Source organism: Stenotrophomonas sp. PFBMAA-4 (assembly GCF_030053215.1).
GTDB lineage: Bacteria > Pseudomonadota > Gammaproteobacteria > Xanthomonadales > Xanthomonadaceae > Stenotrophomonas.
The window spans coordinates 1-114,985 of sequence record NZ_JASGBW010000008.1; the positions used below are offsets into that span (position 1 = coordinate 1).

Below are 114,985 nucleotides of genomic sequence, written 5' to 3' on the forward strand. Positions count from 1 at the left end.
CGTCGAGATCCAGGCTCATACGGCGGCCCACGCCGGCTCTCGACACCTACGCTGCCAGATTCCAATCAGATAAGGCTCGGTCGCGGCATCCATGCCGCTCACGCCCCCTCAACCGGACCCACCCCGCCTTCGACAGTTTCCCGCGATCTGTTGGAACCTGCTGCTGATGGTGGGTGCCGACCGTTGGTCGGCACCCAATGTGGAATTCGATATCTGACAGATTCATCCACGCATGGCGTGGATCTACTGGAACGGCGTCCGGCAGTAGATCCACGCCATGCGTGGATGATTTATTCGATATCTGACAGATGTGCCGACCAACGGTCGGCACCCACCAACCGCCGCGTGACCCCGCCATCCCACGGAATGCCCGCTGTTGCTCTGGCTTTGCATTGAGCAGGTGCAGGGCTGCAAGCCCTGCCGAACCCCTTAACCCTCCGGCGGGCAGTAGGCCTTGATGGCCGCTTCGGCCAAGCCCTTCTGCGCGCTGCGCTGCTCCGGCGTCAACGCGGTATCGGCCTTGCCATCCCCGTCGGTGTCCTGCATCACCGGACCGGTGCCCGCCAGCAGGGTCACATTGGCCCGGGCAGTGCTGCATTGCTCCGGTACCGGCGCGGCCTCGGCGGCGGCCGGTGCGGCCGGCTGCGTGCCGCGGGCCTGCTCCCGGGTTTCGTATTTCGCCCCGGCCGGCGGCGTCTCCGAATACTGGGTCACGCCCTTGGCATCCTTCCACTTGTAGACGGGCCCGGCCACCGCATTGGCACTGGCCAACAGCAGCAGGCATCCCAGGCAGGACAAGGCACGCATGGCAAACTCCGCGGAATGGGCGTAGAACGCCGATTGCAGCATTGCCGCCGACCGCTGGCAAGTCGATTAAACTGGATTCCATGGACCCGATCACACCGCCGCCGCGTTCGCGCACGATTTACCTGCTGCCCAACCTGTTCACCACCGCCGGGCTGTTCTCCGGCTTCTACGCCATCATCGCGGCGGCCAATGGCGATTTCGTCAATGCCAGCATCGCGGTGTTCGTGGCGGCGGTGATGGATGGCCTGGATGGCCGCGTTGCCCGCCTCACCGGCACCAGCAGCGAGTTCGGCGTGCAGTACGACTCGCTGGCAGACCTCGTCAGCTTCGGCATGGCCCCGGCGCTGGTGATGTACCACTGGTCGCTGTCCGAGCTGAAGTACGACGGCGAACTGCTCGGCCGTCTCGGCTGGGCGGTGGCCTTCCTGTATGCCGCCTGCGCGGCGCTGCGCCTGGCCCGCTTCAACACCCAGGTGGCCGTGGTCGACAAGCGCTGGTTCGTCGGCCTGGCCAGTCCGGCCGCGGCCGGGCTGATGATGTCCTTCGTCTGGGCCTTCGCTGATGGCAGCCTGGGCTGGAACGGCAACGAGCTGCGCTTCGTCGCGCTGGCCGTCACCGTGGTCGCGGCCCTGCTGATGGTCAGCCGCATCCGCTTCTGGAGCTTCAAGGGCGGTGCCGCCAAGGGCACCCGTTCCGACCGTGTACCGTTCCTGGTGCTGGCGCTGGTGCCGATCGCCATCGCCATCGCAGTCATCGACCTGCCACGGGTGCTGTTCGTGGTGGGCATCCTTTACGCGCTGTCCGGCCCGGTGATGTGGGCCCTGCAGCGCCTGCGCAAGAAGCCAGAGGCGGCGTGAGCCAGGACCTGCCCGTGTTGTGGTCCCCGGCCCAGCAGGCCTGGCTGCAGGCCATGGGCTATACCGTCTACCACGACGGCCAGCTGGCCGCCGAGCTGGACGCGGCCCTGCAGTTGAGCGTGGCCGAGGCCGAAGCGGCGTCAGCGCCGGTGCGCAGCGAAGCGCCGCGGCAACCGCCACGCCAGGCCGACGCGCCGGCAGAACGTGCACCGGTGCAGCACGAGCGTGGGGCGCCGCCGTCGCGGACCACGCCGGTGGCTGCGCCCGATACCGCGCCGGCCGCCTCGCGGCCGCAGCCCAGCGGCAACGCGCGGCAGCCGTCGGTGCGCCTGCCTGATCGACTGCAGATCGCGCTGCTGCGGGCCTCGGGCTGCAACCCGAATGATCCGGCCACGCAGGCCCTGATGGACAGTTGGCCACTGGAACAGCTGCGTCGCGACCCGGCAGCCAAGCGCGCGCTGTGGCCGCAGCTGCGCGCGCTGCGCAAGCGGGGCGCGCCATGAGTGCGGTCGCCCGGCCGGGCCCGGTGTCGATGCGCGCCCTGCGCGAAAGCGACCTCAATGCGGTGATGGCCATCGAAGTGCGTGGCTACCCGTATCCGTGGACGCGCGGCATTTTCCTGGACTGCCTGCGTGCCGGCTACCCGGGCCTGGCCATGGAGCGTGATGGCCTGCTGATCGGTTATGGCGTGCTGAGCCTCGCCGCCGACGAAGCCCACGTGCTGAACATCTGCATCGATCCGCTGGAGCAGTCGCATGGCCTGGGCCGGCAACTGATGCGCGCGCTGGTGCGCCTCGCCGGTGACCGGGGCGCGCAGCGCGTGTTCCTCGAAGTGCGTCCGTCCAACACCTCGGCGCTGGCGCTGTACCACAGCGAAGGGTTCAACGAGATCGGGCGCCGCCCGCGCTACTACCCGGCCGCCAACGGCCGCGAGGATGCGCTGGTGATGGCGATCGAGCTGGTCAACGACGACCTGCAGACGATGCCGCCGCTGTAACGGGCGTTGGTTGCCGCTGCGCTCGCCGGGCATGGCCCGGCGCTACCGATGGATGGTTTACGCCATCCGCAGCGCCAGTACGCCGCCGACGATCAATCCCGCCGCCAGCCAGCGTACGCGCGGCACGCGCTCGCGCAGCACGAACACCGAGATCAGCAGGGCGAACAGGATCGACGATTCGCGCAGCGCCGATACCATCGCCACCGGTACCTGGGTCATCGCCCACAGCGCCATTGCATAGGATGCGGTGGTGCCGACGCCACCGGCCAGGCCCAGCGGCCAATGCTGGCGCGCATACGCCAGCACCGCACCACGCCGCGTGTAGAGCGCCCACAGCGGCAGTGGAATACCCGACAGCAGGAACAGCCACAGTGTGTAGCCCAGCGCGCTGCCCGACTGGCGTGCGCCGTGCGCATCGACCAGCGTGTAGGTGGCGATCATCATCGCCGTCAGCAGCGGCAGGCCGAGCTGGCCGCCACGCGCGCCCAGCGCCATGCACAGGATGCCGGTACTGACCAGCACCACGCCCAGCCACGCGACCGCGGGCAGCGACTGGCCGAACAGGCTGCCGGCCAGCGCGACCAGGATCGGCGCGCAGCCACGCATCAGCGGGTAGGCCAGGCTCATGTCCACCTGCTGGTAGCAGCGTGCGACCAGGCCGTAGTAGGTCACCTGCAGCAGCACCGACGCGGCCAGCCACGGCCAGCTGTCCGCCGCAGGGACGGGCAGGAAGGGCAGGGCGGCAGCCGACAGCAGTGCAGCGCTGCCGGTGACCAGCACGGTGCCGAGGAACTTGTCTGGCCCGCGCTTGACGATCGCGTTCCAGCTGGCATGCAGGGCAGCAGCGGCGAGGACCAGCAGGAAGATGGAAAGCGGCATCGCCCGATGATGCCATGGGGCAGAAATGGAAACGCCGGGCAGTGCCCGGCGTTTCCAATCGAGGTAGCGCCGGGCCATGCCCGGCGGGATGCCCCGTCCGTTACAGCTTCGCGCGCTGTTCCTGCAGGCCGGCCAGCTGGGTGTTCCAGTCGACCAGGCGCACGCGCTCCTGCTCGACCACGGCCGGCGGCACCTTGTCGGTGAACTTGGCCAGCTTGGCCTCGCTCTTTTCCTTCTCGCTTTCCACGCGCTTGATCTCCTTGTCCAGGCGCGCGCGCTCGGCATCCAGATCCACCAGGCCTTCCAGCGGCACCAGCAGCTTCAGCTCGCCGACGATCGCGGCGGCGGCCGGCGGCGCGCTTTCGCCTTCGGCCAGCCACTGGATGCTGTCCAGCTTCAGCAGGAACGACAGCGAAGCGCTGAAGCGTTCGATGCGCACGCGGTCCAGCTCCAGGCCGGCCTGCAGGCGCAGCGGCACCAGCTTGGACGGGGCCACGTTCAGTTCACTGCGCACGCGGCGCACGGCACTGATCACGGCCTTCAGCCATTCCACGTCGGCCTCGGCCTGGGCGAAATCACCGGCGAATTCTTCGGCGGTCGGGTACGGGCGCAGCGACAGGGTGGTTTCGGCCAGGCCCAGGCGCGGGGCCAGCTGCTGCCACAGCTGTTCGGTGATGAACGGGGTGAGCGGGTGCAGCAGGCGCAGCAGCGCTTCCAGCACGTACAGCAGGGTGTGGCGGGTGCTGTCGGCATCGGCGGCGTCAGCACCGTTCAGGGCCGGCTTGCTCAGTTCCAGGAACCAGTCGCAGAACTCGTTCCAGGCAAACTCGTACAGGCACTGCGCCAGCAGGTCGAAGCGGTAGTTGGCGTAATGGCCCTGCGCCTCGGCGGAGACCGCGGCCAGGCGTGCCAGGATCCAGCGCTCGGCATCGGTGCGCGGGCTCGGCACGCCATTGAACGCCGCACCCTCGGTGTTCATCAGGGTGAAGCGGCTGGCGTTCCACAGCTTGTTGCAGAAGTTCTTGTAGCCCTCGGCGCGGTTCATGTCGAACTTGATGTCGCGGCCGTGGGTGGCCAGCGCGGCGATGGTGAAGCGCAGCGCGTCGGCACCGTGGGCGGCGATGCCGTCCGGGAATTCCTTGCGCGTGGCCTTCTCGATCTTCTCCACCATCTTCGGCTGCATCAGGCCGCCGGTGCGCTTGGCCACCAGGTCGTCGATGGCGATGCCGTCGATGATGTCCAGCGGGTCGAGCACGTTGCCCTTGCTCTTGGACATCTTCTGGCCCTGGCCATCGCGGATCAGGCCGGTGAAGTAGACGTCCTTGAACGGGATCTTCCCGGTCAGGTTGTCGGTGGCCATGATCATGCGGGCCACCCAGAAGAAGATGATGTCGAAGCCGGTGACCAGCACCGACGACGGCAGGTAGCGGTCGAAGCCACGCTCGGCCATGGCCTGCGCGTTCGGCCAGCCCAGGGTGGAGAACGGCCAGATCTGCGAGGAGAACCAGGTTTCCAGCACGTCGCTTTCCTGGCTCAGCACCACGTCGCTGCCCAGGTTGTGCTTGGCGCGCACTTCATCTTCGCTGCGGCCGACGTAGCAGCTGCCGGTGGCGGCATCGAACCAGGCCGGAATGCGGTGGCCCCACCACAGCTGGCGGCTGATGCACCAATCCTGGATGTTGTTCATCCAGTGGCGATAGGTGTTGATCCAGTTCGGCGGCACGAAGGCGATGCTGCCGTTCTCGACCAGCTCCAGGCCACGACGCGCCAGTTCGTCCATCTTCACGAACCATTGGTCGGTCAGGTAGGGCTCGATCACCTGGCCGGTACGGTCGCCGCGCGGCACCTGCAGCTTGTGCGCCTTGGTTTCGACCAGCACGCCCAGGTCTTCCAGTTCGCCCAGCACGGCCTTGCGCGCTTCGTAGCGGTCCATGCCCTGGAAGCGTTCGGGCGCGTTCTCATTCAGCGCCGCCACCGGGGTGAACAGGTTGATCATCGGCAGGCTGTGGCGCACGCCCACCTGGTAATCGTTGAAATCGTGCGCCGGGGTGACCTTGACCACGCCGGTGCCGAACGCGCGGTCGACATAGTCGTCGGCGATCACCGGCACGCGGCGGCCGGTCAGCGGCAGCACCACGCTCTTGCCGATCAGGTGCGCGTAGCGCTCGTCTTCCGGGTGCACCATCACCGCGGTATCGCCCAGCAGGGTTTCCGGGCGGGTGGTGGCCACGACCAGGTAATCGCGGGTTTCGCGCAGGGTTTCCACGCCGTCGGCATCGCGCTCCACGTGCTCGTAGCTCAGGCCTTCATCCAGCGTGTAGGCGATCGACCACAGGAAGCCGTCTTCCTCGGCGCTCTCCACTTCCAGGTCCGAGATCGCGGTCTTCAGCACCGGATCCCAGTTGACCAGGCGCTGGCCGCGGTAGATCAGGCCCTGTTCGTGCCAGCGCACGAAGGCCTCGATCACCGCTTCGGACGGCTGCGGGTCCATGGTGAAGGTGCTGCGCGACCAGTCGGCCGAGGTGCCCAGGCGGCGCATCTGCCGCTCGATGATGTCACCGGACTGCTGCTTCCACTCCCAGACCTTGCCGATGAAGCCTTCGCGGCCCAGCGAATCGCGGGTCTCGCCCTTGCCTTCCAGCGCCAGGTTGCGGCTGACCACCATTTCGGTGGCGATGCCGGCATGGTCGGTACCCACCTGCCACAGCGTGTCGTAGCCGCGCATGCGGTGGTAGCGCACCAGTGCATCCATCAGGGTCTGCTGGAAGGCATGGCCCATGTGCAGGGTGCCGGTCACGTTCGGCGGCGGCAGCAGGATGGTGTAGGGCTCGCCCTTGCCGGACGGCTTGAAGTGGCCGGCCTTCTCCCAGGCCTCGTAGAGGTCGGTCTCGAAGGACTTCGGGTCGTAGCTGGAGGCGAGTTGGGTCATGCGGGGGAACCAGGAGGTAATCGTTGAAGGATCAGGGCAGCGGAGCGGCCCATCAAGGGGGCCACGCCGCGCTCACATGTCGTGCTTGTTCAGGTCGTAGCCGGCGGTCTTGTACTGGCGCCAGCGTTCGCGCAGCGGTTCGCGCGCTTCGGGGTCGGCCGGCACCACTTCCAGCACGCGTTCGCACTGGCCCAGCCAGGGTTCGTCGCGCAGGTTGATCACCAGCGGGCGCATCGGCGCCTCGTCCCCGGGGATGGAAATGAGCACCACGGCCTCTTCCTCGTCCACGTCCTCGCCGACGATCTGGTGCGGGATGTAGGCATCCTCGTCGAACGACCAGAGCAGTTCGTCCAGCTCTTCGGCCTGGGCCTGGTCGCGGGCCAGCACCAGGGCGGGCAGCCCGGCATCGTTGGCCTTGCGCGCCAGTTCGCAGACCAGGCGCAGCGGCTCGGTCAGGAAACGGGGCTTGGCGATCAGGTAGAAATCAGCGCGGGGCATGGCAGGGTCCGGGTCGGGCAGGGGCCCGGCATGCCGGGCGGGCAGGCCGGAGGATGCCCCGGCCGGCAGGCGCCGGCCAGGGGCAGGTACGGCATCAGGCGCGGGCGACCTGGTCCAGCAGCCACTGGCTCAGCAGGCCGACCGGGCGGCCGGTGGCCATGCCACGCTTGCCTTCATCGCTGGCCACGCCGGCGATGTCCAGGTGGGCCCAGCGCTGGCCTTCGGCAAAGCGCGACAGGAAGCAGCCGGCGGTGATGGCGCCGGCCCAGCGGCCGCCGATGTTGTAGACGTCGGCGAAGCTCGAATCCAGCATCGGCTGGTACTCATCCCACAGCGGCAGGCGCCAGGCGCGGTCGAACACGTGCTCGCCGGCGGCCAGCAGTTCGTTGGCCAGGTCGTCGTGCTTGCTCATCAGGCCGGCGGTCTGGTGACCCAGGGCCACCATGCAGGCGCCGGTCAGGGTGGCCACGTCGACCAGGGCCTGCGGCTCGAAACGCTGCGCGTAGGTCAGCGCGTCGCACAGGATCAGGCGGCCTTCGGCGTCGGTGTTGCCCACTTCGATGGTCTTGCCCGACATCGAGGTGATCACGTCGGACGGGCGGTAGGCATTGCCGTCAATGGCGTTTTCCACGGCCGGCACGACCACCACCAGGTTCAGCGGCAGCCTGGCCTTCACGGCGGCGACGAAGGTGCCGATGACGTTGGCGCCACCGCACATGTCGTACTTCATCTCCTCGATGCCGCCCTGGGTCTTCAGATTGACGCCACCGGTATCGAAGGTGATGCCCTTGCCGACCAGCACGTACGGCTTGGCGTCGGCCGCACCGGTCCACTTCAGCACGACCAGGCGCGGGCGGTTGGCCGAGCCGCGGGCCACGGCCAGCAGCGAGCCCATGCCCAGCGCTTCCATCTGGTGCTCGTCGAGGATCTCGGCTTCGGCGCCGTCGTGCTCGCCAGCGAACTTCACGCCCACTTCAGCCAGGTAAGCCGGGGTGCAGTAGTTCGGCGGCAGGTTGCCCAGTTCGCGGGCGAACTCGACACCGGCGGCGATGGCCTGGCCCTGGGCCAGGGCCTGGGCGTCGTCACCGGCAATGGCCAGCTGGGCCAGGCCGGCGTCGTCGGCCTTCTTCTTGCCCAGGGTGGCGGTGTAGCGGTAGGCGGCGTGGTCGGCGGCGATCACGGCCTGGCGGATCGCCCAGGCGGCGTCGCGGTCCTTGACGGCCACTTCGGACAGGGTGAACAGCGCGCTGCGGGCGGCGCCGGCCTTCAGCGCGCGCACGGCGTCGCCGACGGCCTTCAGGTACTGCGGCACGCCGAAACGGGCGGCTTCGCCCAGGCCGACCACCAGCACGCGCGGGGCGCTGACGCCCGGCAGGTCATGCAGCAGGGTGGTGGCGCCGGTCTTGCCGGACAGGTCGCCGCGCTGGGCCAGGGCGGCCAGGCGGCCACCGCTGGCGGCGTCCAGGGCCTGGGCGGACGGGGTCAGGGAGTGGTCGGCATAGGCGCCGACGACCAGGCAGTCGACGCTGGCGGCAGCCGGCGCGAGGTGGTTCAGGGTGAATTCGAGGGCCATTGAGCAGATTCCATTGGCGAGTCCGTACAATCGCAGGCCGTTTACGCCCAGACAGTAGACTGGGCGGCACCGCGAACGAACCCCAGAGTTTAAACCACCGCCCCATGCTGAAGCTCGACCGATACCTGCTGGGCGATTTCGTCCAGAGTTTCCTGGCTACTCTGATCGTCCTGCTGGTGGTCAGCGTGGGCGGCGTGCTGGTGGACATCCTCGGCAACATCGCCGACGGACGGCTGCCGGCCAAGCTGCTGTTCTCGCAGCTGGGCCTGCAGTTCATCGCCTACATGCCGCTGATCCTGCCGCTGGCGCTGATGCTGGGCCTGCTGCTGGCCATTGGCCGCCTCTACCGCGATTCGGAGATGGCGGTGCTGACGGCCATCGGCGTTGGCCCCAAGCGCCTGCTGCGGCCGCTGCTGATGCTGGTGGTGCCGGTGGTGCTGCTGGTCGGCGCCTGCTCGCTGTGGCTGGGCCCCTGGGCCGGCCGCACCGCCGAGCAGATGATCCAGGACGCCAACCGCAGCGTGCTGATGGCCGGCCTGGAGCCGGGCCGGTTCACCCCGCTGCCCAATGGCGGGGTGGTCTACCTGTCCTCGATCTCGCCTGATGGCACCACGCTGGGCCGGGTGTTCCTGCAGCGGCAGAAGGATGACCGCCTGGAAGTGGTGTCCGCTGCCGGTGGCCGCATGTTCTTCGAGGGCAAGCAGCAGCGCTTCCTGGAGCTGGACGATGGCCACCAGGTGGAAGGCCCGCTGGCCGGCGCGCTGGATTACCGGCTGGCCACCTTCGCCCGCAATGACGTGGCCCTGCCCGACGGCGCCCAGGCCAAGGCCGAGGATGACCCCGAGCTGATGCCGACCCTGCAGCTGCTGGGTGACGACCGGCCTGAGGCCAAGGCCCAGCTGCACCGCCGCATCGCCCCGCCGCTGATCGCCCTGGCCTTCGCCCTGCTGACCGTGCCGCTGGGCCGCAGCTCGCCGCGCCAGCAGCGCTACGGCCGCATGATGCTGGCCCTGCTGGCCTACATGGTGGGCACCAACCTGACCTTCATCGGCGCCGGCTGGATTGCCGACGGCCGCATTCCCGGCGCGCTGGGGCTGTGGTGGCTGACCCTGCCGCTGCTGGCGTTCGCCATCTGGATGTACGCGCGCGATGGCCGCCTGGCCCGCCCGAAGGGAGCCCGCGCATGAAGCTGCGTCCGATGCGTTTCGATGTCTACCTGGGCCGTGCGGTGTTCACCACCGTGCTGCTCACCTGGGCGGTGCTGACCGGCCTGGACGTAGTGATGGCCTTCTCCGGTGAGTTCAAGGACATCGGCAAGAACGGCTATTCGCTGGGCCATGCTGCGGCGTGGGTGCTGTATACCGTGCCCCGCCGTGCCTACACCTTCTTCCCGACAGCCGCAGTGATCGGCGCGCTGATGGGGCTGGGCCAGCTGGCTGCCACCTCCGAGCTGACCGCGCTTCGCGCGCTGGGCCTGTCGCGCAAACGCCTCAGCGTCTCGGTGGCGATCGCGCTGTCGCTGCTGACCGGCGTGATGGTGATCAGTGCCGAGACCATTGGCCCGTGGGGCCAGAGCCGTGCCGATGCGCTGAAGATGAGTGCCAAGTGGGGCACCGATGTGACCACGGCCCGCTATTCGGGCCTGTGGGCGCGCGAGGGTGACACCTTCCTCAATGCCGCCACCGGCGAAGAGCAGCTGGTCGGTGACAAGGGCACGCGGCTGATCCTGCGTGACGTGCGCCTGTACCGCATTGCCGAGGATGGCAACATCGTCTCGCTCACCCATGCGGCCACCGCCGAGCACGACAAGGACGGCTGGGTGCTGACCGGGGTCAAGCGCGACACCTTCGCCGAGCGTGGCGCGACCCGCGAGGAAGCCGCGCGCGAGGCCTGGGATTCCAAGCTGGACGCGGGCGCGCTGGCGACCGGCATCGCCAAGCCGCGCAACCTGAGCGTGTCCGAGCTGCGCACCAGCATCGAGTACCGCGAGCGCAACAACCTCGATGCCCGTGATTTCGAGGATGTCTACTGGAGCCGCTGGTTCTACCCGCTGAACGTGCTGGCGCTGTGCCTGGCCGCCGTGCCGTTCGCATTCGGTTCGCTGCGCAGCGGCGGCATGGGCAAGCGCCTGTTCCTGGGCATCCTGTTCGCGCTGGGCTTCTGGCTGCTGCAGTTGTTCTTCGGGCGCATGGCCGGTGCGCTGAAATTCGATTACCGCATTGCCTACGCCTTGCCGCCCATCGTCATGCTGGCGGTCTCCGGCTGGCTGTTCCGGCGCAGGTAGCGCCGCCTTTCTTCACCACGCGGGCGCATGCGGCGCCCGCATGCTCCACTCCAAGGATGAACACCTTCAAGGATGAACATGCTCTTCAATCGCCTGGTTCCTGTTGTCGCCGCCCTGTTGTTGCTGGTGGGCTGTTCGCGCCCGATCGATTTCGAGATCGACAACCCGACCGACGCACCGGTCACCCTGTCCATCGACGCACAGGCGCACGTCATTCCGCCGCACACGGCCGTGCCCATCAGCCTGGAGCCTGGCCAGTACCGGCTGCAGAGCGAAAAGATCGGCACCGTGCGCATGGTGGTCTACGCCGGCGGCATCGGCGGCCTGATCAACCCGACGCTGGGCGAGTACGTGATCGTGACCGAGCAGTACGTCACCAGCAAAACCAACTCCGGCGGCCTGGCCTCCAAGGTCGAGCTGAATGACGTGGTGATCGATGGCCCGTACGTGAAGGCGACCGGCCTGTTCATTCCGCGCCGCTGGGATATCGGCCTGCTGGGCGAACTGCCGAGCGTGGTGATGTCCAACAGCCCGGACACCTCGTCTGATTACCGCACCAAGCTCTACAACGTGCCCGGCTTCTTCGAGTACCTGGATGCCGAAGACGATCTGCGCGCGGCCTTCGGCCCGGAGGGCTACCAGACGCCGGAGGCGACGGTCGAATTCACCCCGGCCAGCCTGCCGGAACTTCCCGCCGCCTTCGAGGCCAAGGGCAAGCCGATGCGCGAACTGTATGCGCAGTACCTCGCGGCCAGCGATGCCGGCGAGCAGAAGCGCCTGAAGAAGGCCAGCCTGAAGCTGTGGCAGGACTTCGGCACGACCCGCGCGGCATTGAACGGCAAGATCCCGATGCCCGACGACGTCAAGGCCACGGCGTTCTCGTTGCAGTTCTTCGAGCTGTGGGCGCAGCCAGCGGTGATCCTTCCGGAAGGCTGACCCGTAGCGTCGAGCTTGCTCGACGGCCGTGCACCGTAGTCGAGCAAGCTCGACGCTACGCAGGCAGCGCCGGGCCGCGCCCGGCGGATGCTCTCAGCGCTTGGGCATGCGCACCAGGCGCGTGCCGCTGGCGCGGTCGTGCCAGGTCAGGCGCTGGCGATCCAGCCACGCCCACCAGAAGCCCAGCCCGCCCAGCAGCAGTGACAGCGTGGCCACCGCGAAGCGCAGCCACAGCTGGCGGCGACGCAGCGGCGTGCCATCGCGCGATTCCAGTTTCAGCCGCCACGGCCGCATGCCCAGCGTCTGCCCGCCGCGGCGCCAGCTGGCCGTGGCGTACCACCCGGTCACCGCCCAGCACACGGCCCACAGCAGCCACTGCCAGGCACTGAACGGCGCGATGTTCTCGCGCTGGGCATGGCCACTGAAGGTGTAGGCCAGGGTGAACAGCGTGCCGGCCAGCATCCACAGGGCCAGCACCGGCAAGGCGTCATAGACCATCGCCAGCACGCGCCACGGCAGCAGCGCACGCGGGCGGGGCGTTCCAGTGGCGGCCGCAGGGGCCGTGTCGGTGGCGGGCTGGGACATGCGCCGAGCATACGCAAAGCTGGCCGCGCCCGCAGTGGCCCTCGTATCCTGCACGCATGGCCGTCATTTCCACCCCTGCCGAACGCCGCCAGCTGGTCACCCAGCTGCCGGAACTGCGCGCCGACGACAGCGTGCGCATCCAGCGTTTCCTCGATGCGATCTGGGCCGAGAACGGGCTGGCCCGCGCCACCCTGGACAGCTACCGGCGTGACCTGGAAGGCCTGGCGCGATGGATGGATGGCCGCGATGGCGGCCTGGCCGGCATCGAGCGCCCGGGCCTGTTCGATTACCTGGCCTGGCGTACCCGCCATGGCTGGTCGCCACGCAGCAATGCGCGCCTGCTGTCGGCGTTGCGCGCGTTCTTCGCCGATGGCGTGCGCCGCGGCGAGCGCAGCGAAGACCCCAGCGCGCTGCTGGATCCGCCCAAGCTGCCCCGCCTGCTGCCCAAGGCGCTGGCCGAAAGCCAGATCGATGCCTTGCTCGCCGCGCCGGACATCGACAGCCCGCTGGGGCTGCGCGACCGCGCCATGCTGGAACTGATGTATGCCGCCGGCCTGCGCGTGAGCGAGCTGGTGCTGCTGCCGGCCACCGCGGTCAACCTGCGCCAGGGCGTGCTGCGGGTGACCGGCAAGGGCAGCAAGGAACGCCTGGTGCCGCTGGGCGAGGAGTCGCAGCACTGGCTGGAACGTTACCTGCAGCAGTCGCGGCCGCAGCTGGTCGGCAAGGGCAAGGTGCACGCGCTGGCCGATGGGCAGACGCCGCTGTTCATCGAGCCCAGCCTGCATGCGTTGACCCGGCAGGCGTTCTGGCACCTGGTCAAGCGCCATGCGCAGGTGGCCGGCATCGACCCGGCGCGGATCAGCCCGCACGGCCTGCGCCACAGCTTCGCCACCCATCTGTTGAACCGTGGTGCCGACCTGCGCGCGCTGCAGATGCTGCTGGGCCACAGTTCACTGTCCACCACCCAGATCTACACCCTGGTCGCGCGCGAACACCTGCAGAAGCTGCACGCCCGGCACCATCCGCGCGGCTGAACGGCCAACGGCGGCAGGGATGCCGTACGTGCGCACGGTCGCGGCCCGTCACGTGGGCCTGTGTCAGAATCCGGGGTCTGATTCCCAGCGGATTGCCCATGTTCCGATTTGCCATCGCTGCATTGTTCAGTGCGGTCAGCCTGACCGCCTGCGCCCAGCCGGCGCCGCCGGCCGCCAAGGCACCTGCCGCTGCTGCCAAGGCCGGTCCGGCCGCGCCTGCGGGTTCGCCCGAACAGGCCGTACGTGCCGCACTGACCGCGCTCAACCCGGGCTTCGAAGTCGATTATGTCGGCGCGGCACCGTTCCCCGGCTTCCGCGAAGTTGTCGTTTCCGGCCAGCTGCTGTACGTCTCCGATGACGGCCGTTACCTGTTCCAGTCGCAGCCGTATGACACCCGCGAGAAGGCCCCGGCCAACAGCGAAGGCCTGCTGGGCTACCGCCGCCAGCTGCTGGCCAAGGCCAACCATGGCGACCGCATCGTGTTCGCCGCGCCCAACGCCAAGTACACCATCAGCGTGTTCACCGATATCGAGTGCGGCTACTGCCGCAAGCTGCACCAGGACATCGCCGAGCTCAACCGCAACGGCATCACCGTCGAGTACCTGGCCTTCCCGCGCATGGGCCTGGGCAGCAAGGATTACACCGACATGATCTCGGTCTGGTGCGCGGCCGATCGCCGCCAGGCGCTGACCAATGCCAAGCGCGGCGGCAGCGTGCCGGCCAGGAACTGCACCAACCCGGTGGCCATGCAGTACACGCTGGGCCAGCGCCTGGGCGTCAACGGCACGCCCGCGATCTTCGCCCCCGACGGCACCCAGCTGGGCGGTTACCTGCCGCCGGCGCAGCTGCGTGCGGCGCTGGAGAAGCGCGCCGCCGCCAGCACCGCAGGTGGCAGCCGCTGATCGGAACGCCGCCGGGCATGGCCCGGCGCTACCGTGGATGGGCGGGTAGCGCCGGGCCATGCCCGGCGGATGCATCATGCAGGAAGGGCCGGGGACGCGATGCGTCCCCGGCTTTTTTCATTTCAGGCCATCACTGACCGCCTTGGTCAGCGTGCCCTGTGCATCGTCGCCACTGAACTCCCAGACGAACGCGCCGCCCAGGCCCTGCGTTTTCACGTAGCCCATCTTGCGGGTGATGTTGGCCGGGGTGTCGAAGCTCCACAGCGTGCTGCCGTTGTAGATCCACGTGGCACCGGCGGTGTTGTCGGTGTAACCGGGCCAGGCCAGGTTCTTCAGCACCTTCCAGTCTTCGATGCCGGCCTCGTAGGTGCCCGGCGCAGCACCGCCGGCGGTCTGGTACATGCCGTTGTTGCCGCTGGCCACGCCGGTCCAGCCACGGCCGTAGTAACCGATGCCGAGGTTGAGCTTGGCCGCCGGCACACCGCGGCTGATGAAGGCCTCGATGGCGTCGTTGCTGTTGTAGAGCTTCTGGTCGCCCGTGGACGGATCATTGGGCGAGTCGAACAGCGCGGACTGGTGATTGGTCTTCGCATCCCACGCGCCGTGGAAGTCGTAGGTCATCACATTGATGTAGTCCAGGTACGGGTGGTACGCGGCCGGGTCGGTGACGCGGACCTTGTCGATGCCCGCACCCACCGCCACGGTCAGCAGCAGGCCCGGGCGCACCGCATCGAGCTGGCGGCGGAATTCGGCCATCAGCGCGGTGAAGTTGGCGTTGTCCTCCGGCTTGCCGCACTCGATGCCACACGCCACCGGGTACTCCCAGTCGATGTCGATGCCATCGAACACGCCCAGTGCCGCGGCTGCGCCACCGGCGCCATCGGTCACCGGCAGGTTGCCCTTGATGTACGCATCGATGCAGGAGGCGACGAAGGCCTGGCGGTTTTCCGGGCGTGCGGCGCTGGAGAAGCCACGCGACCAGGTCCAGCCACCCAGCGAGATCAGCACCTTCAGGTCCGGGTACTTGGCCTTCAGCTGCTTGAGCTGGTTCCAGTTGCCGCGCAGCGGCTGGTCCCAGGTATCGGCGCTGCCGCTGACGCTCTCACCGGCAGCGAAGGCCTTGCTGTAATCGGCGAACGCATCGCCACCGGCACCGGTGTTCGGGTCCGACGGCTGGGTGATGCCGACTTCGCAGCGGTTGTTGCGCACGTTGCCGAAGGCGTAGTTGATGTGGGTCAGGCGCGCGGCCGAACCACTGCTGTCGATGTTCTTCACCCGGTAGTTGCGGCCGTAGATGCCCCATTGGGTGAAGTAGCCGATGACCCGCTTGCCGGTGCCGCCGCCGCTGCCGGCCAGGGTGGTGGCACTAACTGCGCTGCCCTGCGCCGACGCGTTGCCGGCATTGTCGCGGGCACGGATGCGGTAGCTGTAGGTGGTCGAAGCGGTCAGCCCGCCATCGACGTAGCTGGCGCTGGACGGCGAGCCGACCAGGCTGCCGTTGCGGTACACGTCGTAGCCGGCCAGGCCGCTGCCACCGGTGTTGTCGGTGGACGGGCTCCAGCTGAGCGCGATGCTGCTGGCAGTGCGGGTGCCCACCGCCAGGCCGCCGGGCACGCTGGGTGCGGTGGTATCGCCGCTGGCCGCGTTGACGGTGATGGTGATGGTGGGGGTGCTGGTGGTGGCGTTGTTGTTGTCGGTGGCCACCGCGCGCAGGGTGTGGCTGCCGGCGCTGGCGTTGGCCCAGCTGGCGTTGTACGGCGCGCTGGTGTCCACCCCGATCGAGCTGCCATCGCGGAAAAACTCGACCTTGCTGACGCTGCCGTCCGGGTCGCTGGCATTGGCGTTCACGGTGATCGTGCTGCCGGCACTGAAGGTGGCGCCGTTGGCGGGCGAGGTCAGGCTGACCACCGGCGGCTGGTTGGCGCCGCTGCCGTCACAGGCACCGAGATTGGTGTAGTAGGGCGCCCCGGCCGGATGGTCCGGCGGTGCGTTCCAGATGTCCTGGTTCGCCCGGTACAGGACCCCTCCCTTCTGCAGGGTGTCGCCGGCCCGGTAGATCTTGGCCTGGTCCCACTGCGCCACGCCGGCACAGCTGGCGGCCTGGGCCAGGCCGGGCAGGGCGGCAGCCCCGGCGGCCAGGGCCAGCAGCCAGGCCAGGCGGCGCGGGCGGAGGGAGCGGAGGGAGCGGGAGGAGCGTTCGGCACTGCGTACATCGGCACTCTGCACAAGCTTGTCGTACATGGTGTGTCTCCGACTTCCGGTGGCGCGCGGGCCGGATGGCATCGCGCGTGACGCAGGTCCGGACATCGCCCGGGGAAGGGCGACGGTGGGGGCGGACGGGTACCTGGCTGGCCGGGGAGAGAGTCCGGGGCCAAGTGGGGACAACGTTGTCATCAATTGGCCGGGCAATCCGTGAGCGAGCGCATGGTTCCGGGATTCGGGTATTCCGGCATTCCGGCGAAGAGCGGCGCTGGCGCGCGGTTGGCTGCCATCGGCGGGGCCCCCTCGTGGCTGGGGCGTTCTGTGAATTTTGTGGGTTGGCCGGGCGGGTGGGCTGCGCAGGGGACGCTGCAAGTACGTCCATGTAAGCTCGTAGGCGCCATCCATGGCGCCTGCGCCCCTGCGCAACCCACCCGCCCGGCCACGGACAGGTTCCTGCGCGCGCCAGCCACGAAAGACAAAAGAAAAATTCAAAAGCAGACGCCGGTCGCTTCGCTCTGGATGCCTGATTTCCTGCTTTTGATCTGTTTCCCCGTTGCCGGCCAGCGGCCGGCACTACCGGGCGGCATCCACGCATGGCGTGGATCTACTGGCCGCCGGGAAACTGTCGAAGGCGGGGTGGGTCCGGTTGCGGGGGTGTGAGCGGCATGGATGCCGCGACCAAGCCCCCATGGATGGGTTTACGGCGTCCCCCGCAACCGGACCCACCCCGCCATCCCCCAGGAAGCCCGCTGTTGCTGTTGCTCCGGCCGTTGCTTCTGCCCTGGCCGTTGCCTTGGCCTCTGCGGGTGCCGGGCGCCGCCCGGCCAAAGACCCTCCCCCCGGTTCCGGTACAATGTCGGGCCCGTTTCCCAACTACGGTTCCCCGGACATGATGGTCCTCGAGGGCGCGCCCGCCCTGTCGCTGTTCCGCCGCGAACGCCTTGAATCCCGCCTGCAGTCCATCGCTCCCTCCCTGCGCATCAGCGGTGCCTGGCACGTCTACTTCGTCCAGCCCGAAGGCACGGCCACCCCCGACGTGGCCACCCTGTGCCGCATCCTGGAAGCCCAGCCGCAGGCCGAGGCCGTCGCCGACGGCGCCGTCAGCCGCATCGTCGTGCCCCGCCTGGGCACCCTGTCGCCCTGGTCCAGCAAGGCCACCGAACTGGTCCGCGGTGCCGGCCAGCCGGTCAGCCGGGTCGAGCGCGGACTGCGCATCGATGTGCAGGGCTGGCCGACCGATGCCGCCGCCCAGCAGGCGCTGGTCAAGGCCCTGCATGACCCGATGACGCAGTCGGTGCTGGAGACCGTGCAGCAGGGCCAGGCCCTGTTCACCACGCCGGCCCGGGGTGAACTGGAACGCGTGCCGGTGGACCAGTTGGAGGCCGCCAACCAGCGCCTCGGCCTGGCCATGGCCCAGGATGAGATCGACTACCTGCGCGAACGCTTCACCGCGCTGGGCCGCTCGCCGTCCGACGTCGAACTGATGATGTTCGCGCAGGCCAACTCCGAGCACTGCCGCCACAAGATCTTCAACGCCAGCTGGACCATCGACGGCCAGGAACAGGACCGTTCGCTGTTCCGGATGATCAAGAACACCCACCAGCAGACCCCGCAGCACACGCTCAGCGCGTACAGCGACAATGCCGCGGTGATCGAAGGCCACCCGGCCTCGCGCTACCGCCCCGATCCGGCCAGCGGCGAGTACCGCCGCGAACCGCAGGTGCCCAGCGCGTTCCAGATCAAGGTTGAAACGCACAACCACCCGACCGCGATTGCGCCGTTCCCGGGCGCCTCGACCGGTGCCGGTGGCGAAATCCGCGACGAAGGCGCGACCGGTCGCGGCGGCAAGCCCAAGGCCGGCCTGACCGGTTTCTCGGTCTCGCACCTGCGCATCCCCGAGCTGCCGCAGCCGTGGGAAGCGCCGCGCGCGCTGAACCCGCGCATGGCGCCGGCGCTGGAAATCATGACCGACGGTCCGCTCGGCGGCGCCGCGTTCAACAACGAGTTCGGCCGCCCGAACCTGCTCGGCTACTTCCGCAGCTTCGAGCTGCCCGAAGGCGCCGATCTGGTCCGCGCCTACGACAAGCCGATCATGCTGGCCGGCGGCCTCGGCGCCATCGACCGCATCCAGGTCGACAAGATCAAGCTGCAGGCCGGTGACGCGGTGATCGTGCTGGGCGGCCCGGCGATGCTGATCGGCCTCGGCGGCGGTGCCGCCAGTTCGGTCGCCTCCGGTGAAAGCGCCGAGGACCTGGACTTCGCCAGCGTGCAGCGCGACAACCCGGAAATGGAGCGTCGCTGCCAGGAAGTCATCGATCGCTGCGTAGCGATGGGCACTGACAACCCGATCAAGTTCTTCCATGACGTTGGTGCCGGTGGCCTGTCCAATGCCATCCCCGAACTGCTGCACGACTCCAGCGTCGGCGGCATCATTGACCTGGGCAAGGTGCCCACCGATGATCCGTCGCTGTCGCCGATGCAGCTGTGGTGCAACGAGTCGCAGGAACGCTACGTGCTGGGCGTGGCCCAGGAGCGCCTGGCCGAGTTCGCCGCGCTGTGTGCCCGCGAGCGCTGCCCGTTCGCCGCCGTCGGCGTGGCTACCGCCGAGGAACACCTGGTGGTGGCCTACGGCGCCGTACCGGGCCACACCCCGGCCGATGGACCGATCGACCTGCCGATGGACGTGCTGTTCGGCAAGCCGCCGAAGATGCACCGCGACACCGCGCACCCGCCGGCACCGCGCTGGCCGGCGCTGAAGACCGCTGGCCTGGACCTGCAGGAAGCCGGCCTGCGCGTGCTCGCGCATCCGACCGTGGCCTCGAAGAACTTCCTGGTCACCATCGGTGACCGCAGCGTCGGTGGCCTGACCGCACGCGAACAGATGGTCGGTCCGTGGCAGCTGCCGGTGGCCGACGTGGCCATTACCCTGGCCGACTTCGACGGCGTGGCGGGCGAAGCCATGTCGCTGGGCGAGCGCACCCCGCTGGCCCTGCTCGACGCCGCCGCCTCGGCACGCATGGCGGTCGGCGAAGCGCTGACCAACCTGTGCGCGGCGCCGGTCGACGCGCTGGATGAAATCAAGCTGTCGGCGAACTGGATGGCCGCCGCCGGCCACCCGGGCGAAGACGCGCTGCTGTACGACGCGGTGAAGGCGGTGGGCATGGAACTGTGCCCGCAGCTGGACATCAGCATCCCGGTGGGCAAGGACTCGCTGTCGATGCAGGCGCAGTGGCACGACCAGGGCGAAGCCCACAAGAGCGTGTCGCCGGTGTCGCTGGTCATCTCGGCGTTCGCGCCGGTGGCCGACGTGCGCCAGCAGCTGACCCCGCTGCTCGACCGCGACGTGGACAGCGAGCTGTGGCTGATCGGCCTCGGTGCCGGCAAGCAGCGCCTGGGCGGTTCGATCCTGGCCCAGGTGCATGCCGACCATGGCGACCTGCCGGCGTTTGCCGGTGCTGCGCCGGACCTGGATGACCCGCAGCGCCTGCGTGGCTTCTTCGAACTGATCCGTGATGCGCGCCAGGCCGGCCTGCTGCTGGCCTACCACGACCGCAGCGATGGCGGTGCCTTCGCCGCGCTGTGCGAAATGGCCTTCACCTCGCGCCTGGGCCTGGACATCACCCTCGATGCTTGGGGCGACGATCCGTTCCGCAGCCTGTTCAACGAAGAGCTGGGCGCGGTGGTGCAGATCGCCCGCGAAGACCGTGCGGCCTTCGCCGACCTGGTCGAGCGCCATGCACTGATCGAATGCGCGCAGCGCATCGCCAAGCCGACCACTGCACCGGTGGTGCGCGTGTCGCTGGGCGGCGAAAACCTGGCCGAATGGCGCTGGGAAGCGTTGTTCGATGCCTGGTGGTCGGTCACCCATGCCATGCAGAAGCGCCGTGACAACCCGGCCAATGCCGATGCCGAGCGTGACGTCGCCCGCGCCTTCAACGCGCCGGGCCTGAAGCCAAAGCTCAGCTTCGACCTCAACGAGGACGTGGCCGCACCGTTCATCAGCACCGGCGCGCGCCCGCGCGTGGCCGTGCTGCGCGAACAGGGCGTCAACGGCCAGATCGAAATGGCCAACGCCTTCGAACGTGCCGGCTTCAGCGCTTTCGACGTGCACATGAGCGACCTGATCGAAGGCCGCGTGGCGCTGCAGGACTTCGCCGGCCTGGTGGCCTGCGGTGGCTTCAGCTACGGCGACGTGCTCGGTGCCGGCCGCGGCTGGGCGACCTCGATCCTCGAGCGCAGCGCGCTGCGCGATGCCTTCGCCGCGTTCTTCGCCCGCGAAGACAGCTTCGCCCTGGGCGTGTGCAACGGCTGCCAGATGATGAGCCAGCTGAAGGACATCATCCCCGGTGCCGAGCACTGGCCGCAGTTCCGCCGCAACGCCAGCGAGCAGTTCGAAGCCCGTACCGCGCTGCTGGAAGTGGTGGAGTCGCCGTCGATCCTGCTGCGTGGCATGGCCGGTTCGCGCCTGCAGGTGGCGGTGGCGCATGGCGAAGGCCAGGCCGTGTTCGACAACGCCGTGGACCAGGCGACCGCCCGCGTGGCGCTGCGCTACGTCGATGGCAACGGCAACGTCGCCAGCCAGTACCCGCTGAACCCGAACGGTTCGCCGGACGGCATCACCGGCCTGACCAGCACCGATGGCCGCGTCACCATCATGATGCCGCACCCGGAACGCACCCCGCGCGCGCTCAACCTGAGCTGGGCCCCGGCCGAGTGGCAGGGTGACTCGCCGTGGATGCGCATGTTCCGCAACGCGCGGGTGTGGTGCGGCTGACGACGTATCCGCCGCGCAGGTTGCAGTGCGATGAAGTACGGAAAACCCGGCAGGCAACTGTCGGGTTTTTCTGTATATGGGCAGAAAATCCTGCCGTAGCCATCAGTTACATGCATTTACATGGCGCCGACATTTCGTCACATGTAAATAACAAAATCGCCGAATAAATAGGCGAAAAAGTGAACTGGTTCACGGCAATTGCATTTTCTGCGTCAAAGTCTTGACGACCCGGAAAGTTCCCGTTAACACTTGGGCCCTGTTTCAATTCTGTTCATACCGCAGTAACCGCACGTCGCTTGCGCTCGGTTTTCTGTCGCTGCGCGGCGTTCGGCAATACCCGCAGTAAATCACGCGAATAACGCCCCCAGGGGACGTTGGACCAGAAGGTCCGGCGCTGGCGTTGCTTTGCCCAAAACCAGTCCAAAAAATCAGGAGCCGTACCGATGAATCGGATTTATCGCAAGGTCTGGAACAAAGCGTTGGGTCAGTTGGTGGTGGCCTCGGAACTGGCCTCTTCCGACACGCGCGGCGGGGTCGTCGACCAGCGTCGCGATGCCGACCACGTACGGCCGGTGACGCTGGCTGCGGCCCTTGCCCTGGCCATGGGACTGGGAGGTTCAGGCCTCGCCGCCGCGCAGTCGGTGGAAGTGGGTGGCAACGCCAACTGCGTGACCCTCAGCAGCAGCCTGATCGACCAGTGCGTGGTTGACGGCAGCGCCAATGCCAGCGGCCGCAACGCCGTGGCCGTGGGCACCGGCAGCACCGCCAGCGCCGCCAACAGCGTCGCCCTGGGGGCTGGCTCCAACGCCAACCGCGCCAACACCGTGTCGGTCGGCGCAACGGGCAACGAACGACAGATCACCAACGTCGCCGCAGGCACGGCAGCCACCGATGCGGTCAACCGCGCCCAGCTCGACGCCCAGGCGCAGGCCACCCAGGCCGCGCTGGCCGCCGCCGCCGCGCAAGGCAGCCGCTACTTCAAGGCTGACGGCGCCGGTGATGACAGCGATGCAGCGCAGATCGATGGCGAAGGCGCACTGGCCGCCGGCGCTTCGGCGACCGCCGATGGCGACGACACCACGGCGTTGGGCCACAACGCGCAGGCGACCGCTGACAGCGCCACCGCCGTTGGCGCGCAGGCGCAGGCCTCGGGCAGTGGCAGCACCAGCGTCGGCGCAGGCAGCACCGCCAGCGGCACCGCGTCGGCCAGCTTCGGCGTCGGCGCCGAAGCCAGCGGTGGTTACAGCACCGCACTGGGCGGCCTGTCCAACGCTTCGGCCTTCAACGCAACGGCGGTCGGCAATGCGGCCAACGCCACCGGCTCCAACAGCGTGGCCGTCGGCGGCGATGCCGAAGCCAGCGGCGCGTACAGCACCGCCACCGGCCAGGGCAGCCTGGCCACTGGTACCAACTCGGTCGCCGTGGGTGGCGCACTGTTCGGCCTGCTGCCGACCGAAGCCTCGGGCGATTACTCCACCGCCGTCGGTGGCGGCGCGTGGGCACCGGGCACCAATGCCACCGCATTGGGCAACGCCGCAGAAGCTCAGGGCGCCAACAGCGTGGCACTGGGTGCCGATTCGATCGCCGAGCGTGACAACACCGTCTCCGTCGGTGGCGCTGGCAACACCCGCCAGATCACCAACGTCGCTGCCGGTACCGAAGGCACCGATGCGGTGAACAAGGACCAGCTGGACGAGGTCGCTGCGACCGCAGAAAACACCCGCAAATACTTCCAGGCCAGCGGCAGCGAGGACAGCGATGCCGGCGCCCTGGCCGAAGGCGACAGCGCGCTGGCGGCCGGTGAAGCGGCCAATGCCATCGGCGATGGCGCCACTGCGCTCGGCGGCGGTGCGACCGCCATCGCCACGCAGGCGACCGCACTCGGCTACAACAGCCTGGCCACCGGCGAGAATGCCTCGGCCGTCGGCACCAACGCGCAGGCCAGCGGCAGCGACAGCGCCGCACTGGGCAGCGGTGCGGTGGCCAGTGAAACCAGCACCACCGCCACCGGCGCCGGCGCACAGGCAACCGCGGTCTACAGCACCGCCAACGGTGCCGAAGCCGTCGCCAGCGGCGCACAGTCGTTGTCCAGCGGCTTCCGCGCAGCGGCCTCGGCCGACGGTGCAACCGCCGTCGGCGGTTACAGCGAAGCCAGTGGCCGGCTGGGTTCGGCACTGGGCTACGGCACCGTCGCCAGCGGCGCCAACAGCACTGCCGCCGGCGTGTTCGCCACCGCGACCGGTGCCGGTGCGGTTGCCGTGGGTGAAGCCAGCGAAGCGACCGGCGACGAGAGCGTCGCCATCGGCGGCAGCACCTACTTCGGCCTGATCACCTCCCGCGCCAGCGGCTACGGTGCATCGGCCTATGGTGCCGGCGCATGGGCCACCGAAGACTATGCAACGGCCATCGGCTGGAACGCCTGGGCCGATGGCGCGCAGTCCACCGCGCTCGGCGCCAGTGCCACCGCCAATGGCAGCAACAGCGTCGCTCTCGGTGCGGCCTCGCAGGCCGACCGTGACAACACCGTGGCCGTCGGCAGCGACGGCAACGAACGCCAGGTGACCCATGTCGCCGCAGGTACCGAAGACACCGACGCGGTGAATGTCGGCCAGCTGAAGGACGTGGCTGCGGTGGCCGACACCACCGCCAAGCGCTTCCAGGCTACCGGCAGCAGCAACAGCGATGCCGGTGCACTGGCCGACGGCGATGACGCACTGGCCGCCGGTGAGGCCGCCAATGCCATCGGCAACGGCGCCACCGCTGTCGGTGCCGGCGCGACCGCCGTCGCCCAGAACGCCACCGCCGTGGGCAACAACGCCCTGGCCAGCGGCCAGAACAGCGCCGCCTTCGGCAACAACGCACAGGCCGCCGGCCCGGGCAGCGTGGCCGTGGGTGGTGCCGCCGTCGATGAAGCAGGCAATCCGTTGATCACCAGCGGTGGCGTGCCGGTGGAAACCGGTGCGACCAGTGCCGGTGTCGGTGGTACCGCCGTCGGCGCCAGCGCCGAAGCCAGCGGCTTCGCGGCATCTTCGTATGGCGTCGGTGCCTATGCGGCCGGCGCACAGTCCTCGGCGTTCGGTGCAGTGGCCAACGCGGTCGGTGATTACTCCACCGCCGTGGGTACGCAGAGCAACGCCACCGGCACCAGCAGCGTGGCCATCGGTGGCCCGGCCGACCTGATCCCCGGCCTGGGCTTCTTCGTACAGACCCAGGCCAGCGGCGAAGCCGCCACCGCCGTCGGTGCCGGTGCCATCGCCAGCGGCGATTACGCCGTCGCCAACGGCAGCCTGACCGAAGCCTCCGGTGCCGAGTCGGTGGCCGTGGGCTACTTCGCGTATGCGCCCGGCGAGAACGCCAGTGCGCTGGGTGCACAGACCTGGGCCAGCGGCGCGCAGAGCACCGCCGTGGGCTACTACGCCACCGCGCGGGGCGCCAACAGCGTCGCCCTCGGTGCCAACTCCGAAGCCGTGCGCGACAACAGCGTGGCCGTCGGCAGCGACGGCAACGAACGGCAGGTCACCCACGTGGCCGCCGGTAGCGAAGACACCGATGCCGTGAACAAGGCCCAGCTCGATGCCGTGGCCAGCACGGCAGACACCACCGCGCGCTTCTTCCAGGCGCAGGGCGAGGAGGGCAGCGATGCCGGCGCCCATGCCGAAGGCGAAGGTGCGGTGGCTGCGGGCTCCGCCAGCAATGCGATCGGCGCAGGCGCGCTCGCACAGGGCGCGGGTGCGGGTGCCATCGGCGCCGATACCGTTGCCCTGGGCCGCAACACCTTCGCCAATGGCGACGGTGCGGTTGCCATCGGTGGCCTCGGCCAGGCCTACGACGAGTACAACCAGCCGCTGCTGGATGACGAAGGCAATCCGGTGCAGGTCGGCACCACCGCCTCGTCAGGCTCCACTGCCGTGGGCAATGCCGCGCTGGCCACCGGCGCCAGCAGCAGCGCGTTCGGCACCGCGGCGCAGGCCACCGGTGACAACAGCTTCGCTGCTGGCGGCAAGTCGCGCGCCAACGGCAGCTATGCCGTCGCCATCGGCGACAGCGCCTTCGCCAAGGCCGACGACAGCACCGCCGTCGGCGGTTACAGCACCGCCAGCGAAGAAGGCGCCACCGCCTTCGGTGCCGGCGCGTGGGCCACCGGCACCAACGCCTCGGCCTTCGGCCCGGCGGCCTGGGCCAGTGCCAACGGCGCAACCTCCATCGGCTACAACAGCTGGGCCAACGGCGTCAGCTCCACCGCGGTCGGCCGCGGCGCCTTCAGCTATGGCGATTACAGCCTGGCACTGGGCTTCCAGGCACTGGGCAACAGCATCAACAGCATCGCGGTGGGCACCAATACCGTGGCCGATGGCGAAAGCGCCATCGCCATCGGTGCCGGCAGCACCGCCGGCGGCAACAACGCCGTGGCCCTCGGCGCAGGCTCGGTGGCTGACCGCGACCGCAGCGTGTCGGTCGGCAGCGCCGGCAGCGAACGCCAGGTCACCAACGTCGCCGCCGGCACCCAGGCCACCGATGCGGTGAACAAGGCCCAGCTGGATGCCGTGGCCGCCAGCGCAGGCACCGGCAACAAGTTCTTCCAGGCCAGCGGCAGCGACGACAGCGATGCCGGCGCCTACGTGGAAGGCGACAACGCACTGGCTGCCGGTGAAGCCGCCAACGCCATCGGTGACGGCGCCATCGCACTGGGCAGCGGCGCCAACGCCATCGGCACCAACGCACAGGCGATCGGCTTCAATGCCCTGGCCAGTGCCGACAACGCCAGCGCCATCGGCGCCAACGCGCAGGCCACCGGCGAGTACGCCACTGCACAGGGTGCGGAAAGCGAAGCCAGCGGCGAGCAGAGTGCCGCCTTCGGTGCCGCAGCCGTGTCCAGTGGCGCCGGCAGCACCGCCACGGGCGTGCTGTCCGAAGCCAGCGGCGAGGAAGCCGTGGCGGTGGGTTACTTCAGCAGCGCCAGCGGCGAAGCGGCCACCGCAGTGGGCAGCGAGAGCGTGGCCAGTGGCACGGCCTCGGCGGCGTTCGGCATCGGTGCCGAAGCCACCGGCGGCTACAGCACCGCCATCGGCGGCTATGCCAGCGCATCGGCGTTCAACGCCACCGCGTTCGGCAATTTCGCCAACGCCTCCGGTTCCAACAGCGTGGCCCTGGGCGGCGATTCGGAAGCGTCCGGTGCCTACGCCACGGCCACCGGCCAGGGCAGCCTGGCCACCGGCGTGAACAGCGTGGCCATCGGCGGTTCGCTGTTCGGCCTGCTCGCCACCGAAGCGTCGGGTGATTACTCCACCGCAGTCGGTGGCGGTGCCTGGGCGCCGGGCACCAACGCCACGGCGCTGGGCAACGCGGCCGAAGCACAGGGTGCCAACAGCGTCGCCCTGGGTGCCGACTCGATTGCAGACCGCGACAACACGGTCTCCGTCGGCGGCGCCGGCAATACCCGCCAGATCACCAACGTCGCCGCCGGCACCGAAGGCACTGATGCGGTGAACAAGGACCAGCTGGATGCAGTCGCCGCCACCGCGGAGAACACCAGCAAGTACTTCCAGGCCAGCGGCAGCGACGACAGCGATGCCGGCGCCTACGTGGAAGGCGACAACGCACTGGCTGCCGGTGAGGCCGCCAACGCCATCGGCGACGGTGCCACCGCGCTCGGCAGTGGTGCCACTGCGGTGGCCGCCAATGCCACTGCGGTCGGCTTCAACAGCCTGGCCACCGGCGGCAACGCAGCGGCCATCGGCAACAACGCCCAGGCCACTGGCGAAGACAGCGCTGCCTTGGGCAGCGGTGCCGTCGCCAGCGAAACCAGCAGCACCGCCACCGGTGCCGGCGCGCAGGCCACGGCGGTCTACAGCACGGCCAACGGTGCCGAAGCCAACGCCAGCGGCGCGCAGTCGCTGGCAAGCGGCTTCCGTGCGGCGGCCTCGGCCGATGGCACGACCGCAGTGGGCGGCTACAGCGAAGCCAGCGGCCGCCTCGGCTCGGCGCTGGGGTATGGCACCCTGGCCAGTGGTGCCAACAGCACTGCCGCCGGCGTGTTCGCCACCGCCAGCGGTGCCAGTTCGGTGGCCATGGGCGATTCCAGCGAAGCCACCGGCGATGAAAGCGTGGCCATCGGCGGCAGCACCTTCTTCGGCCTGATCCCGGCGCGTGCCAGCGGTTACGGCGCGGCGGCCTTCGGTGCCGGCGCGTGGGCGACCGACGACTACGCCACCGCCATCGGCTGGAACTCCTGGGCCGGCGCCGCGCAGTCCACCGCGCTCGGTGCGGGTGCCACCGCCAACGGCATCAACAGTGTTGCGCTCGGTGCCGCCTCCCAGGCCGACCGTGACAACACCGTGGCCGTCGGCAGCGAGGGCGGCGAACGCCAGGTGACCCATGTGGCAGCGGGTACCGAAGGCACCGACGCGGTGAACAAGAACCAGCTGGATGCCGTTGCCGCCACCGCCGAGACCACCAGCAGGTACTTCCAGGCCAGCGGCAGCGCCGACAGCGATGCCGGTGCCTACGTGGAAGGCGACAACGCACTGGCCGCGGGTGAAGCATCCAACGCCATCGGCAACGGCGCCTCCGCGCTGGGCAGCGGCGCCACCGCCCTGGCTGAAAATGCCACGGCCGTCGGCTTCAACAGCCTGGCCACCGGCGCCAATGCCGCGGCCGTCGGCAACGCGGCGCAGGCCACCGGCGAGAACAGTGCCGCGTATGGCAGCGCTGCGGTCGCCAGCGAGATCGGCAGCACCGCCACCGGCAACGCCGCGCAGGCCACGGGTGTCTACAGCACGGCCAACGGTGCCGAAGCCATCGCCAGCGGCGCACAGTCGCTGGCCAGCGGTTTCCGCGCCTCGGCCAGCGCCGATGGCACCACCGCCGTCGGTGGTTACAGCGAAGCCAGCGGCCGCCTTGGCACCGCACTGGGCTACGGCTCGGCCGCCACCGGCGCCAACACCACGGCGGTGGGCTTCGGTGCGACTGCGGCCGGTGCCAACGCGGTGGCGCTGGGCCAGTCCAGCGACGCCAGCGGTGATGAAAGCGTGGCCATCGGCGGCAGCACCTTCTCCGGTCTGATCACGGCGCGTGCCAGCGGCACCGGCGCGGCGGCCTTCGGTGCCGGTGCCTGGGCAACCAGCGATTACGCCAGCGCCATCGGCTGGAACGCCTGGGCCAGCGCTGCCGATGCGACTGCGCTGGGTGCCAACAGCACCGCCAGTGCGGCCAACAGCGTCGCCCTTGGTACCGGCTCGCAGGCCACCCGCGCCAACACGGTGTCGGTGGGCAACACGGCATCGCAGCGGCAGATCACCAATGTGGCTGCCGGTACGGAAACCACCGATGCGGTGAACAAGGGCCAGCTTGATGCCGTGGCCGCCACCGCCGATGCGGTCGGCCAGCGCTTCCAGGCCAACGGCAGCGGCGTGGCTACCGCCAGCGGCACCGATGCGGTGGCCGTGGGCTCCAACGCCACCGCCAGCGGCAACCGCAGCAATGCAGTGGGCAGCGGCGCCAGGGCCGTCGGCAACGCATCGCTGGCGCTGGGTGCCGGCAGTGCGGTCACCGGCAACAACTCGGTGGCCCTGGGTGCCGGCGCACGTGCGGTGGACGCCAACGTGGTCTCGGTCGGTGGCGGCAACGGCACCGATGGCCCGGCCACCCGTCGCATCGTCAACGTGGCCGAGGGCCGCATTGCCGCCGGCAGCAGCGATGCCGTCACCGGTTCGCAGCTCAACGTCACCAACCAGCGCGTGGGTGCGGTCGAGACCCGCGTGGGTGATTTCGATTCGCGCATCTCCACCGTCGAAAGCAGCACCGCCAACGCCATCGGCTACGACGATGCCAGCCACGACCGCCTGACCCTGTCCGGCATCGACGGCACGGTCATCGACAACGTCGGCGCGGGCAGCATCGCCTCGGGCAGCCACCAGGCCATCAACGGCGGCCAGCTGTTCCAGTCGCTCAGCGATGCCGCCAGCATCCTCGGCGGCGGTGCCAGCGTCGGCATGCAGGGGGTGTTCATCGCGCCGAACTACGTCATCCAGGGCAGCACCTACAACAACGTCGGCGACGCCCTGGGCGCACTGGACCGCAAGGTGACCGAGCTTGACCAGCGCACTGCCGGTGGCACCAGCCGTACCGCCACGGCCAGCCTTCGCAGCGCCAGCGTGCAGGCCACTACCGCCCAGGTGGCCACCGTGGCCGAGGCCGATGCAGTGGCCTCGCGGTCCAACGTGGTGGCCAAGCCCAGCGTGGAGGGTGCTGCTGCCGCGCAGCCGGCCGTCGGTGCCAACGCCGTCGCCATGGGCGAGGGTGCCGTGGCCAGCGGGGCGTCGTCCACGGCCATCGGCCAGGGCGCGTCGGCCACCGCTGCCAATGCCGTCGCGCTGGGCCAGGGTTCGGTCGCCGATCGCGCCAACACGGTCTCGGTGGGCAGCGAAGGCAACGAACGCCAGGTGACCAACGTGGCTGCCGGTACCGCCGCCACCGACGCGGTCAACAAGGGGCAGCTGGACCGCGGCATCACCACCGCCAACAGCTACACCGACAGCCGCGTGCAGGCGGTCGCCGACAGCTTCGACGTGTTCAAGGGCGAAGTGGATGGGCGCCTGCGCCACATGGACCGCCGCATCGACCGCCAGGGCGCGATGAGCGCGGCCATGCTCAACATGGCCACCAGTGCCGCCGGCATCCGCACCCAGAACCGGGTCGGCGTCGGCATCGGTTTCCAGGGCGGCGAATCGGCGATGTCGCTGGGCTACCAGCGTGCGATCAGCGATCGCGCCACGGTCACCCTCGGCGGTGCGTTCAGCAGTGATGACGCCTCGGTCGGCGTCGGTGCCGGCTTCGGTTGGTAAGGCAACACCGCGCCGGCGGCCACGCTGCCGGCGCTGCTTCTGCAACAGGGCCTGAGGGGAGGTCTCGGCAAACCCGGCTCGGCCAGCCGGGAACCGTCAAGGATTGATGGCCGCAGTGTTGGATCCAACCATGACCCAGAAGAGGAATGTGACGTGATCAATAAGCAGAACCTTCGCATCAACGTGCTTGCTGCCGCCATGCTGTCGATGACCGCCGCAGGCGCGGTCCACGCCGCTGGCCTGCCGACCCGCGAGCCGGTGCGCCAGGCCAGCACCACCGAAGCGGGCGCCGAGCGCATCATCGTGAAGTATCGCGCCGGTACCGCTGCTGCCAGCGACCGCTCGGCCAAGCTGTCCACGGTGCAGTCCGCACTCACCCGCGCCAGCCTGTCCGGTGGCACCAGCCGTGCCAGCGCGATGGGCCCGCAGGTGGTGCGCAAGCTCGGCATCGGTGCCGACGTGATCCGCCTGAAGGGCCGCCTGGCCCCGGCCGAACTGCAGCGCGTGCTGAAGGAACTCAAGGCCGATCCGTCGGTCCAGTACGCCGAAGCCGACGTCAAACTGCGCCGCACCGAACTGCGCGCGGGCGACGTGAAGCCGGCCCTGATGCCGAACGATCCGCTCTACGCGCAGTACCAGTGGCACCTGAGCAACCCCACCGGCGGCATCAACGCACCGTCGGCCTGGGACGTTTCGCAGGGCGAAGGCGTGGTCGTCGCCGTGCTCGACACCGGCATCCTGCCGCAGCATCCGGATCTGGTCGGCAACCTGCTGGAAGGCTACGACTTCATCAGCGACGCCGAGACCTCGCGCCGTGCCACCGACGACCGCGTGCCGGGCGCGCAGGACTACGGTGACTGGGTGGAGAACGCCAACGAGTGCTACAACGGCTCGCAGCCGGAAGAAAGCTCCTGGCACGGTACGCACGTGGCCGGCACCGTCGCCGAGCAGACCAACAACGGCGTCGGCATGGCCGGTGTCGCACACAAGGCCAAAGTCCTGCCGGTGCGCGTGCTCGGCAAGTGCGGTGGCTACCTCTCCGACATCACCGATGCGATCACCTGGGCGTCGGGTGGCACCGTCGCCGGCATTCCGGCCAACACCAACCCGGCTGAAATCATCAACATGAGCCTGGGTGGCAGTGGTGCGTGCGCAGGCGCCTACCAGGATGCGATCAGCGGCGCGATCTCGCGTGGCACGACCGTGGTGGTGGCCGCCGGCAACGAAACCGACAATGCCGCCAACTACCGCCCGGCCAGCTGCGAAGGCGTGGTGACCGTGGGTGCGACCCGCATCACCGGTGGCATCACCTACTACTCCAACTACGGCACGCGCGTGGATCTGTCCGGCCCGGGCGGCGGTGGCAGCGTGGACGGCAACCCGGGTGGCTTCATCTGGCAGTCCGGTTCGAATGCGGCCACCACGCCGGACTCCGGCACCTACAGCTACATCGGCATGGGCGGTACTTCGATGGCATCGCCGCACGTGGCCGGTGTTGCTGCCCTGGTGCAGAGTGCGCTCATCGCCAACGGCAAGGATCCGCTGGCCCCGGCGGCCCTGCGTGCGCTGCTGAAGGAAACCGCGCGTCCGTTCCCGGTCACCATCCCGGCCTCCACGCCGATCGGCACCGGTATCGTCGATGCCAAGGCCGCGCTGGCCAAGGCCCTGGCCGAGCCGTGCACCGAGAACTGCGAGCCTGAAGGCATCCCGCTGACCAACAAGGTCGCCCTCAGCGGCGTGGCCGGCGCCACCGGCAGCGAGACGGTCTATACCTTCGAGGCCGTCGCCGGCAAGCAGCTGAGCGTGTTGACCTACGGTGGCACCGGCAACGTGTCGGTGTACGTGGCGCAGGGCCGCGTGCCGACCGCCACCGACAACGATGCCAAGTCCAGCCGCCCGGGCAACACCGAGACCGTGCGTGTTGCCAAGCCGGTGGCAGGCACCTACTACGTGAAGGTGGTGGGCGAAGCGGCCTTCAGCGGCGTGACCATCCTGGCCACCCAGTAAGGGCCACGCTTGCACGAAATGTCGTAAGTGAATTGGCGACGCCCGTTACCGGAAGGTGACGGGCGTCGTCTTTCATGGTCCTGCGCGCACAAGGCAGCGGAAGTCCGGGCTGAACTGCTAAAGTCGGGAGGATCGACAGGAGAGTCATGTGAACGCGCTCGCTGCCACTGCCATCGACGACGCCGAAGGCCGCATCCTCGATGCGCTGCTGGCGCGCGGGCGCCTCAAGGAAGGCGACCTGGCGCGCGCACGGCCGCTGCACGCCGAAGCCGGTGGCAGCCTGCTGGGGCTGCTGGTGCGGCTGGGGCTGGTGTCCGAGCGTGACCAGGCGCAGGCCAGTGCCGATGTACTGGGCCTGCCGCTGCTGGAAGGCAAGCAGCTGCCCGAAGCACCGCCGCAGTCGCTGGCCGAAGGCCTGCCGTTGTCGCTGCGTTTCCTGAAGCAGTTCCACGTGTGCCCGCTGGCGCTGGATGAACACGGCGTACGCCTGTGGCTGGCCGATGCCCACGATGCCTATCCGCAGCAGGCCGTGCAGCTGGCGCTGGGCGTACCGGTCAGCCCGGTGCTGGGCATGCGCGCGGAGATCGACGACCTGGTCGAGCGCTGGTTCGGCCAGGGCCGCAGCGCGATGGGTGCGATCGTGGAAACCGCAGATGGCGAAGGCGGCGCGGTCGATGACATCGAACACCTGCGCGACCTCGCTTCCGAAGCCCCGGTCATCCGCCTGGTCAATCTGGTCATCCAGCGTGCGGTGGAACTGCGCGCCTCGGACATCCACGTCGAACCGTTTGAAAGCCGGCTGAAGGTGCGCTACCGCGTCGATGGCGTGCTGGTGGAAGGCGAAAGCCCGCCGGCCAACCTCACCGCCGCGGTCATCAGCCGCATCAAGATCATGGCCCGGCTCAACATCGCCGAACGCCGCCTGCCGCAGGACGGCCGCATCATGCTGCGCGTGCAGGGCAAGGAACTGGACCTGCGCGTGAGCACCGTGCCGACCGCGCACGGCGAAAGCGTGGTGATGCGACTGCTCGACCGCGAAACCGTGGTGTTCGATTTCCACCGGCTCGGCTTCACCGATGCGTTCCTGCCGCAGTTCCGCAAGGTGCTCGAGCAGCCGCACGGCATCCTGCTGGTCACCGGCCCGACCGGCTCGGGCAAGACCACAACGCTGTACACCGCGCTGAGCCAGCTCAACACCGCCGACGTCAAGATCATCACGGTCGAGGATCCGGTCGAGTACCAGATCGAGGGCATCAACCAGATCCAGGCCAAGCCGCAGATCGGCCTGGACTTCGCCAACGCGCTGCGCAGCATCGTCCGCCAGGACCCGGACATCATCATGATCGGCGAAATGCGCGACCTGGAAACCGCGCGCATCGCCATCCAGTCGGCGCTGACCGGCCACCTGGTGCTGTCCACCCTGCACACCAACAACGCAGCCGGCGGCATCACCCGCCTGCTCGACATGGGCGTGGAGGATTACCTGCTCACGTCCACCATCAACGGCATCCTCGCCCAGCGCCTGGTGCGCCGCCTGGAGCCCACCCACGCCGAGCGCTACGAAGCCTCGCCGGAGGAGATCGAACGTTTCGAACTGCGCCGCCTGCAGCCGCAGGGGCCGATCCACCTGTTCCGCCCGAAGCCCTCGGCACTGGCACCGACCGGTTACCTGGGCCGCACCACCATCATGGAGTTCCTGGTGATGAACGACGCGCTGCGGCGCGCGGTGATGCGGCGCGACGGCATGGGCGAGATCGAACGCATCGCCCGCGAGGGCGGCATGCGCACCATGTACGAAGACGGCCTGTCCAAGGCCCTGAGCGGGCAGACGACCATCGAGGAAGTCCTGCGCGTGACCGAGGAGGGTTGATGCGCGCGGGAGATCGACGCTGACATGCCCACGTACCGCTACAAGGCACTGAACCCGCACGGTGAAGTCTTCGACGGGCAGATGGAAGCGGCCAGCGAGGCCGAGCTGATCGCACGCCTGCAGGACCAGGGCCATCTGCCGATGGAAACGCGCCTGGCCGAGGGCGGCGCGGCAGGTGGCAGCAGCCTGGGCAGCCTGTTCCGCCCGCGGCCCCTGCAGGGCGCGGCGCTGCTGCAGTTCACCCAGCAGCTGTCGACCCTGCTCGGTGCCGGCCAGCCGCTGGACCGCGCATTGTCGATCCTGCTCGGCCTGCCCGAGGACGAACGTTCGCGGCGCGCGATCACCGACATCCGCGACGTGGTGCGTGGCGGTGCGCCGCTGTCGACGGCGCTGGAGCGCCAGCACGGCCTGTTCTCGCGCCTGTACGTGAACATGGTGCGCGCCGGCGAGGCCGGCGGCAGCCTGCACGAAACCCTGCAGCGCCTGGCCGATTACCTCGAACGCAGCCGCGCGCTGCAGGGCAAGGTCATCAACGCGCTGGTCTACCCGGCCATCCTGCTGGTGGTGGTCGGTGGCGCCCTGCTGTTCCTGCTCGGCTACGTAGTGCCGCAGTTCGCGCAGATGTACGAAAGCCTGGACGTGGCCCTGCCATGGTTCACCAACGCGGTGCTGCAGCTGGGCCTGTTCGTGCGCGACTGGTGGATCCTGCTGCTGGTGGTGCCGGGCGTGTTCACCCTGCTGCTGGAACGGCAGCTGCGGCAACCGGCGTTCCGCCTGGCGCTGGATGGCTGGCTGCTGCAGCGGCGCGGCATCGGCCGCCTGCTGGGCGAACTGGAAACCGCACGCCTGGCCCGCACCCTGGGCACGCTGCTGCGCAACGGCGTACCGCTGCTGGGCGCGCTGGGCATCGCCCGCAACGTGCTGGGCAACCGCGCGCTGGCCGCCGATCTGGACACCGCCGCCGACGAAGTGAAGAACGGTGCCGGCCTGTCGCTGGCACTGTCGCGCGGCAAGCGCTTCCCGCGCCTGGCGCTGCAGATGATCCAGGTCGGCGAGGAGTCCGGCGCCCTCGATACCATGCTGCTCAAGGCCGCCGACACATTTGAACAGGACAGTGCCCGCCGCATCGACCGCCTGCTGGCGGCGATGGTGCCGGCCATCACCCTGGTGCTGGCATCGGTGGTCGGCGCGGTCATCGTCGCCGTGCTGGTGCCGCTGTACGACCTCACCAACGCCATCGGCTGACGATGGCCTTCCCTGCAACTCCGACTCACCGCAACTGAAAGGACCGACCATGCTTGCTTCCCGTCGCCCGATCCGCCTGTCCTTCGCCAGCGCACGCCACCAGAACGGCATGAGCCTGCTGGAAATCATCATCGTCATCGTGCTGATCGGCGCGGTGCTGACCCTGGTCGCCAGCCGTGTGCTCGGCGGTGCCGACCGCGGCAAGGCGAACATCGCCAAGGCCCAGGTGCAGACCGTGGCCTCGAAGATCGACAACTACCAGATCGACACCGGCAAGCTGCCCGGTTCGCTCAATGACCTGGTGACCGCACCGGCCGGCGTCGGTGGCTGGCTGGGCCCGTATGCCAAGGCCGCCGATCTCAACGATCCGTGGGGCCATGCGCTGGAATACCGCGCGCCGGGCGAAGGCCAGGCCTACGACCTGGTCAGCCTGGGCAAGGACGGCAAGACCGGCGGCAGCAGCGTCGATGCCGATATCCGATACGAGCCGTAATCCCGCATGAGGCTGTCCCTGCCGCGTCGGCTGCCCAGCCCGCGCCTGCACGGCAGGCGCGCCACCGGCATGTCGCTGCTGGAGATGCTGCTGGTGATCGCGCTGATCGCGGCCATCGGCCTGATCACGGCCGCCGGCCTGTCGCGTGGCTTTGCCGGCATGCAGCTGCGCAGCGCCGGCAAGGACATCGCCAACCAGCTGCGCATGGTGCGCGCGCAGGCGATCGCACGCGGCGAGCCGCAGCGCTTCGTGATCGAGCCGGCCGAGCATCGCTGGCAGGGCGCCAACCAGCGCCAGGGCACGGTGCCCGAACCGGTGCAGGTGCAGTTCGAAGGGGCCGCGCAGCTGTCCGATGCAGCAGGGCAGGGCGTGATCGAGTTCCATCCCGATGGCGGCTCCAGTGGCGGCCGCATCCGCCTGCAGCGCGGTGCCGCCGAATGGCGCATCGATGTCGGCTGGCTGACCGGCGAGGTCCGTTCCGGTCCATGGCGGGCGCAATGAAACAGTCGGTGCGTGGCTTCACCCTGCTCGAAGTGATCGTGGCCTTCGCCCTGCTGGGCCTGGCCCTGACCCTGCTGCTGGGCAGCCTGTCCGGCGGCGCGCGCCAGGTGCGTGAGGCCGAGCTGCGCACCCGCGCGGTACTGCACGCGCAGTCGCTGCTGGCCAGCGCCGGTGTCGACGCGCCGCTGCAGGCCGGCAGCCAGAGTGGTGAGTGGGAACAGGGCCGTTACCACTGGCAGCTGCAGGTGCAGCCCTGGAGCGAGCCGCGTGCCGGCGATGTCGCGCTGACGCAGTCACCGGGTGCGCCGTGGCTGGCCGAACTGCAGCTGCAGGTGCGCTGGGGTGATGGCGACCGCGAGCGACTGCAATGGCGCACCCTGCGCCTGTTGCCGCCGGACCTGGAGAGCGCACGATGAAGCGCCGCGCCGCCGGTTTCACCCTCGTCGAAGTGATGCTGGCCACCGTGCTGCTGGCCGGTGGCCTCGCATTGGCGTTCGCCAGCGTGCGCGCGGCGATGGCGGTCAGCCAGCGTGGCGAACAGATCGCCGCCGACAGCGAGCGCATGCGCGCGGTGCAGGCGCTGCTGCGGCGGCAGCTGGGCGGTGCAATGCGGAGCCCGATCGAGGTACCCGATCCCACCCGCGAACCGGTGTATTTCCAGGGCGATGGCGAAGGCATGCAGTTCGTCGCCGATCTGCCCGGCTATCTCGGCCGCGGTGGCCCCTACCTGCATACCCTGCAGGTGGACGGTGCCCCCGGGCAGCGGCGGCTGCTGCTGGACCTGGTGATGCTGCAGGAAGGCGAACGCCTGCCGGAAACCCCGCCGCGCCCGCCCGAAGTGCTCGCCGACGGCTTGAAGGACGTGACGCTGCGCTACCGCGGCGTTGATCCTGCCAACGGGCAGATGAGCGACTGGCTGCCGCGCTGGGACGACACCCGGCGGCTGCCGCTGCTGGTGGAAGTGCAGGTCGTGCCGCAGCGTGGCGCGGCGTGGCCGCCGCTGGTGGTCGCACCGCGCGCCGGCGGCCTGGGAGGCGCGCGATGAACGCACGGCGCGGGGCCGCCCTGGTGCTGGTGCTGTGGCTGATCGCGCTGATGACCGCTCTGGTCGGTGCCTTCGCGCTGACCGCACGCGTGGAGCACCTGCAGCAGCGCGTGCTAGACGATGACGCGCGCGGCCAGGAACGCGCCCGTGCCGGCATGGAGTACGCGCTGCTGCGCCTGCGCCCGGACCCGCAGCGGCCGGCCTGGCAGGCGGACGGGCGCACCTACCGCTGGCAGTACGATGATGTGCCCGTCGAGATCCGGGTGGTGGACGAGAACGGCAAGATCAACCTGAACCTGGCCGACGCGACGCTGCTGGATGCGTTCCTGCAGGCGTTGGGCGAACCGCCTGAGCAGGCCCGGCAGCTGGCCGGCGCCATCATCGACTGGCGTGATGAAGACAGCCTGCTGCAGCCGGGCGGCGGTGCCGAGGCACCCGATTACGCCGCTGCGGGCCTGCCGTACGGCCCGCGCAACAAGCGTTTCGAGACCCTGGGTGAACTGCAGCGCGTGCTCGGCATACGTGCGTCGCTGTATGCGGCGATGCTGCCGTACCTGACGCTCTACAGCCGGCAGGCGCGTCCCGATCCGCGCGTCGCAGGTGCACCGGTGTTGACCGCATTGGGCCTGGATGCCGAACAGGTGCTGGCGCAGCGCGCCCAGCTGGAGCGTGACGAAGGTTCCGGAGCGATGCCGTCAATGCTTGCCAGCGGCAGCGGCACCTATAGTATCGAGTCCCGTGCCATCGACGGCAGCGGTCGCTTGTCGGTTCTGCAGGCGGTGGTACGCAATGGATCGGGCGGTGTGCCCGGACGAACCTACACGGTGCTTCGCTGGGAGCAGGGAATGGCAGCAAGATGACGGCATGGCAGGACAGCCTGCGGCAGGTACAGGGGCGGATCGGCCCAGGTGCGGGCCGTTTCCTGCGCTGGTGGCGGCAGTCCCTGCTGGCCTGGGTGCCTGCGCGTTGGCAGTGGGCGCTGGGCTGGTCGCAGACCCGCCTGCTGCTGCAGCGGCAGGGTGACCTGCTGCAGGTCTGGCGCGAAGCCGGGCAGGGCCTGGAGCCGGTGGCGAGCCTGCCATGGCCGACCCAGCCGGCCGATCTGGACCGGGTGCTGGACGCGCGCCTGCGCCGCCTTCCGCGGGTCTGGCTGCTGGCCGACGCGCAGGTCCTGCGCCGCAACCTGCGCCTGCCCATGGCCGCTGGCGACCGCCTGCGCGCGGTGGTCGGCTACGAGATCGACCGGCAGACGCCGTTCGAATCCAGCCAGGTCAGCTATGACGTACGCGAACGTGGCAGTGCCGGCGAAGGCCTGCTGCAGGTCGAACTGGTGGCCTGGCCGCTGCGCCAGCTCGATGCCTGGCGCGGCCAGGTGGGTGCCTGGGCCGATGCGCTGTCCGGTGTCGACGCCCTCGACGCGCAGGGCCAGCCGCTGCAGGTCAACCTGCTGCCGCAGGCCCAGCGCCAGCCACGGCATGACCCGACACGGCGCTGGAACCTGCTGCTCGGCCTGGCCGCGCTGGTGATGCTGGTGCTGGCCGCCACCCAGGTGCTGGACAACCGCCGCGAGGCGGCCGACGCGCTGCGCGCTGAAGTCGAGCGCAGCGCCCGCAGTGCGCGTGGCGTGGCCAGCGAACGCAGCGAGCTGCAGGCGTTGCTGGACGGTGCCGCGTTCCTCGAAAAACAGCGTGCCCAGCGCGCCAGCACGGTGGAGCTGTGGAACGAACTGACCCAGCGCCTGCCCAATGGCACCTACCTGGAAAAACTGGCCATCGAAAACAACAACCTGCAGCTGATCGGCCTCAGCAGCGAAGCCTCGCAGCTGGTGCAGCTGCTGCAGGATGCGCCGCAGTGGCGCAAGGTCAACCTGACGGGCGTCCTGCAGGCCGATGGTGCCGGCAGTGGCCGTGACCGCTTCACCCTGACCGCCGAACTGCAGCCGTTGCCGGTGGCCACGCCCGCCGCGCCCGCCGCCCCAGCCAGGGAGGCGGCCGATGCCGATGCCAAACCCGCGCCGTGACCGCTGGCTGGCGCTGGCGCTGCTGCTGGCGGTGCTGGGCCTGGCCTACCTGCTGCTGGTGCACCCGTGGTTCACCCAGCCGCTGCTGGCCGTCAATGCCGACGTGGCCGCACTGCGCGAGCGCCAGCAGCGCGTGCAGGCACAGCTGCAGCAGCAGCCGCAGATCGAACAGCGCCTGCGGCAGACCCGCGAGGCCCTGCAGCAGCGCCCCGGGTTCCTGCGCGAAGCGACCGCCGAAGCGGCCGCCGCGGCCCTCGGCGCGCGCGTGCAGGACGCGGTGGCCAATGCCAGCCCGGGCAACCGCAGCTGCACCATCAGCAACCGCACGCCGCTCACCGACAACCGCCGCGACGCCGAGTTCGTGCGCGTGGCCATGCAGGTGCGCCTGCGCTGTGGCGTGGCCGAACTGGCCACCGTGCTGCACAGCCTGGAAACGGGCAGCCCGCGCCTGTTCGTGGACAACCTCAACCTGATCGCGCAGCGCTTCCAGCAATCGGCGAATGAATCGGGCCTGGGCCTGGATGTGTCGTTCGAGCTGGCCGGCTACCTGCTGCCCGCGGCCAGTGCTGATGCCGCCGCGCCAGCGGCAGCCGCGGCGCCGGCACCGACGCCAGCTGCCGATGCCGGCGCTGCACCGGCCGAACCGCCGGTGGAAGCGGAGGGCACCGATGAAACGTGACCCGATCACGCTGCGCACCGGTTTCCTGCTGGCCCTGGCCGGCTGGGCCGGCGCGATCTGGCTGGCCACCGGCTTCGGCCTGGGCAGCCGCCTGCCGGCCGCCGACAGCGATGCCGCCGCGCAGGCCGTACTGCCCGCCCTGCCGCCAATGGCGGCCGAGCGCATGTCCGCTGCCGACAGCTTCAGCGCCATCGGCGAACGCCCGCTGTTCGCCGAGGACCGTCGGCCCCGGCCCTACCTGCTGGGCGGCAGCGAACCGGCGGCCAGTGCTGCCTTGCGCCTGACCGGCGTGCTGCTCACCGACAGCTTCAGCATGGCGACCTTCACCACCGATCAGAATCGATCGCTGCGGCTGCGCCTGAACGGTGAAGCCGTGGATGGCTGGCAGCTGGTCGCGCTGGAACCACGCCAGGCCACGGTGATCGGCCCCAGTGGCAGCCAGGTGCTGGAACTGGCCACCTTCAACGGGCAGGGGGGCGAACCGCCGACCGTGCTGCGTGGCGCCAATGGTGCGGTCCCGCCGGCCGCTGCCCTGCCGCCGCCACCACCGCCCCCCGCCGCCGCCTCTGCCGCGTCCAATGCGCGGCCCAGCCCCGATGTCGTCAGCGCTGCCGCCGCTGTGGCCGCCTCGGCAAACGCACCATCGCCGGCCGCCCCCGCCAACAACGGCCCCAGCGAAGCGCAGATGCAGGCCATCCGCGAACGCATCCAGGCCCGTCGCCGTCAGCTGCAGCAACAGCAGCAACAGCAGCAACAACCGTCGCCGCCCCCGGGCGATGGCACCAACCGATAGAGTGAATGCATGAACCTGCGTTTTCTGCCCTGGTCCCTCGCCCTGACGCTGCTGGTTGGCTGCGCCACCGTGTCCGGCCCGCATGTCCATCGCAGTGCCACCACGCCGCCGCCGCAGGCCGGTGCCGCCGCCGCCGATCCGCAGGTGGTCGAAGGTGATGCCGCCGCCGGTACGCCGCAGGCGGTGATCCGCCGTGGCAGCGGCACGATGATCAACCGCGAGGCGGCGCGTGCGCCGTCACCGGCCCTGCACTCGGCCAGCGGCGGCAGCGCCACCTTCAACTTCGAAGGCGAGTCGGTGCACGCCGTGGTCAAGGCGATCCTCGGCGACATGCTCGGGCAGAACTACGTCATCGCCCCGGGCGTGCAGGGCACGGTCACCCTGGCCACGCCCAAGCCGGTGTCGCCGGCACAGGCCTTGAACCTGCTGGAAATGGTGCTGGGCTGGAACAACGCCCGCATGGTCTACAGCGGTGGCCGCTACAACATCGTTGCCGCCGACCAGGCGCTGGCCGGTACCGTCGCACCCAGCACCGCACCGGCCTCCAGCGCCCGCGGCTTCGAGGTGCGGGTGGTGCCGCTGCAGTTCATTTCCGCCAGCGAGATGAAGAAAGTGCTGGAGCCGTATGCGCGGCCGAACGCCATCGTCAACGTCGACACCGGCCGCAACGTCATCACCCTCGGTGGCACCCGCGCCGAGCTGGAAAACTACCTGCGCACCGTCGAGATCTTCGACGTCGACTGGCTGTCGGGCATGTCGGTGGGTGTGTTCCCGATCCAGTCGGGCAAGGCCGAGCAGGTCGCCAGCGATCTGGAGAAGGTGTTCGGCGAAGACAGCAAGACGCCCAGCGCCGGCATGTTCCGCTTCCTGCCACTGGAAAACGCCAATGCCGTGCTGGTGATCACCCCGCAGGTGCGCTACCTGGACCAGATCCAGCAGTGGCTGGACCGCATCGACACCGCCGGTGGCAGCGCACGGCTGTTCTCCTACGAGCTGCGCTACATCAAGGCGCGTGACCTCGCCCAGCGCCTGGCCGAAGCCTTCGCCAGCAGCAACAGCCGCAACAACCGCAGCTCGCCGGCCGGGCTGGCCCCGGGCGCCATGCCGATGCAGCTGGACAGCCGTGGCGGCAACAGCAGCAACAGCGACATCGTCGATGTCGGCAGCAACAACGGTACGGGTACGTCCAACGCCAGCGGCGGCATGACCAGCACGATGAACCTGCCGCAGCGCCAGGAAGGCAACATCAGCGTCAGCCTGGACGTGGAAGGTGACACCGTCGGTGTGTCGGCGGTGGAAGAAACCAATGCACTGCTGGTGCGCGCCACGCCGCAGGCCTGGCGCTCGATCCGCGAAGTGATCGAGAAGCTGGACGTGATGCCGCTGCAGGTGCACATCGAAGCCCAGGTGGCTGAGGTCGATTTGAATGGCGACCTGAAGTACGGCGTCAACTGGTTCTTCGAAAATGCCGTGCAGGGCCAGGATTTCACCGGTTCCACCGGCGGCGCCACCCTGCCCAGCGCGCTGGGCCGCAACATCTGGGGCAGCTTCGCCGGCGCCATCACCGGCAGCGAGACCGGTTGGACGTTCCTCGGCAAGAATGCTGCCGCCGTGGTCAGCGCACTGGACCAGGTGACCAACCTGCGCCTGTTGCAGACCCCGTCCATCTTCGTGCGCAACAACGCCGAGGCGCAGCTCAACGTCGGCACCAGGATTCCGATCAACACGGTGTCGGTCAACACCGGTATCAGTGACAACACCTACAGCTCGGTGCAGTATCTGGAGACGGGTGTGATCCTCAAGGTGCGCCCGCGCATCACCCGCGATGGCGTGGTGTTCCTCGACATCGTGCAGGAAGTGAGCGCGGCAGGCGCCATTCCGGCGGGTTGCGACCCAACCAAGACCACCTGCAACCCGCCGATCAACACCCGCAAAGTGTCCACCGAGGCAGCGCTGCAGAGCGGGGACACGATCATGCTCGCCGGCCTGATCACCAACTCCGACGAAGACACGTCCAGGGGCGTGCCGGGGCTGAGCCGGCTGCCGATCGTTGGCGGCCTGTTCGGCAACAAGGCCCGCTTGAACAAGCGTTCGGAAGTGATCGTGCTGCTGACCCCGACGATCGTGCGCAACGGGCAGGAAGCGCGGACGCTGACCGACGAATACAGCAATCGCTTCCGCGCGATGGAGCCGTTCCCCACCCGCGAGCGCAAGAAGTAAGGGTTTTCTTCAGCAGGGCTTGCAGCCCTGCACCTGCAGAAGCAAAAGCAACAGCGGGCCTTCCGTGGGATGGCGGGGCGGTGTGGGTGGTCAGGACACGCCTCTGACAGTTGGCCGGCGGCTGTTGGTGGGTGCCGACCGTTGGTCGGCACATCTGTCGGATATCGAATGAATTCATCCACGCATGGCGTGGATCTACTGGTACCGGCGGCTGTTGGTAGGTGTCGACCTGGGTCGACACGATTTTTCTGTCAAATATCGAATGAATTCATCCGTGCCGACCAACGGTCGGCACCCACCCACAGCAGCAGGTTCCAACAGCCGCAGGAAACTGTCGAAGGCGGGGTGGGTCCGGTTGAGGGGGTGTGAGCGGCATGGATGCCGCGACCAAGCCCCCATGGGTGAGGGCGCTTTGCTTGCGAAGCACTGCTTCGCAAGCGCCCGAACGCACAGCCGCCAGCGGCTGGGCCGGCCTGGGGGTTTACGGCGTCCCCCTCAACCGGACCCACTCCGCCATCCCACGGAATGCCAGCTTTTGATCTTGAGGTTGCCGGCCAGCGGCCGGCACTACCGCAGGTGCAGGGCGCAGCCCTGCCGGTGCTACGCTACCGCCACCGACAACCACGGAGGCGGGATGGGGGCGATCGTGTTGTTGCCGCTGGGCGTGGACGATGCCGCGCTCGACCGCTGCCTGGCCGCGCTCGATGCCGGCACCGCAGCGGGTACCGCCGTGTGGCTGGCCGACGACGCCCAGGCCGGGCCGCGCGCCCAGGCCGTGGTCGAGCATTGGCTGGCACAGACGCCGCTGCAGGCCGAGTACACCCGCCGCGCGCGCCCGCTCGGCGAAGTCGCCCACCTCGATGAAATGCTGCGCGCCTGCGAGGGGCTGGACGTGGCCGTGCTGGCCCCGGACAGCGTGCCCGCGCCGGGCTGGCTGCAGCAGCTGCAGGCCGCCTTCGCCCGCGATGCCGCCATCGCCACCGCCACGCCCTGGTGCAACGCGGGTGAAACCGCCGCGTGGCCGCGGCTGGGCGAGATCAATCCGGAACCGGCCGATCCCGCGCTGCTGGCGCACACCTGTGCATCCCTGCCCAACCTGCACCCGGAACTGCCCTCGGCGGTGACCCATGCGGTGCTGGTGCGTGGCAACGCGCGCCGCCGTGCCGGTGGCCTCGACACCGACAGCTACCTTGGCTGGAACGCCGCGCTGGTCGACCTCAGCCTGCGCATGGCCGGGCTGGGCTGGCGCAACGTGCTGTGCGAGAACGCCTTTGTCAGCCGTGCCGGCGAGGCCGCGAGCCGCGAGGGCGACCTGGAGGCCCTGGCCGCGCGATGGCCGGGCTGGATGCCGCGGCTGGCCGACTTCCTCATGCACGATCCGCTGCATGCGCTGCGCGATGACCTGCAGCAACGGTTGCGGCAGGCGATAATGCCGCGTGACCAGGGTGACCTGTTCGCCATGCCCACGCCGCCGGAGTCGCCTGCTTGAACCCTGCCATTGCCGCCATCGTCGTCACCTACCAGAGCGGCAGCACCATCGATGCCTGCCTGTCGCGGCTGCGCCAGGCGCAGGACGTGGCACAGATCCGGGTGGTGGACAACGGTTCGCAGGATGACACGCTGGAAATCGTGCAGCGCCACGCCAGCCACGATCCGCGGGTACGCTTCATCGGCAACCCGGACAACCCCGGCTTTGCCGCCGCCAACAACCAGGGCGTCGCCGATTCCAGCAGCCCGTGGCTGGCCTTCATCAATCCCGACCTGCTGGTGGAGGAAGACACCCTGGCGGCGCTGCGCGAGCGCGCGCTGGCACTGGGGGATTGCCTGCTGGGCGTGGAGCAGGTGGACGAGCACGGCTTCGCCGACGACGCCGTGCGCCGGCGCGATCCCGACTTCCTGGCCATGCTGCGTTCGCCTGGCCGCGGCGGGCGGCTGGCGATTCCACGTGACCCGGCGCAGGCGCTGCAGCGGGTGCCGGCACTGTCCGGCGCGCTGCTGCTGATGTCGCGTGCGCTGTTCGACCGCATTGGTGGCTGGGACGCGGGCTACCGCCTGCACGCCGAGGATCTCGACCTGTGTCGCCGCGTACGCGATGCCGGTGGCGTGGTCGCCATCGCCAACGATCTGCGGGTGACCCACGTGCGTGGGGTGTCCAGCCGCTCGCGGCCGTTCTTCGTTGAATGGCACAAGCACCGTGGGCTGTGGCGCTACTTCAGCAAGTTCGAGGCGAAGCAGCGCTCGGCGCCGGTGCGGGTGCTGGTGTGGGGGGCAATCTGGGCCCATGCGCTGATGCTGGTGCCGAGGCTGCTGCGCAAGGCGCTCTGATCCCTGTAGCGCCGAGCCCACGCTCGGCCGCTTTCCGTTCCGGGTCCATGACGTCTGACGCAGGAGCAGCCGAGCATCGGCTCGGCTCTACACAGCGGCGCCGCGAATCCGCGATTCACCCGAACGGGCGCATAATTGGCCCATGGCCATCATCCAGTCCCTGCTCGACACCGACCTGTACAAGTTCACCATGATGCAGGCGGTGCTGCACCAGCACCCCGGCGCCCTGGTCCAGTACCGGTTCAAGTGCCGCACTCCCGGTATCGACCTGGCGAGCTACATCGACCAGATCAACGAAGAAATCGACCACCTGTGCAGCCTGCGCTTCACCAGCGAAGAGCTGGACTACATGCGTGGCCTGCGCTTCGTGAAGCCCGACTTCGCCGATTTCCTCGGCCTGTTCCACCTCGATCGCAAGTACATCCAGCTGCAGCCGTCCAAGACCGTGCCCGGCGAGATCGACCTGGACATCACCGGCCCCTGGCTGCACACGATCCTGTTCGAAGTGCCGCTGCTGGCGATCATCAACGAGGTCTGGTTCCGCAACACCACCACGGCGGATTTCGCCGAGGGCGAACGCCGCCTGCAGGCCAAGGCGGCGCTGCTGCGCGATACCCCCGGCTTCGAACAGTGCCGCATCGCCGATTACGGCAGTCGCCGCCGCTACTCGCGCGACTGGCATGCGCGCCTGCTGCCGCTGCTGCGCGACGCGCTCGGCCCGCAGCTGGTTGGCACCAGCAACGTGCACTTCGCCCGCCTGTACGGCATGACCCCGCACGGCACCATGGCCCACGAATACCTGCAGGCCTTCCAGGCCCTGGGCCCGCGCCTGCGGGATTCGCAGGTGGCGGCGCTGGAATCGTGGGCGCGCGAGTACCGCGGCGACCTCGGCATCGCGCTGTCCGACGTGGTCGGCCTGGATGCGTTCCTGCGCGATTTCGATATGTACTTCTGCAAGCTGTTCGACGGCGTGCGCCACGATTCGGGCGACCCGTTCGACTGGGGCGACCGCATGCTCGCCCACTTCCAGCAGCGCCGCGTCGATCCGCGCAGCAAGGTGCTGGTCTTCAGCGATGGCCTGGACATCACCAAGGTGATGCGCCTGTACGACTACTTCCGCGGCCGCTGCCAGGTGGCGTTCGGCGTGGGCACGCACCTGACCAACGACCTGGGCCCGACCCCGCTCAACATCGTCATCAAGATGGTCCGCTGCAATGGCCAGCCGGTGGCCAAGTTGAGCGATTCGCCCGGCAAGAGCATGTGCGATGACCCCGGCTACCTCAGCTACCTGCGCCAGGTGTTCGAACTGCCGCCGGAAGTGCCCCAGGGCTGATTGCCCGGGGCCGGTTGCGCTGGGCGGCGACGCTCAGGGGTAGTCGACGCGCACCAGGTAAGCCCCCTGCAGCGGCTGCTGCTTCGGGGCTTCCAGGCGGTAGCTTTCCGAAAACACCAGATCGCCCGCGCGCAGGCTGCGGGCAGCCACGGCCAGCTGCTGGCCCTGGCGCTTGCCGTCGCGCAGCACCGCGCCCTGGCCCTCATCCATCGCCACCAATGCCACCGTCGCGCCCTTGGCCGACAGCGGGCAGCCTTCCAGGCGCAGCTGCTGCTGGTCCACGCGCGCCGAGCACCCCGGATCAACGATGCGACCGCTGAAGCGGATCGTGCCGCTGTCGGCATGTGCCAGCGAACTGACGCCCATCAGGGCCACGCAGAGCAGGATCGAGGTCTTCATGACGTTCTCTGGTTCGGTATGTGTCTGTTAACGACAGCCCGGAACAGTCTTTAAGGGTCAGAGTTTCGATCTGGAAGGCGCGTCACTGAGCAATAGTGATGCGCGTCAAATATTGCGTTTTTGCCTTGAAAACAGCTTCCTCCTCGCCCTGTGACACGCGCGTAAACCCCCGCTGCGCAGGAGTGTGACGTGCGTTCGATACGCGCCAGCGGCATGGCGGGTAGCACGCCAAATATTTGGCGTCAATGTGCGATGCGACACGTTAATTGCGTGAACTGCATCACATTTGTGATCTATACTGTCGGCTCGGACCCCAAGGATGGCGTCATCGCGGGTCCGGCCACAGGTGAGACGCAAGGATGGGTCTGATGCCCGGCAGTGCTCCTTGCTTCCTCCTCTACGTCCACATTCCTCAGTAGGGTTAGAAAGCAAATGCGCAAGATCAATCTGTTCGCCGTCCTCCTGCTTGCTGCCGCACCGCTGGCCGCCAACGCCGCCGATGGCACGATCACCTTCAAGGGCAAGGTCACCGACGTCACCTGCCAGATCACCACCCCGGCCGGCAAGGACTTCACCGTCAACCTGCCGACCGTGTCGAAGGCTTCGCTGGCCACCGTCGGTGCCACCAACGGCCGCACCCAGTTCGCCATCAACCTGAGCAAGTGCGGCACCAACAGCAACGTCGCCACCTACTTCGAGCCGGGTTCCACCGTTGATTTCGCGACCGGCCGCCTGCTGAACCAGACCCCGACCTCCGCCAATGGCGCAGGCAACGTGCAGGTCCAGCTGCTGGGCAGCAACTTCGACGTGCTGCCGATCAAGGCCGCCAGCTCCGGCCTGGCCCAGACCAACTCGCAGTGGGTGAACACCGGCACCGCCGGCACCGCCGACCTGAACTACTACGCTGAGTACTACGCAACCGGCGCAGCGTCGGCTGGCGAAGTCAGCACCAGCGTCAAGTACACGATCATCTACAACTGATCGTTGCCGCCTGGTCCCTGTCCGGTGCCAGCACCGGGCAGGGGCATTGCCTTCACCCACGGGTAGTTCCTCCGATGAAAGCCTTTCTTTCCCGGACGCTGCTGACGGCCGCGTTCTCACTCGCCCTGTGCCAGACGGCGCTGGCTGGCGTGGTCATCAACGGTACGCGGGTGATCTACCCCGGCCAGGCGCGCGAAGTCACCGTACAGGTGGACAACGTGGGCGATTCGCCGTCCCTGGTCCAGGCCTGGATCGACAGTGGCGATGCCAACCAGACCGCCGACAGCAGCGATGCGCCGTTCGTGCTGACGCCGCCGATCAGCCGCGTCGAACCGGGCCGCAGCCAGGCGCTGCGCGTGATGTTCACCGGTGCCAAGCTGCCGACCGACCGCGAAACGGTGTTCTGGTTCAACGTGCTGGACGTGCCGCCTTCGCCGGCCCGCACGGGCGATGCCGACCAGAACATGCTGCAGGTGGCATTCCGCTCGCGGCTCAAGCTCTTCTACCGCCCGCAGGGCCTTCCCGGTACCGCCAACGAAGCGCCCGCGCTGCTGCGCTGGAGCCGCTCGGGCGACCGCCTGCGCGTGGAAAACCCGAGTGCGTACCACGTCACCCTGGCCGAAGTGCATGCGTTGGCAGGCACCCGCGACGAGGTGGTCGAGGACAAGGGAAAAATGGCCGCGCCCGGCCAGAGCATCGAATTCACCGTGCCTGCAGCGACCACGCAGGTGCGCTTTGTCACCATCAATGATTTTGGCGGGCGCGTAGAGCGCACCGTCGATCTCGCCCGCGGGAACTGATCGAACGGCTGCATGCAGGCAGCGCGCCCCGTCATGGCTGCACCACGGCCGTCGTCAAGGAATGTCAGTGTGATTGGAAACAGATTGACATTGTCGATCCGGCAGGCCGTATGCCTGCTGGCCGCTGGGGCCGCAAGCCCTGGATGGGCTGTGGCCGCGCCTGCAAACCTGGGCGAGCAGGCATTGATGGCGCAGAGCACCGCAGCGACCGCCGCGCCTCCGGAGCAGGCCCAGTTCAATTCCAGTTTCCTGTCCGGCAAGGCCGGCCAGGTCGATCTTGCCGCCTTCGCCAACGGCAATCCGATGGTCGCGGGCAGCTACCGCGTGGATGTGTACGTCAACGGTGCCTGGCAGGGGCGTCATGATGTCGAGTTCAAGGCCGATGCCCAGGGCAAGGTCGACGCCTGCCTGGGCCTGCCCATGCTGGAGGAATTCGGCGTGGACAGCGAGGCCGTCCTGGCCCAGCAGGACCCTTCCGTGCCCACGGCCGCCGATGCCTGCGTGCCGGTGCAGCAGCGCATGGCCAATGCCTTCGGCACGTTCGACAGTGGCAGCCTGCGCTACGACCTGAGCATCCCGCAGGTGTTCCTGCGCCGACACGCGCGCGGCTACGTCAACCCTGCGCTGTGGGACCGCGGCATCAACGCCGGCTTCCTCGGCTACACCTTCAATGCCGTCGACAGCCAGACGCGTACCGAAGGCGGTGGCCGCAACCGCACCGCCTATCTGGGCCTGAACTCCGGCATCAACCTGGGCGGCTGGCAGCTGCGGCATGATTCCAACCTGACCTGGAGCGACGGCAACGGGCGCCATTGGCAGAGCATCGCCACCTATGCCCAGCGTGGCATCGCGCAGGTGCGCGGCATGCTGACCGTCGGCGAAGCGTTCACCAGTGGCGAACTCTTTGACTCCATCGCCTACCGTGGTGCCAGCCTGGCCACCGATGACCGCATGCTGCCCGACTCGCTGCGTGGCTACGCGCCGGTCGTGCGCGGCATTGCTGAAACCAACGCGCGGGTGGAAGTGCGGCAGAGCCAGCAGCTGATCTATTCCACCACCGTGTCGCCCGGCAGCTTCGTCATCGACGATCTGTACCCCACCGGCTACGGCGGTGACCTGGAAGTGTCGGTCATCGAAGCCGATGGCCGCCGCCGCACCTTCAGCGTGCCGTTCGGCTCGGTGCCGCAGATGCTGCGCGCGGGTGTCTCGCGCTATGCAGTCACCGCTGGCCAGGTGCGCAACGACCTGCTGCGCGATGATCCGTGGCTGCTGCAGGGCACCTGGCAGCGTGGCATCGACAACCGGGTGACGGTCTACGGTGGCAGTGCGTTGAGCACCGGCTACGTTTCGCTGCTCTACGGTGCGGGCGTGTCGACCCCGGTGGGTGCGTTCGCCGCCGATGTCACCCATGCGCGGACACGCCTGGATACGCTGGGCGAGCGCTCCGGCGCCAGCGTGCGCCTGAGCTACAGCAACCTGATCGGCGAGACCAACACCAACCTGACCCTGGCCGCGTACCGCTATTCCACCGGGGGGTTCTACAGCCTCCAGGACGCACTGATGGTGCGCGACGACATCAGCCGCGGCAACGACCCCAGCGTGCGTGGCCGCCAGCGCAGCCAGTTCCAGGTGACCCTCAACCAGCCGCTTGGCCTGCGCGGTGGTTCGCTGTACGTCACCGGTGCGCTGCGCGACTTCTATGACCGCCCCGGCACCAGCAAGCAGTACCAGGTGGGCTACAACAACGCCTGGCGCTCGTTGAACTTCGGCGTGTCCGCCATCCGTACCGAAGAAGGACTCGCCGGCACTGCCGACACCCAGTATCTGCTGTCGATGAGCGTGCCGCTGGGGCAGGGCCGCCGCCAGCCGATGTCGTTCAGCGCCGACGTGGGCGTGCGTGATCGTTCGGGCTATGACTCCAGCCGCATCGGCATCACCGGCTCTGCCGGCAGTGACAACGAACTCAGCTACGGCGTCGCGCTGTCCGACAGCCGCGAGGGTGGCACCACCGGTATCGCCAACGCCGAGTACCGCAGCCGCTATGCAGCGACGAGCGCGTCCTACGGGTACTCCAGCGCATTCCGCCAGTTGGCGGTCGGCGCGACGGGCAGCCTGGTGGTGCATGGCGGTGGCGTAACGCTTTCGCCGCAGCGCGGTGACACGCTGGTGCTGGTGCAGGCCGCCGGCGCCCGTGACGCCCGCGTGGCCAATGCGCCGGGCTTGCGCATCGATGGTCGTGGCTATGCCGTGGTGCCCTATGTTTCGCCGTACCGCCTCAACACGATCACCCTCGACCCGCAGGGCATGTCGCTGGACGTCGAGCTGGAAGGCAGCAGCCAGTCGATCGCCCCGTACGCCGGTGCGATCAGCCTGCTGCGCTTCGAAACCCGGCAGGGTCGCGCGCTGTTGATCCAGGCGCATGGCGCCGATGGCAGCACGCTGCCCTTCGGCGCGCAGGTGAAGGATGCACAGGGCCAGCCGGTGGGCATGGTCGGGCAGGGTGGCCGCGTGTACGTGCGTACCGCCGATGACAGCGGCCAGCTGCAGGTTGAGTGGGGCGACGACGCGGATGCCCGCTGCACGATCGATTACACGGCGCCCGCCAGCGCCGACGCCGGCCCGGCCGGACTGACTACCGTGGAGGCCCTATGCCGTTGATGTCGTTCCGCCGTGGCACCCTGGTGATGGCGCTGCTGGCTGCGGGCACGGGCCTGTCGGGGCAGGCGCTGGCCGCGTGTTCAATCGATACGCGAGGCTTCATTGCCCAGGACGTGGAAATGGACATGGGGCAGGTGGTCATCCTGCCAACCACGCCCGTGGGCGGTGTGATCAAGCAGTTGAGCGTGCCGATCATCGCAAGGAACAGCGTGGCCAGCTGTGACTGGTGGGCGGGTGGACGCTCGGTAGGCGTCTACTTCAACGCCGCGCAGCAGCGGCTGTCCCCCGGGTACTCCAATGTCTACCAGACCGGCGTGGAGGGTGTAGGCATCCGCCTGTACCGCGACTCGGGCGCCATCCAGACCTATTACCCGCATCAGATCTCCTACTCTGCAGGATCGACCATCTCGCTGGTCGCGGGCCAGTTCAAGATCGAGCTGATCAAGACTGCCGCGGTGACGGGGTCGGGGATCATCGCGCCCAATGGGCGCTTCACCAATTACTACTTCGACGGTGATGGCGCTGGCCGCCCTGTGCTGACGTCGTCCTTCAAGGGGTCGGGCACCACCGTTGTCAGCCCCACCTGCGAAGTGGATGCGGGCAGCCGCAACATCGTGGTCGATTTCGGCAGCGTGCCCAACGACAGCTTCACCGGCGTGGGCTCGCGTGCCGTGGATCGCGATTTCAACATCAACCTGCGCTGCCAGGGCAGCAACGTGGCGCAGTACCAGAGCACCATCGGCATCCAGCTCGATGCCACGTCGGCCAGCGGCAACCAGCCCGGGACGCTGGCCCTTACCAGTGGCAGCAACAGCGCCACGCGCATCGGCATCCAGATCGTGCGCCGCAATGGCAGCAACGAGCAGACGATCCGCTTCGGCGACAGCCTGATGCTGGGTGATACGGTGACCGGCAGCTCGACGATGTCGCTGCCGCTGCGCGCGCGCTACATCCAGACCCAGGCCGGCACGGTGGGGCCGGGCGAAGCCAACGGCACTGCCACGTTCACGATTACCTACAATTGATCTGCCGCCGGGCCATGCCCGGCGAGCGCGCAGCGCGGTCGCCTTACTCCAACGCGTAACGCAGCACGAACAGCGTCGCCACCAGCCACACCGCCGGATGCACTTCGCGCCAGCGGCCGGTACCGGCCTTCAATGCGGCATAGGCGATGAAGCCGAACGCCAGGCCGTTGGCGATGGAATAGGTGAACGGCATCGCCAGCGCACACAGCGCGGCCGGCACCGATTCGGTCAGGTCGCTCCAGTCCACTTCCACCAGTTCGCGCAGCATCAGGCCGGCCACGAACAGCAGGGCAGGCGAGGTGGCATAGGCGGGCACCATCGCCGCCAGCGGCGAGAACAGCAGTGCGGCCAGGAACAGCGCCGACACCACCAGTGCGGTCAGCCCGGTGCGGCCACCGACCTGCACGCCCGACGCGCTTTCGGCGAAGGCGGTGGTGCTGCTGGTGCCCAGCAGCGAACCGGCCACGATGGCGGTGCTGTCCGCCAGCAGCGCACGGCCGAAGCGCTTCTGCGCGCCCGGCAGCTTCAGCAGGCCGGCGCGACCCACCACGCCGTACAGCGTGCCGGTGGCATCGAACACTTCCACCAGCACGAACACCAGCACCACCTGCAGCAGCACCGCGATCGGCGCGCCGCCGTCGTGGTGCAGCAGGCCCGGCAGGTCCAGCTGCAGGAAGGTCGGTGCCAGGCTCGGCGGCAGCGAGACCAGGCCGTGGTACTGCACGTCGCCCAGTGCCCAGCCGGCGCCGGTGACGGCGAGGATGCCGATCAGGATCGCACCGCGCACGCGGCGCGCTTCCAGCACGGCAATCAGCAGGAAGCCGCCCAGCGCCAGCAGCGGCGGTGCGGTATTCAGCGGGCCCAGGGCCACCAGGGTGTCTTCGTTGCCGACGATCACCCCGGATTTCTGCAGCGCGATGATCGCCAGGAACAGGCCGATGCCGGCCACGATGGCCGAGCGCAGCGATGAAGGGATGCCGGCCACCAGCCACGCGCGCACGCCGGTCAGCGACAGCACCAGGAACACCAGCCCGGAAATGAACACCGCGCCCAGTGCCTGCTGCCACGGCAGGCCCGCAGCACCCACCACGGTGAAGGCGAAGAAGGCGTTCAGGCCCATGCCCGGGGCCATGCCCACCGGGAAGTTGGCCGCCAGTGCCATCACCGCCGAGCCCAGTGCCGCGGCCAGGCAGGTGGCCACGAACACCGCGCCGGCATCCATGCCCGTAGTGCCCAGGATTTCCGGGTTGACGAAGACGATGTAGGACATCGTCAGGAAGGTGGTGACACCGGCCAGCAGCTCGGTACGCACGGTGGTGCCGTGCTGCTGCAGCTGGAACAGGCGCTCGAACAGGGACATGGGGGTTCTCACAACAATAAGGAGTCACCACCAACGGTGGTGACCTACCCAAATGCAGAACGTGGGTACCGACCGTTGGTCGGTACGCTTCAAAGCTAAAGCGTCACCACCAACGGTGGTGACCTACCAGAATGCAGAACGGCCGCGCAGAGCGCGGCCGTTCTTTCTTATTTCAGCGCCTTGAAGCGCAGGCGCTTCGGCGCAGCGTCGTCGCCCATGCGGCGGCGCTTGTCTTCTTCGTACTCGCGGTAGTTGCCCTGGAAGAACTCCACGTGCGAATCGCCTTCGAACGCCAGGATGTGGGTCGCGATGCGATCCAGGAACCAGCGGTCATGCGAAATGACGAAGGTGTTGCCCGGGAACTCCAGCAGCGCATCTTCCAGCGCACGCAGGGTTTCGATGTCCAGGTCGTTGGACGGTTCATCGAGCAGCAGCACGTTGCCACCCTGCAGCAGGGTCTTGGCCATGTGCAGGCGGCCACGCTCACCACCGGACAGCGAACCGACCATCTTCTGCTGGTCCTGGCCCTTGAAGTTGAAGCGGCCGATGTAGGCGCGCGACTGGATCTCGATGCCGTTGATGTTGAGGATGTCCAGGCCGCCAGCGATTTCCTGGAAGACGTTGTGGTTGCCTTCCAGCGCGTCGCGGCTCTGGTCCACGTAGGACAGCTTCACGGTCGGGCCGACCACGATCTCGCCGGTGTCCGGCTTTTCCTGGCCGGTGATCATCTTGAACAGGGTCGACTTACCGGCACCGTTCGGGCCGATGATGCCGACGATGGCGCCGGCCGGCACCAGGAAGCTCAGGTTGTCGAACAGCAGGCGGTCGCCGAACTTCTTGGAGACGTTCTTGAACTCCATCACCGCGTTGCCCAGGCGCTCGCCCGGCGGGATGAAGATTTCATTGGTTTCGTTGCGCTTCTGGTAATCGACCGACTGCAGCTCTTCCAGGCGGGCCAGACGGGCCTTGCCCTTGGTGCGGCCGCCCTTGGCGTTCTGGCGCGACCACTCCAGTTCCTTCTGGATCGCCTTCTGGCGGGCCTTTTCCTGGTTGTCTTCCTGCTTCAGGCGCTCATCCTTCTGGGTCAGCCAGTCGGTGTAGTTGCCCTTCCACGGAATGCCGCGGCCGCGGTCCAGTTCCAGGATCCACTCGGCGGCGTTGTCCAGGAAGTAGCGATCATGGGTGACCGCCACCACGGTGCCGGTGTAGCGCGCCAGGAACTGTTCCAGCCATTCCACCGACTCGGCGTCGAGGTGGTTGGTCGGTTCGTCGAGCAGCAGCATGTCCGGCTTCTGCAGCAGCAGGCGGCACAGCGCCACGCGGCGCTTTTCACCACCGGACAGCTTGCCGACCACGGCATCCCACGGCGGCAGGCGCAGCGCATCGGCGGCCACGTCCAGCTGGTTTTCCAGGGTGTGCGCGTCGCCAGCGGCGAGGATCGCCTCCAGGCGCTCCTGTTCCTTGGCCAGGGCGTCGAAGTCGGCGCCTTCTTCGGCATAGGCCGTGTAGACCGCGTCCAGCGCGGCCTGGGCCTGCAGCACTTCGCCCACGCCTTCCTCGACCGCTTCACGCACGGTCTTGGTCGGGTCCAGCTCCGGTTCCTGCGCCAGGTAGCCGACCTTGATGCCGGCCTGCGGGCGGGCTTCGCCCTCGAAATCGGTGTCCACGCCGGCCATGATCTTCAGCACGGTGGACTTGCCGGCGCCGTTCAGGCCCAGCAGGCCGATCTTCGCGCCCGGGAAGAAGGACAGCGAGATGTCCTTGATGATCTGCCGCTTGGGCGGGACCACCTTGGACACGCGGTTCATGGTGTAGATGTATTGCGAGGACATGAGGTCTCCGTAGGGGCGCGGCCCTGCACCCGTCCGTCAGCGGGAAGATCCCGGACGACAGCGGGCACAGACTGAATGGAATACCCCCAATTATAGCCGGAACCGGTTCCCGGCCGCGCCTGTCGGCGCCCCGCGGGGCTGGCCGAAGGCTGAATACAGAGTGCAATACGTCAACGGGAAGCGTTTCCAGCCGGAAACGGTTCAGATCGCCTGCGCAATATGGACATCACCACCCACCCAGCAGAGGTCTGTCATGCGCATCAACTTCATCGTGGCCGGGGCCATGGCCTCTGTACTGGCCCTGGGCGCCGTCACCCCGGCATTCGCCGACAACGACCACCGTGACCGCCGCGAATGGCGGGAAGACCGCCGCGACGATCGCCGCGAGTACCGCCACGATGTGCGCGAGGCGCGCCGCGACTACGAACGCGACCGCCGCGATGCACGCCGTGACTGGCGCCGCGACCATGACCGTCGCTACTACCATCCGGCGCCGCCGCCGCCGCGCGTGGTCTACCGCCCCGGCTATCGCCCGGGCCCGGGCTACGGCTGGCAGGTCGGCCACCGCTACCGTGATTACTACCGTGGCCCGATCTACGTGGTGAACGACTACCCGCGCTACCACCTGCGTCGCCCGCCGTATGGTCACCACTGGATCCGCGACGACCGCGGCAACATGCTTCTGGTGGCCATCGCCACCGGCGTCATCGCCCAGTACGTGCTCAGCCACTGAGCCGGCGGTCACATCCACGCATGGCGTGGATCTACTGACCTGCCGGGCCAGATCCATACGGGGCCGGATCTCCTCCAGGGGATCCGGCCCTGCGTCCATTCCGGCCCCGGCGGGCCGCCACGGGGCTACAATCAGGGGCTGTGCCATCCCCCCTTTTCCCTGCCTGCCGGAGTAACCGATGTTCCCGCGTGACGTCCGCATCGAAACCTACGATCCCGAACTGGCCAAGGCCATCGCCGCCGAAACCCAGCGTCAGGAAGACCACGTCGAGCTGATCGCCAGCGAGAACTACACCAGCCCGGCCGTGATGGAGGCCCAGGGCAGCCAGCTGACCAACAAGTACGCCGAAGGCTACCCGGGCAAGCGCTACTACGGTGGCTGCGAATACGTGGACATCGCCGAGCAGCTGGCGATCGACCGCCTCAAGCAGCTGTTCGGTGCGGACTACGCCAACGTGCAGCCGCACAGCGGTTCGCAGGCCAACCAGGCCGTGTACTTCGCCCTGCTGCAGCCGGGCGACACCATTCTCGGCATGAGCCTGGCCCACGGCGGCCACCTCACCCACGGTGCCAAGGTGAATGCTTCCGGCAAGCTGTTCAACGCCGTGCAGTACGGTGTGAACGACCAGGGCCTGATCGATTACGACGAAGTCGAGCGCCTGGCCCTGGAGCACAAGCCGAAGATGGTCGTGGCTGGTTTCTCGGCCTACTCGCAGGTCATCGACTGGGCACGCTTCCGCGCCATCGCCGACAAGGTCGGTGCCTACCTGTTCGTGGACATGGCCCACGTGGCCGGCCTGGTCGCCGCCGGCGTCTACCCGAGCCCGCTGGAACACGCCCACGTGGTCACCTCGACCACCCACAAGACCCTGCGCGGTCCGCGCGGCGGCATCATCGTCGCCAAGGGCGCCGACGAAGACCTGGTCAAGAAGCTGCAGTCGGTGGTGTTCCCGGGCATCCAGGGTGGCCCGCTGATGCACGTCATCGCCGCCAAGGCCGTGGCCTTCAAGGAAGCGCTGGAACCGGGCTTCACCGCCTACCAGCAGCAGGTGGTGAAGAACGCCCAGGCGATGGCCAACACGCTCATCGCGCGCGGCTACAAGATCGTCTCCGGCGGCACCCAGAACCACCTGATGCTGGTGGACATGATCGGCAAGGACGTGTCCGGCAAGGATGCGGAAGCCGCGCTGGGCAAGGCCCACATCACCGTCAACAAGAACTCGGTGCCGAACGACCCGCGTTCGCCGTTCGTGACCTCGGGCCTGCGCCTGGGCACCCCGGCGGTCACCACCCGTGGCTATGTCGAACAGGACTGCGTGGACCTGGCCAACTGGATCGCCGACGTGCTCGACGCCCCGGCCGATGACGCCGTCATCGCCCGCGTGCGCGACGCCGTCAGCGCGCAGTGCCGCAAGTACCCGGTCTACGGCTGACCGGGGAGCGGGGTCGGATCCCTTCCCGCAGGGAAGGGCTCTGACCCCAGCATCGAAGGAGAGCACCGCGCATGGATGAGCGTCTGCACAAGCGCCTGCACCTCGTGCAGGCCCTGCTGTTTGGCCTGCCCGGCGTGCTGCTGGGCGGCACCGTGGCCCTGGTGGGCGTGTACTCCGGCCTGATGCAGGAAACCCGCCTGCTGAGCCGGCTGCTGCTGGTGTGCTGGGGCACCGCCGGGGCGCTGGGCATTGTTGCCTGGTTGCACATCGGCGCCGGTTTCCTGCTGCAGGGCCGGCCTGGCCTGCAGGCGGTGGGCCGGGTGTGGTGGGCGTTGCTGGCGCTGGGCGCGCTGGCTGCGGTGCCCGCCGCCGTACTGGGTCTGGTGGTCGGCCTGACCGAACGCATGGAGGGCTTCGGCCTGTTGCTGTTCGGCCCGCCGCTGCTGCTGCCGGCGGCGCATCTGGCGTGGCTGCGCTGGCGGCCTGGCTGCCTTCAGGACGCCTGACGTTTCAGGCAACTGCACGGTGGCATGGAGATCGCCTGCCTACTGCGGCCAGGCCTCGCAAATGTCGTAATCGGACTTCGGGCCGCAAGCGCCGCGAACCGATTGCGTATGACCGTGATGTGCCGAGACCGTGTCCTGGCGGCGGTCTTGTCGTCCCATGGGTCGAGGCCGTGTGTGTTGCCACTCATTGATGCGCCTCGTCTGTGTAGGGTGGCCTGCCATCAGGCTGGTCCCCGGCCTGCGCTGGCGGCCAAGGAGCGCGCAGTGAAGAATGAACGCACGCACAAACGGTGGTATCTGTTGGAGTGTCTGCTGCTCGGCCTCCCGGGCTTGATTGTCAGTGGCCTTGTGATTGGCTTCGTGCTGCTGTTGGCGGTTGTCGACCCCGGTTTCGAGAGCGACAACCGGAGCCTGATAGCACTCGCTTGGTCAATGACGGGGCTGGTTGGCGTAATCGCTTGGGTTTGGCTGAGTTGGCGGTACCTGCGATGGGGGCGTTCTGCCTTGCAGGAGACACCCGCGTTCCCCTGGCTGATGCTGATGTCTGGCGTAGTGGCTGCCCTGCCGGTGTTGGCTGTCTCTATCACGCTGTTGCTGGTGGAGGCTCATGGATGGATGGGGGGCTCCGCGTTTCGATTGCCCCATTGGCAGACACTGTGCCTACCGCTGGCGGGCCCGCCGCTGCTGCTGCCGGCGGCGCATCTGGCCTGGCTGCGTCGCCGGCAACGCCTTGCCGCGTAAGGCTGAGCGCCGCGCGGATTTGCTGCAAAAGCGCTTCTCAGGTACCTTTGCGACGCTGCCATGACGATGGCATGACGTTCTTTCCCGAGCCAGGCGTTCCATGTATTGCCCCTTCTGCCAGCATGCCGATACACGGGTCATCGACTCGCGCGTCTCCGAAGACGGCGCGACGATCCGCCGTCGGCGTGAGTGCGAGGCCTGCAACGAACGCTTCAGCACCCTGGAAACGGTCGAGCTGAAGCTGCCGGCCATCGTCAAGAGTGATGGCACCCGCGAGGCCTTCGACCAGCGCAAGGTGCGCGCCGGCTTCGACCGCGCGCTGCAGAAGCGCGCCGTGCCGGAAGAGAAGATCGAAGCGGCGGTGCGCGCCGTGGTCCACCAGCTGCGCATCAGCGGCGAACGCGAAGTGCCGTCCATCAAGGTCGGCGAGTTCGTGATGAACGAACTGCGCAAGCTCGACCATGTCGGCTACGTGCGCTTCGCCTCGGTCTACCGCAGCTTCGAGGACGTGGCCGATTTCCGCGAAGAAATCGAGAAGCTCGAACGTGAGCTGCCGGCCAGCACCGAACAGCTGCAGCTGCTGGGCGATGTCATCGCCCTGACCAAGAAAAAGAAGGGCTGACGGCCTCCATCCACGCATGGCGTGGATCTACTTTGCCCCGCTTGGTTGGCGCCGTTGCCCCGGTGGGTGCCAACCGTTGGTTGGCACTGATGGCAGCGTTACCATGGCCGCATGAGCACTCCGTTCACCGTCCTTGACCACCTGCACATGGCCAACGCATTGCGTCTGGCCGAGCGTGCGGCCTACACCACCCGCCCCAATCCCATGGTCGGTTGCGTGATCGCCCATGGCGAGCGCGTGGTCGGGCAGGGCTGGCACCAGCGTGCCGGCGGCCCGCACGCCGAGGTCTTCGCTCTGCGCGAAGCCGGCAGCGAAGCACGGGGTGCCACCGCCTACGTCACCCTTGAACCGTGCGCGCACTACGGGCGCACGCCGCCGTGTGCGCTGGCATTGATCGACGCGGGTGTATCGCGCGTGGTTGCGGCGCTGCGCGATCCGTTCCCGAAGGTCGATGGCGGTGGCTTCAACCTGCTGCGCGAAGCGGGCATCGAGGTGGCCGAAGGCCTGATGGCCGCGCAGGCGCGTGAACTCAACAAGGGCTTCCTGTCCCGCGTGGAGCGCAACCGCCCGTGGCTGCGGGTGAAGCTGGCCGCCAGCCTGGACGGTCGCACGGCGATGGCCGATGGCAGCTCGAAGTGGATCACCGGCGCCGCCGCACGCGAAGACGTGCAGCACTGGCGCGCGCGTGCCGGCGCGATCCTGACCGGCGCCGATACGGTGCTGGCCGACGATCCGATGCTGACCGTGCGCCTGGCCGATACCGAGGTGATGCCACCGCTGCGCGTGGTGCTCGATTCGCGCCTGCGTTCGCTGGAATGCAGCCGCGTGCGCGAGGGTGGGGCGCCGACGTTGTACGTGCACGATGCCGCGGTGAGCGCACCAGATGCGGCCGACGCTGAATTTGCCAGCGTGCCGAGCGTGGATGGCCGCCTGGATCTGGGGGCGGTGCTGGCGCTGCTGGCCGAGCGTGGCATCAACGAAGTGCATACCGAAGCCGGTGCCACCCTGGCCGGTGCGCTGCTGCGCGGCGGCTGGGTCGATGAGCTGTTGCTGTACCAGGGACCGACGCTGCTGGGTGATACCGGCCGCCCGCTGCTGGCCGGCTTGGGCATCGAGGCGATGGACCAGCAGCGACGCCTGCGCGTGGTCGACCAGCGCCAGGTGGGCGACGACCTGCGGCTGCTGCTGCGCGCTTGATGCGGTGAAAGCCATCCACGCATGGCGTGGATCTACATTGCGCTTGATGCGGTGAAAGCCATCCACGCATGGCGTGGATCTACATTGCGCGTGATGCGGTGACATCCATCCACGCCTGGCGTGGATGGATGCGCCTGCGCCGTTACCGCATTACGCGCACTCGTCGGTCCACATCATCTGTGCGATCGGGCGCAGGGCCTTGCACTCCTGCGTCATTTCATCGGCCGATTGCACCTGGGCCTTGGCCTTCAGTTCTTCGGCCATCGCGTCCACGCCACTGATCTGGTCCGGGGCGATCTTCGCCACGCAGCTGCGGTGCTGCTGCAGCAGCAGGTCGCAGCTGGGCACGCCGGTCACCTTCGGTGCGCTGGCGGCTTGGGCATCTTCGCTCCACTGCTCGAACGGCGCGAGCGCTTCCAGCACCGGGCTGATCAGCTGATCGAAGCTGCCAGTGAACCAGTACGCCTGCTCTGCGCCGGAGTACATCTTTTGGCTGCCCTTCACCGTGCGCCGCGCGCCGCTCTTCAGTGCCTGCGTGTAGGCATCGATGAAGCGGCGGCGTGCGGCGGGGTCGTCACTGGTGATGCTGGCGATGAACAGCGGGCGCACGCTGTCCAGGTCCACCACCTTGCAGCTGAAATCGACCGTGGCGATCTTCTGCCCGTCCACGTGCTCGTTGTCTTCGATGGTGCTGCCGGTGGCGCGGCAGGCCGATGCCTTCAGCACCTTGGCGAACATCTCTTCGGTCGCCGCTGCATCGGGCGTGACGCCGATGCTGGCCTGCACCGCCATCAACGGTTCGGCCAGGGCCTTGGCCACCGCGCCCGGTGGGAGCGTCAACGCGTCCTCGCTGTCGGGGTCGCTGCGCAGGGCATCGTTGAGCGTGCGCGCGGCAGCGGCATCGTCTTCAATCAGCACGCGTGCGTACTGGTCCAGCGATTGTTCGGGCGTCAGCGCCGGCGCGGCGGTGGTCAACACAGGGGCGCACAGCAGGGCGCTGGCGAGCAGGGTGCGCAGGGGAGTCTTCATGACGGTGTTCCGTTTCCAGTGGGGTAGTGCAGAGGCGCAAAAGACTAGCGCATCGGCACGCAGATGCGATGGCACGCGCGTGCACGCCGTGCCACCACGCGGCTACTTTTCCAGCAATGTATCGGCCAGCGTTTCCGGAAAGATCGAGAACAGCACCGGGGCAAGGGATCGGATCGTGTCGCCGTCGGGGAAGTAGCCCGTCCCGGCACTTCCTTCCAGCAGCGCGGTGCCGGTGATCGTCTGCTTCTCTGCCATGCGCAGCTCCGAGGCGATCAGATACGCAGCAAACACCTCGTCGTCCTGCAGTTTCTGCTGGATGGCCGGGTCGGCCAGCAGGCCGCTTTCTGTGTTCCACACCGGTACCTGACAGGTGTACGGGACCTGCGCCTGCCCGCCCGGTACAGCTCCGGCAATGGCCTGCCCGGGCACGGCCCGGCAGCGGCTGCTGGCGTACGTCCGGGTGATCTGGGCTATCACTGCCTCGATCACTGCGGCGGGGACTACTTCATCTTCCCCTTGGTTGAACACCTGTTCGTGCATTTCCGGCAGGAGGCGTGGCAGGCTCAGGATGGTCTCGGTTTCCCACAGGGCGTCCGCGGGCAGTGCGCGGGTCAACGCTTCAGCGGCCTGGGTATTGCTTTCCAGCAGGGCCTGCGCGTACAGGTCAAAGGCCTGCTCGGGGCTCAGCTTTTCCGAAGCGGTTGCCTGCGCGGCAAAGGGCAGGCACAGCAGCAGGGCGAGGCGGTAAGCCAGCATCATCCATCCAGAGAGGGAGAGGCCAGCAGCCTGCGGCAGCAGCCCGCAGGACGCCATGCAATTTGTCTGAAAAGACAGAACCAAAAAAAACGGGCCCCTTGCGGGGCCCGTTCGATTACACGACGAGGATCGAGCAATCAGAAGCTGGCGCGCACGCCGGCCGAGAACTGGGTGACGTCGCGGTAGCCGGAGATCTCGCCCACCAGACCCCAGGTCTTGGTGAAGTTGATCTGGCCACCGAGGGTGCCGACCCAGGTGCCTTCAAAGTTGTTGCCGCCATCCATGTAACCGGCCTTGATCCAGGCTTCGGTCATGGCCGAGGGCTTGCCACGCAGGCCCATGGTGGCGCGCACGAGGTTGGTGTGGTCCTTGTCGGTGATACGACCGAAACCGTCGAAGTCCGCCTTGATCTCAGCCTGCTGGCGTACCCATGCGATGTCGGCGGTGTAGTCCACGCGCTCGCTGAAGGGCATGTGGTAACCGATGCCCAGCTCCGGCTGGTTCAGTTCCAGCTTGGCGTGGCCGTAGTCATAGTTGTACGACTTGCTGGCGTAGTTCCAGGCGCCGAACACATGTACCTGCTCGGCCAGGGCGAACGAGCCACGCACGTAGCCACCGTCCAGCTTGGGGTCATCCAGCAGGTCATCGTCGGTCTGGAACTGGGTCCAGCCACCTTCCACATAGGTGTAGCTGAGGCCGTCGGCCGAGGCCGTGAACGGGGCGGCGGCCAGCAGTGCGGCCACGATCAGGATCTTGCGCATGGGTTTCCTGTGAATTGCAGTCCATTGGCGGGCCACCCTGTTGGCGGTCCGTGGCGACCTCATGTCGTCCGAGGCTTGAGTTTAATGAAAGTTTTACGAATTGCGAGCGACGGACGTCACAGCTGGCGGTCGGTTCATCTGGGGGACGGATCCGTTCAGGGCAGGGGTCAGGGCAGGGGTCGGATCCCTTTGCAACGCAAAGGGCTCTGACCCCAAACGGGCCAGACAAGGGGTCAGAGCCCTTTCCTGCGGAAAGGGATCCGACCCCGTTCAGCCCAGGCTGGTACACTGGGCGGGCCGGTTCGCCGGTACACAAACGTCTTCAGGGCGGGGTGCGATTCCCCACCGGCGGTAGGTGCGCAAGCACGAGCCCGCGAGCGCCCCGGCCCACGGCCGGGGGTCAGCAGATCCGGTCCAATGCCGGAGCCGACGGTCATAGTCCGGATGAAAGAAGACGGTGCCACAGGGCCTTTGCGGCCCTGCGCCCGCCTGTTTGCCTTGCGGCGTTTTTCGCTCACTTTCCGCGGAGAACGTTTCTTGTTTACTGGAATCATCGAAGGCGTCGGCCGTCTGGCTGCTCGCGAATCCATCGGCGGCGATGTCCGCTTTACCTTCAATGTCGGCAGCCTGCCGTTCGACCACGTGCAGATGGGCGAGAGTATCGCCATCAACGGCGTCTGCCTCACCGTCATCGCATTCGACGCCAGCAGCTTCCAAGCCGACGCGTCCACCGAGACCCTGGGCCTGACCACGCTGGGCCAGCTGGGTGAGGGGGCGGTCATCAACCTCGAACGCGCCATGCGCCCGACCGACCGCCTCGGCGGCCACCTGGTCAGCGGCCACGTCGATGGCCTCGGCCAGGTCCTGTCCATCCACGAAGATGCACGTGCCCAGCGCTGGCGTTTCGCCGCGCCGGCCGCCCTGCGCCGCTACATCGCCAAGAAGGGCTCGATCTGCGTGGACGGCGTCAGCCTCACCGTCAACGAAGTGGACGAGGAGGGCTTTGAAGTCGCCCTCATCCCGCACACCGTGGCCAACACCGCCTTCTCCGCCACCGGCGTGGGCAGCGCGGTGAACCTGGAAATCGACCTGGTGGCGCGCTACGTGGAGCGATTGATCAGTGTGCCGACCAACGGTCAGCACCCACAGGGAGATGCAGCATGAACTTCGCCCCGATCCCCGAGATCCTCGAAGACATCCGCCAGGGCCGCATGGTCGTCATCGTCGATGACGAAGACCGCGAGAACGAAGGCGACCTGATCATGGCCGCCGAGCTGGTCAAGCCGTCGGACATCAACTTCATGGTCACCCATGGCCGTGGCCTGGTGTGCCTGCCGCTGACCCGCACCCGCGCCGCCGACCTCGGCTTGGCGCCGATGGTGCAGGCCAATACCGCGCAGTTCCAGACCAATTTCACCGTCAGCATCGAGGCGGCCGAAGGCGTGACCACGGGCATTTCCGCCCATGACCGCGCCCACACCATCCGTACCGCGGTGAAGCCGAACGCCAAGCCGGCCGACCTGCACCAGCCGGGCCATATCTTCCCGCTGATCGCCCAACCGGGTGGCGTGCTGACCCGTGCCGGCCACACCGAAGCCGGCGTGGACCTGGCCATGCTGGCCGGGCTGGAACCGGCCGGCGTGCTGGTGGAGATCCTCAACCCGGACGGCAGCATGGCGCGCCGCCCGGAACTGGAAGTGTTCGCCCGCGAGCACGGCCTGAAGATGGGCTCCATCGCCGACCTCATCGCCTACCGCCTGGCCACCGAAAAGACCGTCGAACGCGTGGACGAGCGCGAGATCGACACTGAATTCGGCCCGTTCAAGCTGGTCACCTACCGCGACCGCATCGCCCACGACCTGCATTTCGCCCTGGTGCGTGGCACCCCGGCGGCCGACACCCCGACCCTGGTGCGCGTGCAGGTGGAAAACCCGTTGGCCGACCTGCTGCACTGGCGCCGCGATGATTTCGGCGTGGCCGCCACCGATGCCCTGCGTGCGATTGCCGCCGAAGGGGCGGGCGTGATGGTGGTGCTGTCGGCCCCGCGCGACGGCGAAGCCCTGCTGGCCCGCCTGCGCCAGCAGCCGGCGCCGGTGGTGCCGGGCAAGGACAAGGACGTGGGCCAGTGGCGCCGCAACGGTGCCGGCTCGCAGATCCTGTCCGACCTGGGCCTGGGCAAGCTGCGCGTGCTGGGTACCCCCCGCCGTCAGGTGGGCCTGGCCGGCTACGGCCTGGAAGTGGTGGAGACGGTCACCCTGTAAGCCAGCTTGGCGTGCCGACCAACGGTCGGCACCCACGGTGCGTGCCGACCGTTGGTCGGCACATCCTCCCGGCCCCCCTGGTAGGTGCCGACCGTTGGTCGGCACACCATGCGGTAGAATCACCCCCTAATCGAACCCCCAAGCCGCATATGAGCCACTACGAAGGCGATCTTCGCACCCCCGAGTCGGCGCGCTTTGCCATCCTGGCCAGCCGCTGGAACGCCCGCATCACCGATACCCTGGTTGCTGGCGCCCGCCAGAGCCTGGCCGGCAACGGCATTGCCGAAGCCAACATCGACGTGATCCGCGTGCCGGGTGCCTGGGAACTGCCGCTGGTCGCCGCGCGCCTGGCCGCCGCCCATGAACACGCCGCCATCCTCACCCTGGGCTGCGTCATCCGTGGCGATACCCGCCACTACGAACACGTGGCCGACCGCTGCGCCGAAGGCCTGATGCGCGTGCAGCTGGATTTCGGCGTGCCGGTGCTGAACGGCGTGCTGGCGGTGGAACGTGCCGAGGATGCCGAGGCCCGCGCCGGTGGCAGCCATGGCAACAAGGGTGAAGAAGTCGCAATCGCTGCATTGGAAATGGTCAACCTGCTGGAGCAACTGCCATGAACAAGAACACCCAGGGCAAGCCCTCCGGTAAACCCGTCCGCCGTGATGGCATCGACCCGGTGCTGCGTTCGCGTGCCCGCCGTCGTGCCGTGCAGGCGCTGTACGCCTGGCAGATCTCCGGCGGCAACGCGCAGTCGCTGATCGCCCAGTTCGCCCACGAACAGGCCCGCGAAATCGCCGATCTGGCCTATTTCGAAGCGCTGGTGCATGGCGTGCTGGACAACCGCCGCGACATCGACGAAGCCCTCGGCCCGTACCTGGACCGTGGCATTGAAGAAGTGGATGCCATCGAACGCGCCGTGCTGCGCCTGGCCGGCTACGAGCTGCGCTTCCGCCTGGACGTGCCGTACCGCGTGGTCATCAACGAAGCCATCGAATCGGCCAAGCGCTTCGGTTCCGAGCATGGCCACACCTACGTCAACGGCGTGCTGGATCGTGCCGCCGTGGAATGGCGCAAGGTCGAATCGGGTCACTGACCCCCTGCGTCCCGCATCGTTCGTTGAACGGCGCGGGAATCTGCTTCGGTAGAGTCGACTGTCAGTCGACTGCCTTTCGATCAGCAGTCGTAGTGTCGGACGGGAGAGCAGTCGACTGACAGTCGACTCTACCCCGGCGGTTCCATCCGATCGGCACGATCTGCCCGCATTCGCGCCCGCCGCCCATCCATGCAACCCGCCGGAGCGCCCCATGTCCCTGGCCGAATTCGCCCTCATCGACCGTATCCGCGCGCGCACCAGCGAGCGCGATGACATCCTGCTCGGCATCGGCGATGACGCCGCGCTGCTGCAGCCGCGTGCCAACGAACACTTGGTCGTCACCGCCGATACGCTCAACAGCGGCGTGCATTTCCCGGCGGAAACCCCTGCCTACGACATCGGCTGGAAGACCCTGGCGGTCAACCTGTCCGATCTGGCCGCGATGGGCGCACGCCCGGCGTGGTGCACGCTGGCACTGTCCCTGCCGGACACCAGCGAAGACTGGATCGACGCCTTCGCCGAGGGCTTCTTCGCCCTGGCCGACCAGCACGACATGGCCCTCGTGGGGGGCGACACCACGCGCGGCCCGCTGTCGCTGACGGTGACCGCGATGGGCCAGGTTGGCCGCGGCCAGGCGCTGCGCCGCGACCGCGCCCAGGTGGGTGACGATGTCTGGGTGAGCGGCACGATCGGTGATGCTGCCGGTGCACTGAAGCTGTGGCAGCAGGGCGCGCTGGACGTGGCCACCGCCACCCTGCTGGGTGACTACGAAACCCTGCGCCTGCGCCTGCTGCGTCCCACCCCGAGGGTCACCCTCGGCCTGCGCCTGCGTGCCTTCGCGCATGCCGCAGTCGATATCTCCGATGGCCTGCTGGCCGATCTGGGCCATATCGCGGCGCGCAGTGGCGTCGCCGCCCAGATCGATGCCGACGTGCTGCCGATCTCGCCCGAACTGCGTGGCCTGCTGGGCCGCGACGGTGCGCGCGAGTGCGCGCTGCGTGGCGGCGACGATTACGAACTGTGCTTCACCGCTGCGGCCGACCAGCGCGATGCGCTGCTGTACCTGTCCGAATCGCTGGACGTGCCGCTGACCCGCGTCGGCCGCATCACCGAAGGGCAGGGCGTGCAGGTCGATGGTGAACCCGCCAGCGGCGGCTACCAGCACTTCGCCTGATACAGGGACACGCCGGGCCTGGCCCGGCGCTACCGCGTCGCGGTGCAGGTGCGGGATGGCGCCCGCTACGCCGCGCGCACCTGCACACCCACGTACTCGGCCAACGCGCGGCAGGCAAACAGAATCCCCTCGCGCGCGGCATCGCCCATCTGTGGGTTTTCATCGCCATCCACGCGCGTGCGTTCGATGGCGTGCAGCAGTTCCAGCAGGAACGTCTGCCCGGCATTGGCACGATCAATGCCCGCCAGCGCCATGCATTGGCCGGGTGTATGGCCATCGCTCGGCCACGGCTGGCCATCGGCGGCTTCGCCCTGGCGGATGCGCTGCAGGCAGTCCAGCACGGTGATGCTGCCAGACGTGTACTCAGAGTCATTCGCCGCAGGGGTGGCGGCAAGCGTGCGTTCCAGTGCGCGTGCCAGTTCATCGGGCAACTGCTTGGCGGCTTCGCCCAGCGTGGCGAACAGGCAGGGATATTTGGTTGCGGTCATCTTGGCGTCCTTGTGCATGAAACCGGGATGCCACCTGCGCGGGAATGCGAGGGTGGCGGACGATGCGTGGCTCCAATACCGGTTGTAATCATGCGAAACGCCGGCGGGCCGAGACCCTCCACGCACCGCCCGCCATAGATGCGCGGACAGAATGCCTGCCGACGCCACGCACACGGAATGCGCGACGCCGGCAGACAAGCGTAAACAACATGATTACAGAACGGGATTGGAGTCCCGTGCCACCCGTTGTCGGTGGCGCGCCCATGATTGGCCGCAAGCGCCTGGCGCCCAATGAGGAAAGTTGCAAAGCAGAAAAAATACGAATCGTTGCAGCGTCGCGGCGAAGAACGTCAACGCGTGCCGATTGCGACAGCTTCTGTAGCGCCGAGCCCACGCTCGGCGGCTTGCGTGAAAGCGTCAGCCGAGCATGGGCTCGGCACTACAGGGTTGCGTGCGGGCTATGCCGCCGGCAACACCTTACCCGGGTTGAGAATCCCATCCGGGTCCAGCGCTGCCTTGATCGCACGCATCGCCGCCAGCGTCTCCGCGGTGAACGCCTGGGCCATGAAATCGCGCTTGGCGATGCCGATGCCATGTTCGCCGGACAACGTGCCGCCCAGTGCCAGCGTCAGCTCGAAGATCTTCGGCAGCGCGGCCTGCGCGCGTGCGTTCTCCTCGGCATCCTCAGGGTGGTAGAGGATGTTGACGTGCAGGTTGCCGTTGCCGGCATGGCCGAAGGTGACGATGGTGAGCGTGTAGTCGCGCGCCAACGCCTGCACGCCGGCCACCAGATCGGGAATGCGCGACACCGGCACCACCACGTCTTCGTTGATCTTGCCCGGGGCAACGCTGCGCAGCGCGGGCGACAGCGCCTTGCGGGCGGCCCACAGCTGGTCGCGGGCGCGGCCTTCCATCGCCACGTCCAGTTCGATCATGCCCTCGCCTTCGGCGGCGCTGGCCAGTGCCTGCAGCAGGTAGGGCAGGGTGTCGTGGTCGCCATCGGCTTCGACCAGCAGCATCGCGCCGGCCTCGGGAACGTCGGCGCCATTCAAGCGCAGCAGCTCCAGGCTGCGTGCATCCATGAACTCCAGGCGGGTGGGCACGACCGGCTGCGACATCAGCCGCGAAACGGCGGCAGCGGCGGCGTCGGCATCGCGGTACAGCACGCGCAGGCCCGCCTGGCTGACCGGCAGCGGCGTCAGCTTCAGGGTGGCCTCCACGATGAGTGCCAGCGTGCCTTCGCTGCCCACCAGCAGATGGGTCAGGTCGTAGCCGGTGGCGTCCTTGGTGTAGGCGCCGCCGCAGCGGATCACCTCGCCGGCACCGGTGACCGCCACCAGCCCCAGCACGTTGTCGCGGCTGGTGCCGTACTTCACCGCGCGCGGGCCGCCGGCGTTGCAGGCCAGGTTGCCGCCGATGCTGCAGATATCCGCACTGGAGGGGTCCGGTGCCCAGAACAGGCCGTGCGGTGCCAGCGCCTGCTGCAGCGTGCCGTTCATCACGCCCGGCTGCACCACCGCGCAGCGGTCACCGGCACGGATGTCAACGATGCGGTCCATGCGGGTGAACGACAGCACGATGCTGCCCGGCTGCGGCACCGCCGCGCCGGTGGTGCCGGTGCCCGCACCGCGCGCCACCAGGGCCACGCCATGCGCGCGGCACGCACGCACCAGGGCCTGCACCTGCCCGATATCGGCCGGCAGCGCCACGGCTTCCGGGCGCTGCCGGCGCCAGGAATTGTCCTGCGCGTTGGCCTCCAGCGCGGTGTCATCCACGCGCCAGCCTTCCGCGCCCAGCAGGGCGGACAGTTCGGCAACGAGGGGGGCGGGCAGGGCAGTACTCATGAGGGTTCCCGGGGAACGGCAGGGGCAGGGTGGATCAGTTTCCAGGCGACCACGGCGGTGGCCAGCGGCAGCCACACCCAGCGCAGTTCGGACAGCAACGTGGCCAGGCCACGCGCGCTGAAGAACTGCGGGGCAAACGGCGATACGCGGATCGGTCGCCACGGTGCGAAGAAGCGGTGCTCGCTCCACGGCCAGGCCAGGGCGACGCCCAGCCCGCCGGAGGTCATCGCATCCAGCAGCGGATGGCTGGCCGCGCAGACGAAGACGAACACCGCGGCCTGCACGGTGGATGTCGTAGATGCCAACCTTGGTTGGCTCGAAACCGCCGACCCAGGTCGGCGACTACCAAAGAACGCCAGCGACGCAGCAAACGCGGCCAGCACGCAGGCAAACAGCAGCGAATGGCTGGCGCCGCGGTGGCCGAACGCATCGGCATAGGGAATGTGCAGGGCGAAGGCCAGCACGTCGGCATCGGGCAGCATGGCGGCGATCACGCCAGCGGCCAGCAGCCGCGGCGGAATGCGGCCGCGGTCAGCGGCGCACCACAGCGCCAGCGGCACGGCGGCATGGGTGATGATCGACGGCATCAGCAATCATCCAAACGGAACGCATCACGCAGCCAGTGCAGCTGCGGCGGATCGCCACTGGCGTCCACCACATCGAAACGGCAGGGCGCGTCGGCCAAGGCAGGGTGATCCTGCAGGTACAGCAGCGCGGCGTGGGCCAGGCGCCGGCATTTGCGCGCATCCACCGAGGCGGCGCCGCCACCGAAATCCGAACGTGCGCGGTAGCGCACCTCCACGAACACCACGGTGCCCGCGTCGTCCATCACCAGGTCCAGTTCGCCACCGCGGTAGCGCACGTTGCGTGCGCGCGGCTGCAACCCGGCCTGTTGCAGGTGCTGCTCGGCGGCGGCTTCCACCGCCGAGCCCCGTTGCAGGTGCTCAGCGACCACCGACGATCGGCATCGGGCGGCCACCGCTGAAGGTGGACCACGCCGGCTGGCGCAGGATGTTGCCGTTGCTGTCCAGGTACAGCGTACCGGTGGCGCCATCCAGGCCGCCTTCGTTCGACAGCTTTTCCAGGTAGGCGCTGATCTTCCACGCATCGGCACCGAAGGCAAACAGGCGGCCGGCGGCACCGCGCGCGCTGGGCAGGGTCTGGCCCACCTGTGCGGCCGACGGCACGCCGGACACGCTGCGCACGTTCCAGGCTTCGTTCGGGTAGATGATGCCGTCCAGCGCCACGTCTTCCTCGGCCTTGCCGCTGCCGGTGGTCAGCTGGCTGGTGCCGACGCGGGTGGTACCACCGGCACCGGCCAGGGCCAGCTGCGGCGCCAGCAGCCGTGCTTGCGGCGCACGCACCGCCAGGAACACCGCATCGATCTGGCCGGCATTGCGCACCTGCGCACTGACATCGCCCACGGCTTCAGCCACGGCCACCGTGGCGGCCACCTGGCCACCGCGCTGGGCGAAACGCTGGGCGAAGGCGGCAGCGGCGCGGCGGCCGGTGTCGTCGTTGCTGCTGATGACCAGGGCGCGGTTGCGCTCGCGGCCACGCAGGTACTCGGCGGCCACGATGCCATCGTCTTCCGGTGCCAGCGAGAAGCCCGCGCTGCCAGCCGGCGGCGCATCCTTGCCACGGTTCAGCGCCAGCACCGGCACCTGCAGCGGCTGGCGGCCATACACCGCATCCACCTCGTCGCGGCCCAGCGGGCCGACCACGAAGTCGGCGCCGGAGGCCACGGCCTTGTCGTAGGCCGCCAGCGCGCCGGCAGGCGTACCGGCGGTATCGAAGAAGTTGATGTCCGGGCGGCGGCGGCTTTCACCGTAATAGGCGGTCAGCAGGCCATCGCGCACCGGCTGTGCGGCGGTGGCCAGGCGGCCGCTCAGCGGCAGCAGCACGGCCATCTTCGCCGGCGGGCGGTAGCCGTCGCTCATGGCCGGCGGGCGCTTGCTGGTATCGAACTGGGCCGCGCCCTCGCGGTCGAACGGGCGCGGCAGCGGCAGGCCACGGGCGATCAGCGCGCGGCCAGCGAAGTTGTACAGCGGGTCGTTGGCCGGCAGCGCGGCGGCACGGCTGCGCAGGTTGGCGTCGTCCAGCGTGCCGAGCAGGCCGGCGATGGCGGTCTGGTTCTCGCTGCGGGCGGTGCCCGCAAGGCCAGCGTGGGCGCGGGCGCGCTCACCAGCAGCGGCGAAGCCGTCACCACTGGCCTGCAGCGCGGCGGCGCGGGCCAGGTGCCAGCGCGTGCGCAGGCTGGGGTGCACGTTGTCGCCCGGGTCCTTCAGCAGGACCAGCACCTGTGCAGGCTGCTGGTCGGCCAGGGCCAGCTCGGCGCTGGCCAGCTGGAAGCGCTGCAGGCTGGCGCCGGATAGCTGGCGCGCGGTCAGCTGGCCCAGCAGGCTGCGCGCGCGGGCGCTGTCACCGGCCAGGTGCCAGGCCCAGGCCGCATCGGCCAGGGTGTTGCTGCGGGCACCGCCGCGCAGGGTGGCGGCCTGCGCTTCCAGCTGCAGGGCAGCGTCGCGCGGCTTGCCTTGTTCGATCAGCGCCAGCGCCTGGCTCTGGGCCGGCGATTCGGGGGCGCTGGTAAGGCTGGTGGTGGCACAACCGGCCAGAAGCATCAGCGACAACGACAGGGCGGAGATGCGTGCGGCGGGCTTGTTCATGATCGGGTCCATGCGATGAGGGCAGCGGCCTTGGCCAAGTACACGCTAGGATTCTACCCTTGCCCCGTGAGTACCGCTGAAATGAGTGTGCCAACCCTGTATGTCGTCGCCACGCCGATCGGCAACCTGGCCGATCTGAGCCCGCGTGCGCAGGAGGTGCTGCGCTCGGTAGCGGCCATCTGTGCCGAAGACACCCGCCGCAGCGGCCAGCTGCTGTCCCATTTCGGCATCCAGCAGCCGCTGGTGGCCCTGCACGAACACAACGAAGAGGCGCTGTCGCAGCGCCTGGTGGCGCGCCTGCAGGCCGGCGAGTCGCTGGCCCTGGTCAGCGATGCCGGCACGCCGCTGGTCAGCGACCCGGGGTTCCGCCTGGTGCGCGCCGCGCGTGCCGCTGGCATCAAGGTCAGCCCCATTCCCGGTGCCTGTGCGGCCATCGCCGCGCTCAGCGTGGCCGGCCTGCCCAGCGATCGCTTCAGCTTCGAGGGCTTCCTGCCCGCCAAGGCCAGTGGCCGCCGCGACCGCCTGCAGGCGCTGGCCGGCGAGGTGTGCACGATGGTGTTCTACGAATCGTCACACCGCATCGTCGAATCGCTGGCGGACATGTCGGCGATCTTCGGCGCCGAGCGCCCGGCGGTGCTGGCGCGCGAGCTGACCAAGCTGTTCGAGACCGTGCTGGACGGCGATCTGGCCGGCCTGCTGGCCAGGGTCGAAGCCGACGAGAACCAGCGCAAGGGCGAATTCGTGGTGATGGTGCAGGGCGCTGGCGACGATGCCGAGGCGCAGCTGGCGCACGGCCGCCACGTCTACGCCAAGCTGAGCGAGCACCTGCCGCCGTCGACCGCCGCCAAGCTGGCGGCCGAACTGACCGGTGCCCCGCGCAAGGCGTTGTACGGCCGGTAGCGCCGGGCCGTGCCCGGCGAGCGCGTAGCGCGGCGGGAATCAAGGATTCTGGATCCCCGCAGGGGCTCCGACCCCCAAGGCCTTGGCCCGCGTTACCCGTTCAGGGCGCGGACGAAGGCGCTGATTTCCTTCACTACGGCGTCCAAAGACTCAGCGTGCAGGCGATTCCTGCGCAGGAATGCAGTCCACTGCGCCTGCTTGTGGGGATCGTCGGCAAATTCCTCCGACAAGCCGAAGGGCACTGGCTGCGTCCAGCGGGTACCTCGCCGTTCGAACGTCGCGCTTATCGTCGCGACCAGTGCGGGCCTCGCCATCTGACCCTCACGAGCGAGCGCCAACAGGTCGAAGTAGTCCTTCATCCTGCTGTTGGCGATGCCCAGGGCCGCAATGGCTTCGAGCTTTTCGGCGAAGACGGCCTCCCGCGGGTACACCCGCAGGCGCGGTGGCGGGAATTCATCGAGCAGTACCGGGTACTCACATTCCGGTGGTGCTTGAAGAACGGCATCGCCAAAGCCGACGTCCCATTGCACGTGACACAGCGCGTTGCCCAGGCGCGCCTGCAGGCGCATGCGGAGGCCCTGATAGGTGGATCCTTCGCGTATCGGATCGATGACAGTGGAGGCGGCGTCGAAGTGCAGGCCGTCGTCCAGCTCCATCGCGCACAGGTCATGCACGATGCGGGTCAGATGCGCAGGGTCGGTTCGGCCGTATCCCAGGAAGTCGGCGTCACGGGTGGGGCGATGGGGTACATCGAACCAGATGGCGAAGAGCATCGCACCCTTCAGCAGGAACTGCTGCTGGTACGGCGACTGCGACAACCGATAGAGCATGCGTTCCACCGCAAACCGGTCCAATACGTACTGGAAGTCTTCGTTGCGTGCACGTGCACCATCACGCAACCGTTGCCGGATGGAACGGACGCGGTCTGCCGGAGGCGTGGGAATCATGCCAACGCTTCAAGATAAGGTCGCATCAGTCTGGCAACGCGGCAGAGGCGTGCATACATCCACAGCTCGTCCATCGTGGTCAGGCCCGCTCCCAGTGCCTCCCGCAGGGCCTCGATCGCAACGTCCAGACCCACGAGATTCCGGTACTTGAAGCAGTCGACGACGGTCTTGGCGACGCCGGTCACGCGGAGCGTGACGTGGCCGATCGGCAGGGGTTCCAGTCCCGCCCCCAGTGTCTTTTCCGACATGCGGACAACACGCAGGGGCGGCCAGTCGATCCGCGGCGCGCGATCCTTGTTGCCGATGGCTATCCAGACTTCGAACGGGGCCTGGGTGGTCAGGCCATGCAGGCTCAGGGCACTCAGCAGGCACAGTCGGGGCGTGGCCAGACGTTCTGCGATGACCAGCAGTCCTTCCCGTCCTTCCGCAGGCGCAAGGTCCGGCAGGGTGTAAATGCCACGCGACAGCCTCAGCAGATCGCCGGACGCGACAAGCCGGGACAGCTGCGCGCGCGCCACACCGGCACGCACCATGTCGCGTGAGCGCGCCGTGCCCGTGCGCTGGATCAGCTCCCTTGCAGTGGCATACGGATCAACCATGGCCGGAGTGTTCCATAGTGTCTGTCAAAATGACATAAATACCGACGTTTCGGAACGCAGGTCCTGCCGTTGTGCGGGTTATGTCTGTAGCGCCGGATCAGTAGATCCACGCCATGCGTGGATGTGGAAATTCCTGCAGCCACGCATGGCGTGGCTCTACCACCCCATGCAGGTGCCGCGATCAGCACGGCAGAAAAGGCGTGCGTGCGCTAGAATGCGCGTTGGCGGAGCCGGCCAGACAGTCGCGTCATCCCTTCGGGGGTGCCGAGGAAAGTCCGGGCTCCATAGGGCAAGGTGCCAGGTAACGCCTGGGCGGCGCAAGCCGACGGAAAGTGCAACAGAAAGATACCGCCTACGTCTTCTTCGGAAGGCCGGTAAGGGTGAAATGGTGCGGTAAGAGCGCACCGCGAGTCTGGCAACAGACCGGCACGGCAAACCCCACCTGGAGCAAGACCAAATAGGGATCCATTGGCGCGGCCCGCGTTGGATCCGGGTAGGTTGCTTGAGCGTTGCGGTGACGTAACGCCTAGAGGAATGACTGTCCACGACAGAACCCGGCTTATCGGCCGGCTCCGCCTCCATTTCTTGAATCGGCAATTGCCCGAATCGGCAATTCCATCCACGCATGGCGTGGATCTACCGGGTACGCGCGATCAATTCAGAAGTCGACGCGGCTTTCGCCCAGGAACACACCCTGCGCGCCGAAGCGGCGTTCGTGCATCTGCCCATGGCCGGCGGCATCGATCAGCAGCACCGTGCTGGCGCGCGTGCCGTAGTCGTCGCCACGGATGAAGGCCGGGCTCAGCCAGCGCTCGCGCTCCAGGCCGATGCCGGTGTCGGGCAGCTCGCTGTCGGCGGGGCGGTGCTCGTCGGCGAGGGCGGCCCAGAGCGGGGCCAGGTCTCCATCTACTTCCAGCCACGCCGAGAGGGCATCCATCAACCTGCGGGTCTTCGGCCAGGGTGCGTCCAGTGCGCCGTTGGACATGCCGTGCACGCCCGGGCCCAGGGTCTGACGCTCGGCCGGATGGTTGCCCAGATACTCAAGGCTGTCGCTATCGGCCAACAGCAGGTTGAACGGGGCATACGCCGCGGCGATGCCGGCCAGACGGTCCATGTGCATGGCGGCCGGTTCGCGGCCGCGCAGGAAATCGGCCACCAGCGCACCGCGCGACGGGCCCGCCTGGGCGGCCAGCGGGTCACGCACGTTGGTGACCACGGCCATGCGCCCGGCACTGCCTGCACCGGCCCAGCCACCGCCCGAACGCAGGTCGCGCCCGCCGATGATGGACGGCTCGTCCTGCCAGGGGGCCAGGGCCGCCGTCGGGCGGGCGTGGAACTCATCGCGGTTGCCGGTCATCACCAGTCGCCAGCGCGGGTGATGCAACCAGCCAAGAGCAAGCAGGCACATGGCGTCATTGTGCCCGGTTTGCGCAGAGCGACGCCGCTTTCAACCCGTTTTTGATGAATGCGCAGCCCATGTTTCACGCGCTCTCCACACCCCTGAACTTCTGTTCAATCTCAAAAATTGAGACGGATCAGCAACTTGTGGATAAGCCTTGAACAATTCTCTAAACATTGCTGCAAGCCATTGATGTGGCTGGCGATTTCCCCGCTGAAAAGTTGTTGACAACCCTAGGGCCGCTGCTAAGGTGGGCATCAGAGGGAAATCCGGGTGTTTTGTGGGTTTTCGTGGTTCAATGTTTCACCGGGCGAAGGAAAGGTGCACGCGTCGTGTTCCAGGGCGAGACGGCCATCACAGTTGACGATAAAGGACGCATGGCGGTTCCCACCGCCTACCGCGACCTCGTCGCGCGTGCCAGCAACAACCGTCTCGTTCTTACCTACAACCCGTTCGAAGCCGGCTGCCTGTGGCTGTATGCCGAATCGGAATGGGAACGGGTCCGCGACGACGTGATGTCCAAGCCCAACACCCAGCGTGTCGTGCGCCTGTTGCAGCAGAAGCTGGTCGGTTCGGCCGCCCATCTCGAGCTGGACGGCAACGGTCGTATCAGCATTCCCGCCAGCCACCGCGGTGCGGTGGGCATTGAAAAAAAGGCGGTATTGCTCGGTATGGGCGACAAGTTCGAATTGTGGAGCGAGCAGGCGCATCGGGCCCTGATCCAGCAGACATTGTCTGACGAGGATCTGGGTGATGGGTTGCTCGACCTGAAGTTGTGAGCCGGGGTGCCCGGATGCGCCCAGAAGCGCAGACCGGTCACCTTCCGGTGTCGCAGTCGCCGGCGGTGCACCTGCCGGTCCTGTACACCCAGGTCATTGACGGCCTGAGGGTGATCGAAAACGGACGTTATCTGGATGGCACGTTCGGTCGTGGCGGTCATGCACGTGGCGTGCTCACCCAGTTGGGCCCGGAGGGGCGCCTGCTGGTCATGGACAAGGATCCGGAAGCCATCGCCGTAGCCGAGCGCGATTTCGCGCCGGACCCGCGCGTGTCCATTTTCCGCGGCAGCTTCGCCCAGCTGCTGCAGTGGGATGCGACGGCCGAGGGCCTGGATGGCGTGCTGTTCGACCTCGGCGTGTCCTCGCCGCAGCTGGACGTGGCCGAGCGGGGTTTCAGCTTCGGCAAGGACGGCCCGCTGGACATGCGCATGGACCCGGACAGCGGCGAAAGCGCGGCGCAGTGGATCAACCGCGTCGAAGACCGCGAGATTGCCGATGTGCTGTGGACCTACGGCGAAGAGCGGCAGAGCCGCCGCATCGCCCGTGCCATCGTCGCCCGCCGCGAGAAGCAGCCGTTCACCCGCACCGCCGAACTGGCCGAGCTGATCGCTTCGGTGATGCCGCGTGGCAAGGACAAGATTCACCCGGCCACGCGCAGCTTCCAGGCCATCCGCATCCACATCAACCGCGAGCTGGCCGATCTGGAAGCCGGGCTCGATGCGGCCGTGGAGCGGCTCAAGCCCGGTGGCCGCCTGGCGGTGATCAGCTTCCACTCGCTGGAAGACCGCATCGTCAAGCAGTACATGAACCGCCTGGCCAAGGCGCCGCCGGCCAACCGCCGCCTGCCCGAGGCCGTGGCGTTCGTGCCGACCCTGGATCTGATCGGCGGTGCCATCAAGGCCACCGATGAAGAACTGGCCGCCAACCCGCGTGCCCGCAGCGCCGTGCTGCGCGTGGCACAGAAGCGGGAGGCCGATGCATGAGCCGGCTGCTGCTGATCATCCTGTTGGCCTGCACCGTGGCCTCGGCGATCGGCGTCGTGTTCGTGCGTCACCGTCATCGGCAGACGTTCATCGAGCTGTCGCGTGCCGAGCGCACGCGTGATGACATCAACCTGGAATTCGGCCGCCTGCAGCTGGAACAGGCCACCCTGGCTGAAGCCAACCGCGTCGACCGGGTGGCCCGCGAGAAGCTGGGCATGAAGTTCCCCGAAGCCGCCGACGTGGTGGTGGTGCGCCCATGAGCAAGACCGGCCGCAACCGCCCGCGCAACGCCTTCAACCTGCGCCAGCGCCTGCGCTGGGTCGCGCTGGCGCTCGGCCTGTGCTCGGTGTCGCTGGTCGGTCGCGCGGCGTACGTGCAGATCATCAACAGCGATTTCTACCAGCGCCAGGGCGAGGCGCGCTACCTGCGCGAACTGCCGATCAAGACCTCGCGCGGCATGATCACCGACCGCAACGGCGAGCCGCTGGCGGTGTCCACCCCGGTCGCTTCGATCTGGGTGAACCCGCAGGACCTGCTGCGCGCGCCGGACCGCATCCCCGAACTGGCCCAGGCCGTGGGCATGTCGGTGGACGAGCTGAGCAGCCGCCTGTCGCAGAAGTCGGACAAGGAATTCATGTACCTGCGCCGCCGGATCAATCCGGACGAGGCAGAGAAGGTGGTCGCGCTGAAGATTCCGGGCGTGGCCGCGCAGCGCGAGTTCCGCCGCTTCTACCCGCAGGGTGAGGCGATGGCGCACGTGCTGGGCTTCACCAACATCGATGACCGCGGCCAGGAAGGCCTGGAACTGGCCTTCGACGAATGGCTGCGCGGCAAGGCCGGCGCCAAGCGGGTGATCCGCAACCGCAAGGGCGAGACGGTGGAGAGCGACCTGCTGCGCGCCGCCGAGCCGGGCAAGGACCTGACCCTCAGCATCGACCGCCGCATCCAGTACCTGGCCTTCAAGGAACTGCGCAGTGCGCTGGTGGCCAACAAGGCTGCCGGTGGTTCGATGGTGATCATGGACGTGGCTACGGGCGAAATCCTGGCCATGGTCAACCTGCCGACCTACAACCCGAATTCGCTCAATGGTGCCGTGCCCGATACGCGCCGCAACCGTGCCGTGACCGACCTGGTCGAGCCGGGCTCGACGATGAAGCCCCTGACCATCGCCACCGCGCTGCAGTCCGGTGCGGTGACCAAGGACACCATCATCGACACGAACCCGGGCTACATGCAGGTGGCCCGCTTCACCATCCGTGACGTGCCGCGCAACAACGGCGTGCTCAACGTGACCGGCGTGATCACCCGCAGCTCGAACATCGGCGCGGCCAAGATCGCGGCGAAGATGACCGACCAGACCTTCTATGACGGCGTGCGCCGCTTCGGTTACGGCTCGGTGCCGCACAGCGGTTTTCCCGGTGAATCCGGTGGCGTGGTGCGCCGCCCGGGCAACTGGGATGGCGCCACCAAGACCACCATGTCCTACGGCTATGGCCTGAACGTGACGCCGCTGCAGATCGCTACCGCCTACTCGGCGCTGGCCAACGGCGGCAAGCTGATCGCCCCGACCTTCGTGAAGGGCCAGCGCAACGAAGGCAAGCAGATCATCGACGAGAACGTGGCCAAGGAAGTCGTGGCCATGATGGAAACGGTGGTGACCCAGGGCGGCGCCAAGCAGGCGGCCGTGCTCGGCTACCACGTGGCCGGCAAGACCGGCACCGCGCGCAAGGCCGGCCCGGGGGGTTACGAGCGTGGCCACTACAACTCGCTGTTCGCCGGCGTGGTGCCGGCCACCAACCCGCGCTTCGCCACGGTCATCGTCATCAACGACCCGCAGGGCGGCAAGTTCTATGGCGGCCTTGTCTCGGCGCCGGTGTACCACAACGTGATGGAAGGCACCCTGCGCCTGATGGACGTCCCGCTGGACGACCTGCAGTCGTGGCTGGCCGCCCAGCAGTCGGGAAAGATGGGGCATTCGGCCTCCATCCTGCCGGCGCCGCCGGCCGAGGCCGCGCTGCCGGCCGATGCCGCCGCCGAATTCGACGCCGCGCTGCCCAGCGCGCAGAACCATGTGCCGGCCCCGCCCGCGGGAGGCACGCAATGAGTCCTTCGATGTTGCTTTCGCAGTTGCTTCCGGACGTTGCCCTGGCGGGCAATGATCCCGTCCTGACCGGCCTGGTGCTGGACAGCCGTGCCGTGCGCCCCGGCAACGCCTTCGTCGCCATCGCCGGTTTCGGCGCGCATGGCCTGGGCTTTGTCGAACAGGCGCGTGCGGCCGGTGCCAGCGCCATCCTGTTCGAGCCGCCGGCCCCGGCCGAGCTGCCGGCGCCGGCCGATGCCATCGCCGTGCCGGGCCTGCGCGCGCGCCTCGGCGCGATGGCCGACCAGTTCCATGGCGCGCCCTCGCGCGCGATGACGATGGTGGGCGTGACCGGCACCAACGGCAAAACCTCCACCGTGCAGCTGCTGGCCCAGGCCTGGCACCTTCTCGGCACGCCCAGTGGCAGTATCGGCACGTTGGGTGCCGGACTTTATGGTTCGATCGAGCCGACCGGCTTCACCACGCCGCTGGTGCTGCAGATGCATGCGCTGCTGGCGCAGCTGCGCAACGACGGTGCGCGCGCGGTGGCGATGGAAGTCAGCTCGCACGCGCTGGACCAGGGCCGCGTGGATGCCGTGCACTACGACGTGGCGGTGTTCACCAACCTCACCCGCGACCACCTGGACTACCACGGTGACATGGCCAGCTACGGCGCGGCCAAGGCGCGCCTGTTCCACCGACCGGGCCTGAAGGCGGCGGTGGTGAACCTGGACGATGCCTTCGGTCGCCAGCTGTTTGCCGGCCTGCCGGCCAGCGTGCAGGCCATCGGCCTGAGCTCGCGCGGTGCGGCCGATGCCCGCGTGCGTGCGGAGAACCTGCAGCTGGACGGTCGCGGCATCGGCTTCGAGCTGGTCATCGATGGCGCGCGCGCTGCCGTGCAGTCGCCGCTGCTGGGCCGCTTCAACGTGGATAACCTGCTGGCGGTGGCCGGCAGCCTGCATGCACTGGGCGAACCGGTCGAGCGCATCGCCGAAGTGCTGTCGGCACTGCAGCCGATCCGTGGCCGCATGAACCGCCTGGGTGGCGAAGATGGCCTGCCGACCGTGGTGGTCGACTACGCCCACACCCCCGACGCGCTGGAACAGGCACTGGACAGCCTGCACGGCCACCTGCAGGGCACGCTGTACTGCGTGTTCGGCTGCGGTGGCGAGCGCGATACCGGCAAGCGCCCGCAGATGGCCGCCATCGCCGAGCGCCTGGCCAACCAGGTCATCGTTACCGACGACAACCCGCGTGGCGAGGATGGCGATGTGATCGTCGCCGACATCCTCGCGGGCTTCACCGATGCCTCGGCCGTGACCGTGCAGCGCAGCCGCGCGCGTGCGATCGGCCTGGCGGTGAAGCGTGCTGGCGCGGGCGACATCATCCTGATCGCCGGCAAGGGCCACGAGCCCTACCAGGAAGTCAACGGCGTGCGCCACGACTTCGACGACACCGAAGTGTCGGCTGCCGCGCTGGCCGCGAAAGCCGGTGTGATCGCAGCGCAGGCAGGGGAGGGCATCGCATGAAGCGCACCCTGCTTTCGCTGATCGCGCACTGGGCCGGTGGCGAGATCCACGGCGACGACGTGGCCATCGATGCGGTCAGCAATGACACCCGCAGCCTGGGCGCGGGCACCCTGTACGTGGCCCTGCGCGGCGAGCGTTTCGACGGCCATGATTTCGCCGCCGATGCGCAGGCGCGTGGTGCCAGCGCGCTGCTGGTCGAGCGCCTGCTGCCGCTGGACGTGCCGCAGGTGCTGGTGGCCGACAGCGAACTGGCCCTGGCGAAGATTGCCGCCGGCATGCAGCGCGACCGCGACACCGAGGTGTTCGCGATCACCGGCAGCAACGGCAAGACCAGCGTGAAGAGCCTGCTGCTGGCGATCCTGCAGCAGGTGGCCGCGCACGCGCACAAGGTGGTCTACGCCAACCCGGGCAACCGCAACAACGAGATCGGCCTGCCGCTGGCGGTGATCGATGCACCGGAAGATGCCGACTACGCCGTCTACGAGATGGGTGCCGGCAAGCCGGGCGACATCGCCTACCTGACCGACATCGCCCGCCCGCGCTATGCGCTGGTCAACAACATCGCCCCGGCCCATCTGGAACGCATGGGCAGCCTGCTTGGCGTGGCGATGACCAAGGGCGCGATCTACGCCGCGCTGCCGGCCGATGGCGTGGCCGTCATCAATGTCGATGATGCCTACGGCCGCTGGTTCGAACAGCATTTCGTCGGCACCCCGGCGCGCTGCAAAGTGCTGCGCTACAGCCTGGACCATAGTGCCGACGTCACCGCGCGCGACATCCGCGGCGGTGCGCAGGGCAGCCAGTTCACCTTGGTTTCGCCGATGGGCGAGGCCCGCGTGGCGCTCGGCCTGCCGGGCCGGCACAACGTCAGCAATGCGCTGGCCGCCGCCAGCCTGGCCCTGGCCGCCGGCATCGACCTGGCCCTGGTGGCGTCGGGCCTGGCCGCCGCGCAGCCGGTGCCGGGCCGCCAGATCGCCCATCAGCTGCACAACGGTGCGGTGCTGGTGGACGACAGCTACAACGCCAACCCCGGCTCGCTGGCCGCCGCCATCGATGCCCTGGCCGCCGCCCCGGAAGAGGGCTGGCTGGTGCTGGGCGACATGCGCGAGCTGGGCCCGGATGCCGAAGCCCTGCACGCGCAGGCCGGCCTGCGTGCGCGCGCCGCCGGTCTCAAGCGCCTGTATGCACTGGGCCCGCTCAGTGCCGCCGCCGCCACCGCCTTCGGCGAAGGCGGCCGTCATTTCCCCACCCATGACGCGCTGTCGCAGGCGCTGAAGGACGAGCTGCACGCTGGCGTGCGCTGCCTGGTCAAGGGTTCCCGTGGCAGCGCCATGGACACGATTGTCAAAGCGCTGCTGGCGCAAGGAGAGGATTCCCCGCATGTTGTATGAACTGGCTCGATGGTTGCAGCAGTTGGAGAGCCTGTTCGGGCTGTTCAACTACCAGACGTTCCGCGCCATCCTTGCCGCGCTGACGGCCCTGTTCCTGTCGCTGTGGCTCGGCCCGGCGGTGATCCGCCGGCTTGCCCAGTTCAAGGGCGGCCAGCCGATCCGTACCGACGGCCCGCAGACCCACTTCGTCAAGGCCGGCACGCCCACCATGGGCGGTTCGCTGATCCTGCTCACCGTCACCCTGTCGGTGCTGATGTGGGCCGACCTGCGCAACCGCTACGTGTGGCTGGTGCTGGCGGTGATGCTGTGCTTCGGCGCCATCGGCTGGTACGACGACTGGATCAAGATCGTGCGCCGTGACCCGAACGGCCTGGCCTCGCGCTGGAAGTACCTGCTGCAGTCGATCTTCGGCCTGGCTGCGGGCATCTTCCTGCTGCAGACCGCCGACGTGCCGGCGGCGCTGACCTTCTACATCCCGATGTTCAAGTCGATCGCGCTGCCGCTGGCCGGCATCAGCTTCGTGGCCATCGCCTATTTCTGGATCGTCGGCTTCTCCAACGCGGTCAACCTGACCGACGGCCTGGACGGCCTGGCGATCATGCCGACCGTGCTGGTGGCCTGCGGCCTGGGCGTGTTCGCCTATGCCTCGGGCAACGTGGTGTTCGCAAACTACCTGCAGATCCCGCAGATCCCCGGTGCCGGTGAGCTGGTCATCATCTGCGCGGCCATCGCCGGTGCTGGCCTGGGCTTCCTGTGGTTCAACACCTACCCGGCCATGGTCTTCATGGGCGACATCGGCGCGCTGGCGCTGGGTGCGGTGCTGGGCACGATCGCCGTCATCACCCGCCAGGAGCTGGTGCTGGTGATCATGGGCGGCGTGTTCGTCATCGAAACCCTGTCGGTTATGATCCAGGTGGCCTCGTTCAAGCTGACCGGCAAGCGCGTGTTCCGCATGGCGCCGATCCACCACCACTTCGAGCTGAAGGGCTGGCCGGAGCCGCGCGTGATCGTGCGCTTCTGGATCATCTCGGTCGTGCTCGTGCTGATCGGCCTTGCCACCCTGAAGGTGCGCTGAGAATGAACGACCTGTCCCGCCAGGCAACACGCCTCGAAGCCATCGAAGGCAGCTACGACAAGTGGCTGCTGGGCGCGATCATCGCGCTCACGGGCATTGGCGTGGTCATGGTGGCGTCCAGCTCGATCGCGCTGATGAGCAGCCCGTTCTACTACCTCAACCGCCACCTGATCTTCCTGGCGGTGGGCATCGTGCTGGCGGTCGTCGCCGCCCGCACCGAGCTGAAGTCGATCGAGCAGTACAACCAGCTGCTGCTGCTGGGCTGCTTCGTGCTGCTGCTGGCGGTGTTCACGCCGGGCCTGGGCAGCACCGTCAACGGCGCGCGCCGCTGGATCAACCTGGGCATCTCCAAGTTCCAGACGGTCGAAGCGGTGAAGGTCCTCTACATCGTCTGGCTGTCCAGCTACCTGGTGCGTTTCCGCGACGAGGTCAATGCGACCTGGCCGGCGATGCTCAAGCCGCTGGGCGTGGCCGGTGCGCTGGTGGTGCTGCTGCTGCTGCAGCCGGACTTCGGTTCGTCCACCCTGCTGCTGGCGATCACCGCCGGCATGCTGGTGCTGGGTGGCGTCAACATGCCGCGCATGTCGATGCCGGTGATCATCGGCCTGGTCGGCATGAGCGCGCTGGCGATCATCGAGCCGTACCGCATGCGCCGCATCACCTCCTTCCTGGACCCGTGGGCCGACCAGCAGGGCGACGGCTACCAGCTGTCCAACGCGCTGATGGCCGTGGGCCGTGGCGAGTGGACCGGCGTGGGCCTGGGCAACTCGGTGCAGAAGCTGTACTACCTGCCCGAAGCGCATACCGACTTCATCTTCTCGGTCACCGCCGAGGAATTCGGCTTCCTGGGCACCTGCGTGATCGTGGCCCTGTACGCGCTGCTGGTCGGCCGCACCTTCTGGCTGGGCATGCGCTGCGTGGAAATGAAGCGCCACTTCTCCGGCTACATCGCCTTCGGCATCGGCCTGTGGATCAGCATGCAGACCTTTGTCTCGATCGGCGTGAACCTGGGCATCCTGCCGACCAAGGGCCTGACCCTGCCGCTGATCTCGTCGGGCGGTTCGTCCGTGCTGATGACCTGCGTGGCGATGGGCCTGCTGCTGCGCGTGTCCTATGAACTGAAGCGCGCCGAGCGCCGCCAGGCCGTGCGCATCGGTGGTGGCGAAGACGTCGTGGCCGCGCCCGTGCCGGAGCCGGCCGCGCCGGCCGCCGCCAGTGCGCCGATGGGCGCCGAACCGGTGGCTGCCGCTGCACCGGCGGCCGCACGTGGCACCAGCCGCCTGCAGTCGCGCATCGAACCGACCTTCGGGAGGCTGTCATGAGCACCGCCTCCACCCCGACCACCCAGGCCCGCCCGGTGATGATCCTGGCCGGCGGTACCGGTGGCCACATCTTCCCCGGCCTGGCCGTGGCCCGCGTGCTGCGCCAGCGCGGCGTGCCGGTCACCTGGATGGGGGCCGACGGTGCGATGGAAACCCGCCTGGTGCCGCAGCACGACATTCCGATCGACACGCTGGCCATCACCGGCCTGCGCGGCAAGGGCAAGCTGGCCCTGCTGGGCGCGCCGTGGCGGCTGATGCGCGCCCTGCGCGCGGCCGGCATGATCATCCGCAAGCGCCAGCCGCGTGCCGTGGTCGCCTTCGGTGGTTTCGCCTCCGGCCCCGGCGGCATGGCCACGCGCCTGCATGGCCTGCCGTTGCTGGTGCACGAACAGAACCGTGCGCCGGGCATGACCAACCGCATCCTGGCCCGCTACGCGCGCCGCCTGCTGACCGGTTTCCCGGGCACCTTCGCCAAGGGCGAGGAGTTCGTGGGCAACCCGGTGCGCGCGGAGATCGCCGCCATCGCGCCGCCGGAACAGCGCTTCGCCGATCGCCAGGGCCCGCTGCGGCTGCTGGTGGTGGGCGGCAGCCAGGGCGCGCGCGCACTCAACACCGGCGTGCCGCAGGCCATTGCTGCACTGGGCAGTGCCGTGCCGGTGCAGGTGCGCCACCAGAGCGGCGAGAAGCTGCATGCCGAAGCGGTCGAGGCGTATGCCAAGGCCGTCGTGCAGGCTGAAATCACCCCGTTCATCGCCGACATGGCCGAGGCCTTCGCATGGGCCGACCTGGTGGTGTGCCGCGCGGGCGCGTCCACCCTGGCCGAGCTGTGCGCCGTGGGTGTGGGCAGCGTGCTGGTGCCGTTCCCCGCCGCCGTCGACGATCACCAGACCCGCAATGCGGAGTACCTGGTCGAGCGCGACGCGGCCGTGTTGCTGAAGCAGGATGGAACGCTGGCCGACGGCATTGCCGCACTGCTGCGCGAACTGTCCGAAAATCCCGCCCGCCGCATGCAGATGGCGCAAGCCGCGCGTGCGCTGGCCAAGGTCGATGCCGCCGAGCGCATCGCCGATATCATTCTTGAGGAAGCTGTATGAAGAAGGCCCGCTACTGCGCCTGCCACGCGCGAGGCCGCGCATGATCCGCCGCCTGCACGACACCAACGACCTGGTGCGCGCGTTCCCGCGCGTGCATTTCGTCGGCATCGGCGGTACCGGCATGAGCGGCATCGCCGAAGTGATGCTGACGCTGGGCTATGAAGTGTCAGGTTCGGACAACGCCGACAACGCGGCCACCCGCCGCCTGGCTGGCCTGGGGGCGCGCATCATGCGTGGCCACTCGGCGGCCAACGTGCTGGGCACCGACTGCGTGGTGGTGTCCAGCGCCATCCGCGAAGACAACCCGGAACTGATGGAAGCGCGCAGCCAGCGCATTCCGATCATGCCGCGCGCGGCCATGCTGGCCGAGCTGATGCGCTTCCGCCGCGGCATCGCCGTGGCCGGCACGCACGGCAAGACCACCACCACCAGCCTGACCGCTGCGGTGCTGAGCGAAGGTGGCCTGGACCCGACGTTCGTGATCGGTGGCCAGCTGCTGGCCGCCGGTGCCAACGCCAAGCTCGGTGGTGGCCAGTGGCTGGTGGCCGAGGCCGACGAAAGCGACGGCAGCTTCCTGCGCCTGAACCCGCTGATGTCGATCATCACGAACATCGATGCCGACCACCTGGAAAACTACGGCAACGATTTCGCCCGCGTGCAGGCGGCGTTCGCCGAGTTCCTGCAGCGCCTGCCGTTCTACGGCCTGGCCGTGCTGTGCATCGACGACCCGGAAGTGGCCGCACTGGCGGCGAAGACCCCGCGCCACGTGATGAGCTACGGCATGAGCCCGCAGGCCGACGTGCGCGCCGAGAACGTGGTGCAGGAAGGCTCGCGCATGCGCTTCACCCTGCGCCTGCCGCAGGGCACCAGCCAGGAAGTGGTGCTGGCCCTGCCGGGCAAGCACAACGTGCTGAACGCGCTGGCCGCCGCTGCGGTCGGCTGGCAGCTGGGCGTGGCCCCGGACGCGATCGCGCGTGCACTGGAAAGCTTCGCCGGCGTCGGCCGCCGCTTCAACGACCTGGGCGAAGTGACCACCGCCAGCGGCGCCAAGGTGCGCATCATCGACGACTACGGCCACCACCCCAGCGAGCTGGAAGCGGTGTTCGCCGCCGCCCGTGGTGGCTGGACCGACAAGCGCCTGGTGGTGGCGTTCCAGCCGCACCGCTACAGCCGTACCCGCGACCAGTTCGACAAGTTTGCCGCCGTGCTGTCCAGCGTCGATGCGCTGGTGCTGAGCGAGGTCTACCCGGCCGGCGAAGAGCCGATTGCCGGTGCCGATTCGCACGCCCTGGCCCGCGCCATCCGTGCGCGTGGCCGCAGCGAACCGGTGGTGGTGGGCAAGGCGGCCGAGCTGGCCAGCGTGCTGCCGGACGTGCTGCAGGACGGTGACCTGCTGCTGATGATGGGGGCGGGCGACATCGGCGCCGTCGCCAGCCACATCGCCGTGGAAGGCTTCAAGGCGGAGGGCCAGGCGTGAGCGCACTGACCTTCCCGCCGCTGCGCGCCACCGACCCGGCCGTGTTCGGCCGCGTCGCGGTGCTGCTGGGCGGCAGTTCCAGCGAACGCGAGGTGTCGCTGGATTCGGGCCGCAACGTACTTGAAGCGCTGCAGTCGCGCGGCGTCGATGCGGTTGCCGTGGATGGCATCCCGGCGCTGGCCACGGCGCTGGCCGCCGGCGGCATCGACCGCGTGTTCAACATCCTGCACGGCCACAACGGTGGTGGTGAGGACGGCATCGTGCAGGGCCTGATGGACGCCTTTGGCGTGCCGTACACCGGTTCTGACGTGCTGGGTTCGGCGCTGAGCATGGACAAGATCCGCACCAAGCAGGTGTGGCTGTCGCTGGGCCTGCCGACCCCGCAGTACCGCAAGGTGACCGCGGAGAACGTGCATGCCAATGCGGCCGAACTCGGCCTGCCGGTGGTGGTCAAGCCGGCCAACGAGGGTTCCAGCGTGGGCATCAGCCGGGTGACCGACGAGGCAGGCCTGGACGAAGCGGTGGCTCTGGCTGCGCGCTACGACGGCCAGCTGCTGATGGAACAGATGGTGGTGGGTGACGAACTGACCGTGGCCATCCTTGGTGACGTCGCGCTGCCGTCGATCCGCATCGTGCCCAAGGGCCAGTGGTACGACTACAACGCCAAGTACATCGCCGAGGACACCCAGTACCTGTGCCCGGGCCTGGACGGCGCTGACGAAGAAGAAATCCGCCGCATCGCCCTGGCCGCGTTCCGCGCTGCCGGCTGCCGTGGCTGGGGCCGCGTGGACGTGATGCGCGACCGCGCCAGCGGCCGCTTCTTCCTGCTGGAAGTGAATACCGCGCCGGGCATGACCAGCCACTCGCTGGTGCCCAAGGCTGCAGCGCAGGCTGGCATCGGGTTCGAGGAACTGGTGTGGCGCGTGCTGGAACAGACTCTGGAGGCAACGCACGCATGAACGCGCTGCTGCGCATCTTCGTCTGGCTGTTGGCCCTGTCGGTGGTTGCACTGCCGGTGGTGGCCGTGGTCAATGGCTGGGTCGGCGCCGAGCGCTGGCCGCTGGCGAAGCTGCGCGTGCACGGTGAGTTCAAGCGGGTGCCGCCGGAACAGCTGCAGCAGGTGCTGCTGCCGTACGCGCATGCCGGCTTCTTCGCGGTCAAGCTGCAGGACGCGCAGGACGCCCTGGAAAAGCTGCCGTGGGTGGAAAGCGCGCAGGTGCGCAAGCAGTGGCCGGACGTGCTGGAAGTGACCCTGGTCGAGCACAAGCCGTTCGCGCGCTGGGGCGAAGGCCGCCTGCTCTCCGAGCAGGGCAAGCTGTTCCCCACGCCGAAGAAGCTGGCCGACCTGCAGCTGCCCGAGCTGGATGGCCCGGACAGCCAGACCGAAGAAGTGGTGAAGCTGTACAACGATGCGCGCGCGCTGTTCGCACCGGCCGGTGTGGACGTGCGCCGCCTGACCATGGATGCGCGCGGCAGCTGGTCGCTGCTGCTGAGCAATGGCACCGAAGTGGTGGTCGGCCGTGACGATGCCCGCTCGCGCCTGCAGCGCTTCGTGCGCGTGCTGCCGCAGCTGGCCAACCAGGCTGCGCCGATCGAGCGCGCCGACCTCCGATACACCAATGGTTTCACCCTGAGCTGGGGAACGCCGGCCACGCCGGCCGGCGCACCCGCGACCCCGGCCAGACGAACGCAGGAAAGGACATGAATCGCAAGGGTGACAAATCGCTGATCGTCGGCCTGGATATCGGCACCTCCAAGGTGGTGGCGCTGGTGGGCGAGTATTCGCCGGGCAACCCGATCGAAGTGATCGGCATCGGCTCGCACGAATCGCGCGGGCTGAAGCGTGGCGTGGTGGTGGACATCGAATCGACCGTGCAGTCGATCCAGCGTGCGGTGGAAGAAGCCGAGCTGATGGCCGGCTGCGAGATCCGCTCGGTGTACGCCTCCATTTCCGGCAACCACGTGCAGTGCAAGAACTCGCCCGGCATCGTGCCGATCCGCGACGGCGAAGTGACCTGGGGTGACCTGGATCGCGTGCTGGATGCGGCCAAGGCGGTGGCGATCCCGGCTGACCAGAAGATCCTGCATGCGATCCCGCGCGAGTACGTGCTGGATGATTCGCAGGAAGGCATCCGCAACCCGGTCGGCATGACCGGCGTGCGCCTGGAAGTGCATGCCCACCTGGTGGTCTGCGCACAGTCCGCGGCGGCCAACATCAGCAAGTGCGTGCAGCGCTGCGGCCTGCAGGTGGACGATCTGGTGCTGTCCTCGCTGGCCTCCAGCGTGGCGGTGCTGACCGCCGACGAAAAAGAACTGGGCGTGGTGCTGGTGGACATGGGCGCCGGCACTACCGACATCGCCGTGTTCGTGCAGGGCGCGATCTGCCACACCGCGTCGCTGCCGATCGCCGGCGACCACGTGACCAATGACATCGCGCACATGCTGCGCACGCCGACCCCGGAAGCCGAGCAGATCAAGGTGCGCTACGCCTGCGCCCTGGCCCAGCTGGCCACCGCCGAGGAAAGCATCCAGGTGCCGTCGGTGGGCGACCGTCCGCCGCGCCGCATGCCGCGCCATTCGCTGGCGCAGGCAGTGCAGGGCCGTTACGAAGAGATCTTCGAGATGGTGCAGGCCGAACTGCGCCGCTCCGGCTTCGAGGAACTGGTGCGCGCCGGCCTGGTGCTGACCGGTGGTGCTTCGAAGATGGAAGGCGTGGTCGAACTGGCCGAGGAAATGCTGCAGATGCCGGTCCGCGTGGGCATTCCGCAGCACGTCACCGGCCTCGGCGAAGTGGTGGGCAACCCGGTGCATGCCACCGGCGTGGGCCTGCTGCTGATGGGCAGCCAGAACGAGCATCCGCGCCGGCCGTCGCTGCCGACCGGACGCGCGGGCAGCATGTTCAAGAAACTCAAGACCTGGTTCCGCGGCGAATTCTGACGCGGAACCTGCACCACCCGGGTCCGCCCGGTTGCATTACCGGCAACACGACGCAACAACGCAACACACAACCCACACAGCCGCACCGGCAACATGACGCGCAAAGGCAGGAGGCCTGAACGCCCATGCCACCGACAAGCGGATACAACGAGGACACGGACATGGCGCATTTTGAACTGATCGAAAAGATGGCACCCAATGCGGTGATCAAGGTGGTTGGCGTGGGCGGCGGCGGCGGCAATGCCGTGGCGCACATGGTCAACTCGGCAGTGGATGGCGTGGAATTCATCACCGCCAACACCGACTCGCAGGCCATCAAGAATTGCGGTGCCAAGCTGCAGCTGCAGCTGGGTACCAACGTGACCAAGGGCCTGGGCGCAGGCGCGAACCCGGAAGTCGGCCGCCAGGCCGCGCTGGAAGACCGTGAGCGCATCATGGACGCGCTGCAGGGTGCGGACATGGTGTTCATCACCGCCGGCATGGGCGGCGGCACCGGCACCGGTGCTGCTCCGGTGGTGGCACAGCTGGCCAAGGAAATGGGCATCCTGACCGTGGCCGTGGTCACCAAGCCGTTCCCGTTCGAAGGCCGACGCCGCATGCAGGTGGCGCTGAAGGGCATCGAGGAACTGAGCCAGCACTGCGACTCGCTGATCACCATCCCGAACGAAAAGCTGATCACCGTGCTGGGCCGCAACGCCACCATGATCCAGGCCTTCCGTGCCGCCAACGACGTGCTGCAGGGCGCCGTGCAGGGCATCGCCGACCTGATCGTGCGTCCGGGCCTGATCAACGTCGACTTCGCCGACGTACGCACCGTCATGTCCGAAATGGGCCTGGCGATGATGGGTACCGGCACCGCCCGTGGCGATGACCGCGCCCAGGCCGCCGCCGAAGCCGCCATCCAGAACCCGCTGCTGGACGACGTCAACCTGGCCGGTGCCAACGGCATCCTGGTCAACATCACCGCCGGCGCCGACTTCACCATGGCCGAGTTCGACGAGATCGGCCGCACCATCGATGGCTTCGCTTCCGAAGACGCCACCGTGGTGGTGGGTACCGTGCTCGACCCGGACATGCAGGACGAAGTGCGCGTGACCGTGGTGGCCACCGGCCTGAACCGCGTCTCGGCCAGCAAGAGCCAGCGCCCGGGCGAGCGCGCACCGATCAAGCTGGTGCGCAACGCGACCACCGGCCAGCCGGAGTTCGGCGACTTCGACAACGGTGGCGACGCCGTGTCCAAGGCCGTCGGCGGCATGGGCCTGGGCCTGCGTCGTGCCAGCAGCGACAGCGTGGCCGCTTCGACCCCGTCGGCGCCGGCCTCCTCGGCCCCGGCTTCGGCTGAACTGCCCAACGATTACCTGGACATCCCGGCGTTCCTGCGCCGCCAGGCGGACTAAGCGGAGCTGCCCGGGGCTTGTCCCCCCCGGGTTGCGCCACCATGTCCTGATAATGCGGGCGCCGGGCCAGGATGGGCCCGGCCGCCTTGCTTGACGCGTGTCCCACCGGCAGCCTGCAGAGGCGTTTCAGCCGGGGTATGGGACCGTGCGTGTTAATCTAGCGTGTCACTTCCGGTCTACCCCCATGATCCAGCAACGCACCCTCAAGAACACGATCCGCGCCACCGGCGTTGGCCTGCACAGCGGTGACAAGGTCTACATGACCCTGCGCCCGGCACCGGTCAACCATGGCATCGTGTTCCGGCGCGTGGACCTGGACCCGGTGGTGGAAGTGCCGGCCAAGGCCGAACTGGTCACCGAAGTGACCCTGTGCACCGGCCTGACCTGCAACGACGCCAAGATCCAGACCGTCGAACACCTGATGTCGGCATTGGCCGGCTTGGGTGTGGACAACATCATCGTCGAACTGTCCTCGGCCGAGCTGCCGATCATGGACGGTTCGTCCGGCCCGTTCGTGTTCCTGCTGCAGTCGGCAGGCATCGTGGAACAGGACGCGCCCAAGCGTTTCATCCGCGTGCTGAAGACCGTGGAAGTGACCGAGGGCGACAAGGTGGCCCGCTTCACCCCGTATGAGGGGTACAAGCTGGGCTTCACCATCCAGTTCGACCACCCGATGATCCCGGCCAAGCAGTCGCGCCAGGAAATCGAGTTCTCGACCATGGCCTACACCAAGGAAATCTCCCGCGCGCGCACCTTCGGCTTCATGCGCGACCTGGAGTACATGCGCGAGCGCAACCTCGGCCTGGGCGGTTCGATGGACAACGCCATCGTGCTCGACGAGTTCCGCGTGCTCAACGAAGACGGCCTGCGCTACGCCGACGAATTCGTGCGCCACAAGATCCTCGATGCGATCGGCGACCTGTACCTGGCCGGTGGCCAGGTGCTGGGTGCCTACGAGGGCTTCAAGTCCGGCCACGCGCTCAACAACAAGCTGGTGCGGGCGCTGATGGCCGACGCCACCGCCTGGGAGTGGGTGACCTATGAGTCGCCGACCGCCGAAGATCCGGTGGTGTACGCCGTTCCGGCCTACGCCTGATCGTTCCAGGTTGTTGAAATAAAACAGGAAAACGCCGCCTTCCAGGGCGGCGTTGTCGTTTCTGGGCGTTGCTGGCTGAATGGCGCAGCGGGTAAAGCGACTGTCGGCTCCGGATCACGGTTTTGTGAACCAGACTGTCTGGAAGCCTGAATATAACGATTATTTAACAACAATCTAACGACTCGACCACCCGGGGCGGCTAGGATGCGACCCGGCCCTCGAAAATGTTTCACGCTGCGGTGACACGCGCGACGGGGATCGGAGCAGGATGCTCCGTTGTCCTCAGGACCCTTGCTTCGGTTTGACCGGGGCATCCTGCAGGGCCGCCAAGGCGTCGCGTAGCCCTTTGTGCGTGGCGGCTGAAACTGCGTGGGGGCCATTCCGGTTGTCGTGCGCTGGGGAGCGCGTGGGAGTGGGAGACGCAGTCTTGATGGTCACCTTGGTGGCCTTCAGCCCGATGGACCGGGCCGCGTCGAGCAACTGGGCTTCGGCAAGCCGCAACTTGGCATGCCAGACCGGTGATTCGACGAGAAAAATGAGGTGTTCCCCGTCCACATTGGCCAGCCGGCAACGGTTGCGCAACGCGGGCGGTAACTGGGGGCGCAACTGACGGTCCAGCGCATCGAGCCACAGGGCACGACGCAGAGGGTTCCCGCTTTTGTCCGCCATCACTGCATCCAGTGCCGGTTTCGGCCTGGTCGCGGGACGAACGCTGGATTTCGGCTCAGACATGAAAACTCACTGATGGCATTCAAAAAGATCGTAATCAAAACGCGTGAAGGGCAGGCCAAATCGCCGATCGCGCGTTTGCGGTTCTATTTCGAGGACCGCCCCCGCGCCCTGCTGGGCAGCGTGCTCGGGGTAGGCTGCATTATCGGCCTTGCCGGTGGCATTGGCGCCAGCGCGCTGAACGACTCGCGCCTGCAGGCCAAGGTCGACCGCCAGGAAGCTGAACTGGCCAAGGTCCAGCGCGATGCGCAGACCCAGGTCAACGCACTGGCCGCCCGGCTGGGCGAGCTGCAGGCACAGGCCACCCGCCTGAACGCCCTCGGCGAGCGCCTGACCCAGATGGGCAAGCTGGAAGACGGCGAGTTCGACTTCAACGAGACCCCCGGCCTGGGTGACGGCGATGCCGGCGGCCCGACCGCGGACATCCCGGTCAAGGACGTCAACGCCGACTTACAGGTGCTGGAGCAGCGCTTCGCTGCTTCAGGCCGCCAGTTGTCGGTGATGGAATCGCTGATGTTCGACCACCAGCTGCAGCAGAACGCCGTGCCCTCGCGCATGCCGATCCGCAACAGCTACGTCACCTCCGGCTTCGGCACCCGTGCCGACCCGTTCGGCCGCGGTGCCGCCACCCACAAGGGCATGGACTTCCACGCCCGCGTCGGCGACCCGGTGATGTCCGTGGCCGATGGCGTGGTCAGCTTCTCCGGCGTGAAGGGCGGCTACGGCAACGTGGTCGACGTCGACCATGGCAACGGCTATGTCACGCGCTACGCGCACAATTCGCGCCTGGTGGTGAAGGTCGGTGACCTGGTCCGTGCCGGCCAGGAAGTGGCCAAGGCCGGTTCCACCGGCCGCTCCACCGGTGCCCACGTGCACTTCGAGGTGTGGGAGAACGGCAACGTGGTCAACCCGCGCAAGTTCCTCGGCGACGGCGGCAATACCCCGGTCGGCCGCATCAGCCGCGGTTGAACCCAACGCCGGGCATGGCCCGGCGCTACCGGGCCAAGGTGGTAGCGCGGGGCCACGCCCCGCGAGCGCGCAGCGCGGTCGATCCGACCCCGTTCCCGGTTCCGCAGACGCCCACGGGGTTGAAACCCCAGCGGCCCGTCCCAAGCTACAATGGGTGTTGCCATCGACAGGGCGCCAGGCGCCCTGTTTCGTTTGCGGCGATCGGATCCCCGGGGGGGAGGCCGGGCCGCTGTGTCCATCCAACCCGGTTCCTTCAATGATCAACAGCCTGCTTACCCGCGTATTTGGCAGTCGTAACGAACGACAGCTGCGCCAGCTCAACCGCATCGTCGCCAAGATCAATGCGCTGGAGCCGGAGATCGAGAAGCTTTCCGACGAGCAGCTGCAGGCCAAGACGCCGGAGTTCAAGCAGCGCATCGCCGGCGGTGAAGCCCTGGACAAGGTGCTGCCGGAAGCGTTCGCGGTCTGCCGCGAAGCCGGCCGCCGCGTGCTGGGCATGCGCCACTACGACGTGCAGCTGATCGGCGGCATGGTGCTTCACCTGGGCAAGATCGCAGAAATGCGCACCGGTGAAGGCAAGACCCTGGTCGCGACCCTGCCGGTGTACCTGAACGCGCTGGAAGGCAAGGGCGTGCACGTGGTCACCGTCAACGACTACCTGGCCCGCCGCGATGCCGCGCAGATGGGCAAGCTGTACAACTGGCTGGGCCTGAGCGTGGGCGTGGTCTACCCGGGCATGCCGCACAGCGACAAGCGCGAGGCCTATGCCTCGGACATCACCTACGGCACCAACAACGAATTCGGTTTCGACTACCTGCGCGACAACATGGCGCTGTCCAAGGCCGACCGCTACCAGCGCGGCCTGCACTACGCCATCGTCGACGAAGTCGACTCCATCCTGATCGACGAAGCGCGTACCCCGCTGATCATCTCCGGCCCGGCCGATGATTCCCCGGAGCTGTACATCCGCGTCAACCGCGTCGTGCCGAACCTGGTCAAGCAGGAAGTGGAAGACGGCGAGGGCGACTTCTGGGTCGACGAGAAGGGCAAGCAGGTGCACCTGTCCGAAGCGGGCATGGAGCATGCCGAGCAGCTGCTGGTGGAAGCCGGCATCCTCGACGGCGAAACCGAAGGCCTGTACGCGCCGCAGAACCTGACCGTGGTCCACCACCTCAACGCCGCCCTGCGCGCGCACGCCATCTACCAGCGTGACGTGGACTACATCGTGCGCGACGGCGAAGTGGTCATCGTCGACGAATTCACCGGCCGTACCCTGGCCGGCCGCCGCTGGTCCGACGGCCTGCACCAGGCGGTGGAAGCGAAGGAAGGCGTGCCGGTCCAGCGCGAGAACCAGACGCTGGCGAGCATCACCTTCCAGAACCTGTTCCGCATGTACAAGAAGCTGTCCGGCATGACCGGTACGGCCGATACCGAAGCGTTCGAGTTCCAGAGCATCTACGGCCTGGAAGTGGTGGTCATCCCGACCAACCGCCCGACCATCCGCAAGGACAGCCCTGACCAGGTGTTCCTCAACCGCAAGGGCAAGTTCAATGCGGTGCTGGCCGACATCGAAGAGTGCGCCAAGCGCGGCCAGCCGGTGCTGGTGGGTACCACCTCGATCGAAACCTCGGAAATGCTGTCCGAGCACCTGAGCAAGGCCGGCGTGAAGCACGAAGTGCTCAACGCCAAGCAGCATGACCGCGAAGCGACCATCGTTGCCAACGCCGGTCGCCCGGCCGCCGTGACCATCGCCACCAACATGGCCGGCCGCGGTACCGACATCGTGCTCGGCGGTTCGCTGGAAGCGGAAATCCACGAGCTGGGCGAGGGCGCGACCGACGAGCAGAAGGCGGCGGTCAAGGCCGAATGGCAGAAGCGCCATGACGCGGTGAAGGCTGCTGGCGGCCTGCACATCGTGGGCACCGAGCGCCACGAATCGCGCCGTATCGACAACCAGCTGCGTGGCCGTTCCGGCCGCCAGGGTGACCCGGGTTCGTCCCGCTTCTACCTGTCGCTGGAAGACAACCTGATGCGCATCTTCGCCTCCGACTGGGTGCAGAAGGCCATGCGCATGATGGGCATGAAGGAAGACGACGTCATCGAGGACCGCCTGGTCAGCCGCCAGATCGAAAAGGCGCAGCGCAAGGTCGAGGCCCACAACTTCGACATCCGCAAGAACCTGCTGGACTTCGACGACGTCAACAACGACCAGCGCAAGGTGATCTACGCCCAGCGCGACGAGCTGCTGGACGCCGAATCGGTGAAGGACAACGTCGACGGCATCCGCGACGACGTGATCTTCGACGTGGTCGCCCGCTTCGTGCCGCCGAACTCGGTGGACGAGCAGTGGGACCTGCGTGGCCTGGAAGCGACCCTGGAGTCGGACTTCGGCCTGCAGATGTCGCTGGTGGACATGGTCAAGTCGCACGAGGAACTGGACGCCGAAGGCATCGCTGCGAAGGTGCTGGAGCGCGTCAACCAGCACTTCGCCGAGAAGGAAGCCGGCGTGGGCGAGGAAACCATGCGCGCGCTGGAAAAGCACGTCATGCTGACCGTGCTCGACCAGAGCTGGAAGGAACACCTGGCCCGCATGGACTACCTGCGCCAGGGCATCTACCTGCGTGGTTACGCGCAGAAGCAGCCCAAGCAGGAGTACAAGAAGGAAGCCTTCGAGCTGTTCTCGGACATGCTGGAGAACGTCAAGCGCGAAGTGGTGACCCTGCTGGCACGCGTGCGCATCCGCAGCGACGAGGAAGTGCAGGCGCTGGAAGCGGCCGAGCGGCAGCAGGTGGAAGCCCGCCTGAGCCAGTCGCAGTTCCAGCACCAGGACGCCGGCAGCTACAGCGCCGACGAAGAAGCGGCACAGGTGGAAGCCGCCCAGCAGGGCGGGAGCCCGCTGCAGCGTGACGAGCCGAAGATCGGCCGCAACGATCCGTGCCCCTGCGGCAGTGGCAAGAAGTACAAGCACTGCCACGGCCAGCTGAGCTGACCCCAGCAAGCCCCGCGAAAGCGGGGCTTCTTCGTTGTGGCTGGGGCGATGGCCGCGCCGGGCCGGCGGCCGGCATTGCGCGGCGCCCTGCCGATTCGGCATCCTGTCCCCATGCCTTCCCCGAAACGATCGATCCATGTCGTGGCCGGCGTCATCACCGACGTCCGTGGCCGCGTGCTGCTCAACCGCCGTACCGAGAACCGCGACATGGCCGGCCTGTGGGAATTCCCCGGCGGCAAGCGCGAGGCCGGCGAGAGTTCCGAACAGGCGCTGGTGCGTGAGCTGCGCGAAGAGCTCGGCATCGAGGCCGAGATCGGCGAGTGGATCATGGACGTGCCGCAGCACTACCCGGACAAGCACCTGACCCTGGAGGTGCGGCACATCCGCAGCTGGAAGGGCACCCCGCGCGGGCGCGAGGGCCAGGCCATCACCTGGGTGGCGCCGGACAAGCTGGGCCGCTATTCGATGCCGCCGGCCGACCTGCCGGTGGTGGCCGCGCTGCGCCAGCCCGACCGCTACCTGATCACCCCGGCGCCGGAAGAAGGCGAGGCCGGCGTGCAGCGCTGGCAGGACCAGCTGCAGCAGGCGGTGGCCACGGGCCAGCAGCGCATCCAGCTGCGCCTGCCGGCCGCGCACCCGCAGCGGCAGGTGCTGATCGAGCAGGCCCTGCAGGCGCACCGGCAGGGCGTGCAATGGCTGCTCAACCGCGATATCGAACTGGCCCGCGCGCTGGGCATCGGCGTGCACCTGGGCAGCGAACAGCTGCTGGCCCTGCAGGAACGACCGCTGCCGGAGGGCCAGCTGGTGGCTGCCTCCTGCCATGACCTGGCGCAGCTGCAGGCAGCGCAGCGGCTGGGCTGCGATTTCGCGGTGCTCGGCCCGGTGCAGGCCACGGCCAGCCACCCCGGAGCCACCCCGCTGGGCTGGGAGGCGTTCGCCGCGTTGCGGGCGCAGGTGTCGCTGCCGATCTACGCGCTGGGCGGGCTGGATGCAGGCCAGGTCAGCCAGGCCCGTCGCCACGGCGGGCAGGGCATCGCCGCGATCCGCGGGCTGTGGCCGGGCGGGTAGCGCGGGGCTTCTGGCCCTTCGCCGGGCATGGCCCGGCGCTACCCCGCCGCAGGACGCCGGTAGATCCACGCCATGCGTGGATAGGGTCGGTCTCGCCCGCCGTCAGTAGATCCACGCCATGCGTGGATGCGGCCCTACAACGTGATCCAGAAACACCCGTACTGCCGCCGCAGCCCCAGCACCGTCGCCGCGCGCGCCGCACTGCCCGGCAGGGTCTGTTCCAGGCGCAGGCCGACCGGATGCCGTGGCGCCGTCGGCTCCGGGTCGGATCCCTGCGCAGCAGGGCTCTGACCCTCATCCGGTTGCACCTCATCAACCTGCTGCGGATACACCGGCACCACGTCCACCAGCGGGCGTCGCACCACCGATTCCAGCTGGCCAAGGATGCGCTGCGCGCCGGCATCGGACACCGCGCTCCACAGGTACAGCGTGGACAGCCGGTTGACGTCCTGGGTGTTCACCGCGTCGTGCAGGGCCTGCACCAGCTCGCTCAGGCGGCGAGGGCAGCTGGCGCCCAAGCTGTCGCGCTGCAGGGTACTGCCGGCCGGTGGCGGCGGCGGGCGCCGCGACTGCGCGCCCACGCTGTCACAGGGACGGTCGGTATAGACGCTCTGGCCCTGCGCATCGGTGCAGCGGTTCAAGCGCGTGGATTGGGCGTGGGCGTCGATGCTGGCAGCGGACAACAGCACCAGCAGCAGGGACAGGACGGCTTTCATCGCCACAGGGTAGCGTTGAACGCGACAACACAGTGCGCTTTCAGCCGTTCAGCAGCTTCAGCACCGACACCGTCGGCTTGGCCAGGTTCAGCGTGTAGAAGTGCAGGCCGGGTGCGCCGCCTTCGACCAGCCGCTGGCACAACTTGGCCACGACTTCGGCACCGAACGCACGCACCGACTCACTGTCGTCGCCATAGGCCAGCATCTTGCGGCTGATCCAGCGCGGGATCTCGGCGCCGCACTGTTCGGAGAACCGCCGCAGCTGGCTGAAGTTGGCGATCGGCATTATGCCCGGGGTGATCGGCACCTGCACGCCCAGCCGCTGCACTTCATCGACGAAGTGGAAGTACGCGTCGGCGTTGTAGAAGTACTGGGTGATGGCCGCATCGGCGCCGGCATCGACCTTGGCCTTGAAGTGCTTCAGGTCGGTCAGTGCGTCCGGTGCCTGCGGATGCGTTTCCGGGTAGGCGCCCACTTCGATGCGGAAGGCATCGCCGTGCTCGGCGCGGATGAAGGCGATCAGTTCGGACGCATAGCGCATGTCGCCGGGGAAGCCCATGCCCGATGGCAGGTCACCGCGCAGCGCGACCAGGCGCCGGCAACCGATGGCGCGGTACAGCTTGAGCAGCTCGCGGATTTCCTGCCGGGTGCCGCCGACGCAGGACAGGTGCGGCGCCGCATCGAAGCCATGGTGCTGGTTGAGGTGGCGCACCGTCTCGGAGGTGTAGCTGAGGGTGGAGCCGCCGGCACCGAAGGTGCAGGACACGTACTCGGGGGCATACGCCTTCAGGCGGGCGGCGGTTCGGTCCAGCTGGCCACGCTGCTCATCGGTCTTGGGTGGGTAGAACTCGAAGCTGATGGCGGTCATGGCACGGGCAGTGGCAGCGGGTGCGGTTGAGTATATCTCTCCATCAAGATGGATGCGAAGCATGGGGGCGTGAAGAGGCGGCAGGGCGTGGCGACCGTTCACCCGGCGTGGCGGCCGTTGCTCCGGAACTGCACCCCGGCGGCGCCCATCGCGGCCACGCTGGCCGCACCCCCCACGCACCCGCCCCTGGAAGGAACACCCGATGAAGATGATCCTGGCGATGTACTACGCGATGAAGGCCCTGGCCCGGCTGGCCATGCTGGGCATGGCGATGGCCGTGCTCGGCTCGGGCGCTGCCCATGCCGCCGAGGCAGCCCCGGCCGGCACCGGCAAGCTGCAGGTCGAGGTGGTCGGCCACGGCCGCGCGTTGCTGATGATCCCCGGTTTGAACAGCAGCGCCGAGGTCTGGCGCGAGACCTGCCTGGCGTTGAAGGATGTGCAGTGCCACCTGGTGCAGCTGCCGGGCTTTGCCGGTGCCCGCGCGGCCGCGCCGCGTCCGGCGGATTTCCTGTCGGCCATGCGCGACCAGCTGCTGGCCTACGTGCATGACCAGAAGCTGGACCATCCGGCCGTGATCGGCCACAGCCTGGGCGGCGTGCTGACCCTGCAGATGGCGGTGAAGGAACCGGACGCATTGGGGCCGCTGGTCATCGTCGACTCGCTGCCGTTCTACGCGGGCATGCAGAACCCGCAGGCGACCGCACTGAGCGTGCAGCCGATGGCCGAACAGATGCGCACGGCCATGCTGGCTGCGGACCCGGCCAGCTACCAGGCGCAGGCCGAAGCGGCGCTGGCTCCTCTGACCAACAGTGCCGCGCGCCTGCCCGAACTGAAGCGCTGGGGCCGCGACAGCGATCGCGCCACCACCGCCGATGCGATGTACTCGCTGCTGGTGACCGACCTGCGCAGCGACGTGGCCGGTATCCAGTCACCGACGCTGGTGCTGGGCGCCTGGGCGTCCTACAAGGCAATGGGGGCGACCGAAGCATCGGCGCGTGCGATCTTCCAGTCGCAGTACGCCGCGCTGCCGGGTGTACGCATCGAACTGAGCGCGACCGGCCACCACTTCCTGATGTGGGATGATCCGCAATGGCTGCGTGGGCAGGTGCAGGCGTTCCTTGACAGCCACCGCTGACCCTTCCGTCCCCGCCGGCCATTGCCATGCCCGAATCGACCTCCACGCTGCGCTTCTGGTTGATCAACACCCTCGGCTGGGCGCTGTTCTGCGTGGTCAGCCTCGCCATGACCGGCGCGTTTGGTGGCGGCAGCAGCAGTGGGAGCACGCTCATCAGCGTCGGCCTGGGCGTGCTGCTGTATGCCATCAGCGGCAGCGTGCGCGCACTGGCCCTGCGGCGCCACTGGTGGCGGCTGGACCTGGGCGCGCTGGTGCTGCGGCTGGCGTTGGCGGTGCTGCTGGGTGCAGCACTGGCGCAACTGCTGCTGACGGCGGTGCTGCAGCCGGCGCTGGCACTGGGCTGGGTGGATTTCGGCGGCCGATCGGGTGATTTCCGCCCGGTCGCACGCCTGCTCTACTGGCTCAACACCGTGCTGATGCTGGGGCTGTGGACCGCGTTGTGGGCCGGCCTGCACGGCGTGCGCAGTGCGCGCCAGGCCGAACTTGCGCGCCTGCGTGCCGAAGCCGAACGCAGTGCGCTGGAGCGCGATGCGCTGCGCGCGCGCTTGAACCCGCACTTCATGTTCAACGCGTTGAACAACCTGCGCGCGCTGATCCTCGAAGACCCCGAGCGCGCACGGCAGATGGTCACCGATCTGTCGCGCACGCTGCGCCATGCACTGGAGCACGCGCGCAGCGAGGAGGCCGTGCTGGCCGACGAGCTGGCCGTGGTGCAGGATTATCTGGCTGTTGAAGCCGTGCACTACGAACAGCGCCTGCAGGTGCACTTCGAAGTGAGTGGCGAAGCCGCGCAGGCGCGCCTGCCGGTGATGGCGCTGCAGCTGCTGGTGGAAAATGCGATCAAGCACGGCATCGCCGTGTGTCCTGGCGGCGGCGAGGTACGTATCAGCGCGCAGTGCAGCGGCGGCCTGCTGCGGCTGCAGGTCGACAATCCGCTGGGTGTGGCCGCCGCAGGCAATGCCGCCGCAACCGCCGGGCATGGCGTCGGCCTGGCCTACCTGCGTTCGCAGCTGGGCCGCGGTGGCCGCTTCCATCTGCAACCGTTGGACGGCCGCATGCAGGCCCTTCTGGAGATTCCGCAATGCGCACGACCCTGAATGTCCTGATCGTCGATGACGCGCGCCTGGCGCGGCAGGAACTCCGCACGCTGCTGGCGGCGCTGCCGTGGGTGCAGTGCGTGGGCGAGGCCGATGACGTGCCGGCCGCGCGCGAGGCGATCGCCCGATTGAAACCCGACCTCGTGCTGCTGGACGTGCAGATGCCCTCCGGCACCGGCTTCGATGTGCTTGATGGCCTGGAACATGCGCCGGCCGTGGTGTTCGTCACCGCCTACGATGCGTATGCGGTGCGCGCGTTCCAGACCAATGCGCTGGATTACCTGGTCAAGCCGGTGGAAGCGCCGCGCCTGCATGAAGCGCTGGAACGCGTGCGCCAGCGCGATGTGCCTGCCGCGCCGCCGGTGACCGCAGGTGGCAGCTTGAGCGCGCAGGACCAGGTGTTCGTGCGTGATGGCGAGCGTTGCTGGTTCGTGGCTGTGGGCGAGATCCGCCGGCTGGTGGTGGATGGCAACTACACCCGCCTGTGGTTCCGCGACCAGAACGCGCTGCTGGCACGCAGCCTGAGCGCGCTGGAAGCACGCCTGCCAGCCGAGCTGTTCTTCCGCGCCAACCGCAACACGCTGGTGAACCTGCGGCGCATCCGCAGCGTTACGCCCAGCATTGCCGATGGCTACGACCTGACGCTGGATGATGGCAGCGAGGTGGAAGTCTCACGCCGGCAGGCGCGCGAGCTGCGCGAGCGGATGGCGCTGTAGCCGGGCGCACCGGTTACCCTGTGCGCCTGATATTCCAACCCGGCACACCATGTCCATCGTCCTCACTGAATTCGCCCGTCCCCGCCTGTTCCCGCGCGTGCCGCGCGCCAACACCATCCAGGACATCAGCGCCGAACAGTTCCAGGCGCACCTCAACGCGCATGCGCCGCTGAAAGTGCTCGACGGCTATGCGCCGTTCTGCAAGCTGTTCGTGTACGAGAACTGGACCAGCACGCGCTGCCTGACCGTGCCGGTCACCGAGGCCAACCGCCACCTGCTGCGCAGCGGCTACGAAGCGCGCAACCGCGAGGAACTGCCGGTGCTGGTGCGCTGGTTCGAGGGCGTGGAATCGCCGCGCGCGAATTACCTGGTAGTGATCCTGTACAGCGCCGAACAGCTGGCGAAGGAAGGCTCGCCGATCGACGCGGACTGGGGCATCGTCGGCTGCATCTACACCGCCGAGCCGGAAGAAGTGCCGATGGCGCCGATCACCATGATGCGCAACGCGCTGGGCGTGGAGGAGGGCGGGTCCGGCGTGCCACTGGACCGCGAGTCCTACCAGCGCGCCGTGCAGTTCTGGGAGAACAACGCCAACTGGCGGCCGTAACTCCGCCTGTGCTGCGAATGTCGTAACTGCCCGCTTGTGCCCGGTGATGCAGGCTGTGAGGGATGGGAAATTCGATGCGGCAGAGTCCACGCTGATGCCCGCGCCTTGGACGTTTCCGGGTACGCTGACGCACTGTGCCTCGCTGCGGTGTGAACGCGTGCCTCATTCCGTGTCCGCATATCACTAGACTGCCCGCCTTCTCGGATCGGGTGGCGGAAATGAAGACGGTAGGCACATTCGTAATTGCGGTTGCGGTGGTTGCGCTTCTTTCTGCCGGATGTTCAACGTTGACACCGAAAGAGACGGTGGCGACCGCTGGCTGCAGCATGCTGCCTGAGGACGTCCGGTACATCGACGCACGCGTGCGGGTCGTCGGTCTGACGCAGGATGGTGCGGGCTGCCATTTCCATGCAGTCGCGAAGAATGCCGCCGCGGCGCGTACGCAGACGCGGCTGCTGGGCAGGCTGGCCAAGCTGCGTTGCAGGGAGGTCGTCGTTGATGATTCCAGCGAGCGCGTTGCCGCACAGGACACAAACGCGGCTGGCGTGGCAATGCGGATCACCCTTCGTACAAAGTCTGGCAGGCCCTGCAAGCCATCCAAGGCCACGACTGGGGATCCGCCTGCTGTGGATCCGTACCAGGGTGGGCTTTACAGCACGTATTCGTTGCCTCCGCGTTACCCGAAAGAGGCATTCCGGGAAGGGCGTCAGGGGGAAGTTCTGGTAATTTTCCTCATTGATGGGAAACATCAGACGATCGGCGCAATGCTGGATCGGTCCAGCGGCTACGACGACATGGACGAGGCTGCGGTGGAGGCTGCAGAGGATTGGAAGTTTGATGCAGTCGGAGATGTTCCGGAAATTTCCCTGCTTCGTGTGCCAATGAACTTTGAGCTGTAACAAATGGGGTCAGAGCCCTTTCCGGTGGAAAGGGATCTGACCCTTCGTCAGGCGGCTTTCCACTCCCACCATGGGTAATGGTATTCGCGGTCGGTCGCTTCCCAGCGCTGGTTACACTGCGTGCAGGCGACGTGGTGGCATTCGCCCCAGCCATCCTCGGCGTCGCCCACCGAGAGCAGCTGCATCTGCCCCTGTGCGATCAGCTTGCGCGGATCGAAGAACAGATACGTCGGCGTGAGCGCGCACAGGCAGCCGGCCTGCGCCTGCCAGTAGCGCAGGCGTTTCAGCGCAGACTGCAGATGCACCTGGTTGGCCAGCAGCGCACCGCCCAGCGTCACCCCGGCGCAGGCGTGTTCGATGCGGTCGGCATGCGGCGCCAGTGCATCCAGCAGCGCCTGATCGAACGTCACCGCGACCCGGCAGGCCGAGGCATGGATGCGCGTGGCATCGCCACTGAGCAGGTCCTGCAGCAGGGCATCGGCTGCGGACATCAGCGGGCCTTCCCGATGGGCGCGTAATGCCCGGCGGTCAGGCGCAGCAGATCGGCCGGGGCCAGTTCCACTTCCAGGCCACGGCGGCCGGCGCTGACGTGCAGCGTCGGCAGCGCCTGTGCGCTGGCATCGAGGAAGCTGCGCAGGCGCTTCTTCTGCCCGAGCGGGCTGATGCCGCCGACCAGGTAGCCGGTGGCACGCTGCGCGGCATCGGCGGCGGCCATCTCGCACTTCTTGCAGCCCGCGGCTTCGGCCAGCGCCTTCAGGTCCAGCTGCCCGGCCACCGGCACGATCGCCACCAGCAGTTCGTGGGTTTCGGTGCTGGCCAGCAGCGTCTTGAACACCTGCGCGGGGTCCAGGCCCAGCTTCTCCACGGCTTCGCCACCGTAGGACTCGGCGTGTGCGTCGTGCACGTAGCTGCGGACGGTGTGGGCGATTTTCTCGCGCTTGAGCAGATTGATGGCGGGAGTCATGGGGGCATCGTAGCGCGCGCGGGGCGGGTTGCCTTGACCGAGGCTCCTGCCAGGCGCAGCGCGGTGATAATGGACGGTCGTCACTGCCTGGACATCGAACATGCGCGCTCCGCAATGCCTTCATGACCTGACCCTGGATGCCGGACCGTGCGCGGGGCCGTACCCGCCGCAGGGCTTCTGGCCGGTCGCCGAAGGCGCGCTGGGGAATGGCGACCAGTTTGGTCTGTACTGGCCGCTGGGGCGCGAAGCGGAGCCGCCGGTGGTCTGCGAGATGTTCCATGACGAAGGGCGCATGGTCTTCAGTCATTCGTCGCTGGATGCCTTCGCCCGATGGCTGGATGCCGGTGGCGGCTGGGACGGTGACGATGAAGAACGCGATCCACGCGAGCACGAGGTTGCAGATGCGGATTCGCCGTTGCTCCTGGTCGAGCGCGCGCAATGGCATGTGCAGGCCGCTGCGCCGGCCGAAGCCATCGTGCTGCTGGAAGATGCCTGCGGCCGCTTTCCTGAGCTGCAGCGGGCATGGGCGATGCTGGCAGGGCAGCAGATGCGCCTGGGGCAGCACGCGGCGGCCGTGGCGTCGGCACGTGCGGCGGTCCTGGCGAACTGGGCATTCGGCATTCCCGAGCCCGGTGTACTGCGCATCCTGCGTGCAGCCGATGCGGCCGGCGATCCTGTGCTGGCGATGGCCCAGCAGATGGGGTTTGCTTTCGGTGGCGCCAAGACCAATCCGGACTATGCCCTGCTGCAGTCCTGCATCGAACGCTGTTGGGAGGCGGGTGACACGATGGCGGCGCTGCGCCTGAGCCAGAATCGCTGCTATGCGCTCAGCGCCGAGACCGTTTCATTCCAGCAGCGCGAGGGATTCGATCTGGCTTCCTGGCAGCGCGACTTCGCCGCGCATTGCCAAAGCGCCTTGCAGGATGATCGGCAGCGAATGTAGCGCCACGACCACCGCGTGGTTCGGCAGAGGGGTCGGAACGCAGAACGGGCGCCCGAAGGCGCCCGTTCCGTGTGCATCCGATGCTGGGGTCAGAGCCCTTTCCTGCGGAAAGGGATCCGACCCCGGGCACGACATCAGTAGCGGTAGTGGTCCGGCTTGAACGGGCCTTCCACCGGCACGCCGATGTAGTCGGCCTGTTCCTGGGTCAGGGTGGTCAGCTTCACGCCGATCTTTTCCAGGTGCAGGCGGGCCACTTCTTCGTCCAGGTGCTTGGGCAGCAGGTAGACCTTCTTCTCGTAGCTGTCCTTGTTGGCCCACAGGTCGATCTGGGCCAGGGTCTGGTTGGCGAACGAGTTGGACATGACGAAGCTCGGGTGGCCGGTGGCGCAGCCCAGGTTCACCAGGCGGCCTTCGGCCAGCAGGAAGATCGCATTGCCGTTCGGGAAGATGTACTTGTCCACCTGCGGCTTGATGTTGACGTGCTGCACGCCCTTGAAGCCCACCAGCGCATCGACCTGGATCTCGTTGTCGAAGTGGCCGATGTTGCAGACGATGGCCTGGTCCTTCATCGCGCTCAGGTGCTCGATGCGGATGATGTCCTTGTTGCCAGTGGTGGTGACGTACAGGTCGGCACGGCCCAGGGTCGATTCGATGGTGTTGACTTCATAGCCTTCCATCGCCGCCTGCAGGGCGCAGATCGGGTCGATCTCGGTGACGATGACGCGCGCGCCGTAGGCACGCAGCGACGCGGCGCAGCCCTTGCCCACGTCGCCGTAGCCGCAGACCACGGCCACCTTGCCGGCCAGCATCACGTCCATCGCGCGCTTCAGGCCATCGGCCAGCGACTCGCGGCAGCCGTACAGGTTGTCGAACTTGCTCTTGGTGACCGAGTCGTTGACGTTGATCGCCGGGATCAGCAGCGTGCCGGCCTGGGCCAGCTGGTACAGGCGGTGCACGCCGGTGGTGGTCTCTTCGGAGACGCCCTTCCAGTCCTTCACCACGCGGCCCCAGTAACCCGGGCGCTCGGTGGCCACGCGCTTGAGCAGGTTCTTGATGACCTGTTCTTCGTGCGAGGAGGAGGCGGTGTTGACCCAGTCGCTGCCGTTTTCCAGCTCGTAGCCCTTGTGGATCAGCAGGGTCACGTCACCGCCGTCGTCCACCACCAGCTCCGGACCGGTCAGGGTGCCGTCGGCCAGGGTGAAGGTCAGCGCGTCCAGGGTGCAGTCCCAGTACTCTTCCAGGGTTTCGCCCTTCCAGGCGAACACCGGGGTGCCGGTGGCGGCGATGGCCGCAGCGGCGTGGTCCTGGGTCGAGAAGATGTTGCAGGAGGCCCAGCGCACGTCGGCGCCGATGTCCTTCAGGGTCTCGATCAGCACCGCGGTCTGGATGGTCATGTGCAGCGAGCCGGTCACGCGCACGCCCTTCAGCGGCAGGCTGGTGGCGTGCTTGCGGCGGATCGACATCAGGCCCGGCATCTCGTGCTCGGCGATGTCCAGTTCCTTGCGACCCCAGTCGGCCAGGGTGATGTCGCGGATCTTGTAGTCACCTTCGGTGGAGAAGGTCTTGGCAACAGCGTTCATGCAGTAGCTCCGGTTGTGGGCGAGCGGGTACTCGCATCTAGCCGGGCGCCGTTGTTACAAAGCCACCTTACCGAGCCTGGCCGGGCCTCAGGGGTTCCGGTCGCAGCGCCCCTCGGCAGGGGAGAACGCCCAGTATATCGCGGCCCCGGGGCGGAACCGGAGCGACCCAACCATCGGCAGATGGGGCGCGGGTCGGTGCCTGTTAAGGTCGAGGGTCTTCACCCAACCAAAACAGGAAGATCGATGAGCAAGCACGCGCGCCGCAGCCGGCGCTGGACCGGCCTGGTCCTGTCCATGGCCCTGCTGGCGGTGGTCCCGCAGGCCTGGTCCGCCGACAGCCCGCAGGTGGCGGCGGCCAAGGGCGAAACCGGCTATGAGCTGCCGTCGGCCGCGCTGCAGGCGGTGGTGGATGCGCCGCGTGCGCCCAGCCTGTTCCTGTCGCCGCGCCGCGACGTGGCCGCGCTGATGCAGATGCCGTCGCTGCCGTCGATCCAGGTGGTGGCCCAGCCGGAACTGAAGCTGGCCGGCATCCGCATCAACCCGCGCACGTTCTCCGACAGCCGCTTCAGCTTCGGCGAGAAGCTGTGGCTGATGAACGTGGCCGACGGCAAGGAACTGCAGATCAGCGGCCTGCCGCCGCAGCTGTCGATTGCAGGCCTGGCCTGGTCGCCCGACCAGAAGTGGCTGGCCTTCAACCAGGTCGACGCCGCCAGCGGTGCCAACGAGCTGTGGCTGGTGGATGTGGCCAGCGGCAGTGCGCGCCGCCTGCAGGCCAACCTCAACACGGTGTTCGGCGACGGTTACCAGTGGCTGCCCGACAGCCGCGGCCTGATCGTGATGACCCGCGTGGCCAACGCGGGCGATCCGCCGCCGGCCGATGGCGTTCCCACCGGCCCGGCCGTGCAGCAGACCGGCAAGAGCACCGGCGTGGTGTCCATCCGCACCTACCAGGATCTGCTGAAGAACCAGGCCGATGCGAAGCTGTTCGACTACTACGCCAACGCCCAGCCGATGCAGGTCAGCCTGGACGGGCAGGCGCGTGCCATCGGCATGGCGGGCATCTACCTGGGCCTGAGCGTGTCGCCGGATGGCAACTACCTGCTCAGCCAGCGCGTGCAGCGCCCGTATTCGTACGTGGTGCCGGTGGGCAGCTTCCCGCGCCGCATCGAGGTGCTCGACCGCAACGGCCAGCTGGCCCACAGCGTGGCCTCGCGCCCGCTGGTGGAGGGCCTGCCGACCGGCAATGATGCCGAAGTGACCGGCGTGCGCGACATCAGCTGGCGCGCCGATGCGCCGGCCACCCTGGTCTGGGCCGAAGCGCAGGACGGTGGTGACCCGAACCGCGACGCCAAGGTGCGCGATGCGGTGTTCATGCAGGCCGCGCCGTTCGAGAAGCCGCCGGTGACCCTGGCCCAGCTGGGCAGCCGCTTTGCTGGCATCACCTGGGGCCGTGGCGACCTGGCCCTGCTCAGCGAATCGTGGTGGAAGACGCGCAACACCAAGACCTGGCGGATCGCCCCGGACGATGCGGCGCAGTCGCCGCAGCTGCTGTGGGACCGCGATGCGCAGGACCGCTACAACGATCCGGGCCGCGCCGGCGTGGTGCGCGACGTCAACGGCCGCAGCCGCCTGCAGACCACCGCCGATGGCCGCAGCATTTTCCTGTACGGGCAGGGTGCATCGCCGGAAGGCGATCGTCCGTTCGTCGACCGCTTCGACATCGAAAGCCGCAAGGCCACCCGCCTGTTCCATTCGCAGGCGCCGGTGTATTCGGCACCGGTCGCGCTGCTGGACCAGGAAGGCGAATCGCTGCTGCTGACCCGCGAAAGCCCGGACGCGCCGAGCAATTTCTACGTGCAGTCGCTGGCGCAGGCCGATGCCGCACCGCGCGCGCTGACCCACTTCGCCCACCCGCTGCCGCAGCTGAAGGGCGTGCAGAAGGAGCAGATCCGCTACAAGCGTGCCGATGGCGTGGACCTGACCGCGACGCTGCTGCTGCCGCCGGGTTACGACCCCAAGCGCGATGGCCCGCGGCCGCTGCTGATGTGGGCCTACCCGGGTGAGTTCAAGAGCGCTGCGGCCGCCAGCCAGGTGACCGACTCGCCGTACCGCTTCAACGCGATCAGCTACTGGGGGCCGCAGGCGTTCCTGGCCAAGGGCTACGTAGTGCTGGCCAGCCCGACCATGCCGATCATCGGCGAGGGCGACAAGGAACCCAACGACACCTACATCGAGCAGCTGGTGGCCAATGCACAGGCCGCCGTGGATGAAGTGGTGCGCCGTGGCGTGACCGACCGCGAGCACATCGCCATCGGTGGCCATTCCTACGGTGCGTTCATGACCGCCAACCTGCTGGCGCACACCCGCCTGTTCAAGGCCGGCATCGCCCGCAGCGGCGCCTACAACCGCACGCTCACTCCGTTCGGTTTCCAGGCCGAGGAGCGCAACTACTGGCAGGCGCAGGACGTCTACCAGAAGATGGCGCCGTTCAATTACGCCGACAGGATCAAGGATCCGATCCTCTTCATCCACGGCGTGGACGACAACAACTCCGGCACGTTCCCGCTGCAGAGCGAGCGCATGTTCGCCGCGGTGAAGGGCCTGGGCGGCACGGCACGGTTGGTGATGCTGCCGAACGAATCGCACGCCTACCGCGCACGCGAGTCGATCATGACCATGCTGGCCGAGAGCGAGCGCTGGCTGGAACAGACCATCGGTCCGGCCGAGCAGGGCAAGGCAAAGAAGAAGCGTTGACCCGCGCGCGATGATGGCGGCCCCTGCAACGGGGGCCGCCTGTGCGGCTGCGCCGCCGCCCGGGCATGGGCTCGGGCGCTACACGTGTAGAGCCGAGCCCATGCTCGGCTGCATCTGCACCGGATACGTGCAGATGAAACCATTCCTGCAGCGCAGCAACGGCTTCGAACTGGGGTAGGCTTGGCGACGGATCATGCCCCGAGGTTCGTGCGTCGCCGATGAACGAGTACCGCAGCAGCATCGAATTCGCTTCCCCCGATCTTCCGCTTCGCGATGATGTGCGCCGCCTTGGTGCACTGGTCGGCGACCTGCTGGTCGAACAGGTTTCCGCCGCGTTCCTCGATGATGTCGAGGACGTGCGCACCCGCGCCATCGCGCGGCGCGAGAACCAGGCACCGCTGTCCGAGCTGGCCGATGGCCTGGCCGGGCGCACGCCGCAGCAGGCCGAAACCATGGTGCGTGCGTTCAGTACGTACTTCCAGGTGGTCAACATCGCCGAGCGCGTGCACCGCATCCGCCGCCGCCGTGATTACCAGCGTGCCGGCACTGCCGCGGCGCAGCCCGATGGCCTGCAGGATGCGCTGCAGCACCTGAAGGCGCAGGGCGTAGGCCTGGACGAGCTGGCGCAGTGGCTGCCGCGCATCGACATCGAACCGGTGTTCACCGCGCACCCCACCGAAGCGGTGCGCCGCGCGCTGCTGGAAAAAGAACAGTTGATGGTGGCCAGCCTGGTGGACAACCTGGATGGCCAGCGCACGCCGGGCGAGGCCGCTGCCGATGCCGCGCGTTTCCGCATGGCGCTCACCGCGTCGTGGCAGACCACCGATTCCTCGCCGGTGCGGCCCACGGTCGACGACGAACGCGAGCACGTTGGCTTCTACCTGGTGCAGGTGCTGTACCGGGTGATCCCGGTGCTGTACGAATCGCTGCAGCAGGCGCTGCGCGATACCTATGGCGAAGAACTGCCGCTGCCGCGCCTGCTGCGGTTCGGCACCTGGGTGGGCGGCGACATGGACGGCAATCCGAATGTGGATGCCCATACCATCCGCAATACGCTGGATGCACAGCGGCAGGCGGTACTGGGGCGCTACCAGAAGGAACTGCTGCAGCTGGCCAGCCTGCTCAGCCAGTCCACCGAACGGGTCGGCGTCAGTGATGCGCTGCAGGCACGCGTGGTGCATTACCAGCAGCTGCTGCCGCAGGTGCAGTCGCGGCCACGCCATGCGGACATGCCGTACCGCCTGCTCAACGACCGCATGCGTGCGCGCCTGCAGGCCACGCTGGATGATGGCGAAGGCGCCTACGCCGGTCCCGATGAACTGATCGAGGATCTGCAGCTGATCCTCGACAGCCTGCGCGCCAACCGTGGCGAACACGCCGGTGGCTTCGCGGTGCAGCGCCTGCTGTGGCGGGTGAAGACCTTCGGCTTCCACCTGGCGCGGCTGGACGTGCGCCAGGAATCGAGCGTGCATGCCCGTGCGCTGGCTGCGGTGCTGGGCGGCGATGACGCATGGCAGGCGCTGGATGCGCTGGGCCGTGCGCGCCTGCTGGGCCCGCATGCCAGCGGCGAAGCACCGCTGCCCAAGGGCGATAACGAGGGCAACCAGCGCCTGGATGCGGTGTTCGCGGCGCTGGCCGATGCACGCGCACGCCATGGCGGCGATGCATTGGGCAGCTACATCATTTCGATGGCGCACGATCGCGGCGACGTGCTGGCGGTGCTGGCACTGGCGCGACGCGGTGGCCTGGTCGATGCCGATGGCGGCGTACCGCTCGACATCGCGCCGCTGTTTGAAACCGTGGACGACCTCAAGCGTGGCACCGCCACCCTGCGTGATCTGCTGGAGGATCCGGTGTACCGCGCGCACCTGCGTGCACGCGATGACGTGCAGATGGTGATGCTGGGGTACTCGGACAGCAGCAAGGACGGCGGCATCGCCGCCTCGCGCTGGGGCCTGCAGCGTGCGCAGGTGGAACTGCTGGAGGTGGCCGCCGAGGCGGGCATCCGCCTGACGTTCTTCCATGGCCGTGGCGGTTCGATCAGCCGTGGCGGTGGCAAGACCACCCACGCCGTGGATGCATCGCCGCGCGGCAGCATCGATGGTCGCCTGCGGGTGACCGAGCAGGGCGAAGTGATTCACCGCAAGTACGGTATCCGCGCGCTGGCGCTGCGCTCGCTGGAACAGGCCACCGGCGCGGTGCTGCGCGCCAGCCTGCGCCCGCGTGCCCCCGAGCCGCGCGAGGACGACTGGCGGCCGGTGATGGATGCGGTGTCTGCGGCCAGCAGCGAGGTGTATCGCGCCTTCGTTGGGCAGCCCGGTTTCATGGACTACTTCCGCACGGCCACGCCGATCGATGTGATCGAGCGGATGACGCTGGGCTCGCGGCCATCGCGCCGGCTGGGCCAGGACGCGGCGCTGGGCAACCTGCGCGCGATCCCCTGGGTGTTCGCCTGGAGCCAGGCGCGTGCGGTCATTCCCGGCTGGTATGGCGTGGGCAGCGGCCTGCAGGCCGCAGTCGATGCCGGCCATGAACAGACGCTGCGCGCGATGGCGCGTGACTGGCCGTTCTTCCGCACCTTCCTCGACGACATCGCGATGGTGCTGTCGAAGGGCGATATCACCATTGCCGAACAGTTCTCGCAGTTGTCCGGCGACCTGCACGGGCGCTTCTTCCCGCAGGTGCAGCGTGAGCTCGAGCTGACCCGGCAGTGGCTGCTGGCGCTGATGGGCCAACAGACACTGCTGGATCATGACGCGCGGCTGGCGCTGTCGATCCGCCTGCGCAATCCCTACGTGGATCCGATCAGCGTGCTGCAGGTGGACCTGCTACAGCGCTGGCGGGCCAGCGGGCGCGAGGATGACGATCTGCTGCGCGCGCTGGTGGCGTGCGTGAACGGCGTTTCGCAGGGCGTGCAGAACACCGGCTGACCAACACCCGCCGGGCATGGCCCGGCG

Annotated in this window: 94 protein-coding genes, 1 other RNA gene and 2 riboswitches; of the genes, 68 read left to right on the forward strand and 27 right to left on the reverse strand. The window is 68.1% G+C overall.

All coding sequences use genetic code 11. The annotated features are described in order from the left end of the window. Nucleotides 1–429: 429 nt before the first annotated feature. Nucleotides 430–807, reverse strand: coding sequence for a DUF4124 domain-containing protein (locus QMZ26_RS07130; RefSeq protein ID WP_079225082.1), 378 nt, complete (start codon nt 805–807; stop codon nt 430–432). 80 nt (nt 808–887) lie between these two features. On the opposite strand from QMZ26_RS07130, the gene pssA reads away from it, so the two are divergent. From pssA to rimI, 3 genes are read left to right on the forward strand one after another with little or no spacing between them, the layout of a single operon-like run. Then, nucleotides 888–1,664 carry a CDP-diacylglycerol--serine O-phosphatidyltransferase gene (gene pssA, locus QMZ26_RS07135; RefSeq protein WP_079220566.1) on the forward strand — a complete coding sequence of 259 codons (777 nt, stop codon included), beginning with the start codon at nt 888–890 and terminating at the stop codon, nt 1,662–1,664. 53 nt (nt 1,665–1,717) lie between these two features. Beyond that, entirely contained in the window at nt 1,718–2,167 is a 450-nt protein-coding gene (locus tag QMZ26_RS07140) for a hypothetical protein (protein ID WP_283221086.1), read from the forward strand. Beyond that, complete coding sequence (gene rimI / locus QMZ26_RS07145; RefSeq protein WP_079220568.1) at nt 2,164–2,661, forward strand: ribosomal protein S18-alanine N-acetyltransferase; 498 nt, start codon at nt 2,164–2,166, stop codon at nt 2,659–2,661. Before QMZ26_RS07140 ends, rimI begins: the two co-directional genes overlap by 4 nt. A gap of 57 nt (nt 2,662–2,718) precedes the next feature. Here rimI and QMZ26_RS07150 read toward each other — a convergent pair whose 3' ends face one another. From QMZ26_RS07150 to QMZ26_RS07165, 4 genes are all read right to left on the reverse strand, one after another. Further along, nucleotides 2,719–3,540: an EamA family transporter gene (locus tag QMZ26_RS07150; protein WP_079220569.1), complete on the reverse strand. Its 822-nt coding sequence runs from the start codon at nt 3,538–3,540 to the stop codon at nt 2,719–2,721. A 100-nt stretch (nt 3,541–3,640) separates the two neighbouring features. Beyond that, on the reverse strand, nt 3,641–6,469 hold the full coding sequence (locus QMZ26_RS07155; RefSeq protein WP_283221023.1) for a valine--tRNA ligase: 2,829 nt from the start codon (nt 6,467–6,469) through the stop codon (nt 3,641–3,643). Nucleotides 6,470–6,541: 72 nt separating this feature from the next. Then, nucleotides 6,542–6,967, reverse strand: coding sequence for a DNA polymerase III subunit chi (locus QMZ26_RS07160; protein WP_108745936.1), 426 nt, complete (start codon nt 6,965–6,967; stop codon nt 6,542–6,544). Nucleotides 6,968–7,061: 94 nt separating this feature from the next. After that, the gene (locus QMZ26_RS07165) at nt 7,062–8,540 is read right to left on the reverse strand and encodes a leucyl aminopeptidase (protein WP_283221024.1); all 1,479 of its coding nucleotides are present in this window, start codon (nt 8,538–8,540) and stop codon (nt 7,062–7,064) included. Nucleotides 8,541–8,644: 104 nt separating this feature from the next. On the opposite strand from QMZ26_RS07165, the gene lptF reads away from it, so the two are divergent. From lptF to QMZ26_RS07180, 3 genes are all read left to right on the forward strand, one after another. Beyond that, nucleotides 8,645–9,727 (forward strand): LPS export ABC transporter permease LptF, encoded by a 1,083-nt coding sequence (lptF, locus tag QMZ26_RS07170; protein WP_079220573.1) that lies wholly within the window; start codon nt 8,645–8,647, stop codon nt 9,725–9,727. Next, a complete protein-coding gene (gene lptG / locus QMZ26_RS07175; protein WP_079220574.1) occupies nt 9,724–10,824 on the forward strand; it encodes an LPS export ABC transporter permease LptG in 1,101 nt (366 codons plus the stop codon). Before lptF ends, lptG begins: the two co-directional genes overlap by 4 nt. 78 nt (nt 10,825–10,902) lie before the next feature. Then, on the forward strand, nt 10,903–11,760 hold the full coding sequence (locus tag QMZ26_RS07180) for a hypothetical protein (RefSeq protein WP_283221025.1): 858 nt from the start codon (nt 10,903–10,905) through the stop codon (nt 11,758–11,760). A 93-nt stretch (nt 11,761–11,853) separates the two neighbouring features. Here the strand turns inward: QMZ26_RS07180 and QMZ26_RS07185 are convergent, their stop codons facing one another. Then, the gene (locus tag QMZ26_RS07185) at nt 11,854–12,345 is read right to left on the reverse strand and encodes an RDD family protein (RefSeq protein WP_079220575.1); all 492 of its coding nucleotides are present in this window, start codon (nt 12,343–12,345) and stop codon (nt 11,854–11,856) included. A gap of 56 nt (nt 12,346–12,401) precedes the next feature. On the opposite strand from QMZ26_RS07185, the gene xerD reads away from it, so the two are divergent. Together xerD and QMZ26_RS07195 are read left to right on the forward strand one after the other, a co-directional pair. Further along, nucleotides 12,402–13,379, forward strand: coding sequence for a site-specific tyrosine recombinase XerD (xerD, locus tag QMZ26_RS07190; RefSeq protein WP_283221026.1), 978 nt, complete (start codon nt 12,402–12,404; stop codon nt 13,377–13,379). Between the two features lie 98 nt (nt 13,380–13,477). Further along, the gene (locus QMZ26_RS07195; protein WP_079220577.1) at nt 13,478–14,281 is read left to right on the forward strand and encodes a DsbC family protein; all 804 of its coding nucleotides are present in this window, start codon (nt 13,478–13,480) and stop codon (nt 14,279–14,281) included. Between the two features lie 117 nt (nt 14,282–14,398). Here QMZ26_RS07195 and QMZ26_RS07200 read toward each other — a convergent pair whose 3' ends face one another. After that, on the reverse strand, nt 14,399–16,522 hold the full coding sequence (locus tag QMZ26_RS07200; RefSeq protein WP_283221027.1) for a glycosyl hydrolase family 18 protein: 2,124 nt from the start codon (nt 16,520–16,522) through the stop codon (nt 14,399–14,401). 850 nt (nt 16,523–17,372) lie between these two features. Between QMZ26_RS07200 and purL the strand changes: the two genes are divergently transcribed. From purL to pncB, 17 genes are all read left to right on the forward strand, one after another. Further along, the gene (purL, locus tag QMZ26_RS07205) at nt 17,373–21,257 is read left to right on the forward strand and encodes a phosphoribosylformylglycinamidine synthase (RefSeq protein WP_283221028.1); all 3,885 of its coding nucleotides are present in this window, start codon (nt 17,373–17,375) and stop codon (nt 21,255–21,257) included. A gap of 443 nt (nt 21,258–21,700) precedes the next feature. Beyond that, entirely contained in the window at nt 21,701–30,100 is an 8,400-nt protein-coding gene (locus QMZ26_RS07210) for an ESPR-type extended signal peptide-containing protein (RefSeq protein ID WP_283221029.1), read from the forward strand. A gap of 153 nt (nt 30,101–30,253) precedes the next feature. Next, nucleotides 30,254–32,107 (forward strand): S8 family peptidase, encoded by a 1,854-nt coding sequence (locus tag QMZ26_RS07215; RefSeq protein ID WP_283221030.1) that lies wholly within the window; start codon nt 30,254–30,256, stop codon nt 32,105–32,107. A 148-nt stretch (nt 32,108–32,255) separates the two neighbouring features. Continuing rightward, the gene (gspE, locus tag QMZ26_RS07220; RefSeq protein ID WP_200733783.1) at nt 32,256–33,977 is read left to right on the forward strand and encodes a type II secretion system ATPase GspE; all 1,722 of its coding nucleotides are present in this window, start codon (nt 32,256–32,258) and stop codon (nt 33,975–33,977) included. Between the two features lie 24 nt (nt 33,978–34,001). After that, nucleotides 34,002–35,222, forward strand: coding sequence for a type II secretion system F family protein (locus QMZ26_RS07225; protein ID WP_283221031.1), 1,221 nt, complete (start codon nt 34,002–34,004; stop codon nt 35,220–35,222). Between the two features lie 49 nt (nt 35,223–35,271). Continuing rightward, nucleotides 35,272–35,715: a type II secretion system major pseudopilin GspG gene (gene gspG, locus QMZ26_RS07230; protein WP_283221032.1), complete on the forward strand. Its 444-nt coding sequence runs from the start codon at nt 35,272–35,274 to the stop codon at nt 35,713–35,715. 6 nt (nt 35,716–35,721) lie between these two features. Continuing rightward, the gene (locus QMZ26_RS07235) at nt 35,722–36,216 is read left to right on the forward strand and encodes a GspH/FimT family pseudopilin (protein ID WP_200733785.1); all 495 of its coding nucleotides are present in this window, start codon (nt 35,722–35,724) and stop codon (nt 36,214–36,216) included. After that, entirely contained in the window at nt 36,213–36,632 is a 420-nt protein-coding gene (locus QMZ26_RS07240) for a prepilin-type N-terminal cleavage/methylation domain-containing protein (RefSeq protein WP_283221033.1), read from the forward strand. Before QMZ26_RS07235 ends, QMZ26_RS07240 begins: the two co-directional genes overlap by 4 nt. After that, a complete protein-coding gene (locus QMZ26_RS07245; RefSeq protein WP_283221034.1) occupies nt 36,629–37,261 on the forward strand; it encodes a type II secretion system protein J in 633 nt (210 codons plus the stop codon). Before QMZ26_RS07240 ends, QMZ26_RS07245 begins: the two co-directional genes overlap by 4 nt. After that, complete coding sequence (locus QMZ26_RS07250) at nt 37,258–38,121, forward strand: type II secretion system protein GspK (RefSeq protein WP_283221035.1); 864 nt, start codon at nt 37,258–37,260, stop codon at nt 38,119–38,121. The genes QMZ26_RS07245 and QMZ26_RS07250 overlap by 4 nt, the downstream gene beginning before the upstream one ends. Then, on the forward strand, nt 38,118–39,281 hold the full coding sequence (locus QMZ26_RS07255) for a PilN domain-containing protein (protein ID WP_079220590.1): 1,164 nt from the start codon (nt 38,118–38,120) through the stop codon (nt 39,279–39,281). Before QMZ26_RS07250 ends, QMZ26_RS07255 begins: the two co-directional genes overlap by 4 nt. Further along, the gene (gene gspM, locus QMZ26_RS07260) at nt 39,262–39,960 is read left to right on the forward strand and encodes a type II secretion system protein GspM (RefSeq protein WP_283221087.1); all 699 of its coding nucleotides are present in this window, start codon (nt 39,262–39,264) and stop codon (nt 39,958–39,960) included. The genes QMZ26_RS07255 and gspM overlap by 20 nt, the downstream gene beginning before the upstream one ends. Beyond that, nucleotides 39,950–40,753 (forward strand): general secretion pathway protein GspN, encoded by an 804-nt coding sequence (locus QMZ26_RS07265; RefSeq protein ID WP_200733791.1) that lies wholly within the window; start codon nt 39,950–39,952, stop codon nt 40,751–40,753. The genes gspM and QMZ26_RS07265 overlap by 11 nt, the downstream gene beginning before the upstream one ends. A gap of 9 nt (nt 40,754–40,762) precedes the next feature. Then, nucleotides 40,763–42,973 carry a type II secretion system secretin GspD gene (gene gspD, locus QMZ26_RS07270; protein WP_283221036.1) on the forward strand — a complete coding sequence of 737 codons (2,211 nt, stop codon included), beginning with the start codon at nt 40,763–40,765 and terminating at the stop codon, nt 42,971–42,973. A gap of 634 nt (nt 42,974–43,607) precedes the next feature. Beyond that, the gene (locus QMZ26_RS07275) at nt 43,608–44,462 is read left to right on the forward strand and encodes a glycosyltransferase (protein WP_079220594.1); all 855 of its coding nucleotides are present in this window, start codon (nt 43,608–43,610) and stop codon (nt 44,460–44,462) included. Next, a complete protein-coding gene (locus QMZ26_RS07280) occupies nt 44,459–45,298 on the forward strand; it encodes a glycosyltransferase family 2 protein (protein WP_283221037.1) in 840 nt (279 codons plus the stop codon). Before QMZ26_RS07275 ends, QMZ26_RS07280 begins: the two co-directional genes overlap by 4 nt. Before the next feature lie 142 nt (nt 45,299–45,440). Next, nucleotides 45,441–46,631: a nicotinate phosphoribosyltransferase gene (gene pncB, locus QMZ26_RS07285; protein ID WP_079220596.1), complete on the forward strand. Its 1,191-nt coding sequence runs from the start codon at nt 45,441–45,443 to the stop codon at nt 46,629–46,631. 33 nt (nt 46,632–46,664) lie between these two features. On the opposite strand, the gene QMZ26_RS07290 is transcribed toward pncB, so the two are convergent. Next, nucleotides 46,665–47,030 (reverse strand): type 1 fimbrial protein, encoded by a 366-nt coding sequence (locus QMZ26_RS07290; RefSeq protein ID WP_200734037.1) that lies wholly within the window; start codon nt 47,028–47,030, stop codon nt 46,665–46,667. A gap of 432 nt (nt 47,031–47,462) precedes the next feature. On the opposite strand from QMZ26_RS07290, the gene QMZ26_RS07295 reads away from it, so the two are divergent. The 4 genes from QMZ26_RS07295 (at nt 47,463) to QMZ26_RS07310 (ending at nt 52,494) form a co-directional block, all read left to right on the forward strand. Then, complete coding sequence (locus QMZ26_RS07295; RefSeq protein WP_079220598.1) at nt 47,463–48,011, forward strand: fimbrial protein; 549 nt, start codon at nt 47,463–47,465, stop codon at nt 48,009–48,011. 74 nt (nt 48,012–48,085) lie between these two features. Next, nucleotides 48,086–48,811 carry a fimbria/pilus periplasmic chaperone gene (locus tag QMZ26_RS07300; RefSeq protein ID WP_108745945.1) on the forward strand — a complete coding sequence of 242 codons (726 nt, stop codon included), beginning with the start codon at nt 48,086–48,088 and terminating at the stop codon, nt 48,809–48,811. A 33-nt stretch (nt 48,812–48,844) separates the two neighbouring features. Beyond that, nucleotides 48,845–51,469 carry a fimbria/pilus outer membrane usher protein gene (locus QMZ26_RS07305; protein ID WP_345782665.1) on the forward strand — a complete coding sequence of 875 codons (2,625 nt, stop codon included), beginning with the start codon at nt 48,845–48,847 and terminating at the stop codon, nt 51,467–51,469. Further along, nucleotides 51,460–52,494 (forward strand): fimbrial protein, encoded by a 1,035-nt coding sequence (locus QMZ26_RS07310; RefSeq protein WP_079220601.1) that lies wholly within the window; start codon nt 51,460–51,462, stop codon nt 52,492–52,494. Before QMZ26_RS07305 ends, QMZ26_RS07310 begins: the two co-directional genes overlap by 10 nt. A 43-nt stretch (nt 52,495–52,537) precedes the next feature. Here QMZ26_RS07310 and QMZ26_RS07315 read toward each other — a convergent pair whose 3' ends face one another. Continuing rightward, entirely contained in the window at nt 52,538–53,854 is a 1,317-nt protein-coding gene (locus QMZ26_RS07315) for an NCS2 family permease (protein WP_079220602.1), read from the reverse strand. A gap of 167 nt (nt 53,855–54,021) precedes the next feature. After that, on the reverse strand, nt 54,022–55,686 hold the full coding sequence (ettA, locus tag QMZ26_RS07320; protein ID WP_079220603.1) for an energy-dependent translational throttle protein EttA: 1,665 nt from the start codon (nt 55,684–55,686) through the stop codon (nt 54,022–54,024). A gap of 253 nt (nt 55,687–55,939) precedes the next feature. Between ettA and QMZ26_RS07325 the strand changes: the two genes are divergently transcribed. From QMZ26_RS07325 to ribD, 6 genes are all read left to right on the forward strand, one after another. Then, nucleotides 55,940–56,419 carry an RcnB family protein gene (locus tag QMZ26_RS07325; RefSeq protein ID WP_283221039.1) on the forward strand — a complete coding sequence of 160 codons (480 nt, stop codon included), beginning with the start codon at nt 55,940–55,942 and terminating at the stop codon, nt 56,417–56,419. Nucleotides 56,420–56,597: 178 nt separating this feature from the next. Beyond that, nucleotides 56,598–57,851 carry a serine hydroxymethyltransferase gene (gene glyA, locus QMZ26_RS07330; RefSeq protein WP_079220605.1) on the forward strand — a complete coding sequence of 418 codons (1,254 nt, stop codon included), beginning with the start codon at nt 56,598–56,600 and terminating at the stop codon, nt 57,849–57,851. A 71-nt stretch (nt 57,852–57,922) separates the two neighbouring features. Further along, nucleotides 57,923–58,357 (forward strand): hypothetical protein, encoded by a 435-nt coding sequence (locus QMZ26_RS07335; RefSeq protein ID WP_283221040.1) that lies wholly within the window; start codon nt 57,923–57,925, stop codon nt 58,355–58,357. A 264-nt stretch (nt 58,358–58,621) separates the two neighbouring features. Beyond that, nucleotides 58,622–59,098, forward strand: a complete 477-nt coding sequence (locus QMZ26_RS07340; protein WP_283221041.1) for a hypothetical protein — start codon at nt 58,622–58,624, stop codon at nt 59,096–59,098. Nucleotides 59,099–59,198: 100 nt separating this feature from the next. Continuing rightward, a complete protein-coding gene (gene nrdR / locus QMZ26_RS07345; RefSeq protein ID WP_079220607.1) occupies nt 59,199–59,720 on the forward strand; it encodes a transcriptional regulator NrdR in 522 nt (173 codons plus the stop codon). Between the two features lie 111 nt (nt 59,721–59,831). Further along, a complete protein-coding gene (gene ribD / locus QMZ26_RS07350) occupies nt 59,832–60,917 on the forward strand; it encodes a bifunctional diaminohydroxyphosphoribosylaminopyrimidine deaminase/5-amino-6-(5-phosphoribosylamino)uracil reductase RibD (protein WP_283221042.1) in 1,086 nt (361 codons plus the stop codon). A gap of 150 nt (nt 60,918–61,067) precedes the next feature. Here ribD and QMZ26_RS07355 read toward each other — a convergent pair whose 3' ends face one another. The 3 genes from QMZ26_RS07355 to QMZ26_RS07365 form a co-directional block, all read right to left on the reverse strand. Continuing rightward, nucleotides 61,068–61,946 (reverse strand): hypothetical protein, encoded by an 879-nt coding sequence (locus QMZ26_RS07355; RefSeq protein WP_283221043.1) that lies wholly within the window; start codon nt 61,944–61,946, stop codon nt 61,068–61,070. Nucleotides 61,947–62,048: 102 nt separating this feature from the next. Then, entirely contained in the window at nt 62,049–62,702 is a 654-nt protein-coding gene (locus QMZ26_RS07360; protein WP_283221044.1) for a hypothetical protein, read from the reverse strand. Nucleotides 62,703–62,839: 137 nt separating this feature from the next. Next, nucleotides 62,840–63,463 carry a hypothetical protein gene (locus QMZ26_RS07365; RefSeq protein ID WP_283221045.1) on the reverse strand — a complete coding sequence of 208 codons (624 nt, stop codon included), beginning with the start codon at nt 63,461–63,463 and terminating at the stop codon, nt 62,840–62,842. A gap of 314 nt (nt 63,464–63,777) precedes the next feature. Continuing rightward, a riboswitch (FMN riboswitch) is annotated at nt 63,778–63,923 on the forward strand. A 77-nt stretch (nt 63,924–64,000) separates the two neighbouring features. Here QMZ26_RS07365 and QMZ26_RS07370 point away from each other — a divergent pair. From QMZ26_RS07370 to thiL, 5 genes are all read left to right on the forward strand, one after another. Further along, complete coding sequence (locus tag QMZ26_RS07370; RefSeq protein WP_200734044.1) at nt 64,001–64,627, forward strand: riboflavin synthase; 627 nt, start codon at nt 64,001–64,003, stop codon at nt 64,625–64,627. After that, on the forward strand, nt 64,624–65,724 hold the full coding sequence (ribB, locus tag QMZ26_RS07375) for a 3,4-dihydroxy-2-butanone-4-phosphate synthase (RefSeq protein WP_283221046.1): 1,101 nt from the start codon (nt 64,624–64,626) through the stop codon (nt 65,722–65,724). The genes QMZ26_RS07370 and ribB overlap by 4 nt, the downstream gene beginning before the upstream one ends. Before the next feature lie 149 nt (nt 65,725–65,873). Next, nucleotides 65,874–66,341 (forward strand): 6,7-dimethyl-8-ribityllumazine synthase, encoded by a 468-nt coding sequence (gene ribH / locus QMZ26_RS07380; protein WP_079220615.1) that lies wholly within the window; start codon nt 65,874–65,876, stop codon nt 66,339–66,341. After that, a complete protein-coding gene (gene nusB, locus QMZ26_RS07385) occupies nt 66,338–66,817 on the forward strand; it encodes a transcription antitermination factor NusB (RefSeq protein ID WP_079220616.1) in 480 nt (159 codons plus the stop codon). Before ribH ends, nusB begins: the two co-directional genes overlap by 4 nt. A 217-nt stretch (nt 66,818–67,034) precedes the next feature. Then, nucleotides 67,035–67,991 carry a thiamine-phosphate kinase gene (gene thiL / locus QMZ26_RS07390; RefSeq protein WP_283221088.1) on the forward strand — a complete coding sequence of 319 codons (957 nt, stop codon included), beginning with the start codon at nt 67,035–67,037 and terminating at the stop codon, nt 67,989–67,991. 65 nt (nt 67,992–68,056) lie between these two features. Here the strand turns inward: thiL and QMZ26_RS07395 are convergent, their stop codons facing one another. The 5 genes from QMZ26_RS07395 to QMZ26_RS07415 form a co-directional block, all read right to left on the reverse strand. Continuing rightward, nucleotides 68,057–68,479, reverse strand: a complete 423-nt coding sequence (locus QMZ26_RS07395) for a hypothetical protein (RefSeq protein WP_283221047.1) — start codon at nt 68,477–68,479, stop codon at nt 68,057–68,059. Between the two features lie 458 nt (nt 68,480–68,937). Further along, nucleotides 68,938–70,323: an FAD-linked oxidase C-terminal domain-containing protein gene (locus QMZ26_RS07400; RefSeq protein WP_283221048.1), complete on the reverse strand. Its 1,386-nt coding sequence runs from the start codon at nt 70,321–70,323 to the stop codon at nt 68,938–68,940. Continuing rightward, a complete protein-coding gene (locus QMZ26_RS07405) occupies nt 70,320–70,910 on the reverse strand; it encodes a metal-dependent hydrolase (RefSeq protein ID WP_283221049.1) in 591 nt (196 codons plus the stop codon). Before QMZ26_RS07405 ends, QMZ26_RS07400 begins: the two co-directional genes overlap by 4 nt. Then, nucleotides 70,910–71,278, reverse strand: a complete 369-nt coding sequence (locus tag QMZ26_RS07410) for a YraN family protein (protein ID WP_200733236.1) — start codon at nt 71,276–71,278, stop codon at nt 70,910–70,912. The genes QMZ26_RS07405 and QMZ26_RS07410 overlap by 1 nt, the downstream gene beginning before the upstream one ends. After that, nucleotides 71,268–72,989 carry a penicillin-binding protein activator gene (locus QMZ26_RS07415; protein WP_200733237.1) on the reverse strand — a complete coding sequence of 574 codons (1,722 nt, stop codon included), beginning with the start codon at nt 72,987–72,989 and terminating at the stop codon, nt 71,268–71,270. Before QMZ26_RS07415 ends, QMZ26_RS07410 begins: the two co-directional genes overlap by 11 nt. Before the next feature lie 81 nt (nt 72,990–73,070). Here QMZ26_RS07415 and rsmI point away from each other — a divergent pair, with 81 nt between their 5' ends. Further along, entirely contained in the window at nt 73,071–73,889 is an 819-nt protein-coding gene (gene rsmI, locus QMZ26_RS07420; RefSeq protein ID WP_283221050.1) for a 16S rRNA (cytidine(1402)-2'-O)-methyltransferase, read from the forward strand. A 92-nt stretch (nt 73,890–73,981) separates the two neighbouring features. Here rsmI and QMZ26_RS07425 read toward each other — a convergent pair whose 3' ends face one another. Beyond that, nucleotides 73,982–74,836: a nucleotidyl transferase AbiEii/AbiGii toxin family protein gene (locus QMZ26_RS07425; RefSeq protein ID WP_283221051.1), complete on the reverse strand. Its 855-nt coding sequence runs from the start codon at nt 74,834–74,836 to the stop codon at nt 73,982–73,984. Beyond that, nucleotides 74,833–75,435, reverse strand: a complete 603-nt coding sequence (locus QMZ26_RS07430; protein ID WP_283221052.1) for a type IV toxin-antitoxin system AbiEi family antitoxin domain-containing protein — start codon at nt 75,433–75,435, stop codon at nt 74,833–74,835. The genes QMZ26_RS07425 and QMZ26_RS07430 overlap by 4 nt, the downstream gene beginning before the upstream one ends. A gap of 226 nt (nt 75,436–75,661) precedes the next feature. Between QMZ26_RS07430 and rnpB the strand changes: the two genes are divergently transcribed. Next, an RNA gene (gene rnpB, locus QMZ26_RS07435) (RNase P RNA component class A) lies at nt 75,662–76,013 on the forward strand. A gap of 80 nt (nt 76,014–76,093) precedes the next feature. On the opposite strand, the gene QMZ26_RS07440 is transcribed toward rnpB, so the two are convergent. After that, nucleotides 76,094–76,843: an NRDE family protein gene (locus QMZ26_RS07440; RefSeq protein ID WP_283221053.1), complete on the reverse strand. Its 750-nt coding sequence runs from the start codon at nt 76,841–76,843 to the stop codon at nt 76,094–76,096. A 323-nt stretch (nt 76,844–77,166) separates the two neighbouring features. Here QMZ26_RS07440 and mraZ point away from each other — a divergent pair, with 323 nt between their 5' ends. From mraZ to lpxC, 15 genes are all read left to right on the forward strand, one after another. After that, nucleotides 77,167–77,613, forward strand: coding sequence for a division/cell wall cluster transcriptional repressor MraZ (gene mraZ / locus QMZ26_RS07445; protein WP_004143635.1), 447 nt, complete (start codon nt 77,167–77,169; stop codon nt 77,611–77,613). Between the two features lie 14 nt (nt 77,614–77,627). Beyond that, a complete protein-coding gene (rsmH, locus tag QMZ26_RS07450) occupies nt 77,628–78,596 on the forward strand; it encodes a 16S rRNA (cytosine(1402)-N(4))-methyltransferase RsmH (protein ID WP_079220623.1) in 969 nt (322 codons plus the stop codon). Then, nucleotides 78,593–78,856 carry a cell division protein FtsL gene (ftsL, locus tag QMZ26_RS07455; protein WP_079220624.1) on the forward strand — a complete coding sequence of 88 codons (264 nt, stop codon included), beginning with the start codon at nt 78,593–78,595 and terminating at the stop codon, nt 78,854–78,856. Before rsmH ends, ftsL begins: the two co-directional genes overlap by 4 nt. Beyond that, the gene (locus tag QMZ26_RS07460) at nt 78,853–80,700 is read left to right on the forward strand and encodes a penicillin-binding protein 2 (RefSeq protein WP_200733241.1); all 1,848 of its coding nucleotides are present in this window, start codon (nt 78,853–78,855) and stop codon (nt 80,698–80,700) included. Before ftsL ends, QMZ26_RS07460 begins: the two co-directional genes overlap by 4 nt. Then, nucleotides 80,697–82,205, forward strand: coding sequence for a UDP-N-acetylmuramoyl-L-alanyl-D-glutamate--2,6-diaminopimelate ligase (locus tag QMZ26_RS07465; RefSeq protein WP_283221054.1), 1,509 nt, complete (start codon nt 80,697–80,699; stop codon nt 82,203–82,205). Before QMZ26_RS07460 ends, QMZ26_RS07465 begins: the two co-directional genes overlap by 4 nt. After that, nucleotides 82,202–83,596 carry a UDP-N-acetylmuramoyl-tripeptide--D-alanyl-D-alanine ligase gene (gene murF, locus QMZ26_RS07470; protein ID WP_283221055.1) on the forward strand — a complete coding sequence of 465 codons (1,395 nt, stop codon included), beginning with the start codon at nt 82,202–82,204 and terminating at the stop codon, nt 83,594–83,596. Before QMZ26_RS07465 ends, murF begins: the two co-directional genes overlap by 4 nt. After that, entirely contained in the window at nt 83,586–84,671 is a 1,086-nt protein-coding gene (gene mraY / locus QMZ26_RS07475; protein WP_079220628.1) for a phospho-N-acetylmuramoyl-pentapeptide-transferase, read from the forward strand. The genes murF and mraY overlap by 11 nt, the downstream gene beginning before the upstream one ends. A 2-nt stretch (nt 84,672–84,673) precedes the next feature. Continuing rightward, on the forward strand, nt 84,674–85,993 hold the full coding sequence (gene ftsW, locus QMZ26_RS07480) for a putative lipid II flippase FtsW (protein WP_283221056.1): 1,320 nt from the start codon (nt 84,674–84,676) through the stop codon (nt 85,991–85,993). Continuing rightward, complete coding sequence (gene murG, locus QMZ26_RS07485) at nt 85,990–87,087, forward strand: undecaprenyldiphospho-muramoylpentapeptide beta-N-acetylglucosaminyltransferase (RefSeq protein WP_283221057.1); 1,098 nt, start codon at nt 85,990–85,992, stop codon at nt 87,085–87,087. Before ftsW ends, murG begins: the two co-directional genes overlap by 4 nt. A 40-nt stretch (nt 87,088–87,127) precedes the next feature. Next, nucleotides 87,128–88,564, forward strand: coding sequence for a UDP-N-acetylmuramate--L-alanine ligase (gene murC, locus QMZ26_RS07490; protein WP_200733245.1), 1,437 nt, complete (start codon nt 87,128–87,130; stop codon nt 88,562–88,564). Further along, the gene (locus QMZ26_RS07495; RefSeq protein ID WP_283221058.1) at nt 88,561–89,523 is read left to right on the forward strand and encodes a D-alanine--D-alanine ligase; all 963 of its coding nucleotides are present in this window, start codon (nt 88,561–88,563) and stop codon (nt 89,521–89,523) included. The genes murC and QMZ26_RS07495 overlap by 4 nt, the downstream gene beginning before the upstream one ends. Next, on the forward strand, nt 89,520–90,269 hold the full coding sequence (locus QMZ26_RS07500) for a cell division protein FtsQ/DivIB (RefSeq protein WP_200733247.1): 750 nt from the start codon (nt 89,520–89,522) through the stop codon (nt 90,267–90,269). Before QMZ26_RS07495 ends, QMZ26_RS07500 begins: the two co-directional genes overlap by 4 nt. Next, nucleotides 90,266–91,501, forward strand: coding sequence for a cell division protein FtsA (gene ftsA, locus QMZ26_RS07505; protein ID WP_079220634.1), 1,236 nt, complete (start codon nt 90,266–90,268; stop codon nt 91,499–91,501). The genes QMZ26_RS07500 and ftsA overlap by 4 nt, the downstream gene beginning before the upstream one ends. A 161-nt stretch (nt 91,502–91,662) precedes the next feature. Continuing rightward, the gene (gene ftsZ, locus QMZ26_RS07510; protein WP_079220635.1) at nt 91,663–92,898 is read left to right on the forward strand and encodes a cell division protein FtsZ; all 1,236 of its coding nucleotides are present in this window, start codon (nt 91,663–91,665) and stop codon (nt 92,896–92,898) included. A 184-nt stretch (nt 92,899–93,082) separates the two neighbouring features. Then, a complete protein-coding gene (lpxC, locus tag QMZ26_RS07515; protein ID WP_079220636.1) occupies nt 93,083–93,994 on the forward strand; it encodes a UDP-3-O-acyl-N-acetylglucosamine deacetylase in 912 nt (303 codons plus the stop codon). 282 nt (nt 93,995–94,276) lie between these two features. On the opposite strand, the gene QMZ26_RS07520 is transcribed toward lpxC, so the two are convergent. Continuing rightward, the gene (locus QMZ26_RS07520; RefSeq protein WP_079220637.1) at nt 94,277–94,726 is read right to left on the reverse strand and encodes a DUF721 domain-containing protein; all 450 of its coding nucleotides are present in this window, start codon (nt 94,724–94,726) and stop codon (nt 94,277–94,279) included. Between the two features lie 12 nt (nt 94,727–94,738). Between QMZ26_RS07520 and QMZ26_RS07525 the strand changes: the two genes are divergently transcribed. From QMZ26_RS07525 to QMZ26_RS07535, 3 genes are all read left to right on the forward strand, one after another. Next, on the forward strand, nt 94,739–95,692 hold the full coding sequence (locus tag QMZ26_RS07525; RefSeq protein ID WP_200733248.1) for a M23 family metallopeptidase: 954 nt from the start codon (nt 94,739–94,741) through the stop codon (nt 95,690–95,692). 256 nt (nt 95,693–95,948) lie between these two features. Continuing rightward, nucleotides 95,949–98,681, forward strand: coding sequence for a preprotein translocase subunit SecA (gene secA / locus QMZ26_RS07530; RefSeq protein WP_079220639.1), 2,733 nt, complete (start codon nt 95,949–95,951; stop codon nt 98,679–98,681). 111 nt (nt 98,682–98,792) lie between these two features. Beyond that, complete coding sequence (locus tag QMZ26_RS07535; RefSeq protein WP_200733249.1) at nt 98,793–99,749, forward strand: Nudix family hydrolase; 957 nt, start codon at nt 98,793–98,795, stop codon at nt 99,747–99,749. A gap of 134 nt (nt 99,750–99,883) precedes the next feature. Here the strand turns inward: QMZ26_RS07535 and QMZ26_RS07540 are convergent, their stop codons facing one another. After that, nucleotides 99,884–100,465, reverse strand: coding sequence for a DUF4124 domain-containing protein (locus tag QMZ26_RS07540; protein ID WP_283221059.1), 582 nt, complete (start codon nt 100,463–100,465; stop codon nt 99,884–99,886). A gap of 40 nt (nt 100,466–100,505) precedes the next feature. After that, nucleotides 100,506–101,333: a methylenetetrahydrofolate reductase [NAD(P)H] gene (gene metF, locus QMZ26_RS07545; RefSeq protein ID WP_283221060.1), complete on the reverse strand. Its 828-nt coding sequence runs from the start codon at nt 101,331–101,333 to the stop codon at nt 100,506–100,508. A 202-nt stretch (nt 101,334–101,535) separates the two neighbouring features. Between metF and QMZ26_RS07550 the strand changes: the two genes are divergently transcribed. The 5 genes from QMZ26_RS07550 (at nt 101,536) to QMZ26_RS07570 (ending at nt 105,787) form a co-directional block, all read left to right on the forward strand. Continuing rightward, complete coding sequence (locus QMZ26_RS07550) at nt 101,536–102,468, forward strand: alpha/beta hydrolase (protein ID WP_283221061.1); 933 nt, start codon at nt 101,536–101,538, stop codon at nt 102,466–102,468. A gap of 26 nt (nt 102,469–102,494) precedes the next feature. Next, nucleotides 102,495–103,565, forward strand: coding sequence for a histidine kinase (locus QMZ26_RS07555; protein WP_283221062.1), 1,071 nt, complete (start codon nt 102,495–102,497; stop codon nt 103,563–103,565). Continuing rightward, nucleotides 103,550–104,281 (forward strand): LytTR family DNA-binding domain-containing protein, encoded by a 732-nt coding sequence (locus QMZ26_RS07560; RefSeq protein WP_283221063.1) that lies wholly within the window; start codon nt 103,550–103,552, stop codon nt 104,279–104,281. The genes QMZ26_RS07555 and QMZ26_RS07560 overlap by 16 nt, the downstream gene beginning before the upstream one ends. Before the next feature lie 49 nt (nt 104,282–104,330). After that, entirely contained in the window at nt 104,331–104,888 is a 558-nt protein-coding gene (locus tag QMZ26_RS07565; RefSeq protein WP_283221064.1) for a DUF3228 family protein, read from the forward strand. A gap of 218 nt (nt 104,889–105,106) precedes the next feature. Continuing rightward, entirely contained in the window at nt 105,107–105,787 is a 681-nt protein-coding gene (locus tag QMZ26_RS07570) for an energy transducer TonB (RefSeq protein ID WP_283221065.1), read from the forward strand. A 47-nt stretch (nt 105,788–105,834) separates the two neighbouring features. Here QMZ26_RS07570 and QMZ26_RS07575 read toward each other — a convergent pair whose 3' ends face one another. Beyond that, nucleotides 105,835–106,278, reverse strand: coding sequence for a hypothetical protein (locus QMZ26_RS07575; RefSeq protein WP_283221066.1), 444 nt, complete (start codon nt 106,276–106,278; stop codon nt 105,835–105,837). Beyond that, the gene (ybaK, locus tag QMZ26_RS07580) at nt 106,278–106,751 is read right to left on the reverse strand and encodes a Cys-tRNA(Pro) deacylase (protein WP_200734390.1); all 474 of its coding nucleotides are present in this window, start codon (nt 106,749–106,751) and stop codon (nt 106,278–106,280) included. Before ybaK ends, QMZ26_RS07575 begins: the two co-directional genes overlap by 1 nt. 100 nt (nt 106,752–106,851) lie before the next feature. Here ybaK and QMZ26_RS07585 point away from each other — a divergent pair, with 100 nt between their 5' ends. Continuing rightward, on the forward strand, nt 106,852–107,694 hold the full coding sequence (locus tag QMZ26_RS07585) for a hypothetical protein (protein ID WP_200734391.1): 843 nt from the start codon (nt 106,852–106,854) through the stop codon (nt 107,692–107,694). 134 nt (nt 107,695–107,828) lie between these two features. Here the strand turns inward: QMZ26_RS07585 and ahcY are convergent, their stop codons facing one another. Further along, nucleotides 107,829–109,274 (reverse strand): adenosylhomocysteinase, encoded by a 1,446-nt coding sequence (gene ahcY / locus QMZ26_RS07590; RefSeq protein ID WP_108745972.1) that lies wholly within the window; start codon nt 109,272–109,274, stop codon nt 107,829–107,831. Nucleotides 109,275–109,310: 36 nt separating this feature from the next. Beyond that, nucleotides 109,311–109,394, reverse strand: a riboswitch (S-adenosyl-L-homocysteine riboswitch). 123 nt (nt 109,395–109,517) lie between these two features. On the opposite strand from ahcY, the gene QMZ26_RS07595 reads away from it, so the two are divergent. Beyond that, nucleotides 109,518–112,028, forward strand: a complete 2,511-nt coding sequence (locus QMZ26_RS07595; protein WP_283221067.1) for a prolyl oligopeptidase family serine peptidase — start codon at nt 109,518–109,520, stop codon at nt 112,026–112,028. A 218-nt stretch (nt 112,029–112,246) separates the two neighbouring features. Further along, nucleotides 112,247–114,958, forward strand: a complete 2,712-nt coding sequence (gene ppc / locus QMZ26_RS07600) for a phosphoenolpyruvate carboxylase (RefSeq protein WP_283221068.1) — start codon at nt 112,247–112,249, stop codon at nt 114,956–114,958. Nucleotides 114,959–114,985 lie beyond the last annotated feature (27 nt).

Coding starts and splice junctions, on each gene's coding strand:
- QMZ26_RS07130 (WP_079225082.1), bottom strand. CDS start 807: ATGCGTGCCTTGTCCTGCCTGGGATGCCTGCTGCTGTTGGCCAGTGCC.
- pssA (WP_079220566.1), top strand. CDS start 888: ATGGACCCGATCACACCGCCGCCGCGTTCGCGCACGATTTACCTGCTG.
- QMZ26_RS07140 (WP_283221086.1), top strand. CDS start 1,718: ATGGGCTATACCGTCTACCACGACGGCCAGCTGGCCGCCGAGCTGGAC.
- rimI (WP_079220568.1), top strand. CDS start 2,164: ATGAGTGCGGTCGCCCGGCCGGGCCCGGTGTCGATGCGCGCCCTGCGC.
- QMZ26_RS07150 (WP_079220569.1), bottom strand. CDS start 3,540: ATGCCGCTTTCCATCTTCCTGCTGGTCCTCGCCGCTGCTGCCCTGCAT.
- QMZ26_RS07155 (WP_283221023.1), bottom strand. CDS start 6,469: ATGACCCAACTCGCCTCCAGCTACGACCCGAAGTCCTTCGAGACCGAC.
- QMZ26_RS07160 (WP_108745936.1), bottom strand. CDS start 6,967: ATGCCCCGCGCTGATTTCTACCTGATCGCCAAGCCCCGTTTCCTGACC.
- QMZ26_RS07165 (WP_283221024.1), bottom strand. CDS start 8,540: ATGGCCCTCGAATTCACCCTGAACCACCTCGCGCCGGCTGCCGCCAGC.
- lptF (WP_079220573.1), top strand. CDS start 8,645: ATGCTGAAGCTCGACCGATACCTGCTGGGCGATTTCGTCCAGAGTTTC.
- lptG (WP_079220574.1), top strand. CDS start 9,724: ATGAAGCTGCGTCCGATGCGTTTCGATGTCTACCTGGGCCGTGCGGTG.
- QMZ26_RS07180 (WP_283221025.1), top strand. CDS start 10,903: ATGCTCTTCAATCGCCTGGTTCCTGTTGTCGCCGCCCTGTTGTTGCTG.
- QMZ26_RS07185 (WP_079220575.1), bottom strand. CDS start 12,345: ATGTCCCAGCCCGCCACCGACACGGCCCCTGCGGCCGCCACTGGAACG.
- xerD (WP_283221026.1), top strand. CDS start 12,402: ATGGCCGTCATTTCCACCCCTGCCGAACGCCGCCAGCTGGTCACCCAG.
- QMZ26_RS07195 (WP_079220577.1), top strand. CDS start 13,478: ATGTTCCGATTTGCCATCGCTGCATTGTTCAGTGCGGTCAGCCTGACC.
- QMZ26_RS07200 (WP_283221027.1), bottom strand. CDS start 16,522: ATGTACGACAAGCTTGTGCAGAGTGCCGATGTACGCAGTGCCGAACGC.
- purL (WP_283221028.1), top strand. CDS start 17,373: ATGATGGTCCTCGAGGGCGCGCCCGCCCTGTCGCTGTTCCGCCGCGAA.
- QMZ26_RS07210 (WP_283221029.1), top strand. CDS start 21,701: ATGAATCGGATTTATCGCAAGGTCTGGAACAAAGCGTTGGGTCAGTTG.
- QMZ26_RS07225 (WP_283221031.1), top strand. CDS start 34,002: ATGCCCACGTACCGCTACAAGGCACTGAACCCGCACGGTGAAGTCTTC.
- gspG (WP_283221032.1), top strand. CDS start 35,272: ATGCTTGCTTCCCGTCGCCCGATCCGCCTGTCCTTCGCCAGCGCACGC.
- QMZ26_RS07235 (WP_200733785.1), top strand. CDS start 35,722: ATGAGGCTGTCCCTGCCGCGTCGGCTGCCCAGCCCGCGCCTGCACGGC.
- QMZ26_RS07240 (WP_283221033.1), top strand. CDS start 36,213: ATGAAACAGTCGGTGCGTGGCTTCACCCTGCTCGAAGTGATCGTGGCC.
- QMZ26_RS07245 (WP_283221034.1), top strand. CDS start 36,629: ATGAAGCGCCGCGCCGCCGGTTTCACCCTCGTCGAAGTGATGCTGGCC.
- QMZ26_RS07250 (WP_283221035.1), top strand. CDS start 37,258: ATGAACGCACGGCGCGGGGCCGCCCTGGTGCTGGTGCTGTGGCTGATC.
- QMZ26_RS07255 (WP_079220590.1), top strand. CDS start 38,118: ATGACGGCATGGCAGGACAGCCTGCGGCAGGTACAGGGGCGGATCGGC.
- gspM (WP_283221087.1), top strand. CDS start 39,262: ATGCCAAACCCGCGCCGTGACCGCTGGCTGGCGCTGGCGCTGCTGCTG.
- QMZ26_RS07265 (WP_200733791.1), top strand. CDS start 39,950: ATGAAACGTGACCCGATCACGCTGCGCACCGGTTTCCTGCTGGCCCTG.
- gspD (WP_283221036.1), top strand. CDS start 40,763: ATGAACCTGCGTTTTCTGCCCTGGTCCCTCGCCCTGACGCTGCTGGTT.
- QMZ26_RS07275 (WP_079220594.1), top strand. CDS start 43,608: ATGGGGGCGATCGTGTTGTTGCCGCTGGGCGTGGACGATGCCGCGCTC.
- pncB (WP_079220596.1), top strand. CDS start 45,441: ATGGCCATCATCCAGTCCCTGCTCGACACCGACCTGTACAAGTTCACC.
- QMZ26_RS07290 (WP_200734037.1), bottom strand. CDS start 47,030: ATGAAGACCTCGATCCTGCTCTGCGTGGCCCTGATGGGCGTCAGTTCG.
- QMZ26_RS07295 (WP_079220598.1), top strand. CDS start 47,463: ATGCGCAAGATCAATCTGTTCGCCGTCCTCCTGCTTGCTGCCGCACCG.
- QMZ26_RS07300 (WP_108745945.1), top strand. CDS start 48,086: ATGAAAGCCTTTCTTTCCCGGACGCTGCTGACGGCCGCGTTCTCACTC.
- QMZ26_RS07305 (WP_345782665.1), top strand. CDS start 48,845: ATGGCTGCACCACGGCCGTCGTCAAGGAATGTCAGTGTGATTGGAAAC.
- QMZ26_RS07310 (WP_079220601.1), top strand. CDS start 51,460: ATGCCGTTGATGTCGTTCCGCCGTGGCACCCTGGTGATGGCGCTGCTG.
- QMZ26_RS07315 (WP_079220602.1), bottom strand. CDS start 53,854: ATGTCCCTGTTCGAGCGCCTGTTCCAGCTGCAGCAGCACGGCACCACC.
- ettA (WP_079220603.1), bottom strand. CDS start 55,686: ATGTCCTCGCAATACATCTACACCATGAACCGCGTGTCCAAGGTGGTC.
- QMZ26_RS07325 (WP_283221039.1), top strand. CDS start 55,940: ATGCGCATCAACTTCATCGTGGCCGGGGCCATGGCCTCTGTACTGGCC.
- glyA (WP_079220605.1), top strand. CDS start 56,598: ATGTTCCCGCGTGACGTCCGCATCGAAACCTACGATCCCGAACTGGCC.
- QMZ26_RS07335 (WP_283221040.1), top strand. CDS start 57,923: ATGGATGAGCGTCTGCACAAGCGCCTGCACCTCGTGCAGGCCCTGCTG.
- nrdR (WP_079220607.1), top strand. CDS start 59,199: ATGTATTGCCCCTTCTGCCAGCATGCCGATACACGGGTCATCGACTCG.
- ribD (WP_283221042.1), top strand. CDS start 59,832: ATGAGCACTCCGTTCACCGTCCTTGACCACCTGCACATGGCCAACGCA.
- QMZ26_RS07355 (WP_283221043.1), bottom strand. CDS start 61,946: ATGAAGACTCCCCTGCGCACCCTGCTCGCCAGCGCCCTGCTGTGCGCC.
- QMZ26_RS07360 (WP_283221044.1), bottom strand. CDS start 62,702: ATGCTGGCTTACCGCCTCGCCCTGCTGCTGTGCCTGCCCTTTGCCGCG.
- QMZ26_RS07365 (WP_283221045.1), bottom strand. CDS start 63,463: ATGCGCAAGATCCTGATCGTGGCCGCACTGCTGGCCGCCGCCCCGTTC.
- ribB (WP_283221046.1), top strand. CDS start 64,624: ATGAACTTCGCCCCGATCCCCGAGATCCTCGAAGACATCCGCCAGGGC.
- ribH (WP_079220615.1), top strand. CDS start 65,874: ATGAGCCACTACGAAGGCGATCTTCGCACCCCCGAGTCGGCGCGCTTT.
- nusB (WP_079220616.1), top strand. CDS start 66,338: ATGAACAAGAACACCCAGGGCAAGCCCTCCGGTAAACCCGTCCGCCGT.
- QMZ26_RS07395 (WP_283221047.1), bottom strand. CDS start 68,479: ATGACCGCAACCAAATATCCCTGCCTGTTCGCCACGCTGGGCGAAGCC.
- QMZ26_RS07400 (WP_283221048.1), bottom strand. CDS start 70,323: ATGAGTACTGCCCTGCCCGCCCCCCTCGTTGCCGAACTGTCCGCCCTG.
- QMZ26_RS07405 (WP_283221049.1), bottom strand. CDS start 70,910: ATGCCGTCGATCATCACCCATGCCGCCGTGCCGCTGGCGCTGTGGTGC.
- QMZ26_RS07415 (WP_200733237.1), bottom strand. CDS start 72,989: ATGAACAAGCCCGCCGCACGCATCTCCGCCCTGTCGTTGTCGCTGATG.
- rsmI (WP_283221050.1), top strand. CDS start 73,071: ATGAGTGTGCCAACCCTGTATGTCGTCGCCACGCCGATCGGCAACCTG.
- QMZ26_RS07425 (WP_283221051.1), bottom strand. CDS start 74,836: ATGATTCCCACGCCTCCGGCAGACCGCGTCCGTTCCATCCGGCAACGG.
- QMZ26_RS07430 (WP_283221052.1), bottom strand. CDS start 75,435: ATGGTTGATCCGTATGCCACTGCAAGGGAGCTGATCCAGCGCACGGGC.
- QMZ26_RS07440 (WP_283221053.1), bottom strand. CDS start 76,843: ATGTGCCTGCTTGCTCTTGGCTGGTTGCATCACCCGCGCTGGCGACTG.
- rsmH (WP_079220623.1), top strand. CDS start 77,628: ATGCGCCCAGAAGCGCAGACCGGTCACCTTCCGGTGTCGCAGTCGCCG.
- ftsL (WP_079220624.1), top strand. CDS start 78,593: ATGAGCCGGCTGCTGCTGATCATCCTGTTGGCCTGCACCGTGGCCTCG.
- QMZ26_RS07460 (WP_200733241.1), top strand. CDS start 78,853: ATGAGCAAGACCGGCCGCAACCGCCCGCGCAACGCCTTCAACCTGCGC.
- QMZ26_RS07465 (WP_283221054.1), top strand. CDS start 80,697: ATGAGTCCTTCGATGTTGCTTTCGCAGTTGCTTCCGGACGTTGCCCTG.
- murF (WP_283221055.1), top strand. CDS start 82,202: ATGAAGCGCACCCTGCTTTCGCTGATCGCGCACTGGGCCGGTGGCGAG.
- mraY (WP_079220628.1), top strand. CDS start 83,586: ATGTTGTATGAACTGGCTCGATGGTTGCAGCAGTTGGAGAGCCTGTTC.
- ftsW (WP_283221056.1), top strand. CDS start 84,674: ATGAACGACCTGTCCCGCCAGGCAACACGCCTCGAAGCCATCGAAGGC.
- murG (WP_283221057.1), top strand. CDS start 85,990: ATGAGCACCGCCTCCACCCCGACCACCCAGGCCCGCCCGGTGATGATC.
- murC (WP_200733245.1), top strand. CDS start 87,128: ATGATCCGCCGCCTGCACGACACCAACGACCTGGTGCGCGCGTTCCCG.
- QMZ26_RS07500 (WP_200733247.1), top strand. CDS start 89,520: ATGAACGCGCTGCTGCGCATCTTCGTCTGGCTGTTGGCCCTGTCGGTG.
- ftsA (WP_079220634.1), top strand. CDS start 90,266: ATGAATCGCAAGGGTGACAAATCGCTGATCGTCGGCCTGGATATCGGC.
- ftsZ (WP_079220635.1), top strand. CDS start 91,663: ATGGCGCATTTTGAACTGATCGAAAAGATGGCACCCAATGCGGTGATC.
- lpxC (WP_079220636.1), top strand. CDS start 93,083: ATGATCCAGCAACGCACCCTCAAGAACACGATCCGCGCCACCGGCGTT.
- QMZ26_RS07520 (WP_079220637.1), bottom strand. CDS start 94,726: ATGTCTGAGCCGAAATCCAGCGTTCGTCCCGCGACCAGGCCGAAACCG.
- QMZ26_RS07525 (WP_200733248.1), top strand. CDS start 94,739: ATGGCATTCAAAAAGATCGTAATCAAAACGCGTGAAGGGCAGGCCAAA.
- secA (WP_079220639.1), top strand. CDS start 95,949: ATGATCAACAGCCTGCTTACCCGCGTATTTGGCAGTCGTAACGAACGA.
- QMZ26_RS07535 (WP_200733249.1), top strand. CDS start 98,793: ATGCCTTCCCCGAAACGATCGATCCATGTCGTGGCCGGCGTCATCACC.
- QMZ26_RS07540 (WP_283221059.1), bottom strand. CDS start 100,465: ATGAAAGCCGTCCTGTCCCTGCTGCTGGTGCTGTTGTCCGCTGCCAGC.
- metF (WP_283221060.1), bottom strand. CDS start 101,333: ATGACCGCCATCAGCTTCGAGTTCTACCCACCCAAGACCGATGAGCAG.
- QMZ26_RS07550 (WP_283221061.1), top strand. CDS start 101,536: ATGAAGATGATCCTGGCGATGTACTACGCGATGAAGGCCCTGGCCCGG.
- QMZ26_RS07555 (WP_283221062.1), top strand. CDS start 102,495: ATGCCCGAATCGACCTCCACGCTGCGCTTCTGGTTGATCAACACCCTC.
- QMZ26_RS07560 (WP_283221063.1), top strand. CDS start 103,550: ATGCGCACGACCCTGAATGTCCTGATCGTCGATGACGCGCGCCTGGCG.
- QMZ26_RS07565 (WP_283221064.1), top strand. CDS start 104,331: ATGTCCATCGTCCTCACTGAATTCGCCCGTCCCCGCCTGTTCCCGCGC.
- QMZ26_RS07570 (WP_283221065.1), top strand. CDS start 105,107: ATGAAGACGGTAGGCACATTCGTAATTGCGGTTGCGGTGGTTGCGCTT.
- QMZ26_RS07575 (WP_283221066.1), bottom strand. CDS start 106,278: ATGTCCGCAGCCGATGCCCTGCTGCAGGACCTGCTCAGTGGCGATGCC.
- ybaK (WP_200734390.1), bottom strand. CDS start 106,751: ATGACTCCCGCCATCAATCTGCTCAAGCGCGAGAAAATCGCCCACACC.
- QMZ26_RS07585 (WP_200734391.1), top strand. CDS start 106,852: ATGCGCGCTCCGCAATGCCTTCATGACCTGACCCTGGATGCCGGACCG.
- ahcY (WP_108745972.1), bottom strand. CDS start 109,274: ATGAACGCTGTTGCCAAGACCTTCTCCACCGAAGGTGACTACAAGATC.
- QMZ26_RS07595 (WP_283221067.1), top strand. CDS start 109,518: ATGAGCAAGCACGCGCGCCGCAGCCGGCGCTGGACCGGCCTGGTCCTG.
- ppc (WP_283221068.1), top strand. CDS start 112,247: ATGAACGAGTACCGCAGCAGCATCGAATTCGCTTCCCCCGATCTTCCG.